This is a genomic window from Curtobacterium sp. PhB78 (assembly GCF_003751685.1).
Taxonomy (GTDB): domain Bacteria; phylum Actinomycetota; class Actinomycetes; order Actinomycetales; family Microbacteriaceae; genus Curtobacterium.
In genome coordinates this window covers 54,487-164,442 of the sequence record NZ_RKIA01000007.1, presented here as the reverse complement: position 1 = coordinate 164,442, position 109,956 = coordinate 54,487, and the positions used below count along the sequence as shown (strand labels likewise).

115 protein-coding genes and 4 tRNA genes (1 of these 119 only partly in view) are annotated in these 109,956 nt (G+C 70.8%); 51 read left to right on the top strand and 68 right to left on the bottom strand.

The annotated features are described in order from the left end of the window. On the bottom strand, positions 1 to 398 hold the 5' portion of the coding sequence (locus tag EDF53_RS16715; protein WP_123294593.1) for an SDR family NAD(P)-dependent oxidoreductase. 385 nt of this gene lie to the left of the window's left edge; 398 of the gene's 783 nt are visible here — the first part of the coding sequence; its start codon is at positions 396 to 398; its stop codon lies off the left edge, out of view. Positions 399 to 484: 86 nt separating this feature from the next. Between EDF53_RS16715 and EDF53_RS16710 the strand changes: the two genes are divergently transcribed. After that, a complete protein-coding gene (locus tag EDF53_RS16710) occupies positions 485 to 1,333 on the top strand; it encodes a helix-turn-helix transcriptional regulator (protein ID WP_123294637.1) in 849 nt (282 codons plus the stop codon). 10 nt (positions 1,334 to 1,343) lie between these two features. On the opposite strand, the gene EDF53_RS16705 is transcribed toward EDF53_RS16710, so the two are convergent. From EDF53_RS16705 to EDF53_RS16690, 4 genes are all read right to left on the bottom strand, one after another. After that, the gene (locus EDF53_RS16705; protein WP_123294592.1) at positions 1,344 to 2,093 is read right to left on the bottom strand and encodes a hypothetical protein; all 750 of its coding nucleotides are present in this window, start codon (positions 2,091 to 2,093) and stop codon (positions 1,344 to 1,346) included. Between the two features lie 94 nt (positions 2,094 to 2,187). Beyond that, entirely contained in the window at positions 2,188 to 2,493 is a 306-nt protein-coding gene (locus EDF53_RS19460; RefSeq protein WP_165901138.1) for a Dabb family protein, read from the bottom strand. A gap of 29 nt (positions 2,494 to 2,522) precedes the next feature. Then, entirely contained in the window at positions 2,523 to 3,410 is an 888-nt protein-coding gene (locus EDF53_RS16695; protein WP_123294590.1) for an SDR family oxidoreductase, read from the bottom strand. Positions 3,411 to 3,531: 121 nt separating this feature from the next. After that, positions 3,532 to 4,263, bottom strand: a complete 732-nt coding sequence (locus EDF53_RS16690; RefSeq protein ID WP_123294589.1) for a trypsin-like serine protease — start codon at positions 4,261 to 4,263, stop codon at positions 3,532 to 3,534. A 148-nt stretch (positions 4,264 to 4,411) separates the two neighbouring features. Here EDF53_RS16690 and EDF53_RS16685 point away from each other — a divergent pair, with 148 nt between their 5' ends. Then, positions 4,412 to 4,894 (top strand): hypothetical protein, encoded by a 483-nt coding sequence (locus EDF53_RS16685; protein WP_123294588.1) that lies wholly within the window; start codon positions 4,412 to 4,414, stop codon positions 4,892 to 4,894. Positions 4,895 to 4,910: 16 nt separating this feature from the next. Here EDF53_RS16685 and EDF53_RS16680 read toward each other — a convergent pair whose 3' ends face one another. The 5 genes from EDF53_RS16680 to EDF53_RS16660 all read right to left on the bottom strand — a co-directional run bounded on the left by EDF53_RS16680 (position 4,911) and on the right by EDF53_RS16660 (position 11,333). Then, positions 4,911 to 5,948, bottom strand: coding sequence for a carboxypeptidase-like regulatory domain-containing protein (locus EDF53_RS16680; RefSeq protein WP_123294587.1), 1,038 nt, complete (start codon positions 5,946 to 5,948; stop codon positions 4,911 to 4,913). Between the two features lie 97 nt (positions 5,949 to 6,045). Further along, positions 6,046 to 7,308: a type II toxin-antitoxin system HipA family toxin gene (locus EDF53_RS16675; protein ID WP_185021090.1), complete on the bottom strand. Its 1,263-nt coding sequence runs from the start codon at positions 7,306 to 7,308 to the stop codon at positions 6,046 to 6,048. Continuing rightward, positions 7,305 to 7,520 carry a helix-turn-helix domain-containing protein gene (locus tag EDF53_RS16670; protein WP_123294636.1) on the bottom strand — a complete coding sequence of 72 codons (216 nt, stop codon included), beginning with the start codon at positions 7,518 to 7,520 and terminating at the stop codon, positions 7,305 to 7,307. Before EDF53_RS16670 ends, EDF53_RS16675 begins: the two co-directional genes overlap by 4 nt. A gap of 258 nt (positions 7,521 to 7,778) precedes the next feature. Further along, the gene (locus EDF53_RS16665) at positions 7,779 to 9,914 is read right to left on the bottom strand and encodes an Ig-like domain repeat protein (RefSeq protein ID WP_185021089.1); all 2,136 of its coding nucleotides are present in this window, start codon (positions 9,912 to 9,914) and stop codon (positions 7,779 to 7,781) included. A gap of 114 nt (positions 9,915 to 10,028) precedes the next feature. After that, positions 10,029 to 11,333 carry a HupE/UreJ family protein gene (locus EDF53_RS16660; RefSeq protein WP_123294585.1) on the bottom strand — a complete coding sequence of 435 codons (1,305 nt, stop codon included), beginning with the start codon at positions 11,331 to 11,333 and terminating at the stop codon, positions 10,029 to 10,031. A gap of 122 nt (positions 11,334 to 11,455) precedes the next feature. On the opposite strand from EDF53_RS16660, the gene EDF53_RS16655 reads away from it, so the two are divergent. Then, positions 11,456 to 12,184, top strand: a complete 729-nt coding sequence (locus EDF53_RS16655; protein WP_123294584.1) for a BMP family ABC transporter substrate-binding protein — start codon at positions 11,456 to 11,458, stop codon at positions 12,182 to 12,184. 23 nt (positions 12,185 to 12,207) lie between these two features. Here EDF53_RS16655 and EDF53_RS16650 read toward each other — a convergent pair whose 3' ends face one another. From EDF53_RS16650 to EDF53_RS16630, 5 genes are all read right to left on the bottom strand, one after another. Then, positions 12,208 to 13,131, bottom strand: coding sequence for an ROK family protein (locus tag EDF53_RS16650; RefSeq protein ID WP_207895507.1), 924 nt, complete (start codon positions 13,129 to 13,131; stop codon positions 12,208 to 12,210). Beyond that, positions 13,128 to 14,816, bottom strand: a complete 1,689-nt coding sequence (locus tag EDF53_RS16645; RefSeq protein WP_123294583.1) for an ABC transporter ATP-binding protein — start codon at positions 14,814 to 14,816, stop codon at positions 13,128 to 13,130. Before EDF53_RS16645 ends, EDF53_RS16650 begins: the two co-directional genes overlap by 4 nt. Further along, a complete protein-coding gene (locus EDF53_RS16640) occupies positions 14,816 to 15,709 on the bottom strand; it encodes an ABC transporter permease (protein WP_111085912.1) in 894 nt (297 codons plus the stop codon). The genes EDF53_RS16645 and EDF53_RS16640 overlap by 1 nt, the downstream gene beginning before the upstream one ends. After that, positions 15,706 to 16,665: an ABC transporter permease gene (locus EDF53_RS16635; protein WP_123294582.1), complete on the bottom strand. Its 960-nt coding sequence runs from the start codon at positions 16,663 to 16,665 to the stop codon at positions 15,706 to 15,708. Before EDF53_RS16635 ends, EDF53_RS16640 begins: the two co-directional genes overlap by 4 nt. A gap of 93 nt (positions 16,666 to 16,758) precedes the next feature. Next, on the bottom strand, positions 16,759 to 18,555 hold the full coding sequence (locus EDF53_RS16630; protein WP_123294581.1) for a peptide ABC transporter substrate-binding protein: 1,797 nt from the start codon (positions 18,553 to 18,555) through the stop codon (positions 16,759 to 16,761). A 216-nt stretch (positions 18,556 to 18,771) separates the two neighbouring features. Between EDF53_RS16630 and EDF53_RS16625 the strand changes: the two genes are divergently transcribed. From EDF53_RS16625 to EDF53_RS16615, 3 genes are read left to right on the top strand one after another with little or no spacing between them, the layout of a single operon-like run. Further along, on the top strand, positions 18,772 to 19,956 hold the full coding sequence (locus EDF53_RS16625) for an ROK family protein (protein ID WP_123294580.1): 1,185 nt from the start codon (positions 18,772 to 18,774) through the stop codon (positions 19,954 to 19,956). Continuing rightward, complete coding sequence (locus EDF53_RS16620) at positions 19,949 to 21,505, top strand: M81 family metallopeptidase (RefSeq protein WP_260215974.1); 1,557 nt, start codon at positions 19,949 to 19,951, stop codon at positions 21,503 to 21,505. Before EDF53_RS16625 ends, EDF53_RS16620 begins: the two co-directional genes overlap by 8 nt. Further along, on the top strand, positions 21,502 to 22,242 hold the full coding sequence (locus tag EDF53_RS16615; protein WP_123294578.1) for a copper homeostasis protein CutC: 741 nt from the start codon (positions 21,502 to 21,504) through the stop codon (positions 22,240 to 22,242). The genes EDF53_RS16620 and EDF53_RS16615 overlap by 4 nt, the downstream gene beginning before the upstream one ends. 13 nt (positions 22,243 to 22,255) lie before the next feature. On the opposite strand, the gene EDF53_RS16610 is transcribed toward EDF53_RS16615, so the two are convergent. The 5 genes from EDF53_RS16610 to EDF53_RS16590 form a co-directional block, all read right to left on the bottom strand. After that, on the bottom strand, positions 22,256 to 23,443 hold the full coding sequence (locus EDF53_RS16610; protein WP_123294577.1) for a Fic family protein: 1,188 nt from the start codon (positions 23,441 to 23,443) through the stop codon (positions 22,256 to 22,258). A 161-nt stretch (positions 23,444 to 23,604) separates the two neighbouring features. Further along, a complete protein-coding gene (locus EDF53_RS16605; protein ID WP_123294576.1) occupies positions 23,605 to 24,945 on the bottom strand; it encodes an ABC transporter substrate-binding protein in 1,341 nt (446 codons plus the stop codon). 64 nt (positions 24,946 to 25,009) lie between these two features. Next, positions 25,010 to 25,960 carry a carbohydrate ABC transporter permease gene (locus EDF53_RS16600; RefSeq protein WP_243648935.1) on the bottom strand — a complete coding sequence of 317 codons (951 nt, stop codon included), beginning with the start codon at positions 25,958 to 25,960 and terminating at the stop codon, positions 25,010 to 25,012. Further along, entirely contained in the window at positions 25,957 to 26,868 is a 912-nt protein-coding gene (locus EDF53_RS16595; protein WP_123294575.1) for a carbohydrate ABC transporter permease, read from the bottom strand. Before EDF53_RS16595 ends, EDF53_RS16600 begins: the two co-directional genes overlap by 4 nt. Continuing rightward, positions 26,865 to 28,898 (bottom strand): beta-galactosidase, encoded by a 2,034-nt coding sequence (locus EDF53_RS16590; protein ID WP_123294574.1) that lies wholly within the window; start codon positions 28,896 to 28,898, stop codon positions 26,865 to 26,867. Before EDF53_RS16590 ends, EDF53_RS16595 begins: the two co-directional genes overlap by 4 nt. 216 nt (positions 28,899 to 29,114) lie before the next feature. Between EDF53_RS16590 and EDF53_RS16585 the strand changes: the two genes are divergently transcribed. The 4 genes from EDF53_RS16585 to EDF53_RS16570 all read left to right on the top strand — a co-directional run bounded on the left by EDF53_RS16585 (position 29,115) and on the right by EDF53_RS16570 (position 33,554). Then, positions 29,115 to 30,137 carry a LacI family DNA-binding transcriptional regulator gene (locus tag EDF53_RS16585; protein ID WP_123294573.1) on the top strand — a complete coding sequence of 341 codons (1,023 nt, stop codon included), beginning with the start codon at positions 29,115 to 29,117 and terminating at the stop codon, positions 30,135 to 30,137. An 81-nt stretch (positions 30,138 to 30,218) separates the two neighbouring features. After that, positions 30,219 to 31,238 (top strand): Gfo/Idh/MocA family protein, encoded by a 1,020-nt coding sequence (locus EDF53_RS16580; RefSeq protein ID WP_123294572.1) that lies wholly within the window; start codon positions 30,219 to 30,221, stop codon positions 31,236 to 31,238. Then, positions 31,235 to 32,263 carry a Gfo/Idh/MocA family protein gene (locus EDF53_RS16575; RefSeq protein WP_260215973.1) on the top strand — a complete coding sequence of 343 codons (1,029 nt, stop codon included), beginning with the start codon at positions 31,235 to 31,237 and terminating at the stop codon, positions 32,261 to 32,263. Before EDF53_RS16580 ends, EDF53_RS16575 begins: the two co-directional genes overlap by 4 nt. Before the next feature lie 49 nt (positions 32,264 to 32,312). Next, the gene (locus EDF53_RS16570; RefSeq protein ID WP_123294571.1) at positions 32,313 to 33,554 is read left to right on the top strand and encodes an MFS transporter; all 1,242 of its coding nucleotides are present in this window, start codon (positions 32,313 to 32,315) and stop codon (positions 33,552 to 33,554) included. 15 nt (positions 33,555 to 33,569) lie between these two features. On the opposite strand, the gene EDF53_RS16565 is transcribed toward EDF53_RS16570, so the two are convergent. Then, on the bottom strand, positions 33,570 to 34,202 hold the full coding sequence (locus EDF53_RS16565; RefSeq protein WP_260215971.1) for an ATP-binding cassette domain-containing protein: 633 nt from the start codon (positions 34,200 to 34,202) through the stop codon (positions 33,570 to 33,572). A 50-nt stretch (positions 34,203 to 34,252) separates the two neighbouring features. On the opposite strand from EDF53_RS16565, the gene aztB reads away from it, so the two are divergent. From aztB to EDF53_RS16545, 4 genes are read left to right on the top strand one after another with little or no spacing between them, the layout of a single operon-like run. Further along, on the top strand, positions 34,253 to 35,131 hold the full coding sequence (aztB, locus tag EDF53_RS16560) for a zinc ABC transporter permease AztB (protein ID WP_123294569.1): 879 nt from the start codon (positions 34,253 to 34,255) through the stop codon (positions 35,129 to 35,131). Then, the gene (locus tag EDF53_RS16555; RefSeq protein ID WP_123294568.1) at positions 35,128 to 36,369 is read left to right on the top strand and encodes a YncE family protein; all 1,242 of its coding nucleotides are present in this window, start codon (positions 35,128 to 35,130) and stop codon (positions 36,367 to 36,369) included. The genes aztB and EDF53_RS16555 overlap by 4 nt, the downstream gene beginning before the upstream one ends. Beyond that, positions 36,366 to 37,295 (top strand): metal ABC transporter substrate-binding protein, encoded by a 930-nt coding sequence (locus tag EDF53_RS16550; RefSeq protein WP_260215968.1) that lies wholly within the window; start codon positions 36,366 to 36,368, stop codon positions 37,293 to 37,295. Before EDF53_RS16555 ends, EDF53_RS16550 begins: the two co-directional genes overlap by 4 nt. A gap of 26 nt (positions 37,296 to 37,321) precedes the next feature. Next, entirely contained in the window at positions 37,322 to 38,500 is a 1,179-nt protein-coding gene (locus EDF53_RS16545) for a hypothetical protein (RefSeq protein WP_123294567.1), read from the top strand. 79 nt (positions 38,501 to 38,579) lie between these two features. Here the strand turns inward: EDF53_RS16545 and EDF53_RS16540 are convergent, their stop codons facing one another. After that, on the bottom strand, positions 38,580 to 38,936 hold the full coding sequence (locus EDF53_RS16540; protein ID WP_123294566.1) for a VOC family protein: 357 nt from the start codon (positions 38,934 to 38,936) through the stop codon (positions 38,580 to 38,582). A gap of 177 nt (positions 38,937 to 39,113) precedes the next feature. On the opposite strand from EDF53_RS16540, the gene EDF53_RS16535 reads away from it, so the two are divergent. The 3 genes from EDF53_RS16535 to msrA all read left to right on the top strand — a co-directional run bounded on the left by EDF53_RS16535 (position 39,114) and on the right by msrA (position 41,165). Next, a complete protein-coding gene (locus EDF53_RS16535) occupies positions 39,114 to 39,572 on the top strand; it encodes a DUF4383 domain-containing protein (protein ID WP_111086495.1) in 459 nt (152 codons plus the stop codon). Between the two features lie 150 nt (positions 39,573 to 39,722). After that, positions 39,723 to 40,544 (top strand): aldo/keto reductase, encoded by an 822-nt coding sequence (locus tag EDF53_RS16530; RefSeq protein WP_123294565.1) that lies wholly within the window; start codon positions 39,723 to 39,725, stop codon positions 40,542 to 40,544. 99 nt (positions 40,545 to 40,643) lie between these two features. Further along, complete coding sequence (gene msrA, locus EDF53_RS16525) at positions 40,644 to 41,165, top strand: peptide-methionine (S)-S-oxide reductase MsrA (RefSeq protein WP_123294564.1); 522 nt, start codon at positions 40,644 to 40,646, stop codon at positions 41,163 to 41,165. A gap of 91 nt (positions 41,166 to 41,256) precedes the next feature. Here msrA and EDF53_RS16520 read toward each other — a convergent pair whose 3' ends face one another. Continuing rightward, positions 41,257 to 42,258 (bottom strand): aldo/keto reductase, encoded by a 1,002-nt coding sequence (locus EDF53_RS16520; RefSeq protein ID WP_123294563.1) that lies wholly within the window; start codon positions 42,256 to 42,258, stop codon positions 41,257 to 41,259. A 120-nt stretch (positions 42,259 to 42,378) separates the two neighbouring features. On the opposite strand from EDF53_RS16520, the gene ppk2 reads away from it, so the two are divergent. The 4 genes from ppk2 (at position 42,379) to EDF53_RS16500 (ending at position 44,964) form a co-directional block, all read left to right on the top strand. Beyond that, complete coding sequence (gene ppk2, locus EDF53_RS16515; RefSeq protein ID WP_111086461.1) at positions 42,379 to 43,326, top strand: polyphosphate kinase 2; 948 nt, start codon at positions 42,379 to 42,381, stop codon at positions 43,324 to 43,326. An 86-nt stretch (positions 43,327 to 43,412) separates the two neighbouring features. Then, positions 43,413 to 43,949 (top strand): hypothetical protein, encoded by a 537-nt coding sequence (locus tag EDF53_RS16510; protein ID WP_123294562.1) that lies wholly within the window; start codon positions 43,413 to 43,415, stop codon positions 43,947 to 43,949. Next, positions 43,946 to 44,473, top strand: coding sequence for a DUF6611 family protein (locus tag EDF53_RS16505; protein ID WP_123294561.1), 528 nt, complete (start codon positions 43,946 to 43,948; stop codon positions 44,471 to 44,473). The genes EDF53_RS16510 and EDF53_RS16505 overlap by 4 nt, the downstream gene beginning before the upstream one ends. Positions 44,474 to 44,544: 71 nt before the next feature. Then, complete coding sequence (locus tag EDF53_RS16500; RefSeq protein WP_123294560.1) at positions 44,545 to 44,964, top strand: hypothetical protein; 420 nt, start codon at positions 44,545 to 44,547, stop codon at positions 44,962 to 44,964. A 102-nt stretch (positions 44,965 to 45,066) separates the two neighbouring features. Here EDF53_RS16500 and EDF53_RS16495 read toward each other — a convergent pair. Continuing rightward, a tRNA-Ser gene (locus EDF53_RS16495) sits at positions 45,067 to 45,156 on the bottom strand. A gap of 143 nt (positions 45,157 to 45,299) precedes the next feature. Here EDF53_RS16495 and EDF53_RS16490 point away from each other — a divergent pair. Then, complete coding sequence (locus EDF53_RS16490; RefSeq protein WP_123294559.1) at positions 45,300 to 46,265, top strand: SGNH/GDSL hydrolase family protein; 966 nt, start codon at positions 45,300 to 45,302, stop codon at positions 46,263 to 46,265. 10 nt (positions 46,266 to 46,275) lie between these two features. After that, positions 46,276 to 47,637 carry a DNA repair protein RadA gene (gene radA, locus EDF53_RS16485; protein ID WP_123294558.1) on the top strand — a complete coding sequence of 454 codons (1,362 nt, stop codon included), beginning with the start codon at positions 46,276 to 46,278 and terminating at the stop codon, positions 47,635 to 47,637. A 58-nt stretch (positions 47,638 to 47,695) separates the two neighbouring features. Here radA and EDF53_RS16480 read toward each other — a convergent pair whose 3' ends face one another. Then, complete coding sequence (locus EDF53_RS16480; RefSeq protein WP_123294557.1) at positions 47,696 to 48,079, bottom strand: SseB family protein; 384 nt, start codon at positions 48,077 to 48,079, stop codon at positions 47,696 to 47,698. 281 nt (positions 48,080 to 48,360) lie between these two features. Here EDF53_RS16480 and EDF53_RS16475 point away from each other — a divergent pair, with 281 nt between their 5' ends. After that, positions 48,361 to 48,570, top strand: coding sequence for a cold-shock protein (locus EDF53_RS16475; protein WP_017887662.1), 210 nt, complete (start codon positions 48,361 to 48,363; stop codon positions 48,568 to 48,570). 74 nt (positions 48,571 to 48,644) lie between these two features. Further along, positions 48,645 to 49,310, top strand: coding sequence for a DUF3800 domain-containing protein (locus EDF53_RS16470; protein ID WP_123294556.1), 666 nt, complete (start codon positions 48,645 to 48,647; stop codon positions 49,308 to 49,310). Between the two features lie 93 nt (positions 49,311 to 49,403). Here EDF53_RS16470 and EDF53_RS19075 read toward each other — a convergent pair whose 3' ends face one another. Together EDF53_RS19075 and EDF53_RS16455 are read right to left on the bottom strand one after the other, a co-directional pair. Further along, positions 49,404 to 50,090, bottom strand: coding sequence for a hypothetical protein (locus EDF53_RS19075; RefSeq protein WP_148058379.1), 687 nt, complete (start codon positions 50,088 to 50,090; stop codon positions 49,404 to 49,406). Between the two features lie 64 nt (positions 50,091 to 50,154). Further along, positions 50,155 to 50,697: an amino-acid N-acetyltransferase gene (locus tag EDF53_RS16455; RefSeq protein ID WP_173170102.1), complete on the bottom strand. Its 543-nt coding sequence runs from the start codon at positions 50,695 to 50,697 to the stop codon at positions 50,155 to 50,157. A gap of 98 nt (positions 50,698 to 50,795) precedes the next feature. On the opposite strand from EDF53_RS16455, the gene EDF53_RS16450 reads away from it, so the two are divergent. Beyond that, positions 50,796 to 51,248, top strand: coding sequence for an SRPBCC family protein (locus tag EDF53_RS16450; protein WP_123294553.1), 453 nt, complete (start codon positions 50,796 to 50,798; stop codon positions 51,246 to 51,248). Between the two features lie 85 nt (positions 51,249 to 51,333). Here the strand turns inward: EDF53_RS16450 and EDF53_RS16445 are convergent, their stop codons facing one another. Together EDF53_RS16445 and EDF53_RS16440 are read right to left on the bottom strand one after the other, a co-directional pair. Continuing rightward, positions 51,334 to 53,853: an ATP-dependent Clp protease ATP-binding subunit gene (locus tag EDF53_RS16445; protein ID WP_123294552.1), complete on the bottom strand. Its 2,520-nt coding sequence runs from the start codon at positions 53,851 to 53,853 to the stop codon at positions 51,334 to 51,336. A gap of 222 nt (positions 53,854 to 54,075) precedes the next feature. Next, a complete protein-coding gene (locus EDF53_RS16440; protein WP_185021088.1) occupies positions 54,076 to 54,552 on the bottom strand; it encodes a Clp protease N-terminal domain-containing protein in 477 nt (158 codons plus the stop codon). A gap of 70 nt (positions 54,553 to 54,622) precedes the next feature. Here EDF53_RS16440 and EDF53_RS16435 point away from each other — a divergent pair, with 70 nt between their 5' ends. Next, positions 54,623 to 55,555: an NAD(+)/NADH kinase gene (locus EDF53_RS16435; protein WP_111086944.1), complete on the top strand. Its 933-nt coding sequence runs from the start codon at positions 54,623 to 54,625 to the stop codon at positions 55,553 to 55,555. A 150-nt stretch (positions 55,556 to 55,705) separates the two neighbouring features. On the opposite strand, the gene EDF53_RS16430 is transcribed toward EDF53_RS16435, so the two are convergent. The 14 genes from EDF53_RS16430 to tilS all read right to left on the bottom strand — a co-directional run bounded on the left by EDF53_RS16430 (position 55,706) and on the right by tilS (position 68,473). Then, positions 55,706 to 56,764: a sigma-70 family RNA polymerase sigma factor gene (locus EDF53_RS16430; protein WP_123294550.1), complete on the bottom strand. Its 1,059-nt coding sequence runs from the start codon at positions 56,762 to 56,764 to the stop codon at positions 55,706 to 55,708. Between the two features lie 378 nt (positions 56,765 to 57,142). Beyond that, a complete protein-coding gene (locus EDF53_RS19725; RefSeq protein WP_258373406.1) occupies positions 57,143 to 57,274 on the bottom strand; it encodes a hypothetical protein in 132 nt (43 codons plus the stop codon). Between the two features lie 180 nt (positions 57,275 to 57,454). Beyond that, on the bottom strand, positions 57,455 to 57,658 hold the full coding sequence (locus EDF53_RS16425; RefSeq protein WP_111086942.1) for a hypothetical protein: 204 nt from the start codon (positions 57,656 to 57,658) through the stop codon (positions 57,455 to 57,457). Positions 57,659 to 57,687: 29 nt separating this feature from the next. Next, the gene (lysS, locus tag EDF53_RS16420; protein ID WP_123294549.1) at positions 57,688 to 59,214 is read right to left on the bottom strand and encodes a lysine--tRNA ligase; all 1,527 of its coding nucleotides are present in this window, start codon (positions 59,212 to 59,214) and stop codon (positions 57,688 to 57,690) included. Between the two features lie 217 nt (positions 59,215 to 59,431). Then, on the bottom strand, positions 59,432 to 60,124 hold the full coding sequence (locus tag EDF53_RS16415; protein WP_165901135.1) for a Rossmann-like and DUF2520 domain-containing protein: 693 nt from the start codon (positions 60,122 to 60,124) through the stop codon (positions 59,432 to 59,434). After that, positions 60,121 to 61,878 carry a PH domain-containing protein gene (locus EDF53_RS16410; RefSeq protein ID WP_123294547.1) on the bottom strand — a complete coding sequence of 586 codons (1,758 nt, stop codon included), beginning with the start codon at positions 61,876 to 61,878 and terminating at the stop codon, positions 60,121 to 60,123. The genes EDF53_RS16415 and EDF53_RS16410 overlap by 4 nt, the downstream gene beginning before the upstream one ends. Before the next feature lie 9 nt (positions 61,879 to 61,887). Continuing rightward, positions 61,888 to 62,409: a PH domain-containing protein gene (locus tag EDF53_RS16405; protein WP_123294546.1), complete on the bottom strand. Its 522-nt coding sequence runs from the start codon at positions 62,407 to 62,409 to the stop codon at positions 61,888 to 61,890. Between the two features lie 58 nt (positions 62,410 to 62,467). Continuing rightward, the gene (locus tag EDF53_RS16400; protein WP_123294545.1) at positions 62,468 to 62,956 is read right to left on the bottom strand and encodes a DUF3180 domain-containing protein; all 489 of its coding nucleotides are present in this window, start codon (positions 62,954 to 62,956) and stop codon (positions 62,468 to 62,470) included. After that, a complete protein-coding gene (gene folK, locus EDF53_RS16395; RefSeq protein WP_123294544.1) occupies positions 62,953 to 63,510 on the bottom strand; it encodes a 2-amino-4-hydroxy-6-hydroxymethyldihydropteridine diphosphokinase in 558 nt (185 codons plus the stop codon). Before folK ends, EDF53_RS16400 begins: the two co-directional genes overlap by 4 nt. Next, complete coding sequence (folB, locus tag EDF53_RS16390; RefSeq protein WP_123294543.1) at positions 63,507 to 63,896, bottom strand: dihydroneopterin aldolase; 390 nt, start codon at positions 63,894 to 63,896, stop codon at positions 63,507 to 63,509. The genes folK and folB overlap by 4 nt, the downstream gene beginning before the upstream one ends. After that, complete coding sequence (gene folP / locus EDF53_RS16385) at positions 63,893 to 64,759, bottom strand: dihydropteroate synthase (protein WP_185021087.1); 867 nt, start codon at positions 64,757 to 64,759, stop codon at positions 63,893 to 63,895. Before folP ends, folB begins: the two co-directional genes overlap by 4 nt. A gap of 9 nt (positions 64,760 to 64,768) precedes the next feature. After that, complete coding sequence (gene ftsH, locus EDF53_RS16380) at positions 64,769 to 66,757, bottom strand: ATP-dependent zinc metalloprotease FtsH (protein WP_123294542.1); 1,989 nt, start codon at positions 66,755 to 66,757, stop codon at positions 64,769 to 64,771. A 135-nt stretch (positions 66,758 to 66,892) separates the two neighbouring features. After that, entirely contained in the window at positions 66,893 to 67,444 is a 552-nt protein-coding gene (hpt, locus tag EDF53_RS16375) for a hypoxanthine phosphoribosyltransferase (protein WP_111086933.1), read from the bottom strand. A 9-nt stretch (positions 67,445 to 67,453) separates the two neighbouring features. After that, on the bottom strand, positions 67,454 to 68,473 hold the full coding sequence (tilS, locus tag EDF53_RS16370) for a tRNA lysidine(34) synthetase TilS (protein WP_123294541.1): 1,020 nt from the start codon (positions 68,471 to 68,473) through the stop codon (positions 67,454 to 67,456). 64 nt (positions 68,474 to 68,537) lie between these two features. Between tilS and EDF53_RS16365 the strand changes: the two genes are divergently transcribed. Beyond that, on the top strand, positions 68,538 to 69,029 hold the full coding sequence (locus EDF53_RS16365; protein ID WP_123294540.1) for an inorganic diphosphatase: 492 nt from the start codon (positions 68,538 to 68,540) through the stop codon (positions 69,027 to 69,029). Between the two features lie 202 nt (positions 69,030 to 69,231). Here EDF53_RS16365 and EDF53_RS16360 read toward each other — a convergent pair whose 3' ends face one another. After that, entirely contained in the window at positions 69,232 to 70,695 is a 1,464-nt protein-coding gene (locus EDF53_RS16360) for an NlpC/P60 family protein (RefSeq protein WP_123294539.1), read from the bottom strand. Between the two features lie 33 nt (positions 70,696 to 70,728). Continuing rightward, positions 70,729 to 72,006: a M23 family metallopeptidase gene (locus tag EDF53_RS16355; protein WP_123294538.1), complete on the bottom strand. Its 1,278-nt coding sequence runs from the start codon at positions 72,004 to 72,006 to the stop codon at positions 70,729 to 70,731. 258 nt (positions 72,007 to 72,264) lie between these two features. Between EDF53_RS16355 and EDF53_RS16350 the strand changes: the two genes are divergently transcribed. The 3 genes from EDF53_RS16350 to EDF53_RS16340 all read left to right on the top strand — a co-directional run bounded on the left by EDF53_RS16350 (position 72,265) and on the right by EDF53_RS16340 (position 72,541). Continuing rightward, a tRNA-Glu gene (locus tag EDF53_RS16350) sits at positions 72,265 to 72,337 on the top strand. 53 nt (positions 72,338 to 72,390) lie between these two features. Beyond that, a tRNA-Asp gene (locus EDF53_RS16345) sits at positions 72,391 to 72,467 on the top strand. A gap of 1 nt (position 72,468) precedes the next feature. Continuing rightward, positions 72,469 to 72,541 (top strand) — tRNA-Phe (locus tag EDF53_RS16340). Positions 72,542 to 72,609: 68 nt separating this feature from the next. Here the strand turns inward: EDF53_RS16340 and EDF53_RS16335 are convergent. Further along, positions 72,610 to 73,620: an aldo/keto reductase family protein gene (locus EDF53_RS16335; RefSeq protein WP_123294537.1), complete on the bottom strand. Its 1,011-nt coding sequence runs from the start codon at positions 73,618 to 73,620 to the stop codon at positions 72,610 to 72,612. Positions 73,621 to 73,745: 125 nt separating this feature from the next. Between EDF53_RS16335 and EDF53_RS16330 the strand changes: the two genes are divergently transcribed. Then, positions 73,746 to 74,738: an SDR family oxidoreductase gene (locus EDF53_RS16330; RefSeq protein WP_123294536.1), complete on the top strand. Its 993-nt coding sequence runs from the start codon at positions 73,746 to 73,748 to the stop codon at positions 74,736 to 74,738. 105 nt (positions 74,739 to 74,843) lie between these two features. Here the strand turns inward: EDF53_RS16330 and rocD are convergent, their stop codons facing one another. Further along, the gene (gene rocD, locus EDF53_RS16325; RefSeq protein ID WP_123294535.1) at positions 74,844 to 76,073 is read right to left on the bottom strand and encodes an ornithine--oxo-acid transaminase; all 1,230 of its coding nucleotides are present in this window, start codon (positions 76,071 to 76,073) and stop codon (positions 74,844 to 74,846) included. After that, a complete protein-coding gene (gene ddaH, locus EDF53_RS16320) occupies positions 76,073 to 76,975 on the bottom strand; it encodes a dimethylargininase (protein WP_123294534.1) in 903 nt (300 codons plus the stop codon). Before ddaH ends, rocD begins: the two co-directional genes overlap by 1 nt. Positions 76,976 to 77,221: 246 nt before the next feature. On the opposite strand from ddaH, the gene EDF53_RS16315 reads away from it, so the two are divergent. The 4 genes from EDF53_RS16315 to EDF53_RS16300 are packed head-to-tail and all read left to right on the top strand — an operon-like array spanning position 77,222 to position 79,730. Beyond that, the gene (locus tag EDF53_RS16315; RefSeq protein ID WP_111083794.1) at positions 77,222 to 77,659 is read left to right on the top strand and encodes an Lrp/AsnC family transcriptional regulator; all 438 of its coding nucleotides are present in this window, start codon (positions 77,222 to 77,224) and stop codon (positions 77,657 to 77,659) included. Between the two features lie 10 nt (positions 77,660 to 77,669). Further along, positions 77,670 to 78,104 (top strand): hypothetical protein, encoded by a 435-nt coding sequence (locus tag EDF53_RS16310; protein WP_123294533.1) that lies wholly within the window; start codon positions 77,670 to 77,672, stop codon positions 78,102 to 78,104. 22 nt (positions 78,105 to 78,126) lie between these two features. Beyond that, positions 78,127 to 78,960 (top strand): nitroreductase family protein, encoded by an 834-nt coding sequence (locus EDF53_RS16305; RefSeq protein ID WP_123294532.1) that lies wholly within the window; start codon positions 78,127 to 78,129, stop codon positions 78,958 to 78,960. Beyond that, positions 78,957 to 79,730, top strand: a complete 774-nt coding sequence (locus EDF53_RS16300) for a YqjF family protein (protein ID WP_221181226.1) — start codon at positions 78,957 to 78,959, stop codon at positions 79,728 to 79,730. The genes EDF53_RS16305 and EDF53_RS16300 overlap by 4 nt, the downstream gene beginning before the upstream one ends. Here the strand turns inward: EDF53_RS16300 and EDF53_RS16295 are convergent. Then, positions 79,702 to 80,439 carry a hypothetical protein gene (locus EDF53_RS16295; RefSeq protein WP_123294531.1) on the bottom strand — a complete coding sequence of 246 codons (738 nt, stop codon included), beginning with the start codon at positions 80,437 to 80,439 and terminating at the stop codon, positions 79,702 to 79,704. The two genes, EDF53_RS16300 and EDF53_RS16295, sit on opposite strands and share 29 nt — an antisense overlap. Positions 80,440 to 80,530: 91 nt before the next feature. Between EDF53_RS16295 and EDF53_RS16290 the strand changes: the two genes are divergently transcribed. From EDF53_RS16290 to EDF53_RS16275, 4 genes are all read left to right on the top strand, one after another. Next, a complete protein-coding gene (locus EDF53_RS16290; RefSeq protein ID WP_123294530.1) occupies positions 80,531 to 81,526 on the top strand; it encodes an SDR family oxidoreductase in 996 nt (331 codons plus the stop codon). Continuing rightward, complete coding sequence (locus tag EDF53_RS16285) at positions 81,523 to 81,855, top strand: hypothetical protein (RefSeq protein WP_123294529.1); 333 nt, start codon at positions 81,523 to 81,525, stop codon at positions 81,853 to 81,855. The genes EDF53_RS16290 and EDF53_RS16285 overlap by 4 nt, the downstream gene beginning before the upstream one ends. 65 nt (positions 81,856 to 81,920) lie before the next feature. Beyond that, the gene (locus tag EDF53_RS16280) at positions 81,921 to 82,463 is read left to right on the top strand and encodes a dihydrofolate reductase family protein (RefSeq protein ID WP_123294528.1); all 543 of its coding nucleotides are present in this window, start codon (positions 81,921 to 81,923) and stop codon (positions 82,461 to 82,463) included. 10 nt (positions 82,464 to 82,473) lie between these two features. Continuing rightward, positions 82,474 to 82,671: a hypothetical protein gene (locus EDF53_RS16275; RefSeq protein WP_123294527.1), complete on the top strand. Its 198-nt coding sequence runs from the start codon at positions 82,474 to 82,476 to the stop codon at positions 82,669 to 82,671. Positions 82,672 to 82,686: 15 nt separating this feature from the next. Here the strand turns inward: EDF53_RS16275 and EDF53_RS16270 are convergent, their stop codons facing one another. Both EDF53_RS16270 and EDF53_RS16265 read right to left on the bottom strand, forming a co-directional pair. After that, the gene (locus tag EDF53_RS16270) at positions 82,687 to 86,259 is read right to left on the bottom strand and encodes a bifunctional proline dehydrogenase/L-glutamate gamma-semialdehyde dehydrogenase (RefSeq protein WP_123294526.1); all 3,573 of its coding nucleotides are present in this window, start codon (positions 86,257 to 86,259) and stop codon (positions 82,687 to 82,689) included. Between the two features lie 79 nt (positions 86,260 to 86,338). Beyond that, positions 86,339 to 86,599, bottom strand: coding sequence for a DUF4190 domain-containing protein (locus EDF53_RS16265; protein ID WP_173170048.1), 261 nt, complete (start codon positions 86,597 to 86,599; stop codon positions 86,339 to 86,341). 153 nt (positions 86,600 to 86,752) lie between these two features. On the opposite strand from EDF53_RS16265, the gene EDF53_RS16260 reads away from it, so the two are divergent. After that, positions 86,753 to 87,229, top strand: coding sequence for a MarR family winged helix-turn-helix transcriptional regulator (locus EDF53_RS16260; RefSeq protein ID WP_111083786.1), 477 nt, complete (start codon positions 86,753 to 86,755; stop codon positions 87,227 to 87,229). 145 nt (positions 87,230 to 87,374) lie between these two features. Here EDF53_RS16260 and EDF53_RS16255 read toward each other — a convergent pair whose 3' ends face one another. From EDF53_RS16255 to EDF53_RS16245, 3 genes are read right to left on the bottom strand one after another with little or no spacing between them, the layout of a single operon-like run. Next, positions 87,375 to 88,082 carry an anti-sigma factor gene (locus tag EDF53_RS16255; RefSeq protein WP_123294524.1) on the bottom strand — a complete coding sequence of 236 codons (708 nt, stop codon included), beginning with the start codon at positions 88,080 to 88,082 and terminating at the stop codon, positions 87,375 to 87,377. After that, positions 88,079 to 88,594 carry a sigma-70 family RNA polymerase sigma factor gene (locus EDF53_RS16250; RefSeq protein ID WP_123294523.1) on the bottom strand — a complete coding sequence of 172 codons (516 nt, stop codon included), beginning with the start codon at positions 88,592 to 88,594 and terminating at the stop codon, positions 88,079 to 88,081. Before EDF53_RS16250 ends, EDF53_RS16255 begins: the two co-directional genes overlap by 4 nt. Next, positions 88,591 to 89,280, bottom strand: a complete 690-nt coding sequence (locus tag EDF53_RS16245) for a YceI family protein (RefSeq protein WP_123294522.1) — start codon at positions 89,278 to 89,280, stop codon at positions 88,591 to 88,593. Before EDF53_RS16245 ends, EDF53_RS16250 begins: the two co-directional genes overlap by 4 nt. Positions 89,281 to 89,354: 74 nt before the next feature. On the opposite strand from EDF53_RS16245, the gene EDF53_RS16240 reads away from it, so the two are divergent. The 3 genes from EDF53_RS16240 to EDF53_RS16230 all read left to right on the top strand — a co-directional run bounded on the left by EDF53_RS16240 (position 89,355) and on the right by EDF53_RS16230 (position 91,736). Further along, on the top strand, positions 89,355 to 89,687 hold the full coding sequence (locus EDF53_RS16240) for a hypothetical protein (RefSeq protein WP_123294521.1): 333 nt from the start codon (positions 89,355 to 89,357) through the stop codon (positions 89,685 to 89,687). Positions 89,688 to 89,796: 109 nt separating this feature from the next. After that, positions 89,797 to 90,807: a TerC family protein gene (locus EDF53_RS16235; protein WP_123294520.1), complete on the top strand. Its 1,011-nt coding sequence runs from the start codon at positions 89,797 to 89,799 to the stop codon at positions 90,805 to 90,807. A gap of 71 nt (positions 90,808 to 90,878) precedes the next feature. Continuing rightward, the gene (locus tag EDF53_RS16230; protein ID WP_123294519.1) at positions 90,879 to 91,736 is read left to right on the top strand and encodes an NAD-dependent epimerase/dehydratase family protein; all 858 of its coding nucleotides are present in this window, start codon (positions 90,879 to 90,881) and stop codon (positions 91,734 to 91,736) included. Positions 91,737 to 91,834: 98 nt separating this feature from the next. Here the strand turns inward: EDF53_RS16230 and EDF53_RS16225 are convergent, their stop codons facing one another. After that, positions 91,835 to 92,797, bottom strand: a complete 963-nt coding sequence (locus EDF53_RS16225; RefSeq protein WP_123294518.1) for a DNA-3-methyladenine glycosylase — start codon at positions 92,795 to 92,797, stop codon at positions 91,835 to 91,837. Between the two features lie 88 nt (positions 92,798 to 92,885). On the opposite strand from EDF53_RS16225, the gene EDF53_RS16220 reads away from it, so the two are divergent. The 5 genes from EDF53_RS16220 to EDF53_RS16200 all read left to right on the top strand — a co-directional run bounded on the left by EDF53_RS16220 (position 92,886) and on the right by EDF53_RS16200 (position 97,413). After that, on the top strand, positions 92,886 to 93,914 hold the full coding sequence (locus EDF53_RS16220; RefSeq protein ID WP_111083779.1) for a 6-phosphofructokinase: 1,029 nt from the start codon (positions 92,886 to 92,888) through the stop codon (positions 93,912 to 93,914). A 142-nt stretch (positions 93,915 to 94,056) separates the two neighbouring features. Continuing rightward, entirely contained in the window at positions 94,057 to 95,034 is a 978-nt protein-coding gene (locus EDF53_RS16215; RefSeq protein ID WP_123294517.1) for an MDR family oxidoreductase, read from the top strand. An 88-nt stretch (positions 95,035 to 95,122) separates the two neighbouring features. Next, a complete protein-coding gene (locus EDF53_RS16210) occupies positions 95,123 to 95,830 on the top strand; it encodes a GntR family transcriptional regulator (RefSeq protein ID WP_123294516.1) in 708 nt (235 codons plus the stop codon). Positions 95,831 to 95,849: 19 nt separating this feature from the next. Continuing rightward, positions 95,850 to 96,680: an ABC transporter ATP-binding protein gene (locus EDF53_RS16205; RefSeq protein ID WP_243648929.1), complete on the top strand. Its 831-nt coding sequence runs from the start codon at positions 95,850 to 95,852 to the stop codon at positions 96,678 to 96,680. A gap of 142 nt (positions 96,681 to 96,822) precedes the next feature. Continuing rightward, a complete protein-coding gene (locus EDF53_RS16200; RefSeq protein ID WP_123294515.1) occupies positions 96,823 to 97,413 on the top strand; it encodes a hypothetical protein in 591 nt (196 codons plus the stop codon). Positions 97,414 to 97,640: 227 nt separating this feature from the next. Here the strand turns inward: EDF53_RS16200 and EDF53_RS16195 are convergent, their stop codons facing one another. From EDF53_RS16195 to hemE, 12 genes are all read right to left on the bottom strand, one after another. Next, entirely contained in the window at positions 97,641 to 98,105 is a 465-nt protein-coding gene (locus tag EDF53_RS16195; RefSeq protein ID WP_123294514.1) for a DIP1984 family protein, read from the bottom strand. Between the two features lie 116 nt (positions 98,106 to 98,221). Then, positions 98,222 to 99,553 carry a glutamate-1-semialdehyde 2,1-aminomutase gene (gene hemL / locus EDF53_RS16190; protein ID WP_123294513.1) on the bottom strand — a complete coding sequence of 444 codons (1,332 nt, stop codon included), beginning with the start codon at positions 99,551 to 99,553 and terminating at the stop codon, positions 98,222 to 98,224. Continuing rightward, entirely contained in the window at positions 99,550 to 100,551 is a 1,002-nt protein-coding gene (gene hemB / locus EDF53_RS16185; RefSeq protein WP_123294512.1) for a porphobilinogen synthase, read from the bottom strand. The genes hemL and hemB overlap by 4 nt, the downstream gene beginning before the upstream one ends. A gap of 50 nt (positions 100,552 to 100,601) precedes the next feature. Further along, positions 100,602 to 101,318, bottom strand: a complete 717-nt coding sequence (locus EDF53_RS16180; protein WP_260215992.1) for a uroporphyrinogen-III synthase — start codon at positions 101,316 to 101,318, stop codon at positions 100,602 to 100,604. A gap of 35 nt (positions 101,319 to 101,353) precedes the next feature. Continuing rightward, positions 101,354 to 102,313, bottom strand: coding sequence for a hydroxymethylbilane synthase (gene hemC / locus EDF53_RS16175; protein WP_123294510.1), 960 nt, complete (start codon positions 102,311 to 102,313; stop codon positions 101,354 to 101,356). Further along, the gene (locus EDF53_RS16170) at positions 102,310 to 103,545 is read right to left on the bottom strand and encodes a ferrochelatase (protein WP_123294509.1); all 1,236 of its coding nucleotides are present in this window, start codon (positions 103,543 to 103,545) and stop codon (positions 102,310 to 102,312) included. The genes hemC and EDF53_RS16170 overlap by 4 nt, the downstream gene beginning before the upstream one ends. Next, positions 103,542 to 104,285: a hydrogen peroxide-dependent heme synthase gene (gene hemQ, locus EDF53_RS16165; protein ID WP_243834039.1), complete on the bottom strand. Its 744-nt coding sequence runs from the start codon at positions 104,283 to 104,285 to the stop codon at positions 103,542 to 103,544. The genes EDF53_RS16170 and hemQ overlap by 4 nt, the downstream gene beginning before the upstream one ends. 67 nt (positions 104,286 to 104,352) lie before the next feature. Further along, positions 104,353 to 104,583 (bottom strand): DUF3618 domain-containing protein, encoded by a 231-nt coding sequence (locus EDF53_RS16160; RefSeq protein ID WP_111083767.1) that lies wholly within the window; start codon positions 104,581 to 104,583, stop codon positions 104,353 to 104,355. Between the two features lie 32 nt (positions 104,584 to 104,615). Beyond that, positions 104,616 to 105,074, bottom strand: a complete 459-nt coding sequence (locus tag EDF53_RS16155) for a phage holin family protein (RefSeq protein WP_111083766.1) — start codon at positions 105,072 to 105,074, stop codon at positions 104,616 to 104,618. Continuing rightward, positions 105,071 to 105,325, bottom strand: a complete 255-nt coding sequence (locus EDF53_RS16150) for a hypothetical protein (protein ID WP_017887727.1) — start codon at positions 105,323 to 105,325, stop codon at positions 105,071 to 105,073. The genes EDF53_RS16155 and EDF53_RS16150 overlap by 4 nt, the downstream gene beginning before the upstream one ends. Before the next feature lie 100 nt (positions 105,326 to 105,425). Further along, entirely contained in the window at positions 105,426 to 106,766 is a 1,341-nt protein-coding gene (locus tag EDF53_RS16145; RefSeq protein WP_123294508.1) for an NAD(P)/FAD-dependent oxidoreductase, read from the bottom strand. Continuing rightward, positions 106,763 to 107,869: a uroporphyrinogen decarboxylase gene (gene hemE, locus EDF53_RS16140; protein WP_123294507.1), complete on the bottom strand. Its 1,107-nt coding sequence runs from the start codon at positions 107,867 to 107,869 to the stop codon at positions 106,763 to 106,765. Before hemE ends, EDF53_RS16145 begins: the two co-directional genes overlap by 4 nt. 38 nt (positions 107,870 to 107,907) lie before the next feature. Here hemE and EDF53_RS16135 point away from each other — a divergent pair, with 38 nt between their 5' ends. After that, positions 107,908 to 109,230, top strand: coding sequence for a glutamyl-tRNA reductase (locus EDF53_RS16135; protein ID WP_123294506.1), 1,323 nt, complete (start codon positions 107,908 to 107,910; stop codon positions 109,228 to 109,230). Further along, on the top strand, positions 109,227 to 109,667 hold the full coding sequence (locus tag EDF53_RS16130; RefSeq protein ID WP_260215990.1) for an NUDIX domain-containing protein: 441 nt from the start codon (positions 109,227 to 109,229) through the stop codon (positions 109,665 to 109,667). Before EDF53_RS16135 ends, EDF53_RS16130 begins: the two co-directional genes overlap by 4 nt. Positions 109,668 to 109,670: 3 nt before the next feature. On the opposite strand, the gene EDF53_RS16125 is transcribed toward EDF53_RS16130, so the two are convergent. Further along, complete coding sequence (locus EDF53_RS16125) at positions 109,671 to 109,946, bottom strand: hypothetical protein (RefSeq protein WP_123294504.1); 276 nt, start codon at positions 109,944 to 109,946, stop codon at positions 109,671 to 109,673. Positions 109,947 to 109,956 lie beyond the last annotated feature (10 nt).

Below are 109,956 nucleotides of genomic sequence, written 5' to 3'. Positions count from 1 at the left end.
GTCATCGCCACCCAGTGACCGCGGAAGTTCACGGCGAACTGGGTATCGATGTCCTCGTCGCTGGTGGTGTCGAGCGGTCCGGGCTGCTGGATCGCGGCGCCGTTGTTGAACGCCCCGTCGAGTCGGCCGTGCAGCTCGTCGACCTGCTCGACGGCCGCGCGGATGCTGTCCGGGTCCGCGAGGTCGAGTGCGACAGCGTCTGCCGTGCCCCCGGCCGCACGGACTTCGGCGACGATCCCCTCGAGTGCGTGGGCGCTGCGGGCAGCGAGGACCACACGGGCGCCTTCATCCGCGAAGAGCCGAGCAGCCGCGGCGCCGATGCCGCGGCTCGCGCCGGTGATGAGGATGACCTTGTCGGGCAAGAGGCCGATCGGGTTGGATGTGATGTCGTTCGTCATGCGCTCAGCGTCACGCCGAGGGAGCGTGCGGATACAGGTACGAGCGGTACCAGGATCTCCGGCCGGAACCGGTGGAGACTCGGGTCATGGACAAGCCGGAACTCGCCGCCTTCCTCCGCTCACGACGTGAGCGGTTGCGCCCCGAGGACGTCGGACTGCCGACCGGGTCGCGCCGCCGGACGCCTGGCCTCCGCCGTGAGGAAGTAGCGGTCCTCGCCCACATCTCCACGGAGTACTACGTCCGGCTCGAGCAGGGGCGTGCGCCCCGCCCGTCAGCAGAAGTACTCGCCGGAATTGCAGGATCGCTCCTGCTGACATCGGCGGAGTCGGAGCACCTGCACGCCTTGTCCGGCACGGCACCGTTGCAGGTCGGCCGAGTCCAGCGTGACGTGCGCCCGAGCATCCTCGCGCTCGTCGAACGATTGCCGCAGACCGCTGCGATCGTCTTGTCCGCCAGCTTCGAGGTCCTCGCCTGGAACCCCCTCGCGGCGGCGCTCATGGAGGACTTCGCGTTGCTCGCACCGGCCGACCGGAACCTCGCCCGCCGCGCCTTCCCGACCGAAGCCGTCCACCAGGCAGCTCGGCCCTACGGAATCTCGGACGGCGCCGAGTTTCAGCGGCACGTCGTCATGCAACTTAGGACGAGCCGAACGCGGTACCCGGACGACCCTGACGTCGTCGGTCTCGTCGAGGAACTCCGTGACGGCAACCCGGTGTTCGCGCGCCTGTGGGATCGCCACGACGTGCAGACGACACCGGTGCTCACCAAGACGTTCGACCACCCGGCGGTGGGGGCGGTGACGGTCGACTGCGACAGCCTCGCGTTGACGGATCGGGACCAGCACCTCGTCCTCTACACGGCCCCGCCCGGGTCACCCGATGCCGACGCGCTCGCGCTCCTCGGCCTGCTGGGTGTCGATTCCCCCAGCCGGTAACGACGGCCCGTCAGGCGCAGTACTCGTACGGCGGCATGGCGACCGCACCCACCCAGATCATGCCGACCGTCGCGCCGTCCTCCCCGAGCTGGAACGTGATGTAACTTCCGCCGATCTGGACACTCCACAGCGAGAACGGTCCTTGTTGCTCGCCGTAGGTGCCCGTGTACTGCAGGTCCGGGTACGCGGACTGCACCTCGGCCAGCGCAGTGCCGACACCGATCCCGGCTGCGGTCTCGGGCGAGTTCGTCGTCACCGGTTCCGGGCTCAGACCGCCGACGGCGACACCGGCCACGTTGCCGCCGCGCGGGACGACAGCGAGCCAAGGCGCATCGGCGCTCTCCCAGAACGAAGTCTCCGGGCTGGCCGGGCACGCATCCGAGCTGCGGGTGTAGGCCGCAGACAGGTCGTCGATCTCCCCCTGGAGTTCGCCACCGAGGGCGATCGGGCCGACCTCCTCCGCCGAGATCGTCCAGGTGGCGGGGTCCGACAGGCTGAACGCCGCCTCCGTCGCGGTGGGGGTCGGCGTGCTCGTGTCTGCCGTCGGCTCCGGCGGCGCGACGGCACTCGCGGTCGCGGTCGCGATAACGGTCCGGGTCGGCGTCGAAACCGGCGCTCCGGAGCATGCTGCCAGCACAGTCGATGCCATGAGCGCAATGATGATCCCGGTGGTCCGGACGGCACCCTTCACAAGACCGCCACCGTCGTCCAGCAGTGGCTTCGTACCGTCCTGCACGCGCGGGTTCTGGTTGCCGGGCATCGTCTGTTCCCTCCGACGGCGGATGTCGAGCAATCCACCGTACGTCGACGCCCGACGGGCAACGGGCCCCCCGGCGTCCATCGCAACCAGAGCGTTACTTGGCGGCTGCGTCCTCGACGTCGAACACCACGACCCGGGCACTCGCCCCGCCGATGAACTCGGCCACCGGACGGTGCTCCGGGTGCGGCAGGTACCCAGCGAGCGCTGCCCGATCGCGGAACCGGACCACGAGCATCCAGTGGAACCCGCCCTCCAGCCCCTCGGTGCTCACGCTCGTCCCCGACTGCACGGACTCGACACCGTCGATCCGCGGCAGGTGCTCGCGCGACAGGGCGTCGGCCTCGGACGACCGGTCCGCTCCGTCCCACTCGACCAGCACGGTGTGCGTCACTCCTGACACGTGGTCTCCTTCGTCTGTCACGACGCCGATCAGAACGCGGGCGTTCCGCCGGCGATCGTGATCGTCGACCCTGACTGGTAGCTCGACTCCGGGCTCACCAGGTGCACGTACGCGGCACCGAGCTCGGCCGGCTGTCCGGGGCGGCCGAACGGCGAGGTCTCGCCGAAGTGCGACACCGTCTCGGCGTCGTCGGAGCCCGGCTGCAGCGGCGTCCACACCGGTCCGGGGGCGACGGAGTTCACACGGATGCCCTTCGACGCGAGCTGCTGGGCGACGGCCTCGGTGAAGAGCTTGATCGCACCCTTCGACACGGCGTAGTCGATCTTGTCGGCCGAGGGCGTCGACGCCTGGATCGAACCGGTCGTCACGATGGTGGAGCCCGGCTCGAGGTGCGGCACCGCTGCCTTGGTCAGCCAGAACAGCGAGTAGATGTTGGTCTTGAACGTCGAGTCGAACATCGACGTGTCGAGGGTCAGGATGTCCTCGTTGCTGTCCATCCGGCCGGCGACCATGACCAGGGTGTCGAGGCCGCCGAACTCGTCGACGCCCTTCTGCACCAGGTCCTTGCAGTACTGCTCGTCGGAGATGTCCCCGGGGAACAGGACGGCGCGACGCCCCTCGGACTCGAGCAGGTCGCGGACTTGTTCGGCGTCCTCCTGCTCGTCCGGCAGGTAGGACAGCACCAGGTCGGCGCCCTCACGCGACAGGGCGATGGCGGCGGCGCGACCGATGCCGGAGTCGGCGCCGGTGATGATGCCGCGGTAGCCGGTGAGGCGTTCCCGGCCGACGTAGCTCTCTTCGCCGTGGTCGGGCTTCGGGTCCATCTTCCACGCGGCACCCGGCAGCGACTGCTCCTGCTTCGGGTACGGCGGGGCCGGGTAGAGGGTGTTCGGGTCGCGCTTGTCGTACTGGCTCATGCGTTCCACTGTCGTCGTCGCGCGTGGACACGCGTTCAGCCGCTGCGGTCCTGGGACACGGCTGATGACGGACGGGAGGCCCGTGGCGGCGTCGCCACGGGCCTCCCGTCCGCCACGTGGTTCAGACGCCGGCCGTGGTCCGGATCCAGGACGAGGCCTGCGACAGCAGGGCGTAGTTCGAGCCGGCCTTGGTGTCGGCACCGGGGTCGGCGCTGTCACCGGTGGAGCAGACGGCGACGACCTTGCCGTTCACGAGCAGCGGGCCGCCGGAGTCGCCGTGGTTCGAGGCACCGGTCACGCCGGTGAGGTGCTGCGCACGACCGCTGTACGCATCGGTGCTCGCACCGGTGAGCGAGACGGTGGCCTGGTAGAGGCCGTCGGACTGGGTCGCGTTCGCGCGCAGGCCGTAGCCCTGGATGGTGCCGGTGCCGCTCGACTTGGCGGTCGCGGTGAGGTCGAGCGGGGCGTAGGTGGACAGCGAGTAGGCGCTCTTCAGGTGCACGAGCGCGATGTCGCCGGCCGGTGCGGCGGAGACCCGGTCGACGGCGACGGCGGTGCCCCGGTTGGTCGTGGAGTTCGAGTGGTAGACGTTCATCGCACCGATGCCGTCGATGCAGTGGCGGGCGGTGAGGATCCACGAGGCGTTGATCTGCTCGCCGGTGCAGTTGCTGACGTAGCCCGACGGGATGGAGCCGCCCGACGCTTCGAGCTGGACGGCCCACGAGGTGGTGGGGGCCTTCTCGCCGCCGACGACCTTCGTGCTGGCCGGCAGTGCCGAGGCGGGTGACGCGGCGAACACACCCGCGGTGATGACGGCCGCGGCGGCGAACGCGGCTGCGATGGACTTCTTCATGACGACTCCTCTGTCGGGGGAAGCACCTGACCCGTTGCGCTGTGCAACTAGGCAGCATCCTGACCCTCGTTCGGGGGCCGCGCCAGTCCGCACTTCGGCGGACGGGGCCGCCCTAGGATCGTGTCGACCGGGAGACCGAAGGAGCGACATGAGCACGAACTCCGCTCGGAGGACGCGCCCGACCGTCGTCACCATCGCGTCCGGCATCTGGTGCGCTGTGGTGCTCGTCCGCCTCGGGTTCCTGGTCGTCGCGGTGGTGAACACCGACGGTGGGCTCGCCGTCGCACTGGTCGGCGCGTTCATCGGCCTCGCCTTCGCGGCCCTGTTCGTCTGGCTGGCGATCCGGATGGCCCGCGGATCGGGGTCCGCACGGCTCTGGCTCGCCATCGTGGCCGGCTTCGCCGTGGTGAACACCGTGGTCGGGCTCGTGCTCGGCGCAGGGGCCGTGGGCTTCCTCTACCCGATCGCCCTCGTCGCCGCGACGGTCCTGAGCTACCTGCCGACCACGCGAGGGTTCTTCCCGAAGACCGAGCGCCGCGTTCGACCCGCCGAACCCCGCACGGTCGGCTGGGACCCGACGACAGGTGAACGCATCACCGAGCCGGCACCCACCGACGGACGCGCCGGCTGACGGATCAGCGGCCCCGTCAGCGGGTGCTCCAGAACGAGATCGACCGGCTCTCGTCGCGGATGACGATCGTGTGCGACGCCGCGCGGTCCGCGACGGGCCGGTTGCCCTCACCGCCGTACCAGTACGACACGTACCGGCGCTGGGTCGGCGACCAGCCGACGACCTCGACCTTGTAGCGTCCGGGGCTCAGGACTGCGCCGAAGGTCCCGCCCCGACCGGGCGACCAGTAGCTCAGGTGCGTGTCGAAGGTGCTGCCGATCGACTCCCCGTACACGTGCACGGTGGCGCCGGTGAAGTCGGTGTCGAGCTGCGGGTTGAGGATCCCGGTGAGGGCGACGCCCCGGGTCGAGCTCGCATCGATGCCGTCCACGACCGTCTCGGTGCGGCCCCCGACCTGGTGCGCGACCCGGACGTACGAGCGCTCCGCAGTGGAGCCGGGATCACGGTGGAAGCCCCACGACTCGTTGCGCAACGCCGGCCACGAGTCGAGCGTCTCGTCGTGCGCGTTGACCTGCACGCTGTAGTCGTCGCTCGGCAGCCCGTGCACCCAGTAGTGACCGTCGGGCGAGGTGACGGTCCGCCGCACGGTGCCGGTGTTCCAGCCACGGACGACGACCGCTGCGCCGGACAGGTCCGCGCCGTACGGGTTGTGGGCGGTGCCGCCGATCGAGGCACCCCGCCGCACCACGAGCACGACGGTCTCGTGCCCACCGGCGCTGACCACGACGCCGGTCCGCTCCGCCGGGACCACGTCGTCGAAGCCGTACGAGCCCTCGCGTTCACCGTGCAGCGTCCAGGTGTCTGCCGGGACCGCGTCGAACGTCATCCGGCCGCGGCGGTCGCTCGTCGCCGAGTCAGCGGTGCTGCCGTCCGGGGTGCGGAGGTCGACGACCACGCCCTCCATCGCGAGCGGCCGCTTCTCCGGGTCGGTCAGCATGACGGTGAGCGCACCGTCGTCCGGAGCGGCCACCGCCGCGGTGACGGGCGCGATGAGCACGCCGATCAGTGTGAGTGCGATCGTGATCCCGACCGTCGCGCGTCGTCGTCCCGTCATGGTGTGCCTCTGGTCCCCTGGTGGGGCCGCCCCTGGCCCCGGTGGAGTGGAGCGTAGCCGCGACCCGCGCGGAGCGCGCGGTCGCTCTCCGCTCAGCTCACCAACCGCGACGCGTCGCGTTCCGTGCCACAGCGTCGGCGAGCTCTCGACCGAATGGCTCCTCCACCGTTGCCGCCGCCTGCGCGAACGCTGCGGCGACGCCGGAGGTGATGTTTCGGTAGCGATCGGTTGCCTCGTCCGGAGCGATGTCCAGGGACCTGCCGATGTCACGGAACTGCTCCTCACCGATCCCGTCGAAGCGGTACTCGTCGCCGACGGACATCGCGCCGCGCAGCGTCGAACCGTCAGCTGACGGGTACGCAGCGTGTGAGCCGAGGTCGTACAGCGGCGCCAGGCGGACAGAGGGGCCGTCGAGGAGGAGCGAGTAGTTCTTCGCGTGAGCATCCGTTCCGAGCATCGCGACGTTCAGCACCAGCGCCTCGAAGAACCGTCGCTGCGCATCACGGCGTTCGTCGGGCTGCGCGATGGCTCCGCGGAGGAGCACCGCGATCTGCTTCGCCGATGGTCCGCCCTCTTCCTGGTACTTCCTGGACGGGTAGACGGACAGCGCTTGGCAGAGGTCCTCCTGGTGGAGCCGACGCCATGACCCGTCATCGTCACGGACCCGGTCGTACCGCTTGCTGACGAACACCCGGGCGCCGGTTGAGGTCCGCAGCAACTCGTGGTCCGCGACCTGCAGCCCGAGGAGCCGAGCGGCCTCCATCGACACGTACTCGTTCACGTCGTGGTCCGGCATCGTCGCGATGACCGGCTTGATGATGTGGGTCGTCGGGGTCGAGTCCTGCGGCACACCCCAGGTCCCGTCGTCGAAGCGGAACAGGGCGGCTTTGCTCTGCGCGCCCGCGAGCGACCACCGTCCGGCGTTCATCGTGCCGCCCCACGATCCCGGGTTGCGCGCGAGCGCGTCGACCAAGCCGTCGAAGTCGTCGTCCGTCAGGCGGTGCACGGCACCACGCCGGACCGCCGCGTCCGAGGAGTCCGTCGCCGGAGGGAGCAGCTGCACGGCACCAGCGGCATCACGGCCGAGGCGCTCAAGCAGCCGGAACGGGTTCTCGGTGACGTGGTGCTCCGAAGCGAGTTCGCGCAGCCGCTCCGGGCTGTCGGGAAGCAGTCCCGCGAGGAACGGTCCGGCCGCCTTCGCCTTCCATCTGACGCGGCCGGTTCGCATCGACAACGACACCGGGGTCGCGTCGGGCAGGTTCCGGTACGCCTCGTCGTAGGTGAAGGTGGTGTTCCCACCGGCGTTCATCTCGAAGGCGCCGACCGGCACGCCGTCGAGGAACGTGCGCAGCTCGCTCATCGGTCGCGCTCGTGCGCCTCGAGAACCAGGCCCAGGACGGTCAGCGCGTCGAAGGCAAGACGGAGTTGTGCGGTGCCTTTCCCGCCCTCGAACTCGTTGACCCATCGGCGGCTGACACCCATCCGCTCGGCGAGTTCAGCCTGTGACCAACCGAGACGCGTGCGGCGCTCGTGCACGAGATCGCCCAGTGCAAGGGCAGTGTCGACTCGCATGTGCGCCTCCGCTGTAATCGTCCGGTTACAGCGTAGCCCTGTCACCGATCGCTTACAAGTATCACCAGCAATCGATCGCTTACACAACGTGTTCGGAGCCGATCGATCCCACGGAGCCTTGTGGTCGTGGTGGTCGCCGTGGTCGGCACGCCCGTGGCGATCGTCGTCCTCGCTTCACGATCGCGCAGTCCTGAACGACGCACGAGGGCCCCGCGACCGGAGTCGCGGGGCCCTCGCTGGTGCGCTGGTGCGCTGGTGTTACTTGATGACGATCGACTGCACCGGGCTGGTGCTCGTCGTCAGGGTGTCGGTGCCGGCGAAGACGGCGTGCAGCTTGTGCGTGCCCTTCTTCAGCGAGAGCGCCGAGGTGACCTTGCCGTTCTTGACGGTGACGGTCGCCAGGCGCTTCGTGCCCTGGTAGATCCGCGCGGTGCCGTTCACGGTGAAGCCCGTGGCCTTGACCTGCACGGTCGCCTTGCCGCCGCTGTACTTGAGCGCCGTCCGGGACGGGGCCTTCGTGACGGTGACGGTGGTGGCCTTCGCGGTCGCCGAGTCGGTGCCCGAGAAGGTCGAGTCCGCGTTGACGAACTTGGCGGTGAGCGAGTGCGTGCCGATGGCCAGGGCGCTCGGGAGCGTCATGGTCGCGGTGCTGTTCTTGACGGGGACGGTGCCGAGGACCTTCTTGCCGTCCGACACCGTCAGCGTGCCCTGCTGCTTGCCGATGCCACCGGCGATGGTCGCGGTGACCGTGGCCGGCTTCGCCGCGTTGACGGTCTGCGACGCGGCGGAGACGGCGAGCGTCGTGGTCGTCGCGGGCAGCGTGGCGTGCAGGTCGAACTGGTCGACGGTCGAACCGATCGCGGCCGGGTCGGCGGTGGCGGTCGGCTGGAGCGTCACGCCGCAGCTGTCGACGTTGCCGTGCTGGACCGCCGAGTTGAGCGTGGTGCAGTCGCCGGCGCGGATGTCCTGCACGGAGAGCTTCTCGTCGGTGACCGAGACCTTGACGAAGGAGCGGACGTGCTCCTGGTTCTCGACCGAGTTGGCCCAGTGGCGCTTGCCCGTCGGGTCGAGCGGGTCTGCGCCGTAGCCGCTCTGGGTGGCGTCCGGAGCGGTCAGGTCGTAGTACTTCGAGCCGGAGGCCGAGTTCGCCGTCATGTAGATGACGCCGCCGGGGCCGGAGAAGACCTCGGGAGCAGCGGGCTGCTCGTTGACGTTGGCCTTCTTGCCGTTCTTGATCGCGTAGCTGCGCGAGTAGGAGTGGTCGTGGCCCTGCAGGACGAGGTCGACGCCCATGTCGGAGAACGCACGCGTGAAGTCGAACCGGCGCTGCTGGTTGTCCTTGTCGTTCGCGTGGTCGGCCGGCGAGTAGATCGAGTGGTGGTAGACCAGCGTGGTCCACTTCGCGTCGTCGCCGTAGCGGTTGATGACGTCGCGCACGTAGTTCACGTGGGCAGCGTCCGATCCGGCCGCGTAGGCGTTCGAGTTGATGTCGATGAACAGGACGCCCTTGTACATGTACCAGTAGTCGCCACCCGAGTTCGCGGTGGTGTTGCCGCCCGGGTAGAAGTCCGGCACCTTGAGCGAGTTCGGCACCTGGTTGTGCTGCTCGTACGCCTTGCCGCCGACGTCGTGGTTGCCGATGGTCGAGGCCCACGGGTAGCGCTTGAGGACGTCGCTGCTGTCGGCGAACGCACCCCACTCGTACTCGTTGTTGGCGTGCTCGATCTGGTCGCCACCGGAGACCAGGAGCTCGGCATCCGGCTCGGTCGAGGTGGCGTACTTCAGGGTGTCGGCCCAGCCCGCGCCGTCGTCGTCGACGAAGCCCGACGAACCGATCTGCGGGTCGCCGAAGAACAGGAAGTCGAAGTCGCCGGAGAAGCTCTTCGTGGTGAACGTGTACGACGCCGACCAGGCCGACCCGTCCGCCGCACCGACGTGGTACGTGTACGAGGTGTTCGGCTCGAGGTCCGAGATCGTGGCGTGGGCGTTGATGTAGCCCGACTCGGCGGCGATGCCGTCGATGCTCTTCGTGTTCGAGTCCGTCGTGCTCGTGTCGACTGCGGTGTTCGCGGCCTTCGACGCGGCGATCGTCGACTTGGCGTCGGTGAAGACCCCGTCGTTCATCGACGCGGTCTTCTGGATCTCGAGCGACTGCGCGACGTTCGTCGGGAAGTACCACGAGGCGATGCGCTGGCTCTCGGTGGCGCCGACGCCCAGCAGGATGTGGAGCGGGCCGCCGGTGGAGATGTTGGTGGTGGGGGTGTTCGTCGCGGCGGAGGCGACGTTCGTGCCGACCATCGAGGCGCCGGCGATGAGCGCGGCCCCGAGGACGGCTCCGCACACGCGGAGGGTGGTGGTTCTGCGCCGTGTGGTGGCGCCGGACAGGAGACTCATGGTGGTCCGTTTCTCAGACGTGGGATGGTGCTGCACGGAAGACTCTGCATGCACTGCGAAACGTCTTGGTAAACGCTGAGTGACAAGTCGTCGCTGTTCAGGAGCGGACCTCCGTCATCCCGCCGCGAGCCGCTCGACGAACCAGATCATCCCCATCACGAACACCCCGGCGGTCACGAGTCCGGTGACCCAGAGCGAGACCCGGTGGGCCTTCCGGCGCAGGAGTGACAGCGGTGGGAAGACGATGACGATGATCGCGAGCTGCACCGCCTCGATGCCGACGTTGAAGACGAGGAGCGACACGAGCAGCTGCCACGAGAACGCCTCGTGGATGCCCAGCGCCCCGGCGAACCCGAGCCCGTGGATGAGCCCGAACGCGAACACGACGGCCAGGCGTGTCCAGCCGGCCCGGTCGAGCGAGAAGTGCCCGTGTTCACCGACCACGAGTTCGTCGGCCCGCGACCGGCGCCGCCAGAGCCGCCACAGGTACCAGCCGGCCACGGCGGCGATGGACAGGGCGATGAGCGGCTCGACGACGATCGCGGGCGGGCTGACCACCCCGAGCGCGGCGAGGATGAACGTGATCGAGTGCGCGATGGTGAACGCCGACGCGGTGTAGACCACCTCGCGCAGGCGCCGTGACCCGGCGATGAGCGCGACGAGGAACAGGATGTGGTCGATGCCGGTCAGCAGGTGCTCGGCACCGAGGCGGAAGAACTCCCAGAAGCGCTGCCCGGCCGACTGCTCGGTCGAGAACGACGGCTGCGAGGCGTCGAGCGTCGCCGATCCCTGCTTCGCGTCGACGTCGTAGGTGACGATCGTCTTGGTGTCGCGCACGAAGGTCTCGCTGTCCGGGAACAACGTCGACGTCACGACGTGTCCGGTCTGCGTCTCCGACGGCTCCGGGCAGGTGAAGTCCGCCGTCACGTGGGCGTACGGCACCTCGTCCTGCAGGTCGACCGTGACGCTGTCGCCGAGCACGCCCGTGCAGGCCTGCCCACCCGCGCCGGACACCGAGAACCGGTCGAACACGTACTTCCCGAGCGCGTCGGTGTGCGCCTCGGCCGCCGACACCATCCCCGGGAAGTCGCCGTCGTCCCAGGCCGCCTGCCCCTGCGTGTGGAACGCGTCGTCGTGCTCGCTCGTGGCGACCGACACGAGCATCAGGTCGTACTCGAGCCCGAGCTCCGCGTGCACGACGGTCGGTTCCGTCGACGTCACCTTCGCGTAGACGACCGAGCTGAAGCCGTGCGCCGATGCCGGCGACGCCCCGGCCAGCACGCCGACGACGACCACCCCGAGCAGCAGGAGCACGGCGACGACCCGTGCGATCAGCGCGGACGGGCGGGACGGACGGGCAGGGCGGGCAGGACGGGCAGGGCGGGCGCGCAGCAGCGCGACGGGGGTTCCGGAAGGCACGCGCAGACGATCCGGCCCTCGGACGACCGGCAGGTGAACAGGTGGTGACCAGCAGTGGGACAGGTGCCGGACAGCCGCCGGAGCCGGCCCGGTGCGGCACACCGACGTGTTTCGATGATGCAGTGACCCGCCTCGCTGCCCGGACGACCGTCCTGCTGACCACCGTCGCCCTTGTCGGCACCGGCGTCGCCCTGCTGGCCGGGTGCTCGGCGACACCCGGTGGGACCGACGCAGGAGCCGGAGCCGACGCCGGCACCGGCACGTCGGCGACGGCGCACGCCACGGCCGGTGCCCTCGGCGCGGGCTTCTCCGACCCGACGCAGCCGCCGGCACCCGAGGCCACCATCCACCCGGAGCCAGGTTCGTGGTCCGGGGTCCACGCGCCCGACGACTACGACGTCGTGCTGCTGTCGGACGCCGGTGACGCCGACGACGCCCCGACCCGGACCCTGCTCGACGCCGTCGCGTCGTTGGCGGCGGACGAGGACGTCACCGTCACGAGGGTGTCGGCGACGGACGCCGACGACCGGATCGCGGCGGTCACCCGGGCGATCGACGAGCGGTCCGACCTGGTGATCAGCGTCGGCAACCACATGGTCGACCCGCTCGCCGCGGTGTCGCCGACGGCACTGCACCAGCAGTTCCTGGTCGTGGGTGCCGAGATCGCCGAGCCGACCTCGAACGTGACGGCCGCGGACTGGACCGGCGGCGGCTTCCGCGGCGAGGGGCTCGGACCGTCGAGCCACTACGACCCGTCCACCTTCACGGAGGAGCGCGCCGACCGCGCGCTGCGCGCGGGTCTGGCGGCCGTGCTGCACGACCTGCGCGGCATCGTCGTCTGGGTGCGCTGACCCGACCCGCCCCGGGTCCGTCGCTACGCCGGCTCGGCCTCGAGCACGAGCGCGCGCACCTGCGACGCGGCACCGAGCGCCACGGCGTCCGACCCGAGGGTCGACTGCGCCAACCGGATCGTCGCACCGCTCACCGGGGGCTCGGCCGCGATCGCCGCGGTGATGGCCGGTTCGAGCAGGTCCCACGACCGCGCGATGCCGCCGCCGATCACGATCGTCGTGACGTCGAGGATCCCCGCGGTGAGCAGGGCGGCGCGCGCCAGGCCCCACCCCGCGGCCTGGAAGACGGCAGCGGCGTCCGTGTCACCGGCACGTGCGGCGACGGCGACGTCACGCGCCGACAGCCGCCGGCCGGATCGTTCGGCGTACCGGTCGGCGATGCCACGCGCGCCCGCGATCGTCTCGAGGTGTCCGATCTGTCCGCAGGTGCACAGCGCGTCACCGAAGCCCGGCACGTGGCCGATCTCACCGGCCGCGCCGCGCGGCCCCGCGAACAGCCGTCCGCCGAGCACGAACGCACCGCCGACGCCGGTGCCGAGGGTCATCCCGAGCACGTCGGACTCCCCCGCGACGGCACCCGTGGCGATCTCGCCGAGCAGGAACGCGTTCACGTCGTTGTCGAGCGTCGCCGGCACGCCGAGGGCGTCGTTGACCGCGCGGGTCACGCCGTAACCAGCCCAGCCGGTGAACGAGTTGCCCGTCACCAGGACGGTGCCCGTGGCAGCGTCGACCACGCCGGCCGCGCCCACCCCGACACCCGTCAAGGAGGCCCGGTGCCGGACGAGCAGGCCCGTCACCGCCCCGACGGCGGCCGTCACGATCGCCGCCCCGCCCGCGTGGGCGGGCGTCGGCAGGTCGACGCGGTCGATGACCTCGAGGTCGGGGGTCGTCAGGACGACCTTGGTGTTCGTGCCGCCGACGTCGACGCCGGCGATCACCCGGGTCACGCGGTCACCGCCGCGAGCGAGGCGAGGCGCTCCGTCCGACGCTGCCGTTGCAGGACGGGGTCGGGCACGGGTACGGCGGCGAGCAGGCGCCTGGTGTAGTCGGTGGTGGGGTGCAGCAGCGTCGTCCCGGTGGTGCCCTGCTCCTCGACGACGCCCTGGCGCATCACCACGACGCGCTCGGCGAAGTGCTGCACGACGGCCAGGTCGTGCGAGACGAACAGGCACGCGAACCCCAGGTCGTCCTGCAGTTCGCCGAGGACCTCGAGCACGGTCTCCTGCACGCTGACGTCGAGCGCCGAGGTCGGTTCGTCGGCGACGAGCAACCGCGGCTCGAGCACCAGGGCGCGGGCGAGCGAGACCCGCTGGCGCTGCCCGCCCGAGAGCTCGCGGGGTGCACGCGAGGCGAGCGACCGCGGCAACCGGACGGCGTCGAGCACATCGTCGATCCGCCGACGACGGTCCGCCGACGACATCCCACGGCGGTGCACGGCGAGCGGTTCGGCGATGCACTCCGCCACGGACATCCGGGCGTCGAGCGAGGCCACCGGGTCCTGCAGCACGACGCCGATGCCGGACCGGAGCGCCCGGCGATCACGACCACGGGCGCTGCGCAGGTCCTGACCGAACAGCGACACCGTGCCGGACGTCGGCGTGATGAGCCCGAGCGCCACCCGGGCCGCGGTGGACTTGCCGGAGCCGGACTCGCCGACCAGGCCGACCGTCTCGCCCGCGTGCACGGCGATGTCGATCCCCTGCAACGCGTGGACGGCGCGCGCCCCGCGCCCGAACGTCACCGTGACGTCCCGCAGGTCGACCACCGGGGCCGCACCGGGCCTCCCGGCCGCCGCGTCAGCGGACCCCGCGTCGACCGGGGCGGCGGGACGGTCGCCCGCCACGTCGAGCCGCGGCACCGCGGCGAGCAGCCGCTTCGTGTACTCGTGCTCCGGACGGAGCAGGACGTCCTCGACGCTGCCGGTCTCGACGATCTCGCCCTGCAGCATGACCGCGACGCGGTCTGCGAAGTCCGCGACGACGCCCATGTTGTGCGTCACGAGCAGCACGCCCGTGCCGGTGTCGACGGCGAGCTTCCGGAGCAGTTCGAGGATCTCGGCCTGCACGGTCACGTCGAGGGCGGTCGTCGGCTCGTCCGCGATGAGCAGCTTCGGCGAGTTCGCGATCGCCATCGCGATCACCACGCGCTGGCGTTGCCCACCCGAGAGCTGGAACGGGAACGACCGCGTGCGCGACTCGGGGTCGGGGATGCCGACGCGGCGGAGCAGGTCGACGGCCTCGGCCGCGGCCTGCGCGGCGGTGACCGTCCGGTGGTTCCGGATCACCTCGGCGATCTGCGCGCCGACCCGGGTGAGCGGGTCGAGGGCCGTCGCGGGCTCCTGGAAGACCATCGACACCGTCGAGCCCCGCAGGGCACGGAGCGACGGTTCGGGAGCACCGACGACCTCGTGACCGGCGACGAGCGCGCTGCCCGTCGCCGTCGCGTTGCCGGAGAGCAGCCCCATCGCGGCGAGCGCCACCGTGGACTTGCCGGAGCCGGACTCGCCGACGAGGGCGAGCGTCTCGCCGGGCGCGACCGTCAGGGACACGCCCCGCACGGCCGACACGGTGCCGGACTCGGTGCTGAACGAGACGCCGAGGTCGGTCGTCCGCAGGATCGGTTCGGTGGTCATCAGCGGCCCCTCACGTCGAAGGCGTCCCGGAGTCCGTCGCCCACGGCGTTGAACGCGCAGACGATCAGGATCACGGCCAGACCCGGCGGCACGATGAGCCACCAGCGTCCGGAGTACGCGGCGGTGAGTCCCGCCGAGAGCATGCCGCCCCAGTCCGTCGCGGGCGGCTGCACACCGAGCCCGAGGTACGAGACGTAGGCGACGAGCAGGATCGCGTCGGCGACCTGGAAGGTCGCGGCGACGACGATCGTGGACACCGAGTTCGGCAGCAGGTGCTTGCCGATGGCGCGGGCGTGCGAGCCGCCGATCGCGCGCAGGGTGAGCACGTAGTCGCGGTTCTTCAGCGTCAGGGTCTCGGCGCGGATCAGGCGGGACGGCACCAGCCACGACACCAGCCCGAGGATCAGGATGAGCCCGGCGACACCGGGGGTCGTGATGGCCGAGATGACGAGCAGGATGAACAGCGCCGGGATCGCGATGCCCGCGTCGACGACGCGCATCATCAGCGCGTCGACCCAGCCGCCGACGTAGCCGGCGACCGAACCCCACAGGGTGCCGACGACGGTGGCCAGGACCCCGGCGGCGATGCCGACCATGAGCGAGACCTTGCCGCCGTACATCAGCCGGCCGAGCACGTCGTGGCCGACGGCGTCGGTACCGAGCCAGTGCGCCGCGCTCGGACCCTGGTTGGCCTGCTCGAGCAGGGTGTGGGTCTGGTCGGTCGGGTACAGGAACGGCCCGACGAAGCAGAACAGGACGATGACGACGATCACGGCCAGGCCGATCACGGCGAGCGTGTTGCCGCGGAACCGGCGGGCGGCGAGCCGGAACCCGGTGGCCGCGACGGTGACGGGAGCGCCCGGTGCTTCGGGTGCCAGTTGTACGGCGCTCATGCGCGGCTCGCCTTCACTCGCGGATCGATGAGGGACTGCGCGACGTCGGCGAGCAGGGTGCCGATGACGGTCGCGATGGAGATGACGAGGACGCAGCCGAGCAGCGTCGGGTAGTCCGACGACTGCGCCGCGTTCCAGAACAGGAGCCCCATGCCGGGATAGTTGAACAGCTGCTCCGTGACCAGGGCACCGCCGAACAGCACGGGCAGGTAGTAGCCGAGCATCGCGACGACGGGCGTCAGCGAGTTCCGGAACACGTGCCGGCGCAGGATCGTCATCGTCGACGCACCACCGGCGCGGGCGGTGCGGACGTAGTCCTCCTGCAGGTTCTCGAGGGTCGAGGCCCGCATGTACCGGCTGAACACGGCGATCATCGCGAGCGCTCCGGTGACGACGGGCAGGACGAGCCCGGCGGGGTCCTGGAACACCTCGGCGAGCGTGGTGCCGCTCGGCGCCTGCGACGGCAGCCACGGCAGCTGCTGGCTGAACACGATGATCAGGATGAGGCCGAGGAAGAAGGCCGGCGTCGAGTAGAAGACGAAGGCCAGCGCGGTGGCGGCGTAGTCGACCGCGCCGTTGCGGCGGGCGGCCTGGAGCATGCCGACCGGGATCGCGATGACGAGGCCGAGGACGGCGGAGATGCCGGTGAGGACGAGGGTCTTCGGCAGGCGCTCGGCGATGAGCTGCGACACCGGTTCGTTGAGCGTGTACGAGGTGCCGAGGTCACCGGTGAGCAGGCGGCCGAGGAACCGCAGGTACTGCACCGGCAGCGCCTGGTCGAGTCCCTGCGCCTGGTTGAACGCGGTGATCTGCGCGGGGGTCGCGGAGACGCCGAGGACACCGCGGGCGGGTCCGCCGGGCAGCGCGTGCAGCAGGCAGAACACCACGATCGTGACGATGAGGATCACCGCGAGCGCCTGCAGGACGCGCCTGGTGAGGTAGAGAGCTGTGGTCATGCGGCTTCCGTCGTCTGGGTTGTTGCGTCGGAGCGGACGGGAGGCGCGGTGCGCGTCGGGCGCGCACCGCGCCTCCCGTCCGTGGTCACGGTCTTAGTTGTTCCACTTCCACTGGGCCGGGTGGAAGTTGGCGAGCGAGTCCTGGTCGAACCCGGACAGGCCCTTCTTGACGACCGAGATCTGGTAGTCGGGGCTCGGCAGCCAGATCACCGGCAGGTCCTTCGCGACCGCGGCGCTGTAGTCCTGCACGGCGGTGGCGTCGGTCGAGGTGGTGGTCGCATCGATGAGGTCGTCGACCTGCTTGTTCGAGTAGCTGCCGAAGTTCGCCGACCCACCGGTCGAGAAGAGCGACTCACCGGTCGGGTAGGCCGGGAAGTACCAGCTGCCCGCGGTGCCGAAGAACGACAGGTCCCAGTCGCAGCTGGCCTCGTCGCTCGTGCAGGTCGGGGTCTGCGAGAGCACACTCGACACCGGCGCGGTCTTGATGGTGAAGCCGATGCCGGTCTTGGCGAGCGAGGACTGGATCGCGCTCATCATGTTGTCGGTCACGGTCGAGCCGGACTGCGACAGCACACCCATGGTGAACTTCGTGCCGTCCTTCACGCCCTCGCCGCACTGGCTGTCGGACGTTCCGGGGTCGGTGCAGACCATGGTGCCGCCCTGCTCCTCCCAGCCGTGGCTGGTCAGCAGGTCCTTCGCCTTCGACGTGCTGAACGGGTACGGGTTGTCCTTCTGCACGTCGGAGACGTAGTCAGACTCCTGCGCCTGCGGGATCGGGCCGTAGGTCGAGGTGGCGGTGCCGTTGAAGACGACCTTCGACAGCGACTTCTGGTCGATCGACATCTGCACGGCCTGGCGGGCGTACAGCTGCTTGAAGACGGCGCCCATGTCCGGGTTGTTGAAGTTGTACGGCATGTAGGTGATGGCCCAGCCGGTCCACGGCTCGACCTCGTAGCCCTTCGCCGTGAACGAGGACTCCTGGTCCATGTCCGTGGCGTTGATGTAGCCGTAGTCGACCTCGCCGGAGCGGACCGCGTTCACCTCGGCGTCGGCCGTCGTGAACGGCAGCAGGTTGACGGTCGTGATCGAGGGCTTCTCGCCGCCGTCGTACTTCGTGTTCGCGGTGAGGGTGACCTTGCCGGCGGTGGTGAACGCCTTCACGCCGTAGGGACCGGAAATGGTCTTCCACAGGTCGTCGGTGGCGTAGTCGGAGATCTTGCCGGCCGCGGTGTTCAGGTACTTCCAGACCTGCTTCGCGCCGGCGGTGGTCTCGTCGGCGTCGGTGACCTTGGCGCTCGCGCTCGTCTTGTCCCAGGCGTGCTGCGGCAGCGGGATGATGTGGCTCAGCTGGTTGGCGAGCATCCAGTCCGAGTTGTACGCCTTGTCGAACGTGATCGTGAAGTGGGTGTCGTCGACGGTCTTGAACGAGGTCCAGTTGTCCGGCGCCTTGCCCTTCGAGTACGAGCCCCACTGGTCCTTGTTCGCCTTGATCAGGTTGAACCAGAACTCGACGTCGCGGCTCGTGATCGCCTCGCCGTCGGACCAGTGCCGGTCACCGAGGGTGATCTCGACGCTCTTGCCGTCGTCGGCGAACTCCGCGTCCGTGGCGACGGACCCGTCCTTGTTCCACGCGATCTTGCCGGTGGAGCCGTCGTACGCGACGAGCGGTTCGTACAGCGACTGCGCGATGGAGCCGTTGTTCGTGTTGAGGTGCGCGGCGGTGCCGATCGGCAGGATCCAGTTGGGCGTGAAGTTCGCAGGAAGGGCGTAGTTGATCTCGTCCGGATTCGCGTTCGAGGTGGCGGAACCGCCCCCGGAACATCCGGCGAGCAGGGCGCTCACGGCGATCGCTGCTCCGGTGAGGAGCGCCCAGCGGCGGGGCTTGGTCATGTGTGTCTCCTGGTGCGTGGGAGTTCTGGGGAGGTGGAGCACGCGTGCCGAGCGGCACGGACACAGTCAATGGCCAAAGCCGTTGGAAAAACAAACATCTTCGTGTAAAAACTGCGTTTCTGCCGTTTGGACGAAAGGGTGAACGGGCCGTTCCGCCGGTTAGGATCCGGGTGTTCGGTCGGTTCGACCGTCGTTTCCCCCGGATTGGAGAAAGTCGTGACGGACCTCTCTGCTCGCGTCCTCGAACTCGTCGCGTCGGGTCAGGCCGCGAGTCGCACCGAGATCGCCACACTGCTCGGCGCCGCTCCGTCGACGGTGTCGCACGTCGTCACCCAGCTGCTGTCGCACGGGCTGCTCGCAGAAGAGGGCACCGACGTCTCGACCGGCGGCCGTCCTCGCAAGGTGCTCCGCATCGGCGGCGTCGACGAGTACGCGGTCGCCGCCGACGTCGGCGGTGGGCACGCGCGGGTCGGGATCGTGCTGCCGGGAGGCGCGCTCGAGTCGGTCGCGAACGTCCCGTTCGCGCTCTCCGACGGTCCGACCGCCGGCCTGCAGCGGTTGGCCGGCCTGCTCGAGCGGCTCGCCGACGACCGTGGCCGCGCCGGTCTGCGCGGAGTCGGGCTCAGCCTGCCCGGACCCGTCGACGTCGAGGCCGGTGTCGTCGACCTGCCGAGCCGGATGCCGGGCTGGAACGGGTTCCCGGTGGCCGCCTGGTTGTCCGACCGCTTCGGCCTGCCGGCGATCGTCGACAACGACGCGAACTGCATGGCCGCCGGCGAGCAGAGCGTGCAGCCTCCGGGACGCCGGCAGACCATCACGATCAAGGCCGGGTCGGCGATCGGCGCGGGCATCGTCATCGACGGCCGCCTGTACCGCGGGTCCACGGGCTCGGCCGGGGACATCACCCACGTGCGGATCGACGCCGCCGGCGACACCCCGTGCTCGTGCGGGAACACCGGGTGCCTCGAGACCGTCGCGTCCGGAGCCGCCCTGGTGCGGATCCTGTCGGGCGCCGGGGTCGACGTCTCCTCGACCGCCGACGTCGTCCGACTCGCCTCGGACGCCCACCCCGAGGCCACCCGTGCCGTGCGCCTGGCCGGTCGGTACCTCGGCGAGGTGCTCGCGGCCAACGTGAACTTCTTCAACCCGGACGCCGTCTACCTGGGCGGCATCCTCTCCACCCTCGACCCGTTCATCGCGGCCGTGCGCAGTCAGCTCTACGAGAGCTGCCACCCGCTCATGACGCAGCACCTGGCGATCGAGCCGGTGTCGCTCGGCGCCGATGCCGGGCTCGTCGGTGCCGGCCAGTTCGCACTGCAGCGGGGCCTCGCCGCCTCGCTCGAGGAGCTGTCCACCCCCATCCCGCAGTCCACCACCAGGAACAGGAGCGCCCGTGTCTGAGACCGTGCCCGCCACCCCCGCCGTCCCCGCCGGTGCCCGTCGTCCGGTCGTCGCCATCGCCGGACTGGCCATCGAGACGTCGACCTTCACCCCCACCCGCACCCACGCACCGGCGTTCCACCCGGACCGTGGCGACGAGGTCGTGGCGCGGTACCCGTTCCTGTCCGCGATGTCCGACACTGCGGACTTCCGCGGGGCACTCATCGGGCACGCGCTGCCCGGTGGCATCGTGGACCGGGCGTCGTACGAGGAGCTCGCGGCCGAGATCGTCACGCGACTGCGCGCGATCGTCGACGCCGAGCACGTGGACGGCCTCTGGTACGACATCCACGGCGCGATGGTCGTCGAGGGCCTCGACGACGCCGAGGCGGACCTGCTCGGCCGGATCCGTGCGGTGATCGGCCCGGACGTCATCGTGTCGGCGTCGATGGACCTGCACGGCAACGTCACGCGCGAGCTCGCCCACCAGGTCGACCTCGTCACCTGCTACCGGATGGCCCCGCACGAGGACGCCATGGAGACCAAGGAACGTGCCGTCCGGAACCTGGTCGACGTGCTCACCACGCGTCCTGCCGGAGCGCAGCGCCCCGTGAAGGCCTGGATCCCGATCCCCGTCCTGCTGCCCGGGGAGCAGACCTCGACCCGCCTCGAACCCGCCGCCTCGTTGTACGCGCAGGTGCCGCTCGTCGAGCAGACCGACGGCGTGCTCGACGCCGCGATCTGGGTCGGCTACGCCTGGGCGGACCAGCCCCGCGACCAGGCCGTCACCGTCGTCACCGGGTGGGACGAGGCCGCCGTGGCCGCCGGTGCCGAGCGACTCGCCCGTGCCTTCTGGGACGTCCGCGAGGACTTCGTCTTCGTCGCCCCCACCGGCACGTTCGACGAGTGCCTCGCCGCCGCGCTCGCACCCGGCGCCGCACACCCCTACTTCGTGTCCGACTCCGGCGACAACCCCACCGCGGGCGGCTCCGGCGACATGACCTGGGGTCTGACGCAGGTGCTCGCGAACCCGGCCTTCGCGAGCGCCGACGGCCCCACCCTGATCTACGCGAGCGTCCCCGGCGCCGCCGCCGTGGCGACCGCGGTCGAGGCCGGTGTGGGTGCGACCGTCACGGTGACCGCAGGTGCGTCGGTCGATGCCGTGCACGCCGGACCGATCACCATGACCGGCCGGGTCCACGCGATCAAGCACGGCGACCGCGACGCCGAGACCGAGGTCGTGCTGCAGGTCGGCAGCGTCTTCGTGATCCTGACGAAGCTGCGCAAGCCGTACCACCACGAGCACGACTTCACCGATCTCGACCTGGCACCACGGCAGGCCGACGTCGTCGTGGTGAAGATCGGGTACCTCGAGCCGGAGCTGTTCGACATGGCCGCCGACTGGATGCTCGCGCTCACCCCGGGTGGTGTCGACCAGGACCTGCTGCGCCTCGGGCACCACAGGATCGAGCGGCCGATGTTCCCCTACGATCGAGTGTTCCCCGAGGCCCCGGACCTGACCGCCAGGATCATCCCGGCCTCGGACCAGCCACTCGGAGCCTCTGCATGACCCCTTCGCCCGTTGCACTCGAGATCGCGGTCACCTCGCCGCAGGGTGCGGTCGTCGCACGGGACGGCGGGGCCGACCGGGTCGAGCTCTGCGTCGGGCTCGAGCTCGGCGGGCTGACCCCGTCGCAGGCCCTGGTCGAGACGACCCACGAGACCGGGATCCCGGCGCACGCGCTGGTCCGGTGCCGCCCCGGCGGGTTCGTGCACACCCCCGACGAGGTCGAGCTCATGGTGCGCGAGGTCCGGACGGTCCTGCGCGCCGGTGCCGCCGGTGTCGTCGTCGGCGCGCTGCGCCCGGACCGGACCCTCGACGAGGACGCCCTGCGCCGCTTCGTCGAGGCCGCCCGCTCGGTCAGTGCGACCGCCGAGGTCACGCTCCACCGGGCGATCGACCACGCGGTGGATCCCGTCGCGGCAGCAGCCACGCTCGCGGCGCTCGGCTTCACGCGCGTGCTGACCTCCGGTGGCGCGCCCACCGCTGGAGCCGGCGCTGCCACGATCGCCCGGATGGTCGACGCCGCCGGGCCGGTGCAGGTCATGGCCGGTGCCGGTGTCACCCCGGCCGACATCCGGGCGCTGGTCGCGACGGGTGCCGCCGCCGTGCACCTGTCGGCCAAGCGTGCCGCGCCGGACAGCGCCCATGCCGGGGTCCCGATGGGTGGGGCCGACGACGGTTCGGCGCACTTCGTGACCGATGCCGAGGTCGTGGCGGCCGCCCGGCGCGCCCTCGACGCCTGACACCGAGCCCGCGTCAGCCGCGACGCCCGGCTCGCGTGGCGAAGGCGTCGAGCGCTGCCAGGACCTCGTCGTTGCGGTACAGGACCCCGTGCTGGTACTCGTTCTTCGACACCAGGATCCCTGCTCCGACGAGTTTCTGGAGGTGCGGGTACGCGTTCCGCGGTTCGATCCCCATCTGGGAAGCGAGTACCGTCGCGTTCAGCACCGGCTGCCGCGCGACGACGTCGAGTGCGGCCCAGACGCCCGAATCGCTCCGAGCATCGACGCGGTCGCGCCAGCCCTGACGGATCCGCTGGATGTCGTCGACCAGTTCCGTGGCGTTGCCGATGGCGGTGAACGACGCTTCCGCCACCCGTCGGATGATCGGCTCGACGGCACCGCGGCGGTACGCCGTCAGCGCCTCGACGTAGCTGTCCGTGTCGGTCAGGAGGCCCGCCGACACGGGAACCGTCACGTTCCGGGTCAGCTCGTTCGAGCGCAGCATCGCCTGCAGCAGGGCACGCCCCGTGCGACCGTTCCCGTCGGTGAACGGGTGGACCGTCTCGAACTGAGCATGCGCCACCGCGACCTGCGCCAACCGCGGCAGGTCGAGGCGCCGCGCGAACGCCATCACGTCATCGATCAGCGTTGGGACACGCTGCCAGGCCGGAGCGACGTAGTCGGCACCGACCGGGGAGCGTCCGTCCGTGCCGATCCAGACGGGCTCCCGCCGGAACGCACCGGCGTCGTGATGGGGATCGCCGTCCATCAGCACCGCGTGCATCGCGAGCACGGTGTCCGCTGTCAACTCATCGGACAACTCGATCGCGGTGCGCATGGCTCGGGTGTTGGAGACGATCGCCGTGGCGTTGCGTTTGCCCGGAGCACCGATCTCGGCGGCGAAGACCTGTCGGGCACTGGCCGTCAGGTGCTCGATCTGCGAGGACGCCGCGGCTTCGGACCGCAGGAGCAGGGACGAGAACGGTGCCACCTCGCCACCGAGTTCGCCGTCGAAGCGCACGAGCGCCGTGGAGGCCTCGTCGACCAGCGTCGCCACCTCGTCGCGCAACCGGAGGGCGGCCGCGGAGATGTGCGGCGGCACGGCGGCGAGGTACTGTTCGCGCACCGTGTTGCGTCGAGCGGCACGAGGACCGTAGTCGGCGTCACGCCGCTCCCAGTCGAGTTGCTCGTACTCCAGCGCGGGCCAGGTGCTCGTGGCCACTCCTGCCTCCAGACCTCAGAACAACTGCGTCAGATTTTCTGACTTGTGCCACTATCTCAGAAAATCCGTCCGACCGGTTCTGACATCGGCCCGACAACGTGACGGGAGGCACGGTGCCCGCTGGCACCGCGCCTCCCGTCCGCCGTCAGCGCGTCAGCGCGTCAGCCCTTGACCGGGATCGACTGCGCCTTGAGCGCCGCCACCGTCTTGGACTGCCCGGACTCGAGTGCCTCGAGCAGCGTGCCGTCACCGGACGCCGCCGAGCCGAAACCGTCGGAGACGTCCGAGTAGGTCTGCGTCATCGTCGGACCCCAGGTGAAGGGCTGGATGTCCTTCGCTGCGGTCGCGAACTCCTCGTAGATCTTCTGGTTGCCGTAGAACGGGAGTCCCTCGGTCAGCGCGGGGAGCTCGGCGCCGGTGGAGGACGCCGGGTAGAGGTTGGCCTCCTTGTTCAGTGCGGACAGCGCCTCGGTCGAGGTGTTCAGCCAGACCAGGAACTTCGACGCCTCGGCGGGGTGCTCGCTGCCGGCGAAGACGACGTTCGACGAACCGCCCCAGGCGGCCGACTTCGACTCGCCCTCGCTCCACTGCGGCATCGGCGCGACGGCCCACTTGCCGGAGGTCGACGGCGCACCGCTCGAGATGGTGTTCGCACCCCAGACGGCGGAGACCCAGGTCCAGTCCTGGCCGCTGTCGTACGCGGCGTTCCACTGGTCGGTGAAGCTCGGCAGGGTGTTGACGAGCTTCTTGTCGATCAGGTCCTGCCAGTAGTCGGCGACCTTCTTCGACTTCGCGTCGGTCAGGTCGACCTTCCACGAGTCACCCGAGTTCGCGAACCACTGGCCGCCGGCCTGTGACACGAGCCCGGCGAACTGGTTGACGTCACCCTTGGCGAAGTTCGTGATGTTGCCGCCGAGCGCCTTGATCTTGACGGCGTCCTCGGCGTACTCCTCCCACGTCTTCGGGGCGTCGAGCCCGGCCTTCTCGAACAGGTCCTTGCGGTAGTACAGCGCCATCGGACCGGAGTCCTGCGGCACGGCGTAGACGGACTTCGACTCGCCGAAGGTGACCTGGTTCCAGAGGCCGTCGGAGAAGTCCTTCTTCGCCGCCGAGATACCGGAGCACGCACCGATGTCCTCGAGGCCGCCCTGCACCCGGAACGCCGGAAGGGTGTCGTACTCGACCTGGCCGATGTCGGGCGCCTGCTTCGCCTTGAGCTGGTTGAAGAAGTTCTGGTACGTCCCGCTGTTGCCGTTCGCGACGATCGAGGTCTTCACCTGGATGTCCGGGTTCGCCTTGTTCCAGATGGCGACGACCTTGTCCATGTTCGGCACCCAGGTCGTGAAGTCGAGCGTGACCTTGCCGCTCGAGGGCTTGCAGCTCGCGGCTGCAGTGTCGGCGGAACCGCCGCCGCTGCCGCTGCCGCCGGCGCTGCAACCGGCGAGGGCGACGGTCGCGGCGACCGCCAGGGCGGCGACGCTGAGGAACTTCGTTGTCTTCATGCTGTTTCCGTTCGGGATGTGGTGTGGGGAGGGCTGGTGTGCGGAGGGAGTGCTGGTCGGGTGGCTACTTCAGACCGCCGGACCCGAGGCCGGAGCGCCAGAAGCGCTGCAGGCTCAGGAACGCGATGAGCAGCGGGATGATCGAGACGAAGGACCCGATGAGCACGAGGGTGCGCAGGTCGGGGTACTGGTTCACGCTCGAGTTCCACGTGTAGAGGCCGAGCGTGACGGGGAACAGCGACGAGTCGCGGAGCATCACGAGCGGCAGGAAGAAGTTGTTCCAGACGGCGACGAACTGGAACAGGAAGATCGTCACGAGCGCCGGCGACATGAGCCGGACGGCGACGGTGAAGAACGTGCGGACCTCGCCGGAGCCGTCGATGCGCGCGGCCTCGATGATCTCGTCGGGCACGCTCGACGCCGCGAACAACCGCGACAGGTAGACGCCGAACGGGCTGACGATGCTCGGCAGGAACACCGACCAGAACGTGTCGGTCAGGTCGACCTGGCTGAAGATGAGGAACAGCGGCAGGGCGAGCGCCGTGGCCGGCACGAGGACGCCGCCGAGGAACGTGTTGAACAGTGCCTCACGACCGCGGAACCGGTACTTGGCCAGGGCGTACCCACACATCGCCGACAGCACGGTGCCGAGCAGCCCGGCGACACCGGCGTAGGCGATGCTGTTGAGCAGCCAGCGCAGGTAGATGCCGTCCTGCCGCGTGAACAGCTCAGCGAGGTTCGCGAAGAAGTCCTGCACCGAGGTCGCGCTGAACCACAGCGAGAACGTGGTGTTGAAGTTCGCTGCCGTCTTGGTCGACGAGACCAGCAGCCAGAAGATCGGCAGCAGGAAGTACAGGGTGAAGACACCCATCACGATCATCGCGGCGCTGCGCGAGATGACGCTCTCCCGCGGCCCGCGTGCACCGTGCTGGTGCGGACGGGAGGCCCGGTTCGGCTCGAGCGGTCGGCCCGCGTCGCGCACGGTGTCGCCCGGGGTGGGTGCGTGGACGGTCACTGGGCGGCCTTCCGCTGGGTCAGTCGGAGGAACCCGATCGACAGGATGAACGTGGCGAGGGCGAGGACGACCGAGAACGCAGCCGCCAGGTTGAAGTTCGGCACCGACGAGGTCGAGTAGACGAGCATGTTGGGCGTGAACGTCGACGAGATCGTCGAGGTGAACTGCCGGAAGACGGTCGGCTCGGTCAGCAGCTGCAGCGTCCCGATCACCGAGAACACCGCGGTCAGCACGATCGCCGGCACGACCAGGGGGATCTTGATCGACAGCGCGATCCGGAGCTGCGAGGCCCCGTCGAGCTTGGCGGCCTCGTAGATCTCGGCCGGGATCGCCAACAGCGACGAGTAGATGATGAGCATGTTGTAGCCGACGAAGACCCAGGTCACGACGTTCGCGACGGCCCAGAGCACGGTGCCGGACCCCAGGAAGTCCACCTTCGAGGTCACGGCGGAGAACGGCGACAGGTCCGGGGCGTAGAGGTAGCCCCACATGATCGCGGCGATGACACCGGGGACCGCGTACGGCGCGAAGAAGGCCAGGCGGAAGAACCGCTTGCCGCGCAGCAGCGGGGAGTCGAGCAGCAGCGCGAACAGGAGCGCGAGCCCGAGCATCACGGGGACCTGCACGACACCGAACAGCAGCACGCGGAGCACCGAGTCCCAGAACGCGCTGTTCTGGAACACGAGCGCGTACTGGCTCAGCCCGCCGAACACCTGTGTCGGGGCGCCGAACGTGCCCTGGCGCTCGATCTTCTGCAGCGACTGCCACACGGCGTACAGGATCGGGACGAGGTAGAACGCGGTGAACAGCAGGGCGAACGGGACCACGAAGATCGCGATCGCCAGGCGGTAGCGGGAGCCCCCGCCCCGACGACGGACGGCGCGGGGCCGCTGGGTGGTGGTGGTCATGATCGGTTCCTGTCGGTGCGGATGATCTGGGTGCTGCCGGCGTCGAGGACGGTGACGCCGTCGACGGGTCGGTCGGTGACGAGCTCGTGGCCCGTGACGGTGTGCGAGGCAGGCTGGTCGGAGTGGTTGAGCAGGAACACCCACTCGTGCTGGTCGTCGCGGCGCCGGACGACCTCGACACCCGGTGCGGTCGCGGGATCCGGGGAGACGCCGGCCTCGGCGAGCACGCGGCGGAGCAGGTCGCGCAGCGCGTCGGCCTCGAGCACGGTGGACGTGTACCAGGCGGATCCGGCGCCGTGGTCGTTGCGGGTGACCGCGGCGGAGCCGGCGAGCGGGCCCTCGGCGTACTCGACGACGCTCGTGGCGCCGCGCAGCGCGACGGGCTCCGACCACACGGTGCCGGTGGTGCCGTCGGACAGCGCGATCGCCTGGTCCGCGGCGAGCGGCAGGAACTCGTCGACCCGGATGCCGAGCAGGTCGCGGAAGGCGCCGGGGTAGCCGCCGGTGCGGACCCGGTCGCGTTCGTCGACGATCCCGCTGAAGAAGGTGACGACCGCGTGGCCACCGGCGGCGACGTGGTCGGCGATCACGGCGGCGTGCTCGTCGCGCACCAGGTAGAGCTCGGGGACGACGACCGCGGCGTAGCCGTCGAGCGGGGCGCCCGGCGCGACGACGTCGACCGTGACCCCGAGGTCCCGGAGCGCGGCGTGGAACGCGTGCACCTGCTGCAGGTACCGGAGCGCAGTGGTGGGGTGGGCCTCCAGGTCGGCGGCCCACTGGGTCTCCCAGCTGAAGACGAGCGCGACCTCGGCGACGACCCGGGATCCGCGCAGTTCGCCGAGCCGCTCGACGAGCGACCCGAGGGCGACGACCTCGCGCCAGGTGCGCGAATCGGTGCCGGCGTGAGGCAGCAGTGCGGAGTGGAACTTCTCGGAGCCCTGCACCGACGCGCGCCACTGGAAGAAGCAGACGCCGTCCGCGCCCCGGGCGATGTGCGCGACGGTGTCCTGCAGCATCTGGCCCGGTGCCTTCGCGACGTTGTGCGGCTGCCAGTTCACGGCGCCGGTCGAGTGCTCCATCAGCAGCCACGGGGCTCCGCCGGCGAGTCCGCGGGTGGTGTCCGCGGCGAAGGCGAGCTCGGCGTGCGGGCGGGGCAGGCGGTGGTCGAGGTAGTGGTCGTTCGCGATGACGTCCATGTCGGCCGTCCACGACCAGTAGTCGAGCGCGGTGATGTGCGCGGCGACCATGAAGTTCGTGGTGACGGGCTTGTCGCTCAGTTCGCGCAGCACGGCGGCCTCGGCACGGTGGTGGCCGAGGAGTTCGTCGGACGAGAACCGGTCGAAGTCGATGGTCTGCGCGGGGTTCGTGGACGACAGCGTCGCGCGGGGCGGCAGCACCTGCTCCCACGCCGAGTACCGCTGGCTCCAGAACGAGGTGCCCCACGCGGCGTTCAGTTCGTCGACGGTGCCGTAGCGGGCACGGAGCCAGCCACGGAACGCCTCGGCCGAGACGTCGCAGAAGCAGTGCGCGTTGTGGCAGCCGAGCTCGTTCGACACGTGCCAGAGCTTGACCGCGGGGTGGTCGCCGTAGCGCTCCGCCGTGGCGCGGACCAGGGCGAGGGCGTGCTCGCGGTACACCGGGGAGCTCGGGCAGAACGCCTGCCGCCCGCCGGGCCAGCGCGTGGTGCCGTCCGCCACGACGGGCAGGACCTCGGGGTGCAGCGTGGTGAGCCACGGCGGGGTCGAGGCGGTGCCGGTGCCGAGGTCGACGCCGATGCCCGCGCCGTGCAGCAGCTCGATGACGGTGTCGAGCGCGGTGAAGTCGTACTCGCCCTGACGCGGCTCGACGTGCGACCAGCCGAAGACGTTGATCGCGACCAGGTTCACCCCGGCCTCGCGCATCAGCCGGACGTCCTCGACCCAGACCGCAGGGTCCCACTGCTCGGGGTTGTAGTCGCACCCGAAGGCGAGCCCGGTCGAGCCGAGCCCGAGCGCCCCGGTGGCGGGCGTCGGCAGGGTGGTCGTGGTCACGTCAGGGTCCTCGCTGATCGGGGCGACCGCTGCCGCTCCGGTCGTTGACGACCCCTTCGACGGCGAAGGTCACCCAGGTTCTGGGAGCGCTCCCAGTCCAGCCGGATCGAACGGGCTCGGATCGTTCTGGGAGCGCTCCCAGAGTGAACACCAGAAGCAGACCGCTGTCAACAAGACGCGTGCTGGAGCCCGTCCTGGGACGGATATGGTTGCCGCATGTCCGAGGTCCGAACCGCACGCCAGCGCGCCACGATCCAGGACGTCGCCGACGAATCAGGACTCTCCCGGGGCACCGTCTCACGGGTCCTGAACGACGAACCGTACGTGTCGCCCGAAGCCCGCGAAGCCGTGCAGGCAGCCGTCCGGCGCGTCGGCTACGTGCGCAGCGCGGCGGCCCGGAGCCTGGTCACCCGGCGCTCCGGAGCGATCGCCCTGATCGTGCACGAGCCGTCGGTCCAGGTGCTCGACGACCCGAACATCGGCAACATCCTGATCGGCACCAACACGGTGTTGTCGCAGGCCGACCAGCAGCTCGTCACGATCATGGTCGATTCGGCCCGCGACAACGAGCGCGTCGTCGAGTACCTGCGCGGCGGGTTCGTCGACGGTGCCATCGTGCTGTCCGCCCGCGACGGCGACCCGATCACCCGGGCGATCGAGGAGATCGGCATGCCGGCGTGCTTCGTCGGCCACCCGTCCGACGCCGCGAACATCTCGTACATCGGCATCGACAACCGCGCGGCCGCCGAGCAGATCACCCGGCGCTTGGTCGCCACCGGCCGAAAGCGGATCGGCATGCTCGCGTCCGGGCTCGACCGCGACTCGGGGCAGGACCGACTGGCCGGCTTCACCGCGGCCCTCGGCGACTGCTTCGACCCCGAGCTGGTGGCCCGCAACCCGCTGTTCAGCTACACCGCCGGCGCCGACGGCATGCGTGAGCTCCTCGACCGGGCCCCCGACCTCGACGGGGTGTTCGCCGCCTCGGACGCCGTGGCTGCCGGCGCGATGGACGTCCTGCAGCGCAGCGGCCGGTCGGTCCCCGGTGACGTCGGCGTGGTCGGCTTCGACGACAGCGCCTGGGCACTGCGTTGCGACCCGCCGCTGTCGACGGTCCGGCAACCCGCGCACACCCTCGGCGAGAGCGCGGCGCAGCAGGTACTCGCGCAGATCGCCGGTGCCGACGAGGGCCCGCACGGACTCATCCTGCCGACGGAGGTGGTCTGGCGCGGCTCCGCCTGAGCACCACCCTCCGACCGCCGGCTCGGTAGCATGGCCCGGTCCCCGTCACCGTCGACCGGTCCACCCCGCGAAGGAGCCCCGATGCCCCCGACCCCTCCCCGGATCGGCCTCGTCGGCGCCGGCGGCATCGCCCACGCGCACATGCCCAGCCTGCTCCGCCTCGGCCCGGTCGTCGTGTACGCGCAGGACGGTGCACCGGAGCTCGCGGCGGCATTCGCCCCTGCTGCAGCCGCCGTGGGGTCGTCGATCACCGTCGTCGACTCGCTCGACGACCTGTTCGCCGCCGTCGACGTCGTGGACGTGGTGACGCCGACCTTCGCCCACGCCGAGGTGGTGCGCGCCGCACTCGCCGCCGGCAAGGACGTCGTGTCCGAGAAGCCGCTCGCCCGGACCGACGCCGACGCTGCCGACCTGGTGGCCCGTGCGCGGGACGCCGGCCGACAGCTCTTCCCGGCCCACGTGGTGCGCTTCTTCCCCGCGTACGTGCGCCTGCACGACGCCGTCACCACGGGCCTCCTGGGCGACCTGGCCGTCCTGCGGTTCGTGCGCTCCGGGGCGTTCCCGATCCGCACCGCGTGGTTCGCCGACCGGGCACTGTCCGGCGGCATCGTGATGGACCAGATGATCCACGACCTCGACATCGCGCGGTGGGTCGCCGGACCGGTCACCACGGTGTCGGCGGTCGGCGTCCGTGCCGGCACCGAGGCCGAGCCGGTGGAGGCCGCACACGTCCTGCTCACGCACGAGTCCGGGGCGATCAGCCACGTCGCCGGGATCTGGGGGCCGCAGCACCTCGCGTTCTCGACCGAGTACTCGGTGACGGGCACGCGGGGCAGCCTGGCGCACCGGTCGCTCGACGAACAGGACTACGTCGCCGACCTCGCGGTGCCCGACGCCGCGGACGGCTTCCTGCCCGAGGTCGACCCCGCCGACGACCCGTACGGGCTCGAGCTGGCCGAGTTCCTCGGGGCGTTCGCCGGCGGTGCCGCTCCGCGGGTGACGGCGGCGGACGGCGCCGAGGCGGTCCGGATCGCGAACGCGGCACTCGAGTCGATGGACACCGGGCAGCCGGTGTCCCTGACGACGGGAGCTCGCGCGTGACCGCTCTGAAGATCGCCGTGATGTCGTTCGCCCACACCCACGCGATCGGCTACCTCGCCGCCCTCGCCGCGATGCCCGGGGTCGAGGTCCGCGGTGCCGACCCGGACGGCGTCAGCACCGGCGAGACCGTCATCGAGCTCCGCGGCCGCGACCTGGCCGACGAGCTCGGGGTCGACTACGCGGACACGTACGACGAGCTGCTCGCCTGGGGCCCGGACGCCGTCGTCGTCACGAGCGAGAACGCCCGGCACCGCGAACTCGTCGAGGCCGCGGCCGCCGCCGGTGCGCACGTCCTGTGCGAGAAGCCGCTCGCGACCACGTGGGAGGACGGCCTCGCGATCCGCGACGCCGTCGAGGCCGCGGGCGTCATGCTCATGGTGGCGTTCCCGGTGCGGTTCACCTCGGCGTTCGACAAGCTCCGCGCGGCGCACGACTCCGGAGCACTCGGGCAGCTGTTCTCGGTCCGCGGCGCGAACAACGGCATGCTCCCCCTGACCCGGTCGTGGTTCACCGAGCCGGAACTGTCCGGCGGCGGCGCGATCGTCGACCACGTCGTGCACATCGCGGACCTGCTCGAGGGCCTGATGGGGTCGGCACCCGTCACCGTGACCGCGGTGGCGAACCGCACACTGCACGCGGCCCGGGCGCAGGCGGAGACCGCCGGACTCGTCACGATCACGTACGCGAACGGCGTCGTCGCCGCGATCGACTGCTCGTGGAGCAAGCCGGACACCTCGGCGGTGTGGGGTGGGCTGACGCTCGACGTCGCCGGGACGGGCGGCACGGTGTCGCTCGACTTCTTCGGGGCGGCTGCTCGCGGGATCATCGCGGAGACCGGGCTGCCGATCGAGTCCCGTTACGGCGCCGACCCCGACGCCGTGATGCTCCGGACGTTCGTCGACGCCGTCCGGTCGGGCGTGCAGCCGCAGCCGGACGTGCACGTCGGGCTGCGGACCCTGTCGATCGTGCTCGCCGCGCAGGAGTCGGTGGCGTCGGGCCGCACCGTGCCGGTACCCGCCGAGTAACGACACGACACGCGGGAATGGCCCGCGACCGGCACTGCTTGACGAACCCATGACCTCGTCAGCAGAGCGCCGCGGGTGGCTCGGTGTCACGTCCGTCGCACTCGGATCCTTCGTCCTCGTGCTCTCCGAGTTCCTGCCGATCGGACTCCTGCCTGCCATCGCCGCCGACCTCGACGTCGGGATCGGCACGGCCGGGCTCATGGTCGTCGCCACCGGGCTGGTCGGTGCCGTCGCGGCGCCGGTCGTCACGGTCCTGACCTCGCGCGTGGACCGCCGTGTCGTGCTCGTCTCGTTGACCGTGCTGCTCGTGGTGGCGGACGGGCTCGCGGCGATCGCGCCCTCGTTCGGTGTCCTGCTCGTGGCCCGGATGCTCCTGGGCGTCGGCATCGGCGGGTTCTGGGCGATCGGCGCCGGCATCGCCGGTCGACTGGTCCGGCCGGCCGCCACGATCCGGGCGACCTCGCTCATCACCGCCGGCGTCTCGGTCGCGACGGTCGTGAGCCTGCCGCTCGGCGCCCTCGTCTCGTCGCTCGCCACCTGGCGGCTCGCGTTCGTCATCGGCGGTGTGCTCGGCCTGGTCGCGCTCGTCCTGCAGCTCGCGATGCTGCCGCGCATCCCCGCGCAGCAGCAGGTCCGGTTCGCGACGCTCGGCTCGCTGCTCCGCGTCCCTCGTGCCCGTGTCGGTCTGATCGCCGCCGCGTTCCTGTTCGCCGCGCAGTTCGCGGCGTACACGTACATCGCGCCGTACCTGCAGGACCTGGTCGGGGTCGGCCCGGACACCGTCACGCTCGCGCTCCTGGTGTTCGGCGTCGCGGGGATCGTCGGGAACTTCGCCGCCGGCTTCACCCTGGGACGGAGCGTGCTCGGGACGATCAGCGTGTCGAAGGTCACCCTCGCGGTCGCCGTGGTCCTGCTCCCCCTGCTCGCGCACTCCGTCGTCGGGGTGTTCGTGCTGCTCGTGGTGTGGGGGCTGGTCTGGGGCGCGTTGCCGCTCGGCATGCAGACGTGGATGTCCACGGCCTCGCCCGCCGGGTCCGAGACCGGGCTCGCGCTGTTCGTCACGACCATCCAGCTCGCGATCGCCGCGGGGTCGGTGCTCGGCGGCGCAGCGGTGTCGTCGTTCGGACTCGCCGCGGACTTCTGGTTGTCCGGAGGGGTCGCCGTCGTGGGCGCGATCGTGCTCGTCTCCCTCGGGCTGCGCCGCTCGAGCGCAGCGCCGGTCGCCGACGAGGCTCCGGCACCCGTTCCGGTGACGACCTCGACGGGTTCCGTCGCCGTCGCCTGCCCCTGACCGCCGCCCGCGCCGTCAGAGCGCGGGGAGGGTGACCACGGCGTCGGCTGCGGCGATCGCCACCGGATCGTGCGCGGCGTGCACGACCACCACGCCGTCGGCAGCCTCGGCGGCGAGCGCCGCCACCACGAGCGCCGCGGACGCCGCGTCGACGCCGGCCGTCGGTTCGTCGACGAGCAGCACCCGCGCCCGCTGCGCCAGCCCGAGTGCCACGAGCGTGCGCTGCCGCTGGCCGCCGGACAACGCGTCGAGCGGGCGGTCGCCCAGGTCCGCGATCGCCATCCGCTCGAGCTGCGCGTCGACGACGACGCGGTCGTCGCGTCCGAGCGGACGCCACCAGGCCCGGTGACGCCATCGCCCCATCGCGACGGTCGCGCGGACCGTGAGCGGGAGCGTGGTCGGCGGGACGGACTGGCTCACGTGGGCGACGCCGTCGGACGGGAGGCCCGTGATGCGCCCGACCGTCGGCCGCAGCACGCCCGCCACCACGTCGAGCAGCGTCGACTTGCCGGATCCGTTGGGTCCGGTCAGCGCGGTGACCCGGCCGGCCGGGAAGGCCGCGTCGAGGCCGTCGAGGACGGTCCGCTCCCCGCGCAGGGCGGTCACCTGCTCGAGGCGGACGGCGGGCATCGGATCGGTCGCTGGCACCTGAACACGCTATCAGTATCGATAGTCGTTTTCATGTAGCGTCTCGGATCGTGACCTGGCTGACCGACCCCTTCACCGTCGACTTCATGGTGCGCGCCCTGATCGGCGGCGCCCTGGCCGCGGTGCTGTGCGCCGTCGTCGGGACGTGGGTGCTCGTCCGCGGGATGGCATTCCTGGGCGAGGCGCTGTCGCACGGCATGCTGCCCGGCGTCGCGATCGCAGCGCTCACCGGAGTCCCCGCAGTGCTCGGCGCCGCCGTGAGTGCCGGGGTGATGGTGTTCGGCGTCGGGGCGCTGCGACGGCGCGGTGGCCTGTCCTACGACACCTCGATCGGGCTGCTCTTCGTGGGCATGCTCGCGCTCGGGGTCATCATCGTGTCGGCATCGCGGTCCTTCGCCACCGACGTCACCGCGATCCTGTTCGGCGACGTGCTGGCCGTCACCCGCGCCGACCTCGGCGGCCTGGCGATCGCGGTCGCCGTCGCCCTGCTCGTCGCCGCTGTGTTCCACCGACCGTTCACGGCACTGGCCTTCGACGTCCGCAAGGCCGCGACGCTCGGCCTGCGCCCCCGCCTCGCCGAGGTGGTCCTCATCGGCCTGGTCACACTCGCCGTCGTCGCCTCGTACCGGGCCGTCGGCACCCTGCTGGTCGTCGGGCTCCTGCTCGCACCGGCCGCCGCGGCCCGCGCCTGGACGAAGCACGTCGCCTCGACGATGCTCCTCGGCGCGGTGCTCGGTGTCGTCGCCGTCCTGGTCGGCCTGCTCGTCTCGTGGCACGCCGGAACCGCCGCCGGCGCCAGCATCGCGGCCGTCGCCGTCGCCGGGGTCGCCCTGTCCCGAGGGCTGGCAGCCGTCGCACGCGGCACCGCGCGCGCGACCACCAGGCCCGTCGAACACCCCGTCCGAGCACCAGCACGAGAGGCACCATGAACCACGACCCGACCACCGACCGCCCACGCACACGACTCCCGCGACTCCTGGGCGCCCTGGGCCTGACGACCGGCATCGCGCTGACGGCCACTGCTTGCTCCACCGCGGCGACACCGCCGGCCGACGACGCCAGCGCAACCGCGGCCCCGCACGGCTGGGTGGCGGGCGCGACCGAGTCCCAGGAACCGCAGCTGGGCCTCCTGGCCGTCTCCGCGACCGGCGAGACGGCGCTGCACGACCTGCTCACCGGCGAGACGACCGACCTGGACCGCGTCGGCGCAGCCGAGCACTCCGCGACCGACGGTCGGTTCCTGGTGACGAGCGACGGCGACCGCACCACGGTCGTCGACGGGGGCTCCTGGACCGTCGACCACGGCGACCACACGCACTACTACGCCGCCGAGCCGCGCGTCGTCGGGACGCTCGAGGGCGGCGGTCCGGTCCAGGTGCACTCGTCGGAGACGATGACCACGATCGCCTGGCCGGAGCGCGGCGAGGCGGTGGTGCTCGACCGCGCAGCACTCGGGCAGGGCGAGCTCGACGAGACCGCACGGCTCGACGCAACCGTGCTGCTGCCGCTCGGCGAGCACCTGGTGGCCGCCGAGGGCGACACCGTGCGCGTCCTCGATGCCGACGGAGCGCAGACCGAGACGACCGGGTCGACCGGGTCGACCGGGTCGACCGGATCGACCAACGCCGGACAGGCCTGTACCGACCCCGCTGGTGGGATCGTCACCCGCGCCGGCGCCGTGGTGGGCTGCGCCGACGGGGCGGTCGTCGTCGACGATGCCGGCGCGACCTCGTTCGTCGCGCTGCCGGACGACGCCGAGCGTCCGACCGCCTTCGCCGCGCGGGCCGGCCGCCCCACGGTCGCCGGACTCGCGGGCGACACCGGCTTCTGGTTGCTCGACGTCCGACAGGGCTCCTGGCAGCACGTGCCGACCGAACGGCCGCTGCGTGCGGTGGTCGCCGTCGACGACCAGGACGAGCACGTGGTCGGGGTCGACGACGCCGGTCGGGTGGTCGTGGTGACCGCCTCGACCGGGAAGGTCGCGACGACTGATCCCCTGGTCGACGGCGACCGGGCACCGCTGCTGCAGCTCGACGCGCAGCGCGCCTACGTGGCCGACCCCACGGCCGCCGTCGTGCACGAGATCGACTTCGCGGACGGCGCCCGCGTGGCCCGGACCATCGAGCTCCCGTTCGCGCCCGTCGCGTTCGCCGAGGTGGGACGGTGAGCGGAACCACGCCGGTCGGGCGCACCGCGCGGGCGGTGGCAGTGGCCCTCGTCGTCACAGCCGTTGCCGTCACGACAGCCGGCTGCACCACGACCGCGTCGGACCGTCCACTCGTCGCCGTGACGACGAACATCCTGGGCGACGTCGTGACCGAGGTCGTCGGCGACGGCGTGGACGTCATGGTGCTCATGCCCCCTGGCGGCGACCCGCACTCGTTCGAGGTGTCCGCGCAGCAGGCGGCGCGACTCCGGAGCGCCGACCTGGTGGTCGAGAACGGCCTCGGGCTCGAGGAAGGGGTGGCCCACCACGTCCGCGCCGCGGCCGACGACGGCGTGGCCGTCTTCACCGCGGGTGACGCGATCGACGCCCTGGAGTGGACCACCGACGACGACAGCGGCCCGGACCCGCACTTCTGGACGGACCCCGCGCGCATGGTCGACGTGGTCGAGGCCCTCGACGACGAGCTGGACGCCGTCGGCATCGACGCTCCCGGCACCGAGGCCTACACCGACCGGCTCGATGCCCTCGACGACGACATGACCGCCGCGTTCGACACCATCCCCGCCGATCGCAGGGCCCTGGTGACGAACCACCACGTGTTCGGCTACCTCGCCGACCGCTACGGGTTCCGCGTGGTGGGTGCCGTGATCCCGAGCGGCACGACCCTGGCATCCCCGAGCGCCGCCGACCTGCGTGACCTGGCGGACGCGATCGAGCAGGCGGGCGTCCCGACGATCTTCGCCGACGCCTCGCAACCCGCTCGCCTTGCCGAGGTCCTGGCGGACGAGGTCGACGTGCAGGTGTCGATCCGCTCGCTGGCGACCGAGTCCCTGACCGAGGACGGCGCCGCGTCGACCTACCTCGGGATGATGCGCTCGAACACCGACTCGATCGTCGACGGCCTGACGGCTCCGATTTCTAGATGAGAATGAGAATCAGTACAGTGTTGTCCATGACCAGAACCAAGACCCTCCGCACCGCAGCACTGCCGGCCGCGCTGCTCGGCACCGTTGCCCTGGCCCTGACCGGGTGCGCCACGAACGCCGCCGACGCCGAGAGCACCTCGACCCCGAAGGTGGACAGCACCCGCATCACGTTGACCTACGACGGTGGCCTGCTCGTGCTCGACCAGGACCTGCAGGTCGTGGCCGACGACTCCGTCGATGGCTTCACCCGCGTGAACCCCGCCGGCGACGGCCGCCACGTGCTCGTCACGGTGCCCGAGGGCTTCCGGGTGCTCGACACCGCAGCGGACCCGGCCCTCACCGACGCGGTCTTCCCGGCCGACACCGGTGGGCACGCCGTCGTGCACGGCGACCGCACCGCCCTGTTCGCCGACGGCACCGGCGACGTGACGACCTTCGACAACACCGACCTCGACGGCGACGCCCTGCCCGACGCCCGGACCACCGAGTCCGAGGCGGCGCACCACGGCGTCGCGATCGAGCTCGAGGACGGCACGCTCCTGACCACCATCGGCACCGAGGAGAGCCGTACGGGCGTCCGAGCCCTGGACGCCGACGGCGAGGAACTCACCCGCTCCGAATCGTGCCCGGACGTGCACGGCGAAGGTGCGGTCCAGGACGAGGTCGCGGTCTTCGGCTGCACCGACGGCGCCCTCGTCTACGCCGACGGCGCGTTCGAGAAGCTCGACGCCCCGACCGAGTACGGCCGCACCGGCAACCTGTTCACCACGGACACGTCGTCGGTCGCGGTCGGTGACTACAACGACGACCCGGACAGCGAGGGCTACCTGCTCGACCAGATCGCCCTGATCGACGCGGCCTCGGGGAAGTACACCGTCGCGGACCTGCCCGACGGCGTCGGCTTCACGTTCCGCGACCTGGCGCGCGGCCCCGGCGACGAAGCGGTGGTCCTCGGTGACGACGGCGCCCTGCACACCTTCGACGAGACCACCGGCGACCAGCTCGACTCGTTCCCCGTGATCGACGCGTGGGAGGGCCCGGCCGAGTGGCAGGACGCCCACCCAGCCGTGAAGGTCGCGGGCGACATCGCCTACGTCACGGACCCCGCCGAGCAGAAGGTGCACGCGGTCGACCTGACCACCGGGAAGGTCGTCGCCTCCAGCGACGCGCTGCCGGGCGTGCCCAACGAGATCGCGGTCGCGTAAAGCTCTCGACGGGACCGTATGACGGACGGGAGGCCCGTGGCGACACCGCCACGGGCCTCCCGTCCGTCCTGGGGTCGCGTCAGCCCTGCGGCGGCGCGTAGAACTGCAGGTCGTTGCCCTCGCTGTCCTTGAACGGGACGATCTTGCCCCACGGGTGCTCACTGATCTCGCCCTGCACGTCCGCACCACGCTCGCGGATGCTGGCCAACTCGTCCTCGATCGACCCGTCCGGCTGGAACGTGATGACCGCTCCCCCGCCGCTCGACGGACTCGCCGACTCACGGCCGTTCAGCCCGATCATCAGACCGTTCGCGTCGATCTCGCTCCAGTCGTCGGACTCGTCCGTGACCGTCAGTCCGAGGGTGTCGCGGTAGAACGCGACCGCCCGCTGCATGTCGGTGACCGGGACCCATACCGCTGCGACTCCGCTTGCCATGGTGCTGCCTTCCGTCGGTGTTGCCGTACGGCGGAGCGTAGGCAGCACGCGATGCGCACCGACTCAGCGGTCCCTCGTGCGTTCGGAAATCGGATGGCACCTGCAATCCGACTGCGCATCGGCCTCGAATGCCCTGTGCGCGACATCCGTGGCGCGCTCGACAAGAGAGGTCTCACCATGACCAGCAACGCAGCAACCGCTCGCAACCGCACCGGCTCGACGTGGACCCAGAAGGGTGCGCTCCTCTTCGGGGTCGTCTTCCTGATCGTCGGCATCGCCGGCTTCATCCCCGGACTCACGATGGACATGGGCTCGATGTCGATGGCCGGTCACGGCTCCATGGCCCTGCTCCTGGGCCTGTTCCAGGTGTCGGTCCTGCACAACATCGTGCACCTGCTCTTCGGCATCGTCGGACTCATCGCAGCCCGTTCGGCGTCGGGCGCTCGCCTGTACCTGATCGTCGGCGGCATCGTCTACGCGGTCCTGTTCGTCTACGGTCTGTTCACGGCCGGCATGGCGGACCCCGCGAACTTCGTCCCCCTGAACAGCGCGGACAACGTCCTGCACGCGTTCCTGGCCGTCGCGATGATCGTCCTCGGCTTCGTGCTGCCGCGCATCGGCGCGCGCACGCGCTGACGGTCGTCCGTCGTCTGACGCGTTCGCGCCCCCTGGCGGGCATCGCGCCCATGTGAGTCGGGGCGCGATGCCCGTTCCGGGGCGCGTTGCGCGGCGGCCCAGCGTTGCGTCCCGACCGCCCCCGGAACCGAGCGGCGTACTGTCCGCAACATGCCTGCTCTCACCGACACGTTCACCCTGTCCAACGGCCTGCACATCCCGAAGATCGGCTTCGGCACCTGGCAGATCCCGTCCGGCGACGACGCCTACGACGCCACGAAGACCGCCCTGGACGCCGGCTACCGCCACATCGACACCGCCCTGGCCTACGGCAACGAGGCCAGTGTCGGCCAGGCCATCCGTGACAGCGCCGTCCCCCGCGACGAGGTCTTCGTCACGACGAAGCTGCCCGCCGAGATCAAGACCGCCGACGGCGCCCGCGAGGCCTTCGAGACCTCGAGCCGCAACCTCGACGTCGGCGTCATCGACCTGTACCTCGTGCACGCACCGTGGCCCTGGGACGCCATCGGCTCCGACCACCGCGACGGCAACGTCGAGGTGTGGAAGGTCCTGGAGGAGGTCTACGACGCCGGCCGGACCCGCTCGATCGGTGTCTCGAACTTCGCCGTCGCCGACCTCGAGGACCTGCTCGGCCGCACCGACGTCGTCCCGCACGCCAACCAGATCCGCTGGTTCATCGGCAACACCCAGGACGAGACCACCGCGTTCGACCGCGAGCACGACATCCTCACCGAGGGCTACTCGCCGCTCGCCACCGGTGGCCTGCTCGAGAACACGCAGATCGCCGAGATCGCGGCGAAGTACGACAAGTCCGTCGCCCAGGTCGCGATCCGCTACCTGCTCGAGAAGGACGTCCTGCCGCTGCCGAAGTCCACGACCCCGTCGCGCATCGCCGCGAACGCCGACGTCGACTTCGTGCTGTCGGCCGACGACGTGGCCGCGCTCGACGCGCTCGAGGACACCACGAACTGACGCGATCCGACATCCGGCGACACGGGAACACCGCAGCCCCGTTGCCGGTTGCACCACACGGTGCCGCAGCCAGCGGCACGACGACCTCAGGAGGCCACCATGACCACCACCGAAACCGCCATCCTCGCCGGCGGCTGCTTCTGGGGAGCGCAGCAGCTCCTCCGCCGCCGTCCCGGCATCATCAGCACCCGCGTCGGCTACTCGGGTGGCGACACACCGAACGCGACGTACCGCAACCACGGTGACCACGCCGAGGCGGTCGAGATCGTCTTCGACCCGTCGGTGATCTCGTACCGCGACCTGCTCGAGTTCTTCTTCCAGATCCACGACCCGTCGACGAAGGACCGCCAGGGCAACGACGTCGGCCGCGCCTACCGTTCGGCGATCTTCTTCGCCTCGCCGGAGCAGGAGCAGGTCGCGCGCGACACGATCGCCGACGTCGACGCCTCGGGCATCTGGCCCGGCAAGGTCGTCACCGAGGTCGAGCCCGCTGGTGACTTCTGGCAGGCCGAAGAGGAGCACCAGGACTACCTCGAGAAGTACCCCGCCGGGTACACGTGCCACTTCGTGCGCCCGGGTTGGAAGCTCCCGCACCGCGACGAGGCGACCGCCGCGGTCTAGAAGCGACAGATCACGCGACGGGAGGCACGGTGCCAGCTGGCACCGTGCCTCCCGTCTGCTCTTGGGTCACGCCCACTGCATCCGGCGTGCGTCAGCCGCGCGGTACCAGTGCGTCGATCGCCGCGAGCTCCTCGTCGGTGAGCGGGGCACCCGCGAGCGAGTCGAGCGTGCCGTCCAGCTGACGGACGCTCGATGCCCCGACCAACGCCGACGTGACGGCCGGCTGCCGGAGCACCCACGTGATCGCGAGCTGCGCGAGCGTCTGCCCGCGGGCCGCAGCGATGTCGTTGAGCGCCCGCGCCGTGGTCAGGTACTCGTCGTCGATGCGGTCCGCGCCGAACCAGCGGCCCTCGGCTGCACGTGACCCCACCGGAACCGATCCGTCCAGGTACCGGTCCGTCAGCAGCCCACCGGCCAGCGGCGAGAACACGATCGCACCGATGCCGAGTCGCGTGAGCTCGTCGAAGAGCCCGTCCTCGGGGACTCGGTCGAACATGTTGTAGCGCGGCTGGTGGATGAGCAGGTGCATGTTCTCGGCGGCGAGCGCCTCGGCTGCCGCGGCGGTCTGCTCCGGGTCGTAGTTCGAGATGCCCGCGTAGAGCGCCTTGCCCGAACGGACCGCGGTCACGAGCGCGCTGACCGTCTCCTCGATGGGGGTCTCGGGGTCGGGACGGTGCGAGTAGAAGACGTCGACGTAGTCCAGCCCGAGGCGCCCGAGCGACTGGTCGAGCGACGCGAGCATGTACTTGCGGGAGCCCCGGTCACCGTACGGGCCCGGCCACATGTCGTAGCCGGCCTTCGTCGACACCACGATCTCGTCACGGTACGGACGCAGGTCCGACTCGAGGATGCGGCCGAACTGCTCCTCGGCCGACCCGGGAGGCGGACCGTAGTTGTTCGCCAGGTCGAAGTGGGTGATCCCGCGGTCGAAGGCGTGCAGCACGATGTCGCGCTGCGTGGCGAGTGCACGGTCGGCGCCGAAGTTGTTCCACAGGCCGAGGGAGATGCGCGGCAGCATGAGGCCACTCCTCCCCACGCGCTGGTACGGGAGCTGCTCGTAGCGGTCGGCGGCAGGCAGGTGGACGTCAGGCATCGTTGCTCGATCCGGGGTCGGGGACAGGCCATCGAGAACGCTACCGCTTCGGGTCACGCAGCCGCTTGGTCACCTGAGGGACACGTCCGGTTGGGCAGTTGTCGGGTCACACAGGACAGGATGGGACCAGCCGACCGATCGGCGGGCAGAGGAGACACCGTGGACACAGCGCCGTACTCGCAACCACTCCGGGAGTACATCGAGCAGCTCCGGACCGAGGGCTACAGCGTCGCCGACGGGCACACCGCCGACCCGGACCTCATCGACCCGCACGGCAACCCCGTCCTGACGTGGCGCGACGACTACCCGTACGACGAGCGGCTGCCGCGCGAGGAGTACGAGTACGCGAAGTACCAGCTGCAGATCGAGCTCCTGAAGTGCCAGTACTGGCTCGAGGACACCGGCCAGAAGGTCGTCGTGCTGTTCGAAGGGCGCGACGCCGCGGGCAAGGGCGGCACCATCAAGCGGTTCACGGAACACCTCAACCCCCGCACCTCGCGCGTGGTGGCGCTCAGCAAGCCGAGCGAACGGGAACGCGGTGAGTGGTACTTCCAGCGCTACGTGCAGCACCTGCCGTCGGCCGGCGAGATGGTCCTGTTCGACCGTTCCTGGTACAACCGCGCCGGCGTCGAGCGGGTCATGGGGTTCTGCGACGACGACCAGTACGAGTCGTTCATGACCCAGGTGCCGCAGTTCGAGCGGATGCTCGTCGACTCCGGCATCCACCTGACGAAGTTCTGGTTCTCGGTCACCCGCCGCGAGCAGCGCACCCGCTTCGCGATGCGTCAGCTCGACCCGGTTCGCCGGTGGAAGCTGTCCGACATCGACCTGCTGTCCCTCGACCGCTGGGAGGACTACACCGAGGCGAAGATGGCGATGTTCACGCGCACCGACAAGCGGTACGCGCCGTGGACCATCGTGCGGTCGAACGACAAGAAGCGCGCCCGTCTCAACGCGATGCGGTACTTCCTGACGCAGTTCGACTACCCGGACAAGGCGGTCGACGTGATCGGCAAGCCGGACCCGCTCATCGTGCGGCGCGGCAAGCGGGACGTCGACATCGAGTGAGCGGACCGTCAGGAGTCGGCACTCGGGCGTAGGGGTTCCGTCAGGGCACCTTCCCCCTTGCCCGTCCGCGCGGGAACGTGTCCGGTGTGACACTGACAGCGATCATGCCGACGCTCCGTGCGTCCCTGCCGGATCCGATGGACCCGGTCCTGTGGCCGGCCCACACCGTGGCGACCACCGACGACCTGGTGGTCGCCGCGATCTCGATGGTCCGGCTCGCCGACCTGACCGGCACCCCGAGCGTGCACACCGCGGAGCAGTCGCCGCCGCGCTACCGCCCCCGCGGCTGGACCCCTCGTGACGTCAGCGTCGCGGTCGCGTCGGTCACCCGGGTCCGACGGCCGCGCACCGGGGTGGTGCTCCTGGAACTGGACGCGGTCCTGCCGACCTGCGCCGTGCTCGACCAGGTGCGCCTGATCGGACGCCGGAGCACCGCTCCCCTCGCCACGATGTACGTCGTGTCCCGATGTGACGGTCAGGCCGACGGTCCGTTCCACCGCCTCCCGGCTCCGCTGCCGGCCGACGTCCGCGATGGCGACCTGGTCTGCTTCCCCTGCCTGACGACCGTCCGGCACCGGGACGTCGTCCCCGTCCGCGCCGAGCTCCTGCCGGTGGAGCGGTGACCACGGCGACGGCCGTCCGCGACCGCCTGGTCGACGGGCCGCACCTGTGGGGCCGGTACACGATCCGGCCGGTGGGGCGCACGTTGTGGGCCTCGCGGACGCTCGTCGTGTTCCCGCCCGGGACCAGCAGGAGTGAACGCCTGCTGCTCCGAGCGTGGCACGTCTGGCCCGCCGTCGGGGCGTTCACCGCGCTCGTGGTCGTGGTCGTCGCCGTCTCGGTACCGGCGGCGGGCATGCCCGTCGGACTCGCCCTGTACGCCGCGGGGTTCGCGGTGCTCGCGCGGGCCACCAGACGACTGCGGCCACGGGTGCACTCGATCACCGTGACCACGTTCCTGGGCAACGGTCGGCCGGAGGTGCACGGCGACGAGCGGCTCCTCGCCGGCTCGCTCGACGCGCTCTCGATCCTGGAGCGGGCGGTGCGGGCGCACCGACTCGCGCCCGTCGAGTTCGAGCTCATCTGGGCGGATGTGTGGGCCGCACTGCCGGAGGAGCGTTCTCGTGCGCGGACGGTGTCGTGTTAGGTTGTGCGCAATTCAATTGCGCACAACCGGGCAGTGATGTGTCCGGGGACCCCTCGAAAGGCACCCACCCGATGACCTCCCGCCGCCGCACCCCTCGCTCGACCAAGCCCCGCACCGTCGTCCGCATCCTGCTGGGTGCCGCCATGACCTGGGCCGGCATCAGCCACCTCACCGTCGCACGTCAGGAGTTCCGGGCCCAGGTGCCGGAGTTCGTCCCCCTGGACCCGGACGTCACGGTCCTGGCCTCGGGCATCGCGGAGATCTCCCTCGGCGCCGCCCTCGTGCTGCTGGTCCGCCGGCAGGCCACCGTCGGGTGGGTCGCAGCGGTGTTCTTCACCGCGATCTTCCCGGGCAACATCGCCCAGTGGATGCACCACCGTGACGGCTTCGGCCTGGACACGGACACGAAGCGGTTCGTCCGGCTCCTGTTCCAGCCCGTGCTGATCGCCGTCGCGCTCTGGGCGACGAACGCACTCCGCAAGCGGCGCTGAACCCGGCTGCAGAGCGCCCCGGTCGCTCACGCCCTCGAGGGCGATCGGTGCTGCATCTGGAAATGCAGAAAACCCCCGCGTGAACGGGGGTTTTCTGAGAAGTGGCGGTACCGGTGGGATTTGAACCCACGGTGGAGTTGCCCCCACACATGTTTTCGAGACATGATCCTTCGGCCGCTCGGACACGGTACCGGGAAAGAGTTTACACGATCCGGGAGGCCCGTCACGCCACCCGACGTCGGCTCGCCCTCCACAGGCGGTCACCTCCACGGCTCTTCCCACACCCACAGGCCGCCCACGTCGTCGACTCGGCCTGCGGGCGTACCGTCCACGGCATGAAGACCCGCACGCTCATCGCACTCCTGACGTCCGTCCTCGGTGGGGCCGGTGTCCTCGGGGCAGCCGCCGTCGGGGCCCGGGCCGGCGTCAAGGGTCAACGGGCGGCTGCGCAACGAGTGGTCGACATGCTGCCGATCCACGCCGACTGGTGGCACGAGCGACAGCAGCACGAGGGGCAGCTCCTGTACGTGGCGATCGGCGACTCGGCGGCGCAGGGCGTCGGTGCGACGGTTCCGTCGCGCGGGTACGTGGGCCTGTTGACGCGACGCATCCGGCATCGTTCCCACGAGTCGGTGCGGGTCGTGAACCTGAGCGTCTCGGGCTCGACGACCTGGGGTGCCAAACGCGACCAGTTGCCGAAACTCCGGCAGTACACGCCCGACATCTGCACGGTGTCGATCGGGGCGAACGACATCGCGGACTTCGACCCGGACAAGTTCGAGCGGAACATCCGGGCTATCTACGGCGCGGTGCCGTCGCACGCCGTGGTGGCCGAGCTGCCGTGCATGTTCGTGCCGGACCGCGAGCGCAAGGTGGCGGTGGCGAACGAGATCGTGCACCGTGTGGCCGCCGAGTTCGGGCTGACCGTGGCGCCGCTGCACACCATCACGAAGCGGGTCGGGGTCCGCCGCACGTTCTTCAACAGCTACGGCGACCTGTTCCACCCGAACGACCGAGGGTACGAGGTCTGGGCGAGCGCGTTCGAGCCGGCGGTCGACGCCCGGGTCGACACGGTCGCGGCGATCCGGCACTACCTCTCGGCGCGTGAGGCCGAGAACCTCGGGCGTGAGGCCGGGGCGGTCGCGAACGCTCGTGCCGAGCAGGACACCGACGGTGCCGAGGCACTCGACCACGCCAACCGACCGAGTCCCGTCGAACGGATCCGCAACCGGATGACGGGGTCGATCGCCCTGCCCGACGAGCCGGTGCACCGCTCCGGCGATGTCGGCGGCACGGCCTAACCTCGACGACATGGCGCGCCCGCAGTCCCTCTACCGATGCACCGAGTGCGGCTGGACCAGTGTCAAGTGGGTCGGCCGGTGCGGCGAGTGCCAGACCTGGGGCACGGTCGAGGACTCCTCGGCGGTCTCGGCGAGCACCCGGGGCACCGCGGCCGTCGCCGTCACCGGTGCCCGAGCGGCACGGCCCATCACCGAGGCCCGCGGCACGACGGTGCAGCGCTGGCAGACCGGCATCGGCGAGTTCGACCGCGTGCTCGGCGGCGGGGTCGTCCCCGGTGCCGCGGTCCTGCTGTCCGGCGAACCCGGCGTCGGCAAGTCCACGCTCCTGCTCGAAGTCGCTTCGCGCGCGGCGGCGTCCGGCAAACGCGTCCTCTACGTCAGCGCGGAAGAGTCCGTCGACCAGGTCCGGCTCCGCGCCGAGCGCACCGGGGCGATGCACGACGACCTCTACCTGGCGAGCGAGGTCGATCTCGGCGTCATCATCGGCCAGATCGACCAGGTCAAGCCGGACCTGCTCATCGCCGACTCCGTCCAGACCATCTCGTCCAGCTCCATCGACGGCATCGCGGGTGGGACCTCCCAGGTGCGCGAGGTCGCCTCGACGCTGATCCGCATCGCGAAGGACCGCGCCCTCCCCGTCCTGATCGTCGGCCACGTCACGAAGGACGGCACGATCGCCGGGCCGCGCCTGCTCGAGCACCTGGTCGACGTCGTCTGCCACTTCGAGGGCGACCGGCAGACCGCGCTCCGCTTCGTCCGGGCGCTGAAGAACCGCTTCGGCCCCACGGACGAGGTCGGGTGCTTCGACATGGGCGGCGACGGCATCCACGAGGTCCCCGACCCCAGCGGCCTCTTTATGTCCAAGAACGCGACCCCGGTCTCCGGCACGTGCGTGACCGTGGCGCTCGAGGGGCGTCGGGCGCTCCCGGTCGAGGTCCAGGCACTCATCGTGCCGAGCTCCGCGCCGCAGCCCCGTCGGGTCGTGAACGGTGTCGATGCCTCACGCGTGGCGATGCTGCTCGCGGTGCTCGAACGCCGAGCCGGCCTCAAGCTCTCCGATGCCGACGTCTACGTCTCGACGGTGGGCGGCATGAAGCTCACCGAACCCGGCGCCGACCTGGCGATCGCACTGGCCCTGGCGAGTGCGGCACGAGACCGCCCGTACCCGCACACGCTCGCGGCCGTGGGCGAGATCAGCCTGGCGGGCGAGATCCGTCCGGCCACGGGCACGAAGCAGCGAGTGAACGAGGCCACCCGCCTCGGGTTCACGACGGTGCTCGGCTCGGACTCCGGGCATCTGCGCGAAGCACTGCGTGTGGCGTTCTCGATGACGCAGTCGGCCCGTGAGCGCGAGCTCGACCGCGCGTTCTGAGCCGACGGCCCACCACGGACAGCCCGATGGCCCACCGCGGACAGCCCGACGGCCAGTCCTAAGCGCGCAATGCGGCCAGCAGGTCCGCCGGGGTCGCCTGCATGGTGTTCGGCCCGGCGATGTCGAAGAACACGCCCTCGAGCATGTCCAGGTGGGCGGCGAGGAACTCCTCGAGCCGCGGTCCGTCGTAGACCATGACCTGCCGGATCTTCTCGTCCGGCACCATCGCCGTGTAGGCGTCCGCCGACGAGAACAGCAGCAGGATGCGCTGTTCAGAGCCTTCGCGCCCGAAGACCCGCACCTGCATGTCCTTCTTGCCGGTCACGAGCCGGGGGACGATCACGATGTCGTTGCGCAGCGCGAACGCCACCGCAGCGACGTCCTGCTTCGCGAGGGCTTCCTCGAGTTGTTCACTCCGGAAGCGCTGTTCCTTGTCTGCCATCTGAGCAATTCCACCAGATTTTCGTCGTTCAGTGACGCACGGGTAGCCAGTCGGCCCAGAGCACGCTAGCCTGATGGAACCGCTTCGGCGGCGCTCAACGTTCGAGCGAGGTGGTTTGCCCCTCAACTCGGACTACCAGGGTCACTGGCCATCAGGCCTGACCCCGAACCCGTCCCGCCGGCACCTGCCCGCGTGGCGCATCACCCCCGTCGACGTACGTCGGGGCTCCGCAGGTGCGATCGCACCATGGCGGAACGCAAGAAAGCTAAGGAAACGCCATCATGGCATCTACCGGTACCGTCAAGTGGTTCAACAACGAAAAGGGCTTCGGCTTCATCGCCCCGGACGACGGAAGCGCTGACGTCTTCGCGCACTTCTCCGCGATCGCCGGCAACGGCTACAAGTCGCTGGAGGAGAACCAGAAGGTGGAGTTCGACATCACCGAGGGCCGCAAGGGCCCGCAGGCGGAGAACATCACCGTCCTCGGCTGATCACATCAGCTTCGAACGGCCCCGTCGTCCTCTGGACGGCGGGGCCGTTTGCTGTCCACTGATGTGTTGGACCGGTGCGCAGTGGATACATCGTCTACGTCGACGAAAGCGGAGATCACAGTCTCACGCGCATCAATCCGGACTACCCGATGTTCGTGCTCGCGTTCTGCATCTTCCCCGTCGACGTCTACGTCGACCGGATCGTTCCGCTCGTCCAACGCCTCAAGTTCGACTTCTTCAACCACGACATGGTCGTCCTCCACGAGCGGGAGATGCGTCAGTCAGCTCCGCCGTTCGACATCCTCCTGAACGCCTCCGTCCGCAGCGATTTCATGGCAAGAGTCGACGCCGTGTTCGATGAGCGCTTCGGGGTGGTTGCATCCGCCATCCGGAAGCACGAGTTCGTCCGCCGGGTCGGGGAGGACACGAGTCCGTACCACGTCGCGCTCGAGTTCGGGCTCGAACGGGTCTTCTTGCAGCTCCAGGATCGAGGAGCGTCCCGGTGCGAGACGTTCGTGGTCTTCGAGAGCCGGGGCCGCTCCGAGGACCGGGAGCTGGAGGCCGAGTTCGACCGAATCATGAGCACCACGAAGATGCGTGGGATGGCCGAAACCTTCCGTTTCAAGATCGCGAGCAAGCAGACGAACAGTGCCGGGCTCCAGATCGCCGATCTCGTCGCTCGTCCGATCGGCACACATCTCCTCAAGCCCGAGCAGCCCAACCGCGCGTGGGACCCGTGAAAGCGAGAACCCCCGGGGGTTCCGGGGGTTCGACGCCGATCGGGCATTCCCAATCCACTTGCATCGAGGCTACCAGCCCACGCGACGCCCGGGCTACTGCAGGATGAACTGCACCGAGGCCTTCGACTCGAGGTTCCCCACCGCGACCTGCAGGTGGTAGCTCGCCCCGTCGGCCGAGACCGCCGGGCGGGACGCATCGCACGTCGTGGTGGACGACCGGGTGCGGTCCCAAGCGATCGCGGGCGTGGTCAGGGTCTGCCCGGACTTGATCGTGACGTCCTGGTTCGTGCCGCCCGTCTGGCAGTCCTTCGACGACCAGTACTGCTCCTCGCCGGAGCTGATCGTCAGCACCTGCTGCGCTGACCCGAGGTCGAGGTGGCACGAGTTCGTGCCGGTGTTCTTGATCGACATGGCGATCTTCGGGTCCTCGGTGGGGCCGTACGCCTCCTTGTCGAGCACGGGCGTCAGGACGACCTGGTCCTTGCTGCACGTCGACCCGTCGGCAGCGCCCGACCCAGACGCCGACGCGGATGCCGACGCCGAACGGGACGGGGCAGCGGACGACGCACCACCGGCCGAAGCCGAAGCCGGGGCCGAAGCCGGGGCCGAAGCGGACGGCGAGGACGTGGGCGCTGCCGTCGGCGTCGACGCGCTCCCTCGTCCGACGACGATGAGCACGACCACCACGACGATGATCACGAGTGCGCCGAGCACGGCTGCACGACGGCGCCAGTACACGACCGGCTTCTCGGGCCCGACGGGGTGACGCAACGACGACATGCGCACAGGGTAGACAACCGCGGATGCCCGGTGCGGGACCCCCGCCGGGTGCCGCGCGAAAGCGTCAGAGGATCTTCAGCATGCGGGTGTTGCCGAGGGTGTTCGGCTTGACCCGGGCGAGGTCGAGGAACTCCGCGACCCCTTCGTCCGACGACCGCACCAGCTCGGCGTAGACCGCCGGTTCGACGACCTGCTCGCCGATCTCCAGGTAGCCGTGCTTCGCGAAGAAGTCGACCTCGAACGTCAGGCAGAAGATCCGCGCGACGCCGAGTTCGCGGCCGTCGTGTTCGAGCGCCTCGAGCATGCGGTGTCCGACGCGCTTGTGGATCCAGTCGGCGTCGAGGGCGAGCGTGCGCACCTCGGCGATGTCGTCCCAGAAGACGGCGAGGGCACCACAGCCGATCGGGACGCCGTCGGGCCCCTCGGCGATCCGGAACTGCTGGATCGAGCCGTAGAGCGCGACGTTCTCCTTGCCGAGCAGGATGCGCCGGTCGACGTAGGGGGCGATGAGCCGCTGGATGTGCGGGACGTCCGAGGCGAGTGCCGGACGCACCAGGATCCCGTGCTCGTCACGTTCGTGGAACGCGTGCTTCCCGTGCTCTGTCATCCCGACAACCATAGCCGCGCGTGGACGAGCGGCAGCCGACCGCTCCGGGGGACATCCCGCTGTACTGCGCCCAGGCGCGGCCGCCTACCGTCCACACCATGCCTCAGATCATCGAAACCGTCGACGTCAACGTCCCCGTCTCCGCAGCGTACGGTCAGTGGACCCGCTTCGAGGAGTTCCCGCACTTCCTCGACGAGGTCGAGAAGATCGTCCAGGTCGACGACAAGACCACCGACTGGACCGTGAAGGTCGCCGGCCAGGAGCGCGAGTTCCGCGCCGTCATCACCGAGCAGCACCCCGACGAGCGGGTCGCCTGGACCGTCAAGGACGGCGAGACCGACCACGCCGGCGTCGTCACCTTCCACAAGCTCTCCGACGACGAGACGCGCGTGACCGCGCAGATCGACTGGGAGCCGTCCGGCTTCCTCGAGAAGCTCGGCGCCGCGGTCGGCGTCGGTGGCCACGCCATCAAGAAGGACCTGCAGAACTACAAGGAGCGCGTCGAGTCGGCTCCGACCGACACGGGCTGGCGCGGCGACGTGCAGGCGTGATCACGGCCTGACACGTCCGCACACGGACAGACGGGAGGCCCGGTGCCAGCTGGCACCGGGCCTCCCGTCTGTCTGGTGTCGGGTCCTAGGACTCGATCTCGCCCTGGGGCGCGTCGGTCGCGGTCTCGACCGCGGCTGCGCCGGCGAGGACCTCTTCGCGGCCCGGCTGACGCCCGGTCTCGAAGTGGAACGCACCGTCGACGAAGTCGACCTTCACGTGGTCACCGGCGGTGAGCTCACCCTGCAGGATGTGCTCGGACAGCTGGTCCTCGACCTCGTGCTGCATCGCGCGACGCAGCGGGCGTGCACCGAGGGACGGGTCGAACCCGACCTTGATGAGCTGCTCCTTGGCGGGGAGGGTGAGCTCGACCGTCATGTCGCGGTCGAGCAGACGGTCGGCCAGGCGCTTCACGAACAGGTCCACGATCTGCAGCAGCTCGGGCTGCGACAGCTGCGGGAACACGATCGTGTCGTCGACGCGGTTGAGGAACTCCGGCTTGAAGTGCTTCTTGAGCTCCTCGTTGACCTTGCCGCGCATGCGGTCGTAGCCGACGGCCGAGTCACCCTCGACCTGGAAGCCCACCGGGCCACCGGCAATGCCCTGCGAACCGAGGTTCGTGGTCATGATGATGACGGTGTTCTTGAAGTCGACCACGCGGCCCTGACCGTCGGTGAGACGGCCTTCCTCGAGCACCTGCAGCAGCGAGTTGAAGATGTCCGGGTGGGCCTTCTCGATCTCGTCGAACAGGACCACGGAGAACGGCTTGCGGCGCACCTTCTCGGTGAGCTGGCCGCCCTCTTCGAAGCCGACGAACCCGGGAGGGGCACCGAACAGACGCGAGACGGTGTGCTTCTCGCCGAACTCCGACATGTCGAGGGAGATCAGTGCGCCTTCGTCGTCGAACAGGAACTCGGCGAGCGCCTTGGCGAGCTCGGTCTTGCCGACGCCCGTGGGCCCGGCGAAGATGAACGAGCCCGAGGGGCGGTTCGGGTCCTTCAGACCGGCACGGGTCCGGCGGATGGTCTTGGACAGGGCCGAGATGGCCTCTTCCTGACCGATCACGCGCTGGTGCAGTGCCTTCTCCATGAAGACGAGACGCGAGGTCTCCTCTTCAGTGAGCTTGAACACCGGGATGCCCGTGGCCTGCGCCAGGACCTCGGCGATGATGCCCTCGTCGACGGTGCCGGACGCGGCGACGTCACCGGCACGCCACTGCTTCTCGAGGCGGAGTCGCTCGCCCAGGAGCTTCTTCTCCTCGTCACGCAGGCTGGCTGCCTTCTCGAAGTCCTGCTCCTCGATGGCGGCTTCCTTCGACCCACGGACCGTCGAGATCTTCTCGTCGAACTCGCGGAGCTCCGGGGGCGCCGACAGGATCGAGAGGCGCAGGCGTGCGCCGGCCTCGTCGATCAGGTCGATGGCCTTGTCCGGCAGGAAGCGGTCCTGCACGTAGCGGTCCGCCAGGTTGGCGGCCGAGACGATCGCACCGTCGGTGATGGACACCTTGTGGAACGCCTCGTACTTGTCGCGCAGGCCCTTGAGGATGTTGATCGTGTGCGGCAGCGACGGCTCGTTGACCTGCACCGACTGGAAGCGACGCTCGAGTGCGGCGTCCTTCTCGAAGTGCTTGCGGTACTCGTCGAGCGTGGTGGCACCGATGGTCTGGAGCTCACCGCGGGCGAGGAGGGGCTTGAGGATCGAGGCGGCGTCGATCGCACCTTCGGCAGCACCGGCACCGACGAGCGTGTGGATCTCGTCGATGAAGACGATGATGTCGCCGCGGGTGCGGATCTCCTTCGTGACCTTCTTCAGGCGCTCCTCGAAGTCACCGCGGTAGCGGGAACCGGCGATGAGCGACCCGAGGTCGAGCGAGTAGAGCTGCTTGTCCTTCAGCGTCTCGGGCACGTCGCCCTTGACGATCGCCTGCGCGAGGCCCTCGACGACTGCGGTCTTGCCGACGCCGGGCTCACCGATCAGGACGGGGTTGTTCTTGGAGCGGCGGGAGAGGATCTGCATGACCCGCTCCATCTCCTTCTCGCGCCCGATGACGGGGTCGAGCTTGCCGTCGCGCGCGGCCTGGGTGAGGTTGCGACCGAACTGGTCGAGGACCTGCGAACCCTGCTGCGCGTTCTGCTGCTGCTCGCCGCCGACGGCGACCGCTTCCTTGCCCTGGTAGCCGGACAGGAGCTGGATGACCTGCTGGCGGACCCGGTTGAGGTCGGCGCCGAGCTTCACGAGCACCTGGGCTGCGACGCCCTCGCCCTCGCGGATCAGGCCGAGCAGGATGTGCTCGGTACCGATGTAGTTGTGGCCGAGCTGCAGCGCCTCGCGCAGGGACAGCTCGAGCACCTTCTTGGCACGCGGCGTGAACGGGATGTGCCCGGTCGGCTGCTGCTGACCCTGGCCGATGATGTCCTGGACCTGCTCGCGGACGGCGTCGAGCGAGATGCCGAGCGACTCCAGCGCCTTGGCAGCAACGCCCTCGCCCTCGTGGATCAGGCCGAGGAGGATGTGCTCGGTGCCGATGTAGTTGTGGTTGAGCATCTTCGCTTCTTCTTGAGCGAGGACGACAACACGACGGGCTCGGTCGGTGAATCTCTCGAACATGTGCTCTCCCTTGGCCCTTTCTGACGGAGCCGACAGCTGGTCCGGTCTCGTCTGAGTCCGGTCACGTACTCCGAGAGTAACCAGCGCTCCCCGTGCGGGCTGCCCCTGTTCGCCGTGGGCGTGACCTCACTGCGCGATGTGCGCAGTGAGCGAACGGAACAGACGACGGGAGGCCCGTGGCGGCGTCCGCCACGGGCCTCCCGTCTGGTGTTCCGTCGCGTCTCAGGCGCGGCGCGCTGCCCGGCGCAGGGCGCGCCGGAAGCGGCGCGGCTCGACGCCCAGGGCGTCGAGGACGTCGTGCGCCGAGCCCATGAAGGGGTCGTCGACGCCGTCGAGGACGGCCAGCACGACGTGCACCGGGCGCACGCGCTCGGCCGGACCGGCGAGGACGGCTGCTCGTGCGAGGACCCGGGCGGCCGCCGGGGTGCAGGCGACCCGGTCGTGCTCGTCCGGGCACGCGGCCCGCGCACCGACGAAGACGCTGATCTCGGAGCGGACGGCCTCTGGGGTCACGCCGTGCGCGTCGAGGATCGGGCGGAACCGGGGCATCCCGCTGCAGAGGGTGACGGAGGCGAGCAGGAGGTGCTCCGCGTCGACGAAGCCGAAGCCCGTCTCGTGGGACTCGAGGTCGGCGAGCAGCACGATCTCGCGACCCTGCCGGACGGTGGGGAGGGCGACGGACAGCTGAGCGATCTGCATGTATTCAGAATATCGCATGCGATGGCAATTCAACACCCCTCGGTTCAGCGCGGCTCGGTACCATCCGGTCATGGATCAGCCCGTCGTCGGCCTCGTCGTCCACCCGACCAAGAACGTGCAGGAGTCCGTCACGACCCTGCAGCGATGGAACGCGTCCGGCCGGGGCGAGCTCGTCGCCCGCCGAGCCGATGCACAGCGGATCGGCGGGGGCATCACCGCGGTGGAGGACGACGACTTCACCGCACGCGTCGACCTCGTCGTGGCCCTCGGCGGCGACGGCACCATGCTCGGCGCGATGCGACTCGTGGCGAAGCGCCCGGTCCCGGTGCTCGGCGTGAACTACGGCAACGTCGGGTTCCTGGTGGAGATCGAACCGCCCGAACTCGAGGCAGCGCTCGACCGGCTGTCGGCCGGCGAGTACCAGCTCGAGCCGCACCACGCGCTCGAGGCCCGGCTGTCCTGGAGCGGCGCACGCACGGACTACCTGGCGTTCAACGACCTGACGATCGTGCGGCGCCCCGGTTCCGGCCAGGTGTCGGCGGACCTCAGTGTCGGCGGGCTCGGCTACGGCTACTACCGCGCCGACGCCATCGTCGCCGCGACCCCGGCCGGCTCCACCGCGTACAACTACGCCGCGGGGGGCCCGGTGCTCTCCCCCGCACTCTCCGGGTCCGTCGTCACCCCGGTCGCCCCGATGGCGGGCATCGACCGGGCCGTGGTGCTCGCCGCCCGCGAGCGCTACCGGTTCGACATCGCGGAGGGCACCAGGAGCGCCGCACTCGAGGTCGACGGGCTCGTCGTCGGCGAGGTCGCCACCGGAGCGCAGATCGACGTCCGACTCCGCAAGGACGCCGGCAGCGTCGTGCGACTCGACGCCGAACGGCACGGACGCACCGGTCGGGTGAAGCTGAGCCTGCTCGACCTGCCGGTCCGGCCCGACCAGCTCATCGAGCTGATCCCGAGCGATCTGCGGCAGAAGCTCGGGCGCGAACTCGACCAGTAGCGGTCCGGGCAAGCGTCCGGTGCCCACGAACGTGAATGGCCCGCTCGAGCAGTGCTCGAGCGGGCCTTCCCATCACCCCACCGGATCGTCTTCCCACAGACCGACTCGGGTTCCCCTGCCGACGCGAGCGCCGGCCGAAGCCTGCTGACCTCAGTCGGTCAGGTACAGCTGCATGTCCTGCGAGACCGCCTTGGCGAACAGGCGCAGCTTGGCGCGCGACTCCACCCGGCTGACGGCCTGGCGGGTCGTGTGCACGATCTTCGAGATCTCGTCGAGCGTCATCGGCTTGTCGTCGTCGAGGCCGTAGCGCATGCGGATCACGTTGGCTTCCTCGCTCGGCAGCTCGGCGACGATCGAACGGATGTCGCGGTGCAGGAGCGTGGTCTCGGTGAGCTCGTTCGGGGACGCAGCGTCCTCGTCCTCGATGAAGTCACCGAGCTCGCTGTCGTCCGAGTCGCCGACCACCGTGTGGATCGAGACCGGCTCGTGCGAGCGGCCCTTGAGGTCGACGAGCTCTTCCACCGTCATGCTCAGCTCGGCGGCGACCTCGTCGGGCATCGGCGCGCGGCCGAGGTCGACGGTCAGGTCACGCTCGGTGCGGGAGATCTTGTTGATCAGCTCGACGGTGTGGACCGGGATGCGGATCGTGCGGGCCTTGTCGGCGAGACCACGCGAGATCGCCTGGCGGATCCACCAGGTGGCGTAGGTCGAGAACTTGTAGCCCTGCGTGAAGTCGAACTTCTCGACCGCACGGACCAGGCCGAGGTTGCCCTCCTGGATGACGTCCATGAACGGCAGCCCACGCTGCGAGTAGCGCTTCGCGATGCTGACGACCAGGCGGAGGTTCGAGGTGATCATGCGCTCCTTGGCGCGCTCACCGTCGCGGACGAGCCAGCGGAGTTCACGCTGCAGGGTCTTCGCGAGACCCTTCTCGGTCGCGAGCTTCTCTTCCGCGAACAGGCCGACCTCGATGCGACGGGCGATCTGCGCTTCTTCCTCGGCGGTGAGGAGCGAGAGGCGACCGATGTGGCGCAGGTAGTCGCCGACCTGGTCGACGGAGGCACCGCGGACGCCGGCGAGCTGCTCGTCGGCCTCGACCTCGGTGTCGAGGGAGGTCGTCGCGGACTCGGCGCCCTGGGTCTTCGATGCCGCTGCCTTCTTCGTGGTGGCGCGGCGGGTGGTGCTCGGTGCAGCCGGTGCGATCGTCATGGTGTTGCTCCCTGCGTTCGGCGGTGATGGCTTCGTGCGGTGGTGCTGGGGGTGTTGCTTCTGGGTGCTGCTTGGGGTGTTCACGAGTAAAGCGGTCCGGAGGTGTACCCCACAAACCGATCGGAATGATTCTCAGGCATCTCCGTGCTTCGTCATCGAAACCGTCCCCCGTGGGGTACAGCGATGCTGCCAGTGTGGTCCCCCGAACTGCCGCGGATCAAGGGTGTGACGTGATGTTTCCGGCGTTGCAGGAGTGTTTCTCACGCGTTTCCGAACCTGTACCCCGCACCGCCGCGCCTTCCGGACATACAAAAGGGGTACGTCCGGCCGGATCGACGCGATCCGGTGGTCGTACCCCGAAAACCGAGTGGGTGGGGGTCACCAGGAGGGTTCGAGCCACCCGTCCCGGCGCTTGGACGCCTCGAGGTCGGCGTCTCGGTCGAACTCGTCGTACTCGCTCTCGATGTCACCGACGAGGCTGCGACCCGTGAAGGGATGTGTGGTTGCCATGCGGACGATGCTCACCCCGGCGCGCGACGGCGAGGTGAACGGGGCGTGACCGGTCGAGGGCGCACAGCCGTCCAGCGGGCACAGCCGTCGAGGGGGCGCAGACGTTGGAGGGGCACAGACGTCGAAGGCCGCCGCCCACGATGGGGCGACGGCCTTCGGACAGGACTGGGTCGGGCGGCGCTACTCGGCCGAGGCCGGTGCCGGCGCGGGGACGCCGTGCTCCCGCTCGAACCGGGCACGCTCCTCGGCCTCGACCTTGGCGTACGCGGCACGCTCGGTGCGGTCGGCCCGCATGATGGCGCGCATCACGAACCAGAAGATGAGGCCGACGACGATGGTCGGCGTCAGGGCGAAGATGATCCCGGTCACGACTCCATGCGGCACCGGAGCATCGTACCCCGGGGAACCGGGTCTTACTTGACCAGGGGGAAGAGGATCGTCTCGCGGATGCCGAGGCCGGTGATCGCCATGAGCAGGCGGTCGACGCCCATGCCCATGCCACCCGACGGCGGCATCGCGTGCTCGAGGGCCCGCAGGAACTCCTCGTCGACGCGCATCGCCTCGGGGTCGCCGCCGGCTGCGAGCTTCGCCTGCTCGACGAAGCGCTCCCGCTGCACGACCGGGTCGACGAGCTCGGAGTACGCCGTCGCGAGCTCGAAGCCGCGGACGTACAGGTCCCACTTCTCGACGATGCCCGGTCGGGTGCGGTGCTCGCGGGTGAGCGGCGAGGTGTCGACCGGGAAGTTCATCACGAACGTCGGGCGGTCGAGCGAGTCGATCACGAAGTGCTCCCAGAGCTCTTCGACGTACTTGCCGTGCGTGGCGTGCGCGACCTCGACGCCCTCGGCAGCGGCGAGCTCCTGCAGCTCGGACAGTGGGGTCTCCGGGGTGATCTCGCGACCGGCAGCCTCGGACAGCGAGCCGTACATGTCGATGCGCGGCCACTCACCGCCGAGGTCGTACGTGCTGCCGTCGGGCAGGGTGACCTCGAGCGAGCCGCCGGTCACGGCCCGCGCAGCGCGCTGCACGAGCTCCTGCGTCAGGTCGGCCATCTGCTCGTAGTTGCCGTACGCCTGGTACGCCTCGACCATCGCGAACTCGGGCGAGTGCGACGAGTCGGCACCCTCGTTGCGGAAGTTCCGGTTGATCTCGAACACCCGGTCGATGCCGCCGACGACCGCGCGCTTCAGGAAGAGCTCGGGCGCGATGCGCAGGAAGAGCTCGGTGTCGAACGCGTTGGAGTGGGTCACGAACGGACGAGCCGAGGCGCCACCGTGCTGGGTCTGCAGCATCGGCGTCTCGACCTCGAGGTACTCGTGCTCGGTGAAGGTCTGGCGGAGCGAGGACATCACGGCGGCGCGGGCGCGGACGGTGGCGCGTGCTTCGTCGCGGACGATGAGGTCGAGGTATCGCTGGCGGACCCGCGTCTCCTCGTTCAGTTCGTTGTGCAGGTTCGGCAGCGGCAGGATCGCCTTCGCCGCGATCGCCCACTCGTCGACCATGATCGACAGCTCACCGCGGCGCGAGGAGATCACGCGGCCGTGCACGAAGACGTGGTCGCCGAGGTCGACGAACTCCTTCCAGCGCGCGAGGGACTCGTCTCCGACCTCGGCGAGGGACACCATCGCCTGGATGCGAGACCCGTCGCCGGACTGCAGCGACGCGAAGCAGAGCTTGCCGGTGTTGCGCGAGAACACGATGCGGCCGGCGACACCGACGACGTCCTGCGTCTCCTCGCCGGTCTCGAGGTGCGCGTACTGGTCACGGATCGCCGGGATCGTCGTCGTGATCGGGAGCTCGGCGGGGTACGCCTCGATGCCCGATTCGAGCAGCTTCGCGCGCTTGTCGAGCCGGACCTGTCGCTGCTCGCTGGTCTCCTGCTCGGCCAGTGCGGCGGCGTCGGCGATCGCGGTGTCGGTGGTGGCGGTCTCGTCGGTCATGCGGGTGCGGCTCCGATGGTCGTGGGGGTCGGGGGAAATGCTACCCGCGCCGCGCGCCCGCCCCCGAACCGCGCCCGGACGGGTCCCCTCGACTGGTCACGACTCCCCGCCGGTGCGGCGCCGACCGGTCACGTTCCGTCGGCCGGAGCGCGGCGGGCCGACGGTTCGTGACCGCTCGGCGGAACTGAGCGGGGAGTCGTGACCGACCGCCATGCCCCTACAGCGTGGACTGCCCGTCGGCGGCCGTCAGTGCGTTGTCGACGGCGGAGCGGACGAGCGCACCGAGCACCCGGCCGGGGTGGTCGACGCCGATGCCGGAGAGCGTGCCCGCCGACTGGTCCACGATCGCGGTCGAGAAGCTCACGGCGGCGCGGACGGCGTCGGCGTACGCGGGCCGGTCCCCCTCGGCGATGACGAACGGCTCGGCGCCCATCTCGACCACCAGGGCCTGCGCGATGGGCAGCACGGGTGACGGGGCGGTGACCGCGCAGTAGGCGTCACGGAGCCGCGACAGGTCGACGCTGGTGCCGGTGAACGCCATCGCGGGGTGGATGGCGAGCGGGATCGCACCGGCCGCCATCGCGGGGGCGAGGATGCCGACGCCGTGGTCCGGGCTGGTGTGCACGACGAGCTGCCCGGGCTGCCAGATGCCGGCGTCCGCCAGGCCCTGCACGAGTGAGGCCAGCTGGTCGTCCGGCACCGCGAGCAGGACGAGTTCGCTCCGCTCGACCAGGTCCGGCGTCGCGAGCACGGGAGCGCCGGGCAGCATCGCCTCGGCACGGTCACGGCTCTCGGCGGACACGGCGGTCACCCCGACGACCGCGTGCTCCGCGTTCGCGAGTGCGGCGCCGAGTACGGGTCCGACCCGTCCGGCACCGACGACGCCGACGCCGAGGCGCCCGGCCCTCATCGGGCCGCTCCGGTGGGCGGGACGTCGCTCCACCCCGGTCCGGGAGGCACGGTGCCGGGCCGGTGGTCGCCGTCGGGTCCGGCAGGGGCTCCGGTCCCGGGCCACGGCACGTCCGCAGCGTGCCTGGCGGACGCGGGACGGGCCTCCCGTTCGCGCCACCGGTGGGACGTGTCGACCGCAGCGGCCTCGACGGCGCGCTGGGTGGTCTCGGACCACAGACGCTGCGCGTCCCGTGCGTCGAGCGCACCGACGCGGGCCGAGACCGGCCCGGCGACGGTGTGCACGTGGACGGCGGCGAGCCGCAGGGCACGCTCGAGCGGACCCTGCTCGACCTTGACGCTCTGCACCCGGGGCAGCGGCACGATGACGAGCGACCGCCAGACGGCGCCGAGCCGGAGCAACACCGCGCCCTGCACGAACCGGTACCCGTTGCGTCGGAACGCGAACGGCCGGAGCCAGGCACCGCGGCGCGGGGAGTGCACGAAGCCGCCCTGGTCGCCGCTCGTGGTGAGGCTGTCGTCGACGACGCTGACGGCCTCGGCAGAGCCTTCCCGCAGGGCCTCCTGCGAGGCCTCGGGGCCCGCGACGGCAGTGCCGACCAGGCCGGGCAGGATGATGTCGAGGACCTCGCGGACGTCGGCCGCGGTGCCGACGGGCAGCACGATGGCGGAGGCCTGCTGGTTGCTCGATGCCCCGTTGCCCGCGTTCGTCGCCCGGTTGATCCGGACGTCCCACCAACCGAACGGGCGCCAGAGCAGCGGCTGCGCGACGCTGACGGCGTGGATGCGGCCGGGGGGCAGTGTCTCGTTCGAGGTCGAGACGAGCCCGAACCCGATCCGGATGCCGTCGCGGGTCTCGGCGATCGTGTACTGCAGCGACCGCGAGAACTTGCGGACGTAGTAGCTGCCCGCACCGATCACGGCGGGGAACAGGCCGAACAGGATCCCGTACTCGCCGGTGAGCGCGACGCTGACGATCATCGCCGCCACGGCCAGCAGGATGAAGACGGTGGTGCCGGAGAGCAGCATCGACGCGATCAGCCGACCGGGCTTCACCTTGACGATCCGGGTGGCCTGCACCGCGGCAGCGTCGAGCTCGGGCGAGAACATCTCGTCGACGCGGTCCTGCAGCACACCGTTCGACGCACGCGCCGGACCACTGCCACGGTCGTCGTCCTTCGCACCCGAGGCGAGCACGAGGATGCGCAGCCGCAGGTCGTCGGCGGCCTTCACCCCGAGGTAGGCGAGCTGCACGTTGGCGTCGTTGCCGGCCTGGGCGATCTCGAGCTTCGCCGTGCCGAACACCCGCGGGATGAGCGGACGCGAGATGTTGATGCCCTGGATCCGGTCGAGCCGGGCCTTGCGGTGGTTCCGGAACAGCACGCCCGAGCGGACCTCGACGATCTCGCCGGTGACCCGGAACTCGTGCATCCGCCAGGACAGGTAGAAGAGCCCGATCAGCACGAGCAGGAACACCGCGACGCCGAGCAGCACCCAGCCGACGACGCCGTGCTCGTAGACGTAGCGGACGGGGTCGCCGTCCTGCTGCTCGCCGCCCGGGATGAAGAACTCGACGAGCTGGTCGCGCAGGCTGTTCAGCACGTAGCCGAGGATGACGATCAGGAAGATCCCGCCCTTGAGCAGCGGGGTCAGCGGGTGCAGGCGGTGCCACTCGCCGTCGGTCAGGGGCGCGGCGGCGGCGGCGTTCCCGCGCGTGGGCGGGGCGGGCGGCGGCGGGCCGGGTCGGAAGGTCACCGCGACCCCCTACAGCCCGGCGCGGCGGGACTCGGCGAGCTCGACGAGCCGGTCGCGCAGTTCGTCGGCGTCGGTCGCGGGGATGCCGGGGATGCGGACGTTCGTGGCGGCCGCGGCGGTCACGAACTTCAGCTCGCTCATGCCGAGCGCCCGGTCGAGCGGACCGCGCGCCACGTCGACGAGCTGCATGCGCCCGTACGGCACCGCCGTGAAGCGCTGCCACATCAGGCCGCGGCGGACCACCAGGTCGTCGTCGCGCAGGGCGTAGCCGATCGCACGGACCCGGCGGGGCGTCAGCGCCGCGGTGACGAGCGTGATGACGAGCACCACGATGCCGATGAGCAGCCAGACCGTTCCGGCGCCCGAGCCGAAGCCGTCGTTCACGATCCCGATCAGGACCAGGCCGGCGGTCACCACGAGGCCGATCACCAGGGTCGTGATGAGTTCGGTCCACACGAGCTTCGCGGACACCCTGGTCCAGTCGATGCGGGTCAGGCCGAGGCCCGGCTCGTCGAGTCGTTCACGCGCCATCGCGGGCCTCCAGTGGGTGTGCTCGGGTCAGTTCGCCGTCGTGCGGGGTGCGCTCGGGTCAGTTCGCCGTCGTGCCGTTCCGGGGGTCGCCCGGCTCGTCGTCGTCGCTCGGAGGAGCGATGCACATGCGCTCTGCCACGAGTGCGCAGACCGTCAGCACGATCCCGCCCCCGACGGCGACCACGTTCGGCAGGGTCGAGCCTAGCGAAGGCGTCACCGAGCGGGTCAGGAGGTACACGACCAACCCGATCGCGAAGCCGCCGAACAGGACGCCGCAGATGCTCGAGGCCTTCGCCAGCACCACCACGCGCGTGGCGTAGAGCGGGTCGACCGGCCGCTGCCGGCCCGCGCCCTCGCGGGCGTGCCGGCGGACGGGTCGCGCCATGAGCACGACGGCGACGCCGATGAACGCGAGCGTGATGCCGAGCGGCACGGCGAGCAGCAGCGTCGGCGACTGTCGCGACGCGAGCACCGCGTCGAACGCGAAGCCCGCCACCGCGGTCACGACGGCGATGCTGAGCAGGGTGGAGGGACGGGTCGGCTTCACGGCTGGGTCACGTTCCCTTCGGTGGTGGCCCGGGAGGCGCGGGGCACGTCCGCGAACAGGCGCGGCTCGTCGACGCGCTCGGTGTCGTCCCCCACGGCGGCGAGCAGGTCGGCCACCGGCCCGGCGCCGGGCAGGACGGCCGCGGGGTCGGCGTCGAGCCACGGTGCGAGCACGAACGCGCGCTCGGCGGCACGGGGGTGCGGGACGGTGAGCGTGGCGGTGTCGATGTGCAGGTCGTCGACGGCGACGACGTCGAGGTCGAGGGTCCGGTCGCCCCAACGGACGTCGCGGGTGCGGCCGTGCTCGTCCTCGATGCCGTGCAGTGCGTCGAGGAACGCCTGCGGCTCGAGGTCGGTGTCGACGACCACGACGGCGTTGCGGTACCGCGGCTTGGTGTCGTCGCGGCCGTCCAGGGTGACGGCGACGGACTCGACCTCGTGGCTCGACGCCACCGGGTGGACCCCGGGCAGCGCGGCGACCGCTCGGGCGGCGGCGCGGAGGGTGCTCCCCCGGTCGCCGAGGTTGGCGCCGAGCGCGACGACGACGCGGCTCACTCTTCTTCCTCGTCCGGCACGGTCGCCCCGCGGGCACGGCGGATGGTGATCGAGACGTCCGTGAACGGCACGGTGATGGGTGCCTGCGGCTTGTGCACGGTGACCTCGGTCGCCAGGGCCGCACGGTGGGTGAGCACCGCGGCCGCGATGCGCTCCGCGAGGGTCTCGATCAGGTCCACCGGGTCGCGTTCGATCTCGGCGACGACCTGCTCGGCGAGCACGCCGTAGTGCACGGTGGCGTCGAGGTCGTCGCTGCCCGAGGCCGCACGGGCGTCGAGCTCCACGGCGACGTCGACGACGAAGTCCTGACCGTCGGCACGTTCGTGGTCGAAGACCCCGTGGTGGCCGCGGGCGCGGACCCCGACGAGGCGGATGGTGTCGTTCACGAGCGAGCTGCCCTCCAGGCGTCCCAGACGTCGAGCACGGCACGAGTCGGTGCCGGGTCGTGCACGCGCACCCCCCACGCGCCGCGTTCGGCGGCGAGCAGGCTGATGGCGGCGGTGGCGAGGTCGCGGTCCTTCGGCGGGGCGCCCTCGGGGCTGCCGACGCCGTCCAGGAACCGCTTGCGTGATGCGGCGACGAGCACCGGCAGACCGATCGAGGCGAACCGTTCGTAGCCGGCCAGGATCTCCCAGTTCTGCACGCCCTGCTTGGCGAAGCCGAGGCCCGGGTCGATCACGACCTGTTCCTGGCGCACCCCGAGGACGATGAGCTCGGCGACCCGCATCTCGACCTCGCGACGGACCTCGTCGACGGCGTGCACGTACTCGGCGTTGCGGTACATCCGGTCACTGTGGCCACGCCAGTGCATGACCACGAACCCGGCCCCGGTCGACGCGACCACGCGGGCCATGTCCGGGTCCGCCAGGCCGCCGGACACGTCGTTGACGATCGCGGCGCCGAGTTCGACGGCCCGTTCGGCGGTCGAGGCGTTCATCGTGTCGACGCTCACCGGGATGCCCTCGGCGACGAGCTGCCGGACGACCGGCAGGACGCGCTCCTGCTCGACCGGCACCGGCACGCGCTCCGAGCCCGGCCGCGTCGACTCCCCACCGACGTCGATGATGTCGGCGCCCGCGGCGACGAGGTCACGCGCGTGCTGCACGGCGGCGTCGTAGGCCTGGTGCAGCCCGCCGTCGCTGAACGAGTCGGGCGTCACGTTGAGGATGCCCAACACCCGCGTGCGGTCCGGTGTCGGACCGCCGCGGGTGTCGAGCCGACGAGCACGTCTCGTCGGCAGGTCGGTCATGCCGGCCCCCTACGCCGGGGCGATACCCGGGTTGCCGAAGGGGCGACGACGGGGCTTCGAGGTCGACTCGCTGTCCGACTGGTCCGCTGCGGTGGCGGCGGCCTGCCCTGGCACGTCGATCGCGGGCAGGTTGCTCACCGGACGCTTGTCGCTGGAGAGCCACTGCGGGCGTTCCGGCAGCTTGCGGACGTCCTTGAAGATCTCCACGAGCTCCGGGGCGTCGAGCGTCTCCTTCTCGAGGAGCTCACCGGCCAGGCGGTCGAGGATGTCGCGGTTGTCGTTGAGCACCTGGTACGCCTCGTTGTGCGCCGCCTCGAGCAGCGCACGGGTCTCGGCGTCGACGGTCTGGGCGATGTTCTCCGAGTAGTCGCGCCCGGTCCCACCGCTCATGTCGCGGCCGACGAACGGTTCGCTCGACCCGGAACCGAGCTTGACGGACCCGACGGCCTGGCTCATGCCGTACTCGGTGACCATCTTGCGGGCGGTGCCGGTGGCCTTCTCGATGTCGTTCGAGGCGCCGGTGGTGGGGTCGTGGAACACGATCTCCTCGGCGACGCGTCCACCCATGGCGTAGGTGAGCTGGTCGAGCAGCTCGTTGCGGGTGACCGAGTACTTGTCCTCGAGCGGGAGCACCATCGTGTACCCGAGGGCACGGCCGCGCGGCAGGATCGTGATCTTCGTGACCGGGTCGGTGTGCCGCATCGCCGCTGCCGCCAGGGCGTGGCCGCCCTCGTGGTACGCGGTGATCAGGCGTTCCTGGTCGGACATGATCCGGGTCCGACGCTGCGGGCCCGCCATCACGCGGTCGACGGCCTCGTCCAGCGCGCGGTTGTCGATGAGCTGCGCGTTCGACCGGGCGGTGAGCAGCGCGGCCTCGTTCAGGACGTTCGCCAGGTCGGCGCCGGTGAAGCCCGGCGTCTTGCGGGCGAGCAGCTCCAGGTCGACGCTCGCGGCGAGCGGCTTGCCCTTCGCGTGCACCTCGAGGATCTGCTTGCGGCCGGCCATGCCCGGGGCGTCGACACCGATCTGGCGATCGAAGCGGCCCGGACGCAGGAGCGCGGGGTCGAGCACGTCGGGACGGTTCGTCGCGGCGATGAGGATGACGTTCGTCTTGCCGTCGAAGCCGTCCATCTCGACGAGCAGCTGGTTGAGCGTCTGCTCGCGCTCGTCGTTGCCGCCGCCGATGCCGGCACCGCGGTGACGACCGACGGCGTCGATCTCGTCGATGAAGACGATGGCCGGCGAGTTCGCCTTGGCCTGCTCGAAGAGGTCACGGACACGGCTCGCACCGACACCGACGAACATCTCGACGAAGTCCGAACCGGAGATCGAGTAGAACGGCACCCCCGCTTCGCCGGCGACGGCGCGGGCGAGCAGGGTCTTGCCGGTTCCGGGAGGGCCGTACAGCAGCACGCCCTTCGGGATCTTGGCGCCGACGGCCTGGAACTTCGCCGGCTCCTTCAGGAACTCCTTGATCTCGTGGAGTTCCTCGATCGCCTCGTCGGAACCCGCGACGTCGGCGAACGACACCTGCGGGTTCTCCTTGTTGTTGATCTTGGCCTTCGACTTGCCGAACTGCATGACCTTCGAGCCGCCGCCCTGGGCGCTCGAGAGCAGGAACCAGAACAGGGCACCGATGATCAGGAAGGGCAGCAGGACGCCGAGGAGCGACAGGAACCAGTTGCCCGTGTTCACGTGGTCGTCGTAGCCCTTGGGCAGGTTGGCGTCGTTGACGGCCTGGATGACCTCTTCGCCACGGGGCGTGGAGTAGTAGAACTGCTCCTGCTTGTCGCCGTCGCGGGTGATCATGTCGACCCGCTGCTCGGTGGAGTTGACGATGACGGACGAGATCTTGCCGTCGGCGAGCTGCTCGAGGCCCTTCTGGGTGCTGACCTCGGTCGTGCTGCCCTGGCTGATGACGCTCCAGCCGATGAAGATGCCCGCCAGCGCGATCAGCACGTAGAGGTACGGGCCGCGGAAGATGCGCTTGAAGTTCATGTGATCCGGGCGCGAGTGCCCGACACCTTTCTCTGCCGAAGTTGCGTGCAGGTCAGCATACGGCCGCGATTCTGTGGCGAGAATGGGTGTCCTCTGCGGGCGAACTCAACCCGAGGCAAGTACCCCCTGGACGGGTTACGAGTACACGTGCGGCGCCAGGACGCCGACACCGCGCAGGTTCCGGTAGCGCTCGTCGTAGTCGAGGCCGTAGCCGACCACGAACTCGTCGGGGATGTCGAAGCCCACGTACTTGACGTCGACCTCGACCTTGGCGGCCTCGGGCTTGCGCAGCAGGGCGACGATCTCGACGCTCGCGGCACCGCGGGACTGCAGGTTCTGCTTGAGCCAGGACAGCGTCAGACCGGAGTCGATGATGTCCTCGACGATGAGGACGTCGCGGCCGTGCAGGTCGGTGTCGAGGTCCTTGAGGATCCGCACCACACCGGACGACTTCGTGCCGGAGCCGTACGACGACACCGCCATCCAGTCCATCCGCGCCTGCATCTTGAGGTGCCGCGAGAAGTCGGCCATCACCATGACGGCACCCTTCAGGACACCGACGAGCAGGGGGTCGCGGCCCGCGTAGTCGGCGTCGACGACCGCCGCGAGTTCGGCGAGCTTGTCGTCGATCTGCTCGGGGGTGAAGAGGACTTCGGACAGGTCTGCCTGGACGTCGGAGAGTTCCACCGGTCCAGCCTAACCGGCACTGAACGACAGGCGGTCACCGGATCGCGACGCCCGGACGCCCGGCAGGTCGATCGGCCCCTGTCCGCTCCAGTCCGTGACGAGCCGGCAGACCTCGAGCGTCTGCACGCGCGACAGCGTCACCCCGAACTCGCTCTCCACCGCCAGGCGCACGAGTCGCTGCCGGAGCGCCGGCGGGTTCGCCCCGAGCGCCCGGACGGACAGCGAGATGCCGGCCTCGGAGTGCTCGGCGATGTCCTCCGCCATCTCCTCGGCGAAGTGGTCGAGTGCTGCAGAGTCCTCGCGCAGCTGGTCCGCCGTCCGCGCCAGCGCCTCGGGCACGCCGGCACCGAGTTCGCGCTCGAGCACCGGCATGAGGGTGTTCCGCACGCGGACACGGGCGTAGGCGGGGTCGTCGTTCTGCGGGTCGTGCCACGGCGCCAGCCCGGCGGCGGCGCACGCCTGCCGCGTCGCGTGCCGACGCACGGTGAGCAGCGGGCGGCCGTAGGCCGGCCCCTGGTCGCGCCGTGCGAGCGGCAGCATGCCCGACAGACTGTCCGGCCCGCTGCCGCGCAGCAGGCCCAGCAGCACCGTCTCGGCCTGGTCGTCCAGGGTGTGTCCCAACAGCACGAGAGGCGACCCGGTGGCGGACGCGACCGCGGCGATCGACGCGTGGCGGGCCTCCCGGGCGGCGCCCTCCGGACCACCGTCGGAGCCGACCGCGACCCTGCGGACCTCGACCGGGTCCAGACCCAGCTCGGATGCCTGCCGGGAGGCGCGGCTCGCGACCGCCTCGGAGCCCGCCTGGAGCGCGTGGTCGACGACCACTGCCCCGGCTCGGAGCCCCTGCTTGCCCGCCTCGAACGCGGTGGCCGCGGCGAGCGCGAGCGAGTCCGGTCCGCCGCTCAGCGCGACCAGCACGAGGTCACCCGCGGTGACGACGCCGTCGTCGAGCGCGGTGGCGAGCAGGTCGCGGACCGCCAGGCGGGTCTCGGCGACGGCAGGGTCCAGCCGGGGACGCGGAGAGTTCACCCGGTAACGTTAGCCGCGCTCTCGGGACCACCGACAGCCCCACCGACACACCAGGAGTACAGACATGGCCGCGTACGACGTCGTCGTCGAGATCCCCAAGGGCAGCCGCAACAAGTACGAGGTGGACCACGAGACCGGTCGTGTCTACCTCGACCGCGTGCTGTTCACGTCGTTCGTCTACCCGACCGACTACGGCTTCTTCGAGAAGACCCTGGCTGACGACGGCGACCCCGTGGATGCGCTGCTGCTCCTCGAGTTCCCGACGTTCCCCGGTGTGGGCGTCAAGGTCCGTCCGGTCGGCGTCTTCAAGATGAGCGACGAGGCCGGCAAGGACGAGAAGGTCCTCGTGGTCCCCGCGAAGGACCCGCGCTGGACGCACATCCAGGACATCTCGGACGTCGACGAGCAGACGAAGGCCGAGATCGCGCACTTCTTCGAGCGCTACAAGGACCTCGAGCCGAACAAGTGGGTCAAGGCCGAGGGCTGGGGCGACGCCGCCGAGGCCGAGGCGATCGTGCAGGCCGGCCAGAAGGCCTACGTGCCCGCTGGTCACTGACGCTCCTCTGGCACAGAACGGCGCCCGCTCTCCATCCGGAGGGCGGGCGCCGTTCTGTGTCCGGGGTTGCTTTGCCGGGCGGGGGACGGGCGGTGCGGGGGGCGTACCTGGTGGGAACGGGCGTACCTGGTGCTCTGATCCGGGCAGGTATGCCCGATCCCGCTTGCTACCGCAGCCGTTCTGGGAACGATCGGGCTGCGGGCTACAGGGAACCGCTCGGGCGGGCGACGTACGGCAGGAGCTGGCTCGGCGTCCAAACGGCCCGCTCGACCACACCGACGCCCGGTCGGGCCGCTTCGACCATCATCCCGTTGCCGGTGTAGATCGAGTCGTGGTAACCGCCGGAGGCGGTTCCGTTCGACGAGTAGAAGAGGATGTCGCCGGGCTGGCGCTGCGAGAGCGGCACGAGGCGACCGATCGAGCCGAAGTAGTTGTACTGCCAGACGACGTTGTGCCCACCGGTCGCGATGCCCTGCGAGCTGTACGCCATCATCACGAGGCCGGAGCAGTCCCAGGTGCTCGGGCCAGCACCACCGAGGACGTAGGGCTTGCCGAGCTGCCCGCGGGCGTACGAGATCGCACCGGCGGCCTTCGAGGGGCTGCTCGGGGCGGGTGCCGGAGTGCTGGGCGCCGGGGTGGTCGGCTTCGACGGCGTCGGCGTGCTCGGCTTGGCGGGAGCCGGGGCAGGCGCGGGAGCGGGAGCCGCCGGCGTGCTCGGCTTCGACGGGGCGCTCGGGCGCGACGGGGTGGTCGTGCCGCTGCCGCTACCGCCGCCGGTGCTCGGGTTGGTGGTCGAGGTGTTGCCGTTGCTGGTGCTGCCGCTGGTGCCGTTGTCGGTGCTGGTGCCGCTCGCGCCGCTGCCGCTGGCCGTGCCGGTGCCGCTGCTCGTCTGGGCCGCCAGGGCGGTCTCGGCCGCCTTGGCCTGCTGCGCACTCCAGTACGCACTCTCCGTCGCGACGCTCGTGCCCTTGAGGTACGCGAGCTGACGGAGGACCTCGTCCTGCTGGTCCTGCTGCTTCTGCACCCGGGCCTGGGCGTCGGCGGAGACGTCGTTGGCGGTGGCGAAGGCGGTCTTCGTCGCCTCGGTCGCCTTGCTCAGTGCCGTCGTGGCCACGGACTGCTGGTCGGCGAGCGAGTCCACGGTCTTCTGGTCGGAGCGGGCCTGGGCCAGGATCGTCGCCGACCGCTCGGACAGGTGCGACATCGTGCCGACGCGGTAGAGCAGGTCACCGGAGTCCGAGGCGTCCGTGAGCATCGTCGTCGACAGGTCGCCGCCGCCCATGCGGGACAGCTCGACGACGAGCGCGGCCACCTGGCCCGCGGAGTCGTCCGCCTTGCCCTTGGCCCGCTTCGACTGCGCGGACAGGTCGGCGAGGTTGTCCTTCGCCTCCTGCTGCTGCGAGGCGGCGAGGGCGTACGCCTGCCCGGCCTGCTGCTCGACGATGCCGGCGCGGTCCGCGGCGGCCTGCAGCGAGGTCAGCCGGTCGCTCAGCTCGTCCACCGTCTGCTGCGCGTCGGCGGCATCCGACTTCGCGGCCTTGACGTCGTCCCAGGACGGTGCCGACGGCGCGGCCTGGGCGGGTCCGGCGATGACGACCGACAGTCCGATGCCGAGCACGGCGACGGTGGCGATCCCGCAGGAGAACGAGCGAGCGGACAGGGTCATGGCGGGGTCAACGCATCCCGGCTGCGCTGATGCTCATACCGAGATCCCCCGCGCTGCCATGAAGGGGACCGGGTCGACGGCAGCACCGTTGATCCGGGTCTCGAAGTGGAGGTGGCACCCGGTCGACCAGCCGGTCGAACCGATCTTGGCGATCTGCTGCCCGGCGGTGACGTGCTGGCCGCTGGCGACCATGATCCCGCCGTCGACGATGTGGCCGTAGGCCGTCGAGATGCCGCCGCCGTTGTCGAGGATGACCTCGTTGCCGTAGCCGCCGCCGTTGCCCGCGAAGGTCACGGTGCCGTCGTGGGCCGCGTAGATCGGGGCGTAGCAGGCGGGAGCGAGGTCGACCCCGGCGTGCAGTGCCGTGTAGTGCGTGTACGGGTCGACGCGGATGCCGTAGCCGCTGGTCTGGAAGCCGCCGGCCGGACGGACCCACCCGGCAGAGTTGGCCGTCCCGCCACCGGTACCACCCTGGCTCGTGGCCGCGGCCTTCGCGGCTGCCTTGGCCGCAGCAGCGGCGATGCGGGCCTGTCGGGCCTTCTCGGCGGCGACGCCCTTGCGGTAGTCGGCCTCGACACCGCGCTGCTTCGTGGTGAGGGCCGTCAGCTGGGCCTCGAGCCGCGACTCGTTGTCGTTCTGGGCGTCGACGGCGGTCTGCGCCGCGTCGGCAGCACCCTGCGCCTGCTGCATCTTCGACTGGGCCGCGTCGGCGAGGTCACCCAGCGCCGCCTTTGCCTTGTCAGCCTTGTCGGCCTGCGCCTGCGCGGTGCCCCGGTCCTGCGACGCCTGCGAGTAGATGCCGTCGGCCTGCTCGCTGAGCTTCGACATGGCGCCGAGCTCGTAGAGCAGGTCACCGGAGTCCGAGGGGTGCGTGAGGATGTCGGTCGTCACGTCGTTGGCGCTGGCCCGACCGAGCTGCGCGGCGAGCTGACCGGCCTGCTCCTCGGACTGTGCGGCGGTCTGCTCGGCGTCGTCCGCCTGGGACTGGAGCGTCTTCTGCTCGAGGGTCGCCTCGTCGTACTTGTTCTGTGCAGCCTGGTAGGCCTCGCCGGCGGCCTGTGCGGCCTTCTGCTTCGCAGCGGCCTCGGACTTCAGGGTCGAGATGAGCGACTTGATCTCGGTGACCTTCGCCTGCTGGGCACTCGTCGAGGACTTGGCCTTCTGCACCTCGGACCAGCTCGGGTAGCTCGCGGCACTGGCCGACGTCGCCGGGGCGAGGACCGCGAGGGTGCTGCCGGCGAGCACGACAGCGACCGCGGCGGCGACGAGGCGGCTGCGGTTGCGGAGGGAGAGCGAAGGTGAGGTCGACATGTATCTCGATTTCGTAACAGCGCGGCAAGGCTCACGCACGTAACACTGTTAACAGACGCAACAGTAACAACAGGTGTCGCAGCCCCACAGCCCCTCGGACGAGGGGCGTGGAGCCGACGACGATGCTCGCATCGCAACCTCGACACCCGGTGCCGGGCGGGCGCGACACGCCGGGGATTCCGCCGGAACGCGGCCCGATTTGCGAACCCCCGGGGGCATCCGTATGCTTGTCCATCGGTAGCGCGAAGCACCACTTGCGGCCCTATCGTTTAGTGGCCTAGGACACCGCCCTTTCACGGCGGCAGCACGGGTTCGAATCCCGTTGGGGTCACTCTCCGAGTGAGCGAGCAAGTAGTACTGAGCAACACCACAGCAATTCAACATGGCCCTGTAGCGCAGCTGGTTAGCGTGCCGCCCTGTCACGGCGGAGGTCGCGGGTTCAAGTCCCGTCAGGGTCGCCACGGCTGGATAGCTCAGTTGGTAGAGCGTTCGACTGAAAATCGAAAGGTCCACGGATCGATGCCGTGTCCAGCCACCGGTGAAGGCCCCCTGCTTCGGCAGGGGGCCTTTTCCGTTGTCTGAGCCGTCTGGCCCGGGTCGGCGCTAGGCCTCGCGGGTCTTCGGGCTGCTGTCGTTCGTCTTCGCCGGGTCACGCTCGACCACGGCACCGAGGGCGTCGTCGATCCGGGTGAGCAGCTCCGCCGGGATCGTGACACCGGCAGCGCCGGCGTTGTCGTGCACCTGCTCCGGACGCGACGCCCCGATGATGGCGCTCGCGACGTTCTCGTTCTGCAGTACCCAGGCGACGGCGAGCTGTGCCATCGACAGGTCGAGCTCCTTCGCGATCGGCTCGAGCTCCTGCACCGAGGACAGCACCTCGTCGCGCATGAACCGCTTGATCATGTCCGCGCCGCCCTTGTCGTCGGTGGCGCGTGAGCCCTCGGGCAGCGGCTGACCCGGCTTGTACTTGCCGGTCAGGACACCCTGGGCGATCGGGGACCAGACGATCTGCGAGATGCCGAGCTCCTTCGAGGTCGGCACGACCTCTTCTTCGATGACCCGCCACAGCGCCGAGTACTGCGGCTGGTTCGAGATGAGCTGGAACCCGAGGTCCTTGGCCAGCGCGGCACCGGCACGGAGCTGCTCCGCGGTCCACTCGCTGACGCCGACGTACAGGACCTTGCCCTGGCGCACGATGTCGGCGAAGGCCTGCATCGTCTCCTCGAGCGGGGTCTCGTGGTCGAAGCGGTGCGCCTGGTACAGGTCGACGTAGTCGGTCTGCAGGCGGCCGAGCGAGCCGTCGATCGACTCGAGGATGTGCTTGCGGGACAGCCCGGTGTCGTTGTGCCCCTTTGGCCCGGTCGGCCCGAACACCTTCGTGGCGATCTCGAGCGACTGGCGACGCTCCCCCTTGAGGGCTTCGCCGAGGACGGTTTCCGCGCCGGTGTTGGCGTAGACGTCGGCGGTGTCGAACGTCGAGATGCCCACCTCGAGGGCGGCCTTGACGCAGGCGATGGCCGCGTCGTTCTCGACCTGGGATGCGTGGGTGAGCCAGTTGCCGTAGGTGATCTCGGAGACCTTGAGGCCCGAGTTGCCGAGGTAGCGGTACTCCATGTGTGTGTCACTCCTGTCGTGGCCGCGTCGATGCGGCTCGACCCGTGACGGTAGTCGGCCGGGACGGTGCAGGATCACATGGGACGACGGCGCAGGGCTGCGCCGCGGAGAGCGAGGGAGCATCCATGACCGGAGCGAGCGTGTTGTTCATCGGCGGGAGCGGCGTGATCAGCGCCTCCTGTGTGCGGGAGGCGACCGAACAAGGCCACGACGTCACCGTCCTGAACCGGGGGACCACCGGGGGCAGGCCGATCCCGGAGGGTGTGACGCGCCTCCAGGCCGATGTGTCGGACCGCAGCGCCCTGGCGGACGCACTCGGCGACCGCCACTTCGACGTAGTCGTGAACTGGATCGCCTTCACGCCGGACCAGGTGCAGGCCGACATCGACTTCTTCGCCGGACGGACGCGGCAGTACGTCTTCATCAGCTCGGCCTCGGCGTACCAGACGCCGGCGACGCACCTGCCGATCACGGAGTCGACGCCGCTGAAGAACCCGTACTGGCAGTACTCGCGCGACAAGATCGCGTGCGAGGACCTGCTGATGGAGGCATACCGGGAGCAGGACTTCCCGGTGACGATCGTGCGGCCGTCGCACACCTACGACGAGACGAAGCTGCCGCTCACCGGCGGCTGGACAGCGGTGGCGCGGATGCGCGCCGGCAAGCCGATCATCATCACCGGTGACGGCACGTCGCTGTGGACGCTGACGCACAGCCGTGACTTCGCGGTCGGGTTCACCGGGCTGCTCGACAACGCGTCGGCGATCGGTGAGGCCTTCACGATCACGAGCGACGAGGCGCCGACGTGGAACGCCATCGCGCACGAGATCGCGGCGGCGGCGGGGGTGTCCGACCTGCAGATCGTGCACGTGCCGGCGGATGCCATCAACGCCGTGGACCCGGAGTGGGGTGCGGCGCTGCTCGGCGACAAGGCCAACAGCTCGGTGTTCGACAACAGCAAGGTCCGGTCGCTCGTGCCGTGGTACCGGCCGCGGACGCCCTACCGGCAGGGTGTGCGTGAGGTCATCGCCTGGTTCGAGGCCAACCCCGAGGCGCAGGTGGTCGACGAGCGCCTCGATGCGCTCATGGACGAGTTGGCGGCGCGCTGGGCGGTGTGAGCCGCACTTGGTGAGCAGAAATGGTCGGGCGCCGTGTGGCGACCCGACCATTTCTGCTCACGAAGCGAGCGCGTGGCGCCGAGCGCGCGGCGCCGAGCGCGCGGCTCAGGCGCGCGCGGACAGGACCGACGCGAGCGTGCCGATCGCCGTGCGCAGCTCGTCGTCGGTGACGACGAGCGGCGGGGCGAAGCGGATCGTCGAACCGTGGGTGTCCTTCACGAGCAGCCCGCGGTCGGCCAGGTCCTTCGAGATCTCCTTGCCGGTGCCGAGCGCGGGGTCGATGTCGATCCCCGCCCAGAGTCCGGCGACGCGGTGCGACACGACCCCCTTGCCGAGCAGGTCGTCGAGCAGCCCGCGCAGCAACGGTTCGCCGTCGAGGGCGCGCTGCTGGAACGTGCCCTCACCGAGCATCGCCACGACCTCGGCGCCGACGGCAGCGGCGAGCGGGTTGCCGCCGAACGTCGAACCGTGCTCGCCGGGACGCAGCACCCCGAGGACGGAAGCCGAGCCGACGACCGCGGACACCGGCACGATGCCGCCGCCGAGTGCCTTGCCGAGCGTGATGAGGTCCGGGCGGACCCCGACGCGCTGCACGGCGAGCGTGTGGCCGGTGCGTCCGAGGCCGGACTGGATCTCGTCGGCGATGAACAGCGCACCGAACTCGTCGCAGACCTCCCGGACTGCAGGGAGGTACGACGCCGGCGGGATGACCACGCCGCCCTCGCCCTGGATGGGTTCGAGCAGCACGGCGACGACGGTCTCGTCCATCGCTGCGCGCAGGGCAGCGGCATCGCCGTACGGCACGGTGCGGAAGCCGGGCGTGAACGGCCCGAAGTCGTCGTGCGCCGAGGGGTCGTCGGAGAACGAGATGATCGTGGTGGTGCGGCCGTGGAAGTTCCCGGACGCCACGATGATGGTCGCGCGGTCCGCGGGGACCCCCTTGACGCGGTAGCCCCAGGCGCGGGACACCTTGATCGCGGACTCGACGGCCTCGGCACCGGTGTTCATCGGCAGGACCATCTCGGTCTCCGTCAACGCCGCCAGTGCCGTGGCGAACGGCCCGAGCTGGTCGTTCACGAACGCCCGGCTGGTGAGCGTCACCCGGTCGAGCTGCGCCCGGGCGGCGTCGAGCAGCCGCGGGTTGCCGTGGCCGAAGTTCACCGCGGAGTACGCGGCGAGGCCGTCCAGGTACTGCTTGCCGTCGACGTCGGTGACGGTCGCTCCGGCCCCCGACGCGATGACGACGGGCAGCGGGCTGTAGTTGTGCGCGAGGGCGCGGTCCTCGACGGCGAGCGCCGCCGCGGTGTTGACCCCGAGCGACGCTGCCGCCGACATCAGCTGACCCCGAGCGAGCGGGCGACCGAGTTGCCGGTGCCGACCGGGTGCAGGTCGAGCGTGCAGCACTTCACGCCGCCACCGCCGAGCAGCAGCTCGGACAGGTCGACGCCGATCGGGTTGTAGCCCTTCTCGCGCAGCTGCTCCGCGAACCGAACAGCCCGGGCGGCGATCACGACGTTGTACCCGTCGGAGTACGAGTTCAGGCCGAGGATCGCAGCGTCCTCCTCCGTCGCGATGATCGCGTCCGGGAACCGCTCGCGCAGGATCGCCAGCGACGGTTCGTCGAAGGCGCTCTCCAGGTACGCGATGTTCGACCGGCCGGAAGCGTCGGGCTCCGGATCGAGCACCGCGATGGCGGTGTCGAGGTGGTAGAAGCTCGGGTTGATGAGCTTCAGGGTGACGACCTCACGGCCGTAGATCGTCGCGAGCTCGTCGTGCGAGGTGCTGTCCGACCGGAAGCCGGTGCCGGCGAAGATCGTGTTGCCGATGAGCAGGAAGTCACCCTCGCCCTCGTTGGTCTGCTCCGGCTCGGCGACGGTCAGGCCGGCCTGACGGAACCAGTCCATGTACGCCGGGCCCTCGGGCTGGCGCTCGGGGTACTGGAACTTCGCGCCGTAGGCGATGCCGTCGAGGACGAACCCGCCGTTGGCCGCGTAGACCATGTCCGGCAGGCCGTCGATGGGGTCGATGTACGAGATGTCGAAGCCGAGCTGCTCGTACACGTCGACGAGCGTCTGCCACTGGGCGACGGCCTTCGACGTGTCGGTCGGCTCCTCCGGGTGCATCCACGGGTTGATCCGGTAGCTCACCGTGTAGAAGTCCGGCTTGCACATCAGGATCGTCCGCTTGGTGGCGGTACGGGCCGGTGCATCGGTGGTCGAGGGTGCGGTGTTCGACATCAGTCCTCCTGAGAAGGGACCGGGGCCCGAGCCTGCCAGGAACCGAAACGGAACGAAGGAGAGGTGCTCCGGCGAGATGCAGGCTCACTCGCCGTAGCGGACCAGGTCGACGCCACGTCGATCCTGACACAGACCGTCCGGCAAGTGCAGTACCGGGAGCGAAGCGCCGTGGCACCCGTTCGGGTGACGCACGTTTCGTGCGTCCGAACCGCCGACCTCGCAAGAAGTCCGCGTACGATGGGTGCAATGGATTCGCTCGACCACCGCATCCTGGATCAACTCCGGGACAACGCCCGCGCCGGCTACGGCGACATCGGGTCGGTGGTCGGACTCTCGGCATCGGCCGTCAAGCGCCGTGTCGACCGGCTCGTCGGCGACGGTGTCATCCAGGGCTTCACGATCAAGGTCGACCCCGCTGTCGAGGACCGCGGGACCGAGGCCTGGGTCGAGCTGTACTGCCGCGGCACCGTCTCCCCCGACGAACTCCGGGCTCTGCTCGACACCGTGCCGGAGGTCATCGACGCCGGCACGGTCACGGGGAGCGCCGACGCCGTCGTGCACATGCGCTCGAAGGACCTGTCCGCGCTGGAAGAAGCGCTCGACAAGGTCCGCCTCGCACCGCAGGTGGACCACACGCGGTCGGCGATCGTGCTCTCCAAGCTGGTCAGTCGCGACACCGCGTAACGTCCGGCAGATGGCACGGAACACGATCGGGCGCGTTCCGCTGGGCGGCGTCGCGAAGCGGCGCGCGGAACGCGCCGACCGAGCCTGCGAGGTCGGCGGATCACCGCCCACGGGATCGCGCCCGGCCCGGCAGCTGGTCACCGCTGCGGGCCTCGCCTACGTCGCGAACTGCCTCTGGGGCACGGCCGTCGCCGTCCGGTTGATCCGGACGAAGAAGCTCCGCGTCGTGCACCACGGCCTGTTCATCGTGACGGCGACGCTCACCGGGGCCGCCGCGACGACGCCCTTGTGGACCCGGGACCGTTCGGCGCTGTTCCTGCTGCCCGCAGTCGTCCCGCTCGCGCTCGCGCCCCGCACGAACCCGCGCTCCGGAGCACACTGGAAGATCGCGGTGGCCGCCGTGCCGTCCTACCTGGGGGCGCTGTTGGTGCGGCGCCGACCGTGACCACGAGACACGAGGGGAAGCAGTGGAGCTCTTCGAGGCCATCCGACGCCGACGGACCACGAACGGGGCGTTCCTGCCCGACCCGGTGTCCGAGGAGCACCAACGGCTGCTCATGGAGCTCGCCGGCCGGGCCCCGTCCCAGCTGAACAGCCAACCGTGGCGGTTCGTGCTGGTCGAGGAGCGCGACACGATCGACCGGGTCGCCGCGATCAGCGGCAGCTCCATGACCCGCACCATGGCCGAGGGGACGTTCTTCGAGCGGTACAAGCCGTACTTCCGGTTCTCGAAGGCCGAGATGGACGAGCGGCGCGACGGCATGCTGTTCGACAAGCTGCCCGGACCACTCCGGCCGTTCACGAAGCAGGTGTTCACGAAGCGCGGGCAGCTGCTCATGAACACCCTCCGTGTGCCGCAGAGCCTGGGTGAGGAGAACCGGAAGCTCGTCGCCGGGTCGCCGCTGCTGCTCGGCGTGATGCTCGACCGCCACGAGTACCGGGAGCAGGAGCTGTCCGGCTTCTACTCGGTGTTCAGCATGGGCGCGGCGATGGAGAACATCTGGCTCGCGACGACCGAGCTCGGGCTGGGGATCCAGTTCGTGTCCTTCCCGATGGAGACGCCGGGCGCCTGGGCGGAGATCGAGGGCCTGCTCCGGGTGCCCGAGTCGCTCGAGCTCATGGCCGTCTACCGGATCGGGTACCTGCCGCCCGAACGGCGCCGCCCCGCGATCGACTGGACGTCGAGCGAGCGGAGGCGGCCGTCGCAGTACGTGTTCCGCGGCACCTGCGACACCCCGCAGCAGGGGTGGGACGACGCGCCCGTCGCGGGCCACATCGAACCGGAGGCGACCACGTCGTGACCGACACCCGACCCACCCAGAGTGCCCCGGGCCTCCCGGGAACCGCCCCCGGCCTGCCGGGCCGCCCCTGGATCTCGCAGGACTGGCTCGACGTCGTCTTCGTGCACTGGCGCGTCGACGTGTCGGCGGTGGCCCCGCTGCTGCCAGCTGGAACGCGACCCGACACGATGGCGCTCGACGGGACGGACGACGGGGTGACCACCTGGGTGGGCCTCATCGGGTTCCGGTTCGAGGACACCCGGTTCCCGCCCCTCGGGGCGCTGGGGCGGACCGGCTCGATCGGCGACTTCGTCGAGGTGAACGTCCGCGCCTACACGGTCGACGAGCACGGCCAGCACGGTGTCGTGTTCCTGTCCCTCGACGCCGGCAAGCTGCTGCCGACCCTCGGCGCACGCGTGGCCACCGGACTGCCCTACTGGTGGGCGGACGCCGAGTCGCGCAGTGGCGACGGCCGCGTCGGGTACGCGATGCGGCGGCACGGGACGCACCTGCGATCGATGCTCGACGTCCGCGTGGGCGAGGTACTGGACGAGCCAGGGCCGCTCGAGACGTTCCTGACCGCGCGGTGGGGCATGCACGTGCACCGGGCCGGGCGGACCCGGTTCTGGCCGAACGAGCACGACGCGTGGCCGTTGCACCGGGCCTCGGTGGTGTCGTTGCGGGACGACCTGGTCGGGGCCGCCGGGCTGCCGTTCGGGTTGACGGAGCTCGAGCCGGACTCGGTGCTCTACTCGGCGGGGGTCACGACGCGGTTCGGTCGGGGGCGCTGAGCGGGTCGTCGGCCGGCGGCTCCGGTCCCGGTCGCTGTTCTGGTCCCGGTTCCGGTTCGCCGGCGTCCGCCGGCGCTCCGTTCTGGTCGGGGTCGGCCGTCCCAGAGGCGGCTCGCCACTGCAGGACCGCAGTGACGACAGCGACCGGGACGATGACGATGCTCCACCCGATCCACCGCGATGAGTGTGCTTCGTCGACGCTCGGGACCGTCAACGCCACGACCGCGTACACAGCCGACACGACCGCGACAGCAGCCGACGCCGCCGAACGCCCCCACAGCTCGAACCGCGTCGGCTCGTCCCGCCGCACCGTGTACAGGCCCGTCGCGGCAGCCAGGTAGCCGATCAGGAGCGTCTGCGCGCCCACCGCGAGGGCGAACACCGCCAACGCGACTCCGGCGGCGCTCCAGACGACGACACGCGTGCGGTGCAAGCGCCAAGCCGTCGTGCAACTCGGGTACCAGTACGCCCGTCGTCCGGCGAACGCGAGCACGACCGCGCCGACCAGCCCGACGACACCGACGAGGACCGCGACGGGCAGGGCGGGACGCTGCAGCCAGATGCCGATCGCCACGACCGCCAGCGCCCCGACTGCCTGGGCCATCGGAGGACCCCACCACTGCTCGGGGAGGATCGGCGCCCGGCGGATCCAGCGCGGCTGCGGCTCCGCGTCCGGCTCGGGTTCCACCGGGTCGTCTCGCGTGTCCACGCGACCATCATGCTCGCCACCGTCCGCAGGCACGGGCCGTCGGGGGACACCGGCTGAGTGGTGCATGGTCGGCCGCAGGTACAAGTGAGCCATGACTCGAGTGGCAGTGGTGACCGGTGGATCCGCAGGACTGGGGCGTGCGACCGTCCGGGAGCTCGCCGCGCGGGGGTGGGACGTCGCCGTCCTCGCCCGTGGACGGGACGGCGTCGACGCCGCGGTCGCCGAGGTCGAGGCCGCGGGGCGTCGCGGGCTGGCCCTGGTCGCCGACGTGTCCGACCGCAAGGCCGTCGAGGCCGCGGCCGACCGCGTCGAGCAGGAACTCGGGCCGATCGACCTGTGGGTGAACGGCGTGATGGTCGGGGTGTTCGGCAAGTTCCTGGACACCGCGCCCGAGGACTTCGAGCGAGCGCTGCACGTGACCTACCTCGGCTTCGTCAACGGGACCCGTGCCGCGCTCTCCCGGATGGTGCCCCGCGGCCAGGGGCACGTCGTCCAGGTCGGTTCAGCACTCGGCTTCCGGGGCATCCCGCTGCAGGCCGCGTACTGCGGCGCGAAGCACGCGATCGTCGGGTTCACCGAGTCCGTCGTCTCCGAGCTGCTCGAACAGGGCAGCAAGGTGAAGGTGTCGCGGGTCGACATGCCCGCCCTGAACACGATCCAGTTCGGCTGGGTGAAGTCGAAGCTGCCGCACCACCCGCAGCCGGTCGCCCCGATCTTCCAGCCCGAGGTCGGTGCCCGCGCGATCGCTGCCGTGGCCGAGCGGCCGCGCCGTCGCACCTGGGTCGGCGAGTCGACCGTCTACACGATCCTCGGCAACCGGATCAGCGGGCGTTTCGCCGACTGGTACGCCGCCAAGACGCTCGTCTCCGGGCAGCAGGCGCCCGACAAGGACGGACAGGAGCTGCACGACAACCTGTACGAGCCGGTGCCGGGCGACCACGGCGCGCACGGTGTGTTCGACGAGTCCGCGCACGCCTGGTCGCCGCAGACCTGGTGGGTGGAACACCGACGGATCGGAAACGGCATCATCGGGGCGGCGCTCGGCGCGGCCGGGGCCGTCGCACTCGTGGCCGGACGACGACGATGAGCCGCCACGGATCGTCGGTGCGGGGTGCAGCCGTCGTCGAGCTGTGCCGGGCCGGACTCGGCCTGTGGCACCTGGGCCGAGCGGCTCGTGGTCGCGACCAGGCCGTGCTGCACGGCGTGCTCGGCGTCCGGCAGCTCGTGCAGGCCGCCCTCGTCGCACGCACGGGCACCGGGAACGCACACACGCTGAGCGCCGCCGTCGACGCGGTGCACGGCGTGACGATGGTGCCGCTCGCCCTCGACCCACGACGCCGCCGGTTCGCCCTGCAGCAGGTGTGGATCGCCACGGTGCTCACCGTCGCCGAGGTCGCCGTAGTCGGCCGGCACTGACGGCTGGCGGCGCTGACGTCCGTCGGCGCTGACGCCTGTCGGGGGTGCTCGGTAGCGTCCGGGGCATGGGTACCACCTACTCCGTCGCGTCCTCGCTGGACGGCTTCGTCGCTGCACCGGACGACGACCTCGACTGGCTGCTGCAGTTCGGCTTCGAGCCGTTCCAGGAGCACCACGACCGGTTCTTCGCGGGCATCGGCGCGATCGTCATGGGCTCGACCACGTACGAGTGGCTGCTCGAGCACGACGACACGTGGGCGTACCCGGACCTGGCGACGTGGGTGTTCACCACGCGTGACCTGCCGGTGCCGGACGGCGCCGACGTGCACTTCGTGTCGGGCGAGGTCGCGGACCACCAGGCCGACCTCGAACGGGCCGCCGGCGAGCGCGACGTCTGGGTCGTCGGCGGCGGACTGCTCGCGGCGCAGTACCAGCAAGCAGGGCTGCTCGACGAGCTCCGCGTCACCGTGATGCCGGTGGCGCTCGGCGCCGGTGCGCCGCTGCTACCGGTCGCGGCACCGACCCCGGTGTTCGAGCTGGTCGGGACGACGCCGTTCACCGGCGGTGCCGTCGAGCTGCACTACCGGTCCGCAGCCACCCCGGCGTAGCGTCCGAGCCATGAGCGACAACGAGCAGACCGAGCCCGTCATGGACGGCGCCAACGAGGCCACGAACCACGAGAAGCTGCATGGCCTGATCGAACAGGTCGACCACGACCACCACGGCGAGGGCTCCGGAGCGATGGCCGACCACCTGCGTGACCGGATGGACGAGACCGGCGTCGAGGACGAAGAAGCAGGCGACACCGAGGACTGACCCGAGCCGGGGACGTCAGACGCGCAGGTCAGCGAAGTCCGCGTCGACGTCCCCGAACCGGTGCGCGGTGATCGAGACCGACTGTTCACGGATGAACGGGAGCATCTCGATCAACCCGGCCTCGACCACCGGCGCGTCGTGGATCGCGACGTCGATGCTCGCCCCGAGGGCCTCCTCGAGCGCCAGGGCATCGCCACCGATGAGCCGGATCCGAGCTCCGGGGCCGCCGAACGCCGTGTGCACGGGTCGGTCCTGCCCCTGCGCGAGCATGTCCCCGAGTGCGTCGACGGGTTCGTCGTCCTCACCACTCGTCCAGTTCGCCTGGAACACGGCGCCGGACGAAGCGCGGGCGTGGAAGTCCTGGTCCGACTCGACCAGGTGGTCGACGACGTCCAGCGGCGACCGACTCGAGGCCAGCAGCTGACTGAGCGGGCCGGGCAACGGGCGGGCGGTGCTGAGCAGGACGTGGGCGCGTGCAGCCGTGGCGGCGACGAGCGCGCGGACCAGGTCGCCCGCCGAGGCGTCCTCGGCCTGCCGCACGATGACGGACTGCGGTCGGTGGCGCAGCACGTTCCGCTGCACCACGAGCCCCGACAGGTCGTGCGAGCCGCCGTACAGCTCCTCGCGCGCACGGACGTCGCTCAGCGCACCGGCCCGCACCTGGTCGAACTCCTCGAACGACAAGCCGCTGCGTGCGGCCTCGATCACCGAGGTCACGCGCGGCGGGAGACCGTGCAGCTGGATGCTCTTGTGCACCGTGCGCGGCACCGGTTCCCACCGGCCGAGCGTCGCGACGTACATCGGTCCGCCCGCCTTCGTGCCGGTGCCCACGGACGACCGCTTCCAGCCGCCGAACGGCTGCCGACCGACGACCGCACCGGTGATGCCGCGGTTCACGTAGAGGTTGCCGGCGCGCACGCTGGCGAGCCAGTCCGCCACCTCGTCGGCGTCGAGCGAGTGGATCCCCGCCGTCAGGCCGTAGTCCGTGCCGTTCTGGATCGCGATCGCCTGCTCGAGCGTCTCGGCGCGCATGATCCCGAGCACCGGGCCGAAGTACTCGGTCTGGTGGAAGTCGCTGCCCGGGCGGACGCCGTCGCGGATGCCGGGTGACCACAGCCGCCCGGAGTCGTCGAGGGCCGTCGGCTGCACGAGCCAGGACTCCCCCGGGCCGAGTTCGGTGAGCCCTTGCCGCAGCTTGCCCTCGGGCTCGGCGATGACCGGGCCGACCTGGGCGGTGGGGTCGTCGGGCCAGGCGACCCGGAGCGTGCGCGTGGCGTCGACGAGCTGCCGGCGGAAGCGTTCGCTCTCGCCGACCGTGCCGACCAGGACGACCAAGGACGCCGCCGAGCACTTCTGGCCGGCGTGGCCGAAGGCGGACTGCACGATGTCCTGCACCGCGAGGTCGATGTCGGCGCTCGGCGTGACGACGATCGCGTTCTTGCCGCTCGTCTCGGCGCTCAGTGGCAGACCCGCACGCCACCAGCGGAACGATCGCGCGGTGTCGGCCGAGCCGGTCAGGATGATGCGGTCGACGGCGGGGTGCCCGACCAGGTCACGGCCGAGTTCGTCCTCGGCCAGGTCGACGAGCTGCAGCAACGAGTGCGGCACCCCGGCGTCCCAGAGCACGTCGGCCAGCAGCGCACCGCTGCGCTTCGCCTCGGGCGCCGGCTTGAGCACGACTCCGCTGCCCGCGGCGAGCGCCGCCAGCACCCCACCGGCGGGGATCGCGACGGGGAAGTTCCACGGCGGCACGACGACCGTCAGGCGTGGCGGGACGTAGCGGGCACCCTCGATGTCGCCGAGGCGGCGGGCGCGCTCGGCGTAGTAGTGGGCGGCGTCGACGGCTTCGGTGACCTCGGTGTCGGCCTCGGAGAACGTCTTCCCGGTCTCCGCCGCCATCACCTCGATCAGGTCGGCGCGGCGGGTCTCGAGCTCGTGCCCGATCAGGTCGAGGAGCTCAGCACGGTCGGAGGGGTCCTGCCGCCCCCAGTTGACGCCGGCCTGCGCGGTGCGGGCCATGATCCGTTCGAGCTTGGAGCGGTCGGCCACCTTGGCCCCGCGGATCGTCTGCGCGCCGAGCTGCGAGCGCGGCACCCGGCGCAGGACGTCGAGCGCCCACGCACGGTTGGCGGGGACGGCGGGGTCGGTGTCCGGGGCGTTCCGGAACGCGTCGCGCAGGACGGGCTCGCCGAGCGCCCGGTGGCGGTCCTGGGTGCGGTGCGTCGCGTGCACCGGCTCGTCGAGCGCTGCGACCGAGGCCAGGTAACGGCCGTGCTCACGGTCGAACACGCTGGCGTCGTGGTCGATGTCGGTCGCTGCGGCGATGAAGTTCTCGGGGCTCGCGCTCTCCTGCAGCCGGCGGGCGAGGTACGCGATCGCGGAGTCGAACTCGTCCGGCTGGACGACGGGTGTGTAGAGCAGGATCTGTCCGACGTCGGCGCGGACGGCGTCGGCGTGCGTCGATGCCATGCCGAGCAGCATCTCGACGTCGACCGCGTCGGTCACCCCGCGACGCTGCGCGAGCACCCACGCGGTGGCCAGATCGAACAGGTTGTGCCCGGCGACCCCGATGCGCACGGCGTCGGCGCGCTCGGGCGTCAACGCGGCGTCGAGCATCCGCAGGTAGGCGGAGTCGGTCTCGCGCTTGCTGCCCCAGGTCGCGAGCGGCCGGTCGTGCACGATCGCGTCGACGTGCTCCATCGCCAGGTTCGCGCCCTTGACGAGCCGCACCTTGATCGGAGCGCCACCCCGGGCCCGGCGTTCCTGCGCCCACGTCGTCAGGGACTCGAGCGCCCCGGCGGCATCGGGTAGGTAGGCCTGCAGCACGATGCCGGCCTGCAGCCCCGCGAACTCGTCACGGTCGAGCAGTGTCCGGAACACCGCGAGGGTGACGTCGAGGTCGCGGTACTCCTCCATGTCCAGGTTGATGAACTTGGCCTGGCCCCCGGACGCCAGCGGAGCCGCCGCGAGCCGGTACAACGGCACGAGCCGGTCGACGACCCGCTCGACCGTCTGGTCGAACGCCCACATCGACATCTGCGGCACGACCGAGCTGACCTTGATCGACACGTAGTCGACGTCGTCGCGGGCGAGCAGGTCCATCGTCCCCTGCAGCCGACGGTCGCTCTCAGCGCTGCCGAGCACGGCTTCGCCGAGCAGGTTCACGTTGAGCCGGGTGCCCGGCCCACCGACCTTGGCGAGCGCCGGACCGAGCTTCGCCGTGCTCGCGTCGATCACCAGGTGGCCGGTCATCCGGCGCAGGATCCGCCGTGCGGTGGGGATGACCGCCCACGGCGCCATCGTCGCGAACCCGCCGCCGAGCGTCACCGCGCCGCGCAGGTACCAGGCGAGGAAGTCGGGGACGTCGCGGCTGACCTGTTCGAGGTTGCGGGCCGCGACCCGGGGGTCTTCGGGGCGGATGACCTTGTCGACGAAGCTGCGCGTGAAGTCGAGGCCACGCTCGTCGCGCAGGGCCTCGGCGAGACGGGCGGCACCGGCGTCCGGCTTCGCCCCGGCGGACGCCGCCAGCCACTTGCGGACCAGCGCAACGGCGTCGTCGGTGCAGTCCTGGAGGCGGGCGCTCGGCATGCTCCGATCGTATGCCGCACCTCCGACCTCACCTTGGAGCGCGCCGCACGTCGGCTCGGAACCGTCCTGGGGGATGACGTCAGCCGAAGACCCGGATCAGTTCCGGCAGCAAGAGCAGCACCGGCAGCACCGTGAAGACGGAGATGACCGCGCCGACGACGATGCCCGTGATCGCGAGACCGCGCCCGGCCTCGCCTGTCCGCCGCAGCTGCGGCAGCGCGATGAGCCCCACGACGACCCCGCCGATGGGCACCACGAACCCCAGCACGAGCGCGATGATCGCCAGGGTGTTCGTCGGGCGGACCGGTGTGATCGGCGGCTGTGCGTACGGGTTCGTCATGCGGGTTCCTGTCTCGTCGCGCCGGGCGCTGCACGGCCCGGTCATCGTACGGGCCGGACGGATCGCTCCGCAGCGCCCCGTTCGGGTCATCCGGACGGATGAAAGACGCGGCGGCGGGGTCGGTCGGTCCCCACGGTGGATACGCTGGTCGGCATGTCGACGCAGGGCAACGATGGCCACGACTGGGCGACGTGGGACGCCTACCACGACGTCTGGCGACGCCTCGACCGAGCGCTCGACCAGGCCGTCCAGGCTGGCGCCGGCATCTCCATCCCCGAGTTCGAGATCCTGATCGGGCTGCAGCGCGAGCCGGACCACCGGCTGCGCGTCCGCGACATCGCCGCCGGCATCGGTTGGGAGAAGTCGCGCGTCAGCCACCAGGTCACACGGATGGTCTCCCGCGGCTTGGTCGGACGCGCCGACTGCCCGACCGACGGCCGCGGCAGCTGGGTGGAGATGACCCCCGACGGCCGCCGCGCGGTGCTCGCCGGCATCCGCGCGCACACCGGTGCGCTGGAAGACCTGTTCTGGAGGCCCGTGGGGACCGACGCGGACACCCTCCGGTCCGTCAGCGCGCGCGTCCAGGACGCGATCGGCCCCGACGTGTCGGACGAGGCCGTCTCGGGCTAGCTGCCCCCGCACGTCCACCGAGGTTCCACGACTCGCCGTCCGGGGAGCGCCGAGGTTCCACGAACGACGCTGTGCTGCGCCCAGATGCCGAGATTTCGGAACCTCGGGGGCTCGGGTGCTCGGGGGCGGCGGGGCGGGACGGGAGCTAGAGGTCGACGACGGCGAGGGCGCCCTGTTCGCCGCGGAGCCGCACCTGCACGCTCGCGATGTCGTCGCGCGGGATGTCCGTCGACGCCGACAGCCCCTTCGCGTCCTCGCCGGCGGCCGTCCACGAGCCGACGATCTGCGTGGAGCCGTCGGACCGCACCACGACCAGGTCGTACATGACCGAGCCGTCCGCCGCCCACTCCTTGCCGCCGTACGAGCAGCCCCAGTCGAAGCGGGTGCCCCACTGTTCGCCGCTGACGGCCAGGTCGACGTCGAGTCCCTGGGCGCCGGTCATGTCGTACCGGTCCGCGGTCGCCGATGCCGAGACGTCGCGTCCGGCCTGCACCGTGCCGCCGCCTCCTGCCGTGCCGACGGCGAGCCCGCCGAGCACGGCGGCGACCACCGCGAGCCCCGCGGTGGCGGCGACCCAGACCCGGCGACGGCGGCGACGGTGTCGAACGCGGTGCGCGACGGAGGCGAGGGTGCTCTCGGAACCGGTGTCGGGCCTCCCGTCCGGTTCCGCGATCTCGATCGCCTGGTCGGCCGGCAGCTTGGCGAGCAGACCGGGCAGGCCGACCAGCTCGGCGACGGCGGCCGTGCAACGGTCGCAGGTCTCCAGGTGCTGCTCGTACTCGAGCCGTTCGTCCGGGCTCAGGGACCCGAGCACGTACGCCGCGTCCCACTCTGCGTACCGGTCGTCGCTCATCGGGTCACTCCTCGTTCCTGCAGTGCGAGCCGCAGGGCTCGCAGCCCGTAGTGCAACCGCGACTTCGCGGTGCCCTCGGGGATGTCGTGTCGTCGTGCGATCTCCGGCACCGTGTGGCCGAGCCAGTAGGCGTCGACCACCACGCGGCGGTGGTCCGGGGAGAGCGATGCGAGCGCGTCGGCCACGACGATGCGGTCGAGCACGGCGTCGGTGCGGTCCGACTCGGCGCGGTCGACGGGGTGTTCGGTGCCGAACTCCCGGCGGTTCCGAGCCGATCGCGCGTCGTCGACGACCAGGTTCCGCGCGACCGTGAACAGCCAGGCGCGCGCGCTGTCCGGCGCGCGTTCCAGTACCGCTGGGCGCTGCCAGGCGCGGACCATGGTCTCCTGCACGACGTCCTCGACCGCCGAGCCGTCCCGCGTCAGGTGCCGGACGTACCGGGTGAGCGCGTCACCGTGCTCGCGGTACAGCGTCGCGAGCAGCTCGTCGGCGGAACGACTCGACACGGTCACTTCTGCAGGTCGAGGGAGAACTCGACGGAGCCCTTCCCGTCCACGGTGACGAAGCCGAGCGAGGGAGCCTTCACGCCGTAGTCGGCGAAGGTGATCGGCACCGAGCCGGCGACCTGGACGGTGCCTCCCGTGCCGACCGCCACCTGCGCGTCGGCGGTGACGGCCTTCGTGACGCCGTGCAGGTCCATCGTGCCGGTCAGGGTGACGTCCTGCGTGCTGCCGTCGAGCGCCTTCGAGACGTCGACGGGCTTCGTCAAGGTGAACGTCGCCGTCGGGAACTTGTCCGTCTCCAGCGCGGTGTCCCGGAAGTAGGCGTCGCGCGCGGACTCGGGGGTGGAGATCTTCGCGACCTGGACCGTGACCGTCGCCGTCGCGAGGGAGCCGCCGTCGACCTCGGCGGTGCCCTCGACGTCCTTCGTGCGTCCGACCACGTTCACATCATTCCCCTGCAGGACCTCGTGCACCCGGTAGCCGGCGTACGAGGTCTTCGTGCTGGTCCAGGTGCCGTCGGCGTCCGCTGCGTCGAGGCTGGCGGACGACGTCGCCTGCAGCGAGGGTGCGGCGGCGGCCTGTCCGTTGACGGTGTTCGCGTAGATGGACGGACCGGCGATGACGGCGGCGGCCGCGATGACCACGACGCCGGTGGAGATGCCGATGATGACCTTGGTGCGTGTGCGGAGTCCCATACCCGGTCAACGAGGTGGCAGTCTGGATCGTTCATCGTCGACGTGACGACGATGCCGGAGGAGGTCGATGCGCCGTGGAACTGGTCATGCTGCTGGTGGCCGTCGGCGTCTCGATCGCCACGACGGTCGTCGTGCTCCGGCGCACGCGGGATGCGGGATGGGTCCGGGACGCTCAGCTGACGATGAACGCGAGTCCGGGCTGGACGGTGCTCTCGCTGGTGTTCCACGGGCTCGGAGCCGCAGCGGGGTTCGTCATCGGTGCGGTCTTCATCAGTGGCGGCCACCCGGCGGCCGGATGGGTGTTCCTGTGCCTCGGCGGAATGCTCGGTGTGCTCGTCGGAGTACAGATCTGGGTCGCCCGACGGCCGTTCCCACCGGACCCATCGATCGACGGCCCCGGTCGCTGAACGCGGGACGCGGTCGCTCGGCGCGCGAACGTCCCCGACACTAGAGGGGACAGCACCCGAGCCCGGCCGTGCTCGAGTGCCCGCCCACCACCAGCAAGGAACACACCAGATGCCCGAACTCCCCGTCGTGTTCGAAGTCGGCTCGCTGATCGCGATCGTCGCGATCCTGCTCGCCGACCTGCTCATCGTCGCGCGCCGGCCGCACGTGCCGACGCTGCGCGAGTCGGCGACGTGGGTGGGCGTCTACGTGGGGCTCGCGCTGGTCTTCGCGGTCCTGATGCTCGTGTTCGCGGGCGGCGACTCGGCGGGTGAGTTCCTGGCCGGTTGGCTCACCGAGTACAGCCTGAGCATCGACAACCTGTTCGTCTTCGTCATCATCATGGCGCGGTTCTCGGTGCCGAAGAAGATCCAGCAAGAGGTGCTGATGCTCGGCATCATCATCGCGCTCGTGCTGCGCGGCATCTTCATCCTCGTCGGGGCCCAGCTCATCGAGAACTTCTCGTGGATCTTCTACATCTTCGGCGCCTGGCTGATCTGGACGGCGATCCAGCAGCTCCGCGGCGAGGACGATGCCGACGACCAGAAGGACAGCTTCATCGTCCGGCTGCTCCGCCGTCGCGTGCGCCTCACCGACACGTTCGACGGCATGAAGTTCCGGACCACCCACGACGGCGTGCGGCACTTCACCCCGCTGCTGATCGTGCTGATCGCCATCGGCACCACCGACCTGTTGTTCGCACTCGACTCGATCCCGGCGATCTTCGGCATCACCGAGAGCCCGTTCATCGTGTTCACCGCGAACGTCTTCGCCCTGATGGGTCTGCGGCAGCTGTACTTCCTGCTCGGTGGACTGCTGGAGCGGCTCGTCTACCTCAAGTACGGCATCGCGGTGATCCTCGCGTTCATCGGCGTGAAGCTCGTCCTGCACGCACTGCACGACAACGAGCTGCCGTTCCTGAACGGTGGCGAGCACATCGAGTGGGCACCGGAGATCAACACCTGGGTCTCCCTGATCGTGATCATCGCCGCGATGGCGCTGTCGACCCTGGCCAGCGTCGTGCGGATGCGCCACGACGGCGTCGAGGCGAAGGACGAAGAGCCCGCTCGTACCTCGGACTGACGGAAGGTGCTCTGAGCGGCAGCAGGCCGGGCGCGGGAACGTCCACCAGCTGCCCGTGCCAAGGTCGACGGGTGCACAACAACGACACCGTCGTGATCGCCGGCTGCGGCGACCTCGGGACCGAAGCCGGTCTCCGCTTCGCGCGCCAGGGACACCACGTGATCGGCCTCCGACGCTGCGCCGAACTGGTCCCGGCCCCGATCACCGGCCGCAGCGCCGACCTGCGGCACGAGGTCCCCGAGATCCCCGCCGACACCACCGTCGTCGTCGTGGCCTTCGCCGCGGGCAGCCGTGACGTCGACGAGTACCGCGCCACCTACGTCGACGGCCTGCGGAACGTGCTCGACGGCATCGACGCCTCGGACGCCGATCCACGCCTGCTCGTGGTGTCGTCGACCGCGGTGTACGACGTCGACGACGGCAGCGAGGTCACCGAGGACACCCCGGCGCACGGTGCGACCCCGACCGCCGAGGTCCTGGTCGAGGCCGAGGCACTGCTGCGCGACCGTGCTCCCGACGCCGTGATCGTGCGCCTGTCCGGGGTGTACGGCCCGGGCCGCGAGCGCCTGATCGACCAGGTCCGCTCCGGTTCGGCCCGCCTGGCGCCGGGGGTCTCACCGCACACGAACCGGATCCACCGCGACGACGCCGCCGCTGCGCTCGTGCACCTGGCGACCGTGGAGGACCCGGCGCCGACGTACCTCGGCACCGACGACGAACCGAGCCGCCTCGACGACGTGCTGCGGTTCCTGGCCGACGAGCTCGGCGTTCCCGAGCCCGTCACCGGTGACGGCGGTGCCCGGCAGTCCGGTGGTGACAAGCGCTTGTCGAACGCGCTGCTCCGGTCCACCGGCTGGGCGCCGCAGTACCCGACGTTCCGCGAGGGCTACCGCGCCGTGCTGGCCGGCGAGGGCGTCCGCCACCCCTGACCCGGCGCGACACCGGTTCTCCGACAGGACACCACGTGATCACCTGGTGTCGTGTCGCGAAGAGGGTGCGGACGAAAGCGAGCCGCGGGCGCGACCGCTCAGTGCCCGCGGTGGTCCTGGATCGTGAGCCGCGGCCCGAACGACGGCTTCCGGAACCCCGAGCCGCCGATCAGCCGCACGACCCGCTCCCGGTGCCCCCGCCACGGCTCGAGCAGCTCGAGCATCCCGTCGTCGTCGACCGGTCCCCCGGTCAGCGCCCACCCGACCAGCGCGGGGACGTGGAAGTCCCCGACGCTCGGCGAGTCCGGGTCGCCATGGGAGCGCTGCGCGGTCTCGGCAGCCGTCCACTTCCCGATGCCGGGGATCGACTGGAGCCGCGCCGACACGACCGAACCGCCGCGACCGAGCGTCAGCGTCCGTTCGAGCGCCGGAGCCACACGCACCGCGCGCATCACCGTCGCCGACCGTCCGGGCTCGATGCCCGCCCTGTGCCACTCCCAGCTCGGGATCCGCGCCCACTCGTCGGCCGTCGGCGGCACGATGAGACCGTCCGGCGCGGGACCCGGCGCGGGCGTGCCGTACCGACGGAGCAGGTACCGCCACGCGCCCCACGCCTGCCGCGAGGTCACCTTCTGCTCCATGATCGCCGGCACGAGCATCGCGACGACGGTGTTCGTCCGGAGCAGCCGGAGTCCGGGCTGCCGGTGTCGGGCGGCAGCGAGGAACGCGTGCCCGGAGACGTCGAACCCGTCCCAGTCGTCGCCGCGACCGAGCAGCTCCGGCGCGTGCTCGACCGCCCACGCAGCACCGTCGCCCCACGCCGAGACCGCGATGGTGTCGCCGGACGGCCGGATCGCCACGGCAGCGGGGCCGGTGGGCGTCCGCAGGGCGAGCCACACGACCGACCCGACCACCTTGTAGGCGGGGTCGGCGGAGCCGCGCTGCAGGGGCCGCAGGGTCGACGTGACGTTCACCGGGCCTCCCGGTCGGTACACGGTGTCGACGCGAGACGCACCGCCGGACGCACCAGCGGACGACGAGGCGGAGTCGAGCAGGGTCACACCGGGATGGTAATGCGCAACCACCGTCAGTCATGATGGTCGCAGTCCCCCACGACCCCCACCCGCACCACCCGACGACGGAGTTCCCATGCGCATCGGCATCCTCACCTCCGGAGGCGACTGCCCCGGTCTGAACGCGGTCATCCGCGCGATCGTCCTCAAGGGCATCGCCATCCACGGCCACGAGTTCGTCGGGTTCCGGGACGGCTGGCGCGGCGTCGTCGACGGCGACATCGTCCCGCTCGGCCGCAAGGACATCCAGGGCATCGCCAAGCAGGGCGGCACGATCCTGGGCACCAGCCGCACGAACCCCTTCGAGGGCCCGAACGGCGGCGTCGAGAACATCTCGAAGACCCTGGACCGCCACGGCATCGACGCCATCGTCGCGATCGGCGGCGAGGGCACGCTCGCCGCGGCGAAGCGCCTGACCGACGCCGGGCTGAAGATCGTCGGCGTCCCGAAGACGGTCGACAACGACCTGGGCGCCACCGACTACACGTTCGGCTTCGACACCGCCGTCGCGATCGCGACCGAGGCGATGGACCGCCTCCGCACCACCGGCGAGTCGCACTCCCGCTGCATGGTCGCCGAGGTCATGGGCCGGCACGTCGGCTGGATCGCCCTGCACTCCGGCATGGCCGCGGGCGCGCACGCGATCCTGATCCCGGAGCAGAAGACGAGCATGGAGCAGATCGCGAAGTGGGTGCGTGCCGCCTACGACCGCGGGCGCGCACCGCTCGTCGTGGTGGCCGAGGGCTTCGTCCCCGACCACGAGGACAACGCGCACACCGAGCGCGGGCTCGACGCCTTCGGGCGTCCGCGGCTCGGTGGCATCGGCGAGCGCCTCGCGCCGCTCATCGAGGAGATGACGGGCATCGAGACGCGCGCCACGACCCTCGGGCACATCCAGCGCGGTGGCACGCCGACCGCGTACGACCGGGTGCTGTCGACGCGGCTCGGCCTGGCGGCCATCGACTCGGTGGTCGAGGAACGATGGGGCCGGATGGTCGCCCTGAAGGGCACCGACATCGTGCACGTCTCGTTCGACGAGGCGCTCGGCGAGCTGAAGACCGTGCCGCAGGCGCGCTTCGACGAAGCCGCCATCATGTTCGGGTGAGCGCTCGCTGCACGCGTACCTGGCCGTTTCGGGCGTACCTGGTCGTTTTTTCCGGCCCGGTACGCCCGGTTCCGCCAGGGATCGCACGCGTTCTGGGAAAGAACGGACCGCTGGCCGGGAGGCCCGGGGTAGCGTCCGGCGCATGACCCGCGCCGTAGTCGTGTCCAGTTCAGCCCCGCCCACCGTCGCCGACGTCGACCTGCCCGATCCGACCGAGGGCGAAGCCCTCGTCGACGTCACGTACTCGAGCGTCAACTACAAGGACGGCCTCGCCCTCGCCAGGAACCCCGGCGTCGCGCGGGTCGACCCGCTCGTGCCCGGCATCGACGTCGTCGGGACCGTGTCGGCGCTCGGACCGGGTGTGCACGACGTGTCGATCGGCGACCGCATCGTGCTGAACGGTGCCGGGCTCGGCGAGACCCGGCACGGTGGTTGGGCCCAGCACGCGGTGGTGCCGTCCGGTTCCCTCGTGGTCCTGCCCGAGGCGATCGAGGACTCGTTCGCGGCGGCGATCGGCACGGCGGGGTTCACGGCGATGCTCAGCGTGCTCGCGCTCGAACGGTTCGTCGAGCCCGGTGCAGGGCCGGTGCTCGTGACCGGAGCGTCCGGCGGGGTGGGGACGGTGGCGATCGCGCTGCTCGCCGCGCGCGGGTACGAGGTGACCGCGTCGACCGGCCGGAGCACCAACGAGGCCTCCCTCCGACGCCTCGGCGCGACCGAGGTCGTGGACCGGGGTGCCCTGTCCGAGCCCGGCAAGCCGATGCAGCGTGCCGCGTGGGCCGGGGCGGTCGACAGCGTCGGCGGGGCCACCCTGGCGAACGTGCTGGCCGGCACCCGGTGGGGTGGAGCCGTCACGGCGTGCGGGCTCGCGCAGGACTCCGCCCTGCCCACGACGGTGCTGCCGTTCATCCTGCGTGCGGTGTCGCTGCTCGGCATCAACTCGGTGGACGCCCCGCTGGAGCTCCGGCGTCGGGCGTGGGAGCGGTTGGCGACCGACCTCGACCCGGCGCTGCTGGCGGGCGTCACCCGGACCGTCACCCCGGAGCAGGCGATCGAGATCGGCGCCGAGGTGGTCGCCGGTCGGGTGCACGGACGCACGGTGGTCGACGTGCGTGGCTGATGTTCTGGGATGCTGTTATTCCGCAAACGATTGCATATTGACACGTTAGGGTTTGGATACCAAACGTCCGTGACACGAGGAGTCCGTCATGCCGGTACCCAAGTCGACCGTCGAGAACTCGCCGCGCAAGCTGCTCCGCGACGTGGTCCTCGAGAAGATGTTGGCCGCGATCCAGGACGGCACGCTGCAGGCCGGCGAACGGCTCAACGACGACGAACTGGTCCAGTGGCTCGGCGTCAGTCGCACGCCCATCCGTGAGGCGATCGCCAAGCTCGTCGACTACGGCTTGGTCGAGATGGAGGCGAACCGGTACACCCGGGTCGCGTCGCCCACCGCCAAGCAGTTCGACGACACCATCCAGGTGCTCGCCGGCGTCACGGAGCTCGCCGCCCGCTGGGCCGTCCCGAAGCTCGACGACGCAGCGGCCACACGCCTCGTCGACACGCTGGAAGCCCTGCGCACTGCCGCCGAGCAGGAGCGCGCCGGCGACGTCTCGACGCAGGTCGGCGCGGTCGTCACCCAGTTGATCGGTGCGGCGGACAACGACCTGCTTGTCCAGCTGTCGACCTCGCTGCTGCCCCGCGCGAACTTCCTCGCCCTGACCCACCAGAGCGGCATGTTCTGGGACGTCAAGCACTTCGTCGACCCGCTCCGTGCGGCGATCTCGAAGCGAGACGGCGAAGCAGCGGCCGCGGTGATCCGTTCGCTCAGCAGCACCGTCGAGGAGCACACCGTGCAGGCCCGCGCGTTCGTCGCCGAGGGCGGCGCGCTGGCCGACGGCACCGAACGGCGCTGACGTCGGCCACGATGGAGTCGTGACCGACACCGACCAGTTCCGCGCCGCGGGCGCCCAGTTCCGCGCCGACGACGTCCTGCTCCGTGCCGAGGGCGTCCGTGTGACGCGCTCCGGCCGCGACCTGCTGCACGACGTCGACCTGACCGTCCGCCGCGGTGAGCACTGGGCGCTCCTCGGACCGAACGGCGCCGGCAAGTCGACGCTGCTCGCGGTGCTCGGGGCGACGGGCCACCCCACGGCGGGCACGGTCGAGGTGCTCGGCCGACGCCTCGGACGCGTCGACGTCCGCGAGCTGCGTGAGCACATCGGCCACGTCGACCCGCGGCACCGGATGCTCTCCCCGCTCACCGTGCTCGAGACGGTGCTGACGGGACTGACGGGCACCACCGACCTCATGATGCGGTGGGAGCCCACGGCCGCGCAGGTCGCACTGGCCGAGCAGCACATCGCCGACGTCGGGCTCGCCGCACGGCGGGACGCCCGCTGGCCCGTGCTGTCCCAGGGCGAACGCGGACGGACCCTCATCGCACGGGCGCTGATGTCCGAGCCGCAGTTGCTGCTGCTCGACGAACCGGCGACCGGGCTCGACGTCGCAGCGCGCGAGCACCTGCTCGAGACCGTCGACGCCCTGCGGCACCGACACCCCGAGCTCGGCAGCGTCATGGTCACGCACCACCTCGAGGACCTGCCGGTGTCGACCTCGCACGCGATGCTGCTCCGTGACGGTGCCGTGGTGGCACAGGGCACCGCGGACGAGGTCATCACGTCGTCGGCGGTGTCGCACGCGTTCGACTTCCCGCTCGCGATCCTGCGCTCCGAGGGCCGCTGGGCAGCTCGCCGTTCCGCCTGACGCGTCGCTGGGGCCGGACAGGCGCGTTCCGGCGCTCCGGCCTGTGCTTGGATGGTTGCTCAGGTGTCCGCGGCCCGTTTCGGGGAGGGACCCGATGCCGGATGACGGTGTCAGGCCGCGCACCGCAACGAGGGGGAACACCATGACGAACACGCCGCCGCCCTACCCGGGGTCCGAGCCGCAGCCGAACGCCGGCCCGCAGCAGCCCGGTCCGCAGCAGGGCCAGCAGCCCTGGGCGCAGCAGCAGCCCGGCCAGCAGCCGTACGCGCAGCCCGCTCCCGCCGGCGCTCCGTACGCCCCGCCGCCCAAGCAGTCCCGTGGCAAGCGCGTCCTGATCTCGCTGCTCGGCGTCGTCGTCGCCGTGGTCGTCGCGTTCCTGGTCCGCCAGGCGCTCACCGCCGCGTTCAGCGACTCGACGGAGGAGAAGGTCTCGAAGGCCGTCGTGCAGATCCGCGAGCAGAGCGACCTGCCGAAGCAGGTCGACTCGGTGACGTCGTGGACGGGCGTCGAGGCCGAGGGCAACGCGATCCACTACGACTACACGGTGTCGTCCAGCGTCGACCCGGCGTCGATCACCGAGAGCGCCATCCGCGACTCGGTCGGCCCGACGCTCTGCTCGAACAGCGACACGAAGGACCTCCTCGACGAGGGCGTCGACATGCGGTACACCTACGCGTTCGACGGCACCTCGAAGACGCTCGACACGACCTTCACAAAGGCCGACTGCTCCTGACCCGTCGAGGGTGGGGCGGTGCTGTCCCCTGTCCCGCCCTCGTCGGTCCGGTCGGTACGCGGTTGTGCGTGGTGCGGTGTGCACCGTACCTGGTGCGCCGTACTGGGCTGCGATGTGCACGGCTCTCGCCATGGCGCTGCCCACTGCGCCGACAGGTGACCGGGTTGCCCGCCGGTCGTCGGGTCCGTACCCGCCCCGGTCCGTCTACCGACGCACCGCCCCGCTGCTCAGTCGACCAGGGTGACCTCCCAGTTGGTGCGCTGGACGACCGCGTCGATTTCGCGGATCTCCTTCGCCAGGGCGTCGGCACGCGACCGGAGCTCGGCGGTCGGCAGCGCGGCGAACGTGCGGAGTTCGCTGCGGAGCTGTCGGTAGCCGCCGTTCGTGCCGGCGGTGGCGTCCGCCGCTCCGGTGACGAGCGCGTGCCGCAGCCGCAGGGCATCGCGTCGGGCGAGCAGTGCGGTGACGGTCTGCCCGGACGCCACGGTGGTGCTGGCGTTCGTCGCGTTGATGCGGGCGAGCAAGACCTCGAGCGCGTCGATCGACCGTTCGGCCTCGGCGAGGAGTTCGCGGGCGTCCTCGTCGGGCTCCTCGCCCTCTTGGTAGCGGGCGTTCGCGGCGATGCGGCCGCGCAGTTGCTCGATGCGCTTCTGCAGGTCGGCGCGCTCGATGAGTGCCTCGGCGAGTTGCATGTGGCCAGTCAACCAGCCGAGGCTCCGGCACGGAGCACCGACCCCTACGCCGCCGCCGCGGCTACTGCCTACGCAGTCGCGGCGGCCGCTGCCTACGCCGTCGCGGCGGCCGCTGCCTACGCCGTCGCGGCGGCCGCTGCCTTCGCCGCGGCGGGCAGGGCGTCGAGGATCCGTCCGACGGCCCGCTCGTCGTGGGCGGCCGTGACGAACCACGCCTCGAACACGCTCGGCGGCAGGGTCACCCCGGCGTCGAGCATCGCGTGGAAGAACGGCGCGTACCGGAACACGTCCTGTGCCCGCACGTCGTCGTAGTTCCGCGGTGCAGTGTCCGTGAAGGCGAACGAGAACAGGTTGCCGGCGCGCTGCACGGTGTGGGCGACGCCCTCGGCCGACAGCGCGTCCGACGTGGCCGCGGAGATGACCGAGGCCGTGCGGTTCAGCGACTCGTACACCGACGGCGTCGCGGCCCGGAGCGTGGCGATGCCGGCGGCGACCGCGAGCGGGTTGCCGGACAGGGTGCCCGCTTGGTACACGGGGCCGAGCGGGGCGAGGAAGTCCATGACCTCGCGTCGGCCGCCGAGCGCGGCGAGGGGCATGCCGCCACCGATGACCTTGCCGAACGTGATCAGGTCGGGCTTCCACCCGGCGCCGTCGGGGACGACCTTCGACGCCTCGAGGCCCCACCAGCCGGCCGACCCGACGCGGAACCCGGTCAGGACCTCGTCGACGATGAGCAGCGCACCGTGCGCCTGCACGATCTGCGCGAGCGCGCGGTTGAACCCGCGCTCGGGAGCGAGCACGCCCATGTTCGCCGCGGCGGCCTCGACGATGACGCCGGCGATGCGCTCGGAGTGCTCGTCGAACGCGCGTCGGACGGCGTCCAGGTCGTTGTACGGCAGCACCAGGGTCTGCGCCGCGGTCTCCTCGGTGATGCCCGCGCTGCCCGGCAGGGCCAGGGTGGCGACACCCGATCCGGCCTCGGCGAGCAGGGAGTCGGAGTGCCCGTGGTAGTGCCCGGCGAACTTCACGAGCAGGTCGCGGCCGGTGTAGCCGCGGGCCAACCGGATCGCCGTCATCGTGGCCTCGGTGCCGGTCGACACCATGCGGAGCTTCTCGATGGGGCCGTCGCCGTCGACCGACACCCGCTGCTTCACGAGCTCGGCGAGCTCGGTCTCGCCCGGGGTCGAGGCGCCGAAGGACAGTCCGCGCGCGGCGGCCTGCTGCACGGCCTCGACGGTGCCGGGGTGCGCGTGTCCGAGGATCGCGGGTCCCCACGACGCCACGAGGTCGACGTACTCACGTCCCTCGGCGTCGGTGACGTACGCGCCCTTCGCCGACACCAGGAAGCGCGGGGTGCCGCCCACCGATCCGTAGGCACGGACGGGCGAGTTCACGCCGCCGGGGATCGCGTTCTTGGCGCGGCCGAACAGCTGGTCGTTCGTGGTCATTCGGGGGCCTTCCCGGTCGAGGCGATGCCGGCGACTGCGGCGGTGGTGCCGGAGGTGCGGAGACCGGCCTCCTGGTTGAGCTTCCGCGCGATGTCGACGGCGAAGTAGGTCAGGATCGCGTCGGCGCCGGCACGCTTGATGCCGATGAGCGACTCCATCGCGGCGGCGTCGCGGTCGATCCAGCCGTTCTGTGCGGCTGCCGTGATCATCGCGTACTCGCCGGAGATCTGGTAGGCCCAGACCGGCACGGGCGACGTCGCAGCGGCCTCGGCGAGCACGTCGAGGTAGCTCATCGCGGGCTTCACCATCACGACGTCGGCACCCTCGTCGACGTCGAGCGCGACCTCGCGCAGCCCCTGTCGACCGTTGGCGGCGTCGATCTGGTACGTCCGCCGGTCGCCGACGAGCGACGACGACACGGCCTCGCGGAAGGGGCCGTAGAAGGCGGAGGCGTACTTGGCCGCGTAGGCGAGCAGCGCGGTGCCGGTGTGGCCGGCGACGTCGAGTGCGTCGCGTGCGGCAGCGATCTGGCCGTCCATCATCCCGCTCAGGCACACCAGTTCGGCGCCGGCCTCGGCCTGCGCGACCGCCATGTCGCGGTACCGCAGCAGGGTCGCGTCGTTGTCGACGGAGCCGTCTGCCGCCAGGACGCCGCAGTGGCCGTGGTCGGTGAACTCGTCGAGGCACAGGTCGGACTGCACGACCAGGTCGTCACCGACCTCTTCCTTCGCCACGCGGATGGCCACGTTGAGGATGCCGTCGGGGTCGGTCGCGCCGGAACCGGTGGCGTCCTTCGTGGTCGGGACACCGAACAGGTTCACGCCGCCGATCCCGACCTCCGCGGCCGACACCAGGGCGCGACGGAACGAGTCGAGCGAGTGCTGCTGCACGCCCGGCATGCTCGAGATGTCGACGGCGTCGGTGGCGCCTTCGCGGATGAACATCGGCAGCACGAGCTCGGCTGGGTGCAGCCGGGTCTCGGCGACGAGCCGTCGCATCGCGGGGGTGGCGCGGAGTCGACGGGGGCGGACCTGGGGGAAACGGCCGGTCACGGATGGCCTTCCTGTTCGGGGGCGGTGGGGTTCAGGGCCTCGACGACGGCGTCGAGCAGGGCTTCTGCGGACCGGGTGGGTCCGACGACGTGGACCGGCAGTCCGGTCGCGCGCGCGTCGGCGGCGGTTCCGGGGCCGATGCAGGCCACGAGGGTGCGGGGGTCGAGCGGGGTCATCCGGCGGGCGATCTCGCGGGCGACGCTGCCGCTCGTCACGAGCACCGCGTCGGGCACCGCGTCGAGGGTGATCGGCTCGTCGCCGGTCCCCACGGTACGGTACGCGACCACGTCGTCCACGTCGATGCCGCGGGCCCGCAGTCCGTCGACGAGGGTCGGCGCGGCGATCTCGGAGCGCGGGAAGAGCACGGTGCCGTCGGTGTCCGGCAGCGCGTCGACGAGGGCAGCGGCCGAGGCCTGCTCCGGCACGAGGTCGACGACCCAGCCCGCAGCACGCGCGGCACGGGCGGTCGGCTCACCGACCGCCGCAACGCGGACACCGGACGGGAGGCCCGCCACGCGTTCTGCGAGCACCGTCACGGCCGTCGCACTGGTCACCACCACCCACGCGTACCCGGCCACGCGGGCGACGGCACGGTCGAGCGGGCCGCAGTCGAGCGGCGGCTCGGTCGTGATGAGGGGGACGACCCGCGGGTCGAGCCCGCGCTGCCGAGCCGCCGTCGCGACGCGCTCGCCCCACGCGCCACCCCGGGGGATGACGACGACGGGAGCGGGCGTGTCCGTGACGGGCTCTACTTCACCGAGTCGGTGAGGTCCGCCAGGTCGCCGGCACCGTTCTCGAGCAGCTCGGCGGCCACGCGGCCACCGACCTCGAGTGCTTCGGCGAGACGGTCCTGCGCGGATCCCTCGAGCACGGCCGCGTGCGACGCCGTGCGGTACTCGGCGCCGTCGGGGCTGTAGACGGTGGCGGAGACGAGCAGGAGCTCGGCGTCCACGACCGCGGTCGCACCGATCGGGGCGGAACAGCCGGCCTCGAGCTTCGCCAGGACCTCGCGCTCGGCCGACACCGTCAGGCGGGTCGGGGCGTGCTCGATCTTGCGCAGCGCGGCGAGCAGGTTCGTGTCGGTCTCAGCAGCACGGGTCTCGATCGCCAGCGCGCCCTGCCCCGGAGCACTCGGCCAGAAGCCGAGGTCGAGCAGTTCGGTGGCGGCCGACAGGCGGTCGATGCGGGTGAGCCCGGCGGCGGCGAGCACGACGGCGTCGAGGTCGTCGTCGACGCGACCGAGCCGGGTGTCGATGTTGCCGCGGATGTCGATGACGTCCAGGTCGGGGCGCTTCGCCTTGAGCTGCGCGACGCGACGCGGTGAGCCCGTGCCGACCTTCGCACCCTCGGGCAGGCTCTCGACGGTCGCGCCGTTCCGCGCCACGAGGACGTCGCGGGCGTCGGCACGCTTCGGTACGGCAGCGATCGTCAGGCCCGGGTACGGCGCGGTCGGCAGGTCCTTGAGCGAGTGCACCAGGACGTCGACCTCGCCGGCGACCAGGGCTTCACGCAGGGCGCTGGCGAACACACCCGTGCCCCCCAGCGACGCGAGCGAGGCGCGGTTCGTGTCGCCCTCGCTCGTGACGGTGACGAGCTCGACCGGACGACCGGCCGCCGCTGCCAGGCGGTCGGCGACGTCCTGCGACTGCGCGACCGCGAGCCGGCTGGCGCGGGTGCCCAGCCGGATCGGGGTCGGAGCGTCGGTCACGGGGCGACGCCGGCGGCGGCGGGCTTGAAGCCGGCGCGGACGTTCTCGCAGCAGCCCGGGCGGCAGACGTCGTACCAGGGACCGATGTCGGTCAGGTGCGGACGCTCGCTGGTGGGGGTGCCGTTGACGCGCTCGAGCACCAGGTCGACGAGACCGGAGACGTAGGCCGGGTCGACACCGGGGGTCTGCGTGCGGACCGACCAGAAGCCGAGCTCCTGCGCGGTCTCGGTGGCTTCCTCGTCGAGGTCCCACATGACCTCCATGTGGTCGCTCACGAAGCCGAGCGGGACGATGAGCACGGCGCGGGTCGAGCCGCCCTTGAGCTCCTCGTTCATGTAGTCGTTGATGTCGGGCTCGAGCCACGGCTGCGTCGGGGGGCCGGAGCGCGACTGGTAGACGAGCTTCCACGCGGGCTTGGACGTGCCCTGCAGGTGCGCGTGCTCGGGCTGCTCGAGCAGCTCCGCCCATGCCTGGTCGAGGACGACCTGCGCGACGGCGAGGTGCTGGGCCTCGTAGGCGCCGTGCTCGTCGAAGCCGCGGTAGTCCGGGCCGGACTTCGCAGCGTCGGTCGACGGGATCGAGTGGGTCGAGAACAGCACGTGCAGCTCGGTCGCGACGTCGAGGCCGTCGTTCTCGGCGATGGCCTTCGCCATGCCGTCACGGACGCCGTCGACGAACGGGCGGACGAAGCCGGGGTGGTCGAAGAACTGCCGGATCTTGTCGATCTCGATGGTGCCGAGCAGACCGGTCTCGTCGAGCACGCGCGCGTAGTCCTCGCGGTACTGGCGGCAGCTCGAGAACGACGAATAGGCGCTCGTGGCGATCGCGATGAGCTTGTTGTAGCCCTTGTCGGCGGCCTCGGTGAAGGCGCCTTCCAGGTAGGGCTCCCAGTTGCGGTTGCCCCAGAGCACCGGCATGTCGATGCCACGCGAGGCCAACTCGGCCTCGAGCGCCGCCTTCAACGCGCGGTTCTGCGCGTTGATCGGGCTCACGCCGCCGAAGTGCCGGTAGTGGTGCGCGACCTCTTCGAGCCGCTCGTCGGGGATGCCGCGGCCGCGGGTGACGTTGCGCAGGAAGGGGATGACGTCGTCCTGGCCCTCGGGACCACCGAAGCCGGCGAGCAGGATCGCGTCGTAGGCGGTCGGGACCTCGACGTGCTCCGGGCCGGAAGCAGCCGCGGGGGTGGCGGCGAGGACGGGCTGACCGTTCGTGATCAGGCTGGTGTCGGTCATGACAGCACCTCCGGGAGTTCGGCGGTCGTCACGCGACGACCCGTGAAGAAGGGGACCTCTTCGCGCACGTGCAGACGGGCCTCGGTGGCACGCAGGTCGCGCATGAGGTCGACGAGGTCGACGAGCTCGGGGCTCTCGAGCGGCAGGATCCACTCGTAGTCGCTCAGGGCGAAGGTGGCGATGGTGTTCGTCAGGACGCGGCGGTACTTGGCGCCGGCGATCCCGTGGTCGCGCAGCATCTTCGAGCGCTCGTCTTCAGGCAGCAGGTACCACTCGAAGGAACGGACGAAGGGGTACACCGTGATCCACGCCTCGGGGTCCTTGCCGCGGAGGAACGCGGGCGTGTGCCGCTTGTTGAACTCGGCTTCGCGGTGCATCGCCATGACGTGCCACACCGGCTCGGTGTCCTGGAACAGCCCGGTGCGGCGGATCTCGCGCAGCACGGCCTGGATGACCTGCGCGTCGTCGCCGTGCAGCCAGATCATGACGTCGGCGTCGGCACGGAAGCCGGAGACGTCGTAGAAGCCACGGACGGTCACCCCGCGCTCGGCGGCGGACGCGACCACGGCGTCGAGCTCGGCCACGGCGTCGTCACCGACGCGGTGGACCGGGCCGAGCGGCCTGCGGAACACGGCCCAGAGGGCGTACGCCGTCATGAGGTTGGGATCGATCCCCGTCGCGGGATCGGTCTCGTGCGGAGAGGTGTGCGCGGATGCAGGAGCGGGCGCGTCGGAACTCATGGGTCCTTGTCCTATCGGTTGCCAGGGTTGTGGCCGCCCCGCACCCGGTGGACCGCGCTCGGGCGGTCTACCGCCGTCGGAGCACCATCACGACGATACCCCCGACCACCGCTACTCCGGCTGCGAGGCCGGCCAGGTACGGGACCGGCTTCTCGTCGATGCCGCGCTTGACCTTCGACGCCGCGATGCCGATCTGCTTCGGCACGTTGAGCTTGTCCTCGATCGCGTCGAGGGTGTCGAACAGCTGGGCGCGGGTCGCGGCGACGCGGTCTGCGAGATCGTCGTGCGGATCGGTCACGGTTCCTCCGTCGGTGGTGTGGCTGTCGGGGCTCAGAACCGGCCGCCGACGTCCGGCTTGCGGCTGCCGTACTGGCTCGGCGGAGTGGGCTTCTTGCCCATCCCCTTCACCGCGTTGATGTCGTTCTTGACGCTGTCGATCGTGCGCTTCGGCGTGATCGGGAGGCCCTTCTTCAGGCGCTTCCAGCCGATCCACCCGAGGATGGCGGCGACGATCAGCATCACCACGGCGATCACGATCGCTGCGAGCCAGGCCGGCATCACGGTCGCCAGGCCCATCACGGCGGCGGTCAGGAGCACGCCGATCGCGTAGAGCACGATGACGAGTGCACCGACCAGCAGCCCCGCGGCGAGCCCGAAGATCTTGGCCTTCGTGAGCATCTCGGCCTTGAGCAGGTCGATCTCACCCTTGACCAGGCCCTTGACGAGCTTCGGGACGTCGCCCACCAGACCGAACAGCGAACGCGACTTGCGGTCGCGGGTGTCGGTCATGAGGTGGTGGTGTCCTTCTTCTGGCCGACCTTGCGGACGGCCTTCTTGGTCGTCTCACCGATGAACTCGGCGACGTCCGGGGTCTTGTCGGCGATGAAGTCCTCGGCGACGTGCACGCCCTTCTGGACGCCGTTGCTGTTCCAGACCTTGCCGCTGACGGTCTTGATCTGCTCGTACCGCGCCCGTCCGGCTCGCGATCCCAGGACGTACCCGAGTGCGGCGCCGGCGACGAACAGGAGCTTTCCGCGCATGTGCGATTCCTCCGTTGGTTCAGTGTGCGGTGGTCATGCGCCGAACGGAATACGTCCGACGGTCTCACCAACAGTAGCCCCCGGGCGGTCTGGGGTCCGCTCAGGAATCCAGGATCTGTCCAGCGGCGGTGCGGGCGGCCGCGATGATCCCGGCCAGGCCCCGTCCGGTCGCGACCTCACCGATGCCGATGACCCCTGCTCCGAGGCCAGCAGCGGTCAGGTCCGGACCGCGCCAGCGGACGCGCGCAGCGCCCACGACGTGCGTCGCCGTCAGGGGGACGCCGAGCAGCGTGGCCGCGTCGTGCAGCGCTCGGGTGCCGACGGGTCCGTCCGGGTCGACCGGGAGGCTCGTGGCCGCGTCGTCGGGACCGCTCGCGCCGTGCGCGCTGGTCGCGTCGGCGGGCGTCGCGTAGCTCAGGCGCAGCACGTGGCGGCCGGCAGCCGCCTCGGCGAGCCACGGCCACTTCACCGTCGCGTGCGTCAGGGCCTTCGCCGACACGGCCTGCGCGTCCGGGTGCACGAGCATCCCGGTGCCGCGGGGGGCTGCGTCGAGCTCGGGCTGGTCGACGACGAGCGTGACGAGCTCGATGCCGGTCCGGTCCGGCGCCGCGGTGCGCTCGGGGTCGGGCACCGACGACAGGATGTGCTGGGCGGGCAGGCGTTCGACCGTGCCGTCGACGGAGACGACCTCGACCGCGTGCGCCTCGATCCGGGTCGCCCGGGTGTGCAGCCGGACGTCGACGCGGTAGGTCTCCATGTCGGCGACGAGTTCGTCCACGAGCCGGACGATCCCGCCGCGGATCCCCTGCACCGGGGTACCGGCGGCCGCGCGGGCCCGGAGTGCCAGGACCGCGCGGGCCAGCGAGCCCTCGCGGAGCAGTGCCGCACGGAGGCCGGGAGCCACCCGCTCCGGGTCGAGCTGGTCCGGGTGGGTGGAGTGCACCCCGCCGGCGATCGGGACGACCAGGTCGTCGAGGACCCGCTCCCCCATGCGCCGCCGGACGAGTTCGCCCAGGGACTCCGCCTTGGCGCCGACCGGTCCGGGCAGCAGCGAGTCCATCTGTGCACGGAGCCCGCCCTTCTGCCCGACCACGGCGAGCACGTCGGCGGCCATCGGGGTGCTCGGGATGCCGAGGAGCCCGGTCGCGGGGATCGGCGACGTGCGGCCGTCACGGGTCATCAACCAGGCACCGCGCGGGTCCGGGGCGACGACGTCGTTGCCGAGCCCGAGTTCGATCGCCAGGCGGCCGACCGCGTCCGTGCGGGTCGCGAACGAGTCCGCCGCCATGTCGAGGTCGAGGCCGCCGACCGTGTGCCGCCGGATCATGCCGCCCACCACGCCGGACGACTCGACGAGCACGACGTCCGCGCCGCCCTTCGCCAGGTCACGGGCCGTGACGAGTCCGGCGATCCCGCCGCCGACCACGACGACGTCGGTCACGCGGCAGACCCGTCACCGAGCGAGTGGACCAGCTCGACGACGCGCGTCAGCACCGTCGGGTCGGTCTCGGGCGGCACACCGTGGCCGAGGTTCACGACGTGGGCGCGGGCGGCGCCACCGCGGCGGACGACCTCGCGCACGTGCGCTTCGAGGACCTCCCACGGGGCCGCGAGCATCGCCGGGTCGATGTTGCCCTGCACGCTGACGCCGGTGCCGACGCGGCGGACGGCCTCGTCGAGCGGGAGCCGCCAGTCGACCCCGACCGCGTCGACGCCGACCGTGTCGGTGCCGAGCGTGGTCATGTCGGCGAGGACCTCGCCGCTGCCGACGCCGAAGTGGATGCGCGGCACGCCCAGGTCGGTCACGTGGGACAGCGCCTGCGCCGAGTGCGGTGCGACGTACCGGACGTAGTCGGCGCGCGACAGGGACCCGACCCACGAGTCGAAGAGCTGCGCGGCCGAGGCCCCGGCGAGCACCTGGGCCCGGAGGAACGCCCCCGACACCTCGGCCGCCCAGGCCAGCAGCCGCGACCAGGTCTCCGGCTCCGCGTGCATGAGGGTCCGTGCGCGGATGTGGTCCTTCGACGGGCCGCCCTCGACCAGGTACGCGGCGAGCGTGAAGGGTGCGCCTGCGAACCCGATCAGCGGGGTGTCGCCGAGCTGCTCGACCGTGCGGGCGACCGCCTGCCGGATCGGCTCGAGTGCCGCCGGGTCCAGCGGCTCGAGGGCGTCGACGTCCGCCGCGGTGCGGATCGGTGAGCCGAGCACGGGGCCGCGACCGGGGACGATCTCGACGTCCACGCCCGCGAGCTTGATCGGCACGACGATGTCGCTGAAGAAGATGCCGGCGTCCACCCCGTGCCGGCGGACGGGCTGCAGCGTGATCTCCGACGCCATCTCGGGGTCGAGGCACGCGTCGAGCATGGCCGTGCCCACCCGGAGCTCGCGGTACTCGGGCAACGACCGACCGGCCTGCCGCATGAACCACACCGGCAGCGTCTCCGGACGGTCACCCCGCAGGGCCCGGACGAGGCGGGACTCGCTCGTCCGCCCTGATGCCAGGGGGTGGGAGTCGGGGAGGGATGTGGTCGTCGCGTCGGTCACCGGATGATTGTCCCATCGAGCGCGTTACCATTGGCTACGTGCTCATCTGTCTCACGGCGTCGCATCGCAACGCCAGCTTCGACCTCTTGGAGCGACTGAGCATCGCTGCCCCGGCCGCAGCAGGCCACCTCGTGACGGATTCCGACGTCCTGGACGGCGCCGTCGTCCTCGCTACCTGCAACCGTTTCGAGGCCTACCTCGACATCGCCGGCGACGACCGCGACTCAGCCGTCGCCGCCACCGTGCAGGCCGTGGCGGCTGCGAGCGACCTGGACGCCACCGAACTGCGTGATTCGGTCAACGTGCTCGGCGGCAAGGACGTCGTGCAGCACCTGTTCGCCGTGTCGAGCGGACTCGAGTCCGTCGTCGTCGGCGAGACCGAGATCTCCGGCCAGGTCCGCCGCTCGCTCGAGGACGCCCGGAGCAACGGCACCACCACCTCGGACCTCGAGCGGCTGTTCCAGGAAGCCGCCCACACCTCGCGCGGCGTCAAGACCCGCACCCGGATCGGTGCCGCCGGTCGTTCGCTCGTGCGCCTCGGCCTGCAGCTCGCGTCGTCGCGCGTCACCGACTGGGCCCACACCCGCGTGCTGCTGATCGGCACCGGCAGCTACGCGGCCACCACCATCGCGGCCCTGCGCGACCGCGGCGCCGTGCACATCCAGGTGTTCTCGCCCTCGGGCCGTGCCGCCTGGTTCGCCGCGAAGCACGACCTCGTCGCCGCCCGTGACCTGCGCCACGCGATCGGCACCAGCGACGTCGTGATCACCTGCACGTCGAGCGAGCTCCCGGTCGTCGCACCGGCCGACCTCGACGACGGCATCCGCCGCATCGTCATCGACCTCGGACTCCCCCGCAACGTCGACCCGGCCGCTGCCGGCGTGGACGGCGTCGAGCTGCTCGACCTCGAGACCATCAGCCTGCACGCCCCGATCTCCGAGCTGAACGCCGAGTCCGAGGCCCGCGCGATGGTCGACGACGCCGTGTCCCGCTTCCGGGCGCAGGCGCTCGAGCAGTCCACCACCCCGGCCCTCGTCGCCTTCCGCAAGCACGTGTTCGACATCCTCGACGACGAGATCGACCGTGCGAAGCGCCGCGGTGACGCCGACGGCGAGTCCGCCGAGCACACCGAGCGCGCCCTCCGGCACCTGGTCGGCGTCCTGCTGCACCGCCCGTCGGTCCGCGCCCGCGAGCTCGGCCGCGCCGGCCGTGGCGAGGAGTTCGTCGGGGCCATCGACGCCCTGTTCGGCGTGCGGCCCGAGCCCGAGGCAGAGCTGCCGGCGCCCGTCGTCCCGCTCGCCGACCGCACCGCACTGGACCCGACCGTCTCGAAGCGCGCCGACGAGGCGGACGCGAGCTGAGCCTCCCGGCCGACACGACCCAGCCACCCACGCTGCGGGTCAGCGCGCTCCTGCTGGTGCGGGACCGACGCGTCCTGATGGTGCGTGCGCGAGCGCGCGACGTGCTCTACCTGCCCGGCGGCAAGGCCGAGTCGCACGAGACCGACCTCGACGCCGCCATCCGCGAAGCCCACGAGGAGACCGGTCTGCGGGTGACCGCCGACGACGTCGACCCGTTCGGTGTCGTCCTCGAGCCGGCCCACGGGCAGGCACCAGGCACGATGGTCGCGATGACCCTGTTCCTGGTCCGACCAGGAGGCCCGTTGGACTCCGCCACGCCCGTCGCCTCGGCCGAGGTCGACGAGGTCGAGTGGGTCACCTCGGCGGACGCCGGTCGCTGCCCGCCAGCGGGCGTGGAGACGCTCCGCCGCCTGGTGGCGGCGGAGCGCATCGACTAGTCGTCAGGCCTGGTCCTTGTCGACGTAGTGGCCGGTCTCGCCGTCCTGCGTCGGTTCGGCCTCACCGGGGATGTCCGACTCGACGTACTCGCCGTCGGGTCCGCTCGACTCCGGGCGGGCCTCGCCCGGGATGTCGCTCGCGACGAACTCGCCGACGGGTTCCGTCGTCGTGACGCGCTCCTCGCCGGGGATGTCGCTGTCCGTGAAGGCACCTGCGCGGGTCTCGACCCCGTCCGCGCGGCCCTCGTCGCCACGTGCCTGTTCGTGCTTGCCCGTCATGTCCGACCTC

What these genes read in the sequence shown, in the direction of transcription:
- EDF53_RS16435 (WP_111086944.1), top strand. Translation starts at nt 54,623, where the DNA reads ATGGATCAGCCCGTCGTCGGCCTCGTCGTCCACCCGACCAAGAACGTG.
- EDF53_RS16710 (WP_123294637.1), top strand. Translation starts at nt 485, where the DNA reads ATGGACAAGCCGGAACTCGCCGCCTTCCTCCGCTCACGACGTGAGCGG.
- EDF53_RS16290 (WP_123294530.1), top strand. Translation starts at nt 80,531, where the DNA reads ATGACTCGAGTGGCAGTGGTGACCGGTGGATCCGCAGGACTGGGGCGT.
- EDF53_RS16685 (WP_123294588.1), top strand. Translation starts at nt 4,412, where the DNA reads ATGAGCACGAACTCCGCTCGGAGGACGCGCCCGACCGTCGTCACCATC.
- EDF53_RS16360 (WP_123294539.1), bottom strand. Translation starts at nt 70,695, where the DNA reads ATGACCCTGTCCGCTCGCTCGTTCTCCTGCGGGATCGCCACCGTCGCC.
- EDF53_RS16260 (WP_111083786.1), top strand. Translation starts at nt 86,753, where the DNA reads ATGTCGACGCAGGGCAACGATGGCCACGACTGGGCGACGTGGGACGCC.
- EDF53_RS16280 (WP_123294528.1), top strand. Translation starts at nt 81,921, where the DNA reads ATGGGTACCACCTACTCCGTCGCGTCCTCGCTGGACGGCTTCGTCGCT.
- EDF53_RS16695 (WP_123294590.1), bottom strand. Translation starts at nt 3,410, where the DNA reads ATGAGCCAGTACGACAAGCGCGACCCGAACACCCTCTACCCGGCCCCG.
- EDF53_RS16535 (WP_111086495.1), top strand. Translation starts at nt 39,114, where the DNA reads ATGACCAGCAACGCAGCAACCGCTCGCAACCGCACCGGCTCGACGTGG.
- EDF53_RS16630 (WP_123294581.1), bottom strand. Translation starts at nt 18,555, where the DNA reads ATGACCAAGCCCCGCCGCTGGGCGCTCCTCACCGGAGCAGCGATCGCC.
- EDF53_RS19075 (WP_148058379.1), bottom strand. Translation starts at nt 50,090, where the DNA reads ATGTCGTCGTTGCGTCACCCCGTCGGGCCCGAGAAGCCGGTCGTGTAC.
- EDF53_RS16415 (WP_165901135.1), bottom strand. Translation starts at nt 60,124, where the DNA reads ATGAGGGCCGGGCGCCTCGGCGTCGGCGTCGTCGGTGCCGGACGGGTC.
- EDF53_RS16595 (WP_123294575.1), bottom strand. Translation starts at nt 26,868, where the DNA reads ATGACCACCACCACCCAGCGGCCCCGCGCCGTCCGTCGTCGGGGCGGG.
- EDF53_RS16680 (WP_123294587.1), bottom strand. Translation starts at nt 5,948, where the DNA reads ATGACGGGACGACGACGCGCGACGGTCGGGATCACGATCGCACTCACA.
- EDF53_RS16330 (WP_123294536.1), top strand. Translation starts at nt 73,746, where the DNA reads ATGACCGGAGCGAGCGTGTTGTTCATCGGCGGGAGCGGCGTGATCAGC.
- EDF53_RS16545 (WP_123294567.1), top strand. Translation starts at nt 37,322, where the DNA reads ATGACCAGAACCAAGACCCTCCGCACCGCAGCACTGCCGGCCGCGCTG.
- msrA (WP_123294564.1), top strand. Translation starts at nt 40,644, where the DNA reads ATGACCACCACCGAAACCGCCATCCTCGCCGGCGGCTGCTTCTGGGGA.
- EDF53_RS16170 (WP_123294509.1), bottom strand. Translation starts at nt 103,545, where the DNA reads ATGACCGACACCAGCCTGATCACGAACGGTCAGCCCGTCCTCGCCGCC.
- EDF53_RS16155 (WP_111083766.1), bottom strand. Translation starts at nt 105,074, where the DNA reads ATGACCGACACCCGCGACCGCAAGTCGCGTTCGCTGTTCGGTCTGGTG.
- EDF53_RS16270 (WP_123294526.1), bottom strand. Translation starts at nt 86,259, where the DNA reads ATGCCGAGCGCCCGCCTCCAGGACTGCACCGACGACGCCGTTGCGCTG.
- EDF53_RS16585 (WP_123294573.1), top strand. Translation starts at nt 29,115, where the DNA reads ATGTCCGAGGTCCGAACCGCACGCCAGCGCGCCACGATCCAGGACGTC.
- EDF53_RS16635 (WP_123294582.1), bottom strand. Translation starts at nt 16,665, where the DNA reads ATGACCACAGCTCTCTACCTCACCAGGCGCGTCCTGCAGGCGCTCGCG.
- EDF53_RS16455 (WP_173170102.1), bottom strand. Translation starts at nt 50,697, where the DNA reads ATGACAGAGCACGGGAAGCACGCGTTCCACGAACGTGACGAGCACGGG.
- EDF53_RS16480 (WP_123294557.1), bottom strand. Translation starts at nt 48,079, where the DNA reads ATGGCAGACAAGGAACAGCGCTTCCGGAGTGAACAACTCGAGGAAGCC.
- EDF53_RS16200 (WP_123294515.1), top strand. Translation starts at nt 96,823, where the DNA reads ATGACGAACACGCCGCCGCCCTACCCGGGGTCCGAGCCGCAGCCGAAC.
- rocD (WP_123294535.1), bottom strand. Translation starts at nt 76,073, where the DNA reads ATGTCGGCGGCAGCGTCGCTCGGGGTCAACACCGCGGCGGCGCTCGCC.
- EDF53_RS16440 (WP_185021088.1), bottom strand. Translation starts at nt 54,552, where the DNA reads ATGCAGATCGCTCAGCTGTCCGTCGCCCTCCCCACCGTCCGGCAGGGT.
- EDF53_RS16255 (WP_123294524.1), bottom strand. Translation starts at nt 88,082, where the DNA reads ATGAGCGACGACCGGTACGCAGAGTGGGACGCGGCGTACGTGCTCGGG.
- EDF53_RS16215 (WP_123294517.1), top strand. Translation starts at nt 94,057, where the DNA reads ATGACCCGCGCCGTAGTCGTGTCCAGTTCAGCCCCGCCCACCGTCGCC.
- EDF53_RS16355 (WP_123294538.1), bottom strand. Translation starts at nt 72,006, where the DNA reads ATGTCGACCTCACCTTCGCTCTCCCTCCGCAACCGCAGCCGCCTCGTC.
- EDF53_RS16405 (WP_123294546.1), bottom strand. Translation starts at nt 62,409, where the DNA reads ATGGCGCGTGAACGACTCGACGAGCCGGGCCTCGGCCTGACCCGCATC.
- EDF53_RS16445 (WP_123294552.1), bottom strand. Translation starts at nt 53,853, where the DNA reads ATGTTCGAGAGATTCACCGACCGAGCCCGTCGTGTTGTCGTCCTCGCT.
- EDF53_RS16275 (WP_123294527.1), top strand. Translation starts at nt 82,474, where the DNA reads ATGAGCGACAACGAGCAGACCGAGCCCGTCATGGACGGCGCCAACGAG.
- EDF53_RS16245 (WP_123294522.1), bottom strand. Translation starts at nt 89,280, where the DNA reads ATGGGACTCCGCACACGCACCAAGGTCATCATCGGCATCTCCACCGGC.
- EDF53_RS16235 (WP_123294520.1), top strand. Translation starts at nt 89,797, where the DNA reads ATGCCCGAACTCCCCGTCGTGTTCGAAGTCGGCTCGCTGATCGCGATC.
- radA (WP_123294558.1), top strand. Translation starts at nt 46,276, where the DNA reads ATGGCGCGCCCGCAGTCCCTCTACCGATGCACCGAGTGCGGCTGGACC.
- EDF53_RS16555 (WP_123294568.1), top strand. Translation starts at nt 35,128, where the DNA reads ATGAACCACGACCCGACCACCGACCGCCCACGCACACGACTCCCGCGA.
- EDF53_RS16195 (WP_123294514.1), bottom strand. Translation starts at nt 98,105, where the DNA reads ATGCAACTCGCCGAGGCACTCATCGAGCGCGCCGACCTGCAGAAGCGC.
- EDF53_RS16500 (WP_123294560.1), top strand. Translation starts at nt 44,545, where the DNA reads ATGACCTCCCGCCGCCGCACCCCTCGCTCGACCAAGCCCCGCACCGTC.
- hemL (WP_123294513.1), bottom strand. Translation starts at nt 99,553, where the DNA reads ATGACCACGAACGACCAGCTGTTCGGCCGCGCCAAGAACGCGATCCCC.
- ppk2 (WP_111086461.1), top strand. Translation starts at nt 42,379, where the DNA reads ATGGGACCAGCCGACCGATCGGCGGGCAGAGGAGACACCGTGGACACA.
- EDF53_RS19725 (WP_258373406.1), bottom strand. Translation starts at nt 57,274, where the DNA reads ATGGCAACCACACATCCCTTCACGGGTCGCAGCCTCGTCGGTGACATC.
- EDF53_RS16265 (WP_173170048.1), bottom strand. Translation starts at nt 86,599, where the DNA reads ATGACGAACCCGTACGCACAGCCGCCGATCACACCGGTCCGCCCGACG.
- EDF53_RS16365 (WP_123294540.1), top strand. Translation starts at nt 68,538, where the DNA reads ATGGCCGCGTACGACGTCGTCGTCGAGATCCCCAAGGGCAGCCGCAAC.
- EDF53_RS16150 (WP_017887727.1), bottom strand. Translation starts at nt 105,325, where the DNA reads ATGCGCGGAAAGCTCCTGTTCGTCGCCGGCGCCGCACTCGGGTACGTC.
- EDF53_RS16335 (WP_123294537.1), bottom strand. Translation starts at nt 73,620, where the DNA reads ATGGAGTACCGCTACCTCGGCAACTCGGGCCTCAAGGTCTCCGAGATC.
- EDF53_RS16615 (WP_123294578.1), top strand. Translation starts at nt 21,502, where the DNA reads ATGACCCCTTCGCCCGTTGCACTCGAGATCGCGGTCACCTCGCCGCAG.
- EDF53_RS16475 (WP_017887662.1), top strand. Translation starts at nt 48,361, where the DNA reads ATGGCATCTACCGGTACCGTCAAGTGGTTCAACAACGAAAAGGGCTTC.
- EDF53_RS16670 (WP_123294636.1), bottom strand. Translation starts at nt 7,520, where the DNA reads ATGCGAGTCGACACTGCCCTTGCACTGGGCGATCTCGTGCACGAGCGC.
- hemQ (WP_243834039.1), bottom strand. Translation starts at nt 104,285, where the DNA reads ATGAGTTCCGACGCGCCCGCTCCTGCATCCGCGCACACCTCTCCGCAC.
- lysS (WP_123294549.1), bottom strand. Translation starts at nt 59,214, where the DNA reads ATGACCGACGAGACCGCCACCACCGACACCGCGATCGCCGACGCCGCC.
- EDF53_RS16705 (WP_123294592.1), bottom strand. Translation starts at nt 2,093, where the DNA reads ATGCCCGGCAACCAGAACCCGCGCGTGCAGGACGGTACGAAGCCACTG.
- folP (WP_185021087.1), bottom strand. Translation starts at nt 64,759, where the DNA reads ATGACCGACCTGCCGACGAGACGTGCTCGTCGGCTCGACACCCGCGGC.
- ddaH (WP_123294534.1), bottom strand. Translation starts at nt 76,975, where the DNA reads ATGTCGAACACCGCACCCTCGACCACCGATGCACCGGCCCGTACCGCC.
- EDF53_RS16125 (WP_123294504.1), bottom strand. Translation starts at nt 109,946, where the DNA reads ATGACGGGCAAGCACGAACAGGCACGTGGCGACGAGGGCCGCGCGGAC.
- EDF53_RS16220 (WP_111083779.1), top strand. Translation starts at nt 92,886, where the DNA reads ATGCGCATCGGCATCCTCACCTCCGGAGGCGACTGCCCCGGTCTGAAC.
- EDF53_RS16580 (WP_123294572.1), top strand. Translation starts at nt 30,219, where the DNA reads ATGCCCCCGACCCCTCCCCGGATCGGCCTCGTCGGCGCCGGCGGCATC.
- EDF53_RS16520 (WP_123294563.1), bottom strand. Translation starts at nt 42,258, where the DNA reads ATGCCTGACGTCCACCTGCCTGCCGCCGACCGCTACGAGCAGCTCCCG.
- EDF53_RS16450 (WP_123294553.1), top strand. Translation starts at nt 50,796, where the DNA reads ATGCCTCAGATCATCGAAACCGTCGACGTCAACGTCCCCGTCTCCGCA.
- EDF53_RS16640 (WP_111085912.1), bottom strand. Translation starts at nt 15,709, where the DNA reads ATGAGCGCCGTACAACTGGCACCCGAAGCACCGGGCGCTCCCGTCACC.
- ftsH (WP_123294542.1), bottom strand. Translation starts at nt 66,757, where the DNA reads ATGAACTTCAAGCGCATCTTCCGCGGCCCGTACCTCTACGTGCTGATC.
- EDF53_RS16690 (WP_123294589.1), bottom strand. Translation starts at nt 4,263, where the DNA reads ATGAAGAAGTCCATCGCAGCCGCGTTCGCCGCCGCGGCCGTCATCACC.
- EDF53_RS16605 (WP_123294576.1), bottom strand. Translation starts at nt 24,945, where the DNA reads ATGAAGACAACGAAGTTCCTCAGCGTCGCCGCCCTGGCGGTCGCCGCG.
- EDF53_RS16570 (WP_123294571.1), top strand. Translation starts at nt 32,313, where the DNA reads ATGACCTCGTCAGCAGAGCGCCGCGGGTGGCTCGGTGTCACGTCCGTC.
- EDF53_RS16490 (WP_123294559.1), top strand. Translation starts at nt 45,300, where the DNA reads ATGAAGACCCGCACGCTCATCGCACTCCTGACGTCCGTCCTCGGTGGG.
- EDF53_RS16310 (WP_123294533.1), top strand. Translation starts at nt 77,670, where the DNA reads ATGGCACGGAACACGATCGGGCGCGTTCCGCTGGGCGGCGTCGCGAAG.
- EDF53_RS16430 (WP_123294550.1), bottom strand. Translation starts at nt 56,764, where the DNA reads ATGACGATCGCACCGGCTGCACCGAGCACCACCCGCCGCGCCACCACG.
- EDF53_RS16210 (WP_123294516.1), top strand. Translation starts at nt 95,123, where the DNA reads ATGCCGGTACCCAAGTCGACCGTCGAGAACTCGCCGCGCAAGCTGCTC.
- EDF53_RS16665 (WP_185021089.1), bottom strand. Translation starts at nt 9,914, where the DNA reads ATGAGTCTCCTGTCCGGCGCCACCACACGGCGCAGAACCACCACCCTC.
- EDF53_RS16315 (WP_111083794.1), top strand. Translation starts at nt 77,222, where the DNA reads ATGGATTCGCTCGACCACCGCATCCTGGATCAACTCCGGGACAACGCC.
- EDF53_RS16540 (WP_123294566.1), bottom strand. Translation starts at nt 38,936, where the DNA reads ATGGCAAGCGGAGTCGCAGCGGTATGGGTCCCGGTCACCGACATGCAG.
- EDF53_RS16285 (WP_123294529.1), top strand. Translation starts at nt 81,523, where the DNA reads ATGAGCCGCCACGGATCGTCGGTGCGGGGTGCAGCCGTCGTCGAGCTG.
- hemB (WP_123294512.1), bottom strand. Translation starts at nt 100,551, where the DNA reads ATGCGACGGCTCGTCGCCGAGACCCGGCTGCACCCAGCCGAGCTCGTG.
- EDF53_RS16645 (WP_123294583.1), bottom strand. Translation starts at nt 14,816, where the DNA reads ATGACCACCGAACCGATCCTGCGGACGACCGACCTCGGCGTCTCGTTC.
- EDF53_RS16530 (WP_123294565.1), top strand. Translation starts at nt 39,723, where the DNA reads ATGCCTGCTCTCACCGACACGTTCACCCTGTCCAACGGCCTGCACATC.
- EDF53_RS16675 (WP_185021090.1), bottom strand. Translation starts at nt 7,308, where the DNA reads ATGAGCGAGCTGCGCACGTTCCTCGACGGCGTGCCGGTCGGCGCCTTC.